General features: G+C 37.6%; 119 protein-coding genes and 1 riboswitch (1 of these 120 cut by a window edge). Of the genes, 34 read left to right on the forward strand and 85 right to left on the reverse strand.

The annotated features are described in order from the left end of the window. Nucleotides 1-60: 60 nt before the first annotated feature. The 13 genes from MKY08_RS12355 to MKY08_RS12415 all read right to left on the reverse strand — a co-directional run bounded on the left by MKY08_RS12355 (nt 61) and on the right by MKY08_RS12415 (nt 12,529). On the reverse strand, nt 61-870 hold the full coding sequence (locus MKY08_RS12355) for a PHP domain-containing protein (RefSeq protein WP_069513251.1): 810 nt from the start codon (nt 868-870) through the stop codon (nt 61-63). Beyond that, the gene (gene phnL / locus MKY08_RS12360; RefSeq protein ID WP_069513250.1) at nt 867-1,565 is read right to left on the reverse strand and encodes a phosphonate C-P lyase system protein PhnL; all 699 of its coding nucleotides are present in this window, start codon (nt 1,563-1,565) and stop codon (nt 867-869) included. Before phnL ends, MKY08_RS12355 begins: the two co-directional genes overlap by 4 nt. Nucleotides 1,566-1,576: 11 nt before the next feature. Next, a complete protein-coding gene (gene phnM / locus MKY08_RS12365) occupies nt 1,577-2,749 on the reverse strand; it encodes a phosphonate metabolism protein PhnM (protein ID WP_069513249.1) in 1,173 nt (390 codons plus the stop codon). A gap of 12 nt (nt 2,750-2,761) precedes the next feature. Continuing rightward, nucleotides 2,762-3,601, reverse strand: a complete 840-nt coding sequence (locus MKY08_RS12370) for an ATP-binding cassette domain-containing protein (protein WP_069513248.1) — start codon at nt 3,599-3,601, stop codon at nt 2,762-2,764. Beyond that, nucleotides 3,598-4,443: an alpha-D-ribose 1-methylphosphonate 5-phosphate C-P-lyase PhnJ gene (locus MKY08_RS12375; protein WP_069513247.1), complete on the reverse strand. Its 846-nt coding sequence runs from the start codon at nt 4,441-4,443 to the stop codon at nt 3,598-3,600. The genes MKY08_RS12370 and MKY08_RS12375 overlap by 4 nt, the downstream gene beginning before the upstream one ends. Next, nucleotides 4,440-5,528, reverse strand: coding sequence for a carbon-phosphorus lyase complex subunit PhnI (locus MKY08_RS12380; RefSeq protein WP_069513246.1), 1,089 nt, complete (start codon nt 5,526-5,528; stop codon nt 4,440-4,442). Before MKY08_RS12380 ends, MKY08_RS12375 begins: the two co-directional genes overlap by 4 nt. Then, on the reverse strand, nt 5,528-6,100 hold the full coding sequence (phnH, locus tag MKY08_RS12385) for a phosphonate C-P lyase system protein PhnH (protein ID WP_069513245.1): 573 nt from the start codon (nt 6,098-6,100) through the stop codon (nt 5,528-5,530). Before phnH ends, MKY08_RS12380 begins: the two co-directional genes overlap by 1 nt. A 13-nt stretch (nt 6,101-6,113) precedes the next feature. Beyond that, nucleotides 6,114-6,536: a phosphonate C-P lyase system protein PhnG gene (gene phnG / locus MKY08_RS12390; protein WP_069513244.1), complete on the reverse strand. Its 423-nt coding sequence runs from the start codon at nt 6,534-6,536 to the stop codon at nt 6,114-6,116. Between the two features lie 200 nt (nt 6,537-6,736). Next, a complete protein-coding gene (locus MKY08_RS12395; RefSeq protein ID WP_069513243.1) occupies nt 6,737-7,438 on the reverse strand; it encodes a GntR family transcriptional regulator in 702 nt (233 codons plus the stop codon). 83 nt (nt 7,439-7,521) lie between these two features. Beyond that, nucleotides 7,522-9,657 carry a type IA DNA topoisomerase gene (gene topB / locus MKY08_RS12400; RefSeq protein WP_069513242.1) on the reverse strand — a complete coding sequence of 712 codons (2,136 nt, stop codon included), beginning with the start codon at nt 9,655-9,657 and terminating at the stop codon, nt 7,522-7,524. 697 nt (nt 9,658-10,354) lie between these two features. Then, the gene (locus tag MKY08_RS12405) at nt 10,355-11,152 is read right to left on the reverse strand and encodes a hypothetical protein (RefSeq protein ID WP_069513241.1); all 798 of its coding nucleotides are present in this window, start codon (nt 11,150-11,152) and stop codon (nt 10,355-10,357) included. A gap of 118 nt (nt 11,153-11,270) precedes the next feature. Continuing rightward, nucleotides 11,271-11,411 (reverse strand): hypothetical protein, encoded by a 141-nt coding sequence (locus tag MKY08_RS12410; protein WP_176723231.1) that lies wholly within the window; start codon nt 11,409-11,411, stop codon nt 11,271-11,273. A gap of 350 nt (nt 11,412-11,761) precedes the next feature. Next, nucleotides 11,762-12,529 carry a DUF2935 domain-containing protein gene (locus MKY08_RS12415; protein WP_069513240.1) on the reverse strand — a complete coding sequence of 256 codons (768 nt, stop codon included), beginning with the start codon at nt 12,527-12,529 and terminating at the stop codon, nt 11,762-11,764. A 232-nt stretch (nt 12,530-12,761) separates the two neighbouring features. Here MKY08_RS12415 and MKY08_RS12420 point away from each other — a divergent pair, with 232 nt between their 5' ends. Continuing rightward, complete coding sequence (locus MKY08_RS12420; RefSeq protein WP_069513239.1) at nt 12,762-13,160, forward strand: glucosamine 6-phosphate synthetase; 399 nt, start codon at nt 12,762-12,764, stop codon at nt 13,158-13,160. Nucleotides 13,161-13,216: 56 nt separating this feature from the next. Here MKY08_RS12420 and MKY08_RS12425 read toward each other — a convergent pair whose 3' ends face one another. Next, nucleotides 13,217-13,750: a GNAT family protein gene (locus tag MKY08_RS12425; protein ID WP_069513238.1), complete on the reverse strand. Its 534-nt coding sequence runs from the start codon at nt 13,748-13,750 to the stop codon at nt 13,217-13,219. 124 nt (nt 13,751-13,874) lie between these two features. Between MKY08_RS12425 and MKY08_RS12430 the strand changes: the two genes are divergently transcribed. Further along, a complete protein-coding gene (locus tag MKY08_RS12430) occupies nt 13,875-14,312 on the forward strand; it encodes a DUF5412 family protein (protein WP_069513237.1) in 438 nt (145 codons plus the stop codon). Between the two features lie 163 nt (nt 14,313-14,475). On the opposite strand, the gene MKY08_RS12435 is transcribed toward MKY08_RS12430, so the two are convergent. The 6 genes from MKY08_RS12435 to MKY08_RS12460 all read right to left on the reverse strand — a co-directional run bounded on the left by MKY08_RS12435 (nt 14,476) and on the right by MKY08_RS12460 (nt 18,204). After that, nucleotides 14,476-14,985, reverse strand: coding sequence for a hypothetical protein (locus MKY08_RS12435; RefSeq protein WP_069513236.1), 510 nt, complete (start codon nt 14,983-14,985; stop codon nt 14,476-14,478). Nucleotides 14,986-15,098: 113 nt separating this feature from the next. Beyond that, the gene (locus MKY08_RS12440; protein ID WP_081328032.1) at nt 15,099-16,076 is read right to left on the reverse strand and encodes a WYL domain-containing protein; all 978 of its coding nucleotides are present in this window, start codon (nt 16,074-16,076) and stop codon (nt 15,099-15,101) included. 228 nt (nt 16,077-16,304) lie between these two features. Next, complete coding sequence (locus MKY08_RS12445) at nt 16,305-16,622, reverse strand: YbjQ family protein (RefSeq protein WP_069513235.1); 318 nt, start codon at nt 16,620-16,622, stop codon at nt 16,305-16,307. Nucleotides 16,623-16,634: 12 nt separating this feature from the next. Continuing rightward, entirely contained in the window at nt 16,635-17,117 is a 483-nt protein-coding gene (locus MKY08_RS12450; protein ID WP_342533515.1) for a nucleoside 2-deoxyribosyltransferase, read from the reverse strand. Between the two features lie 7 nt (nt 17,118-17,124). After that, nucleotides 17,125-17,559: a GNAT family N-acetyltransferase gene (locus MKY08_RS12455; RefSeq protein ID WP_069513233.1), complete on the reverse strand. Its 435-nt coding sequence runs from the start codon at nt 17,557-17,559 to the stop codon at nt 17,125-17,127. Between the two features lie 96 nt (nt 17,560-17,655). Then, the gene (locus tag MKY08_RS12460) at nt 17,656-18,204 is read right to left on the reverse strand and encodes a hypothetical protein (RefSeq protein WP_069513232.1); all 549 of its coding nucleotides are present in this window, start codon (nt 18,202-18,204) and stop codon (nt 17,656-17,658) included. 717 nt (nt 18,205-18,921) lie between these two features. Between MKY08_RS12460 and MKY08_RS12465 the strand changes: the two genes are divergently transcribed. From MKY08_RS12465 to MKY08_RS12475, 3 genes are all read left to right on the forward strand, one after another. Continuing rightward, complete coding sequence (locus MKY08_RS12465; RefSeq protein ID WP_069513286.1) at nt 18,922-19,563, forward strand: cupin domain-containing protein; 642 nt, start codon at nt 18,922-18,924, stop codon at nt 19,561-19,563. 100 nt (nt 19,564-19,663) lie between these two features. After that, nucleotides 19,664-19,948 carry a hypothetical protein gene (locus tag MKY08_RS12470; protein ID WP_069513231.1) on the forward strand — a complete coding sequence of 95 codons (285 nt, stop codon included), beginning with the start codon at nt 19,664-19,666 and terminating at the stop codon, nt 19,946-19,948. A 232-nt stretch (nt 19,949-20,180) separates the two neighbouring features. Continuing rightward, nucleotides 20,181-20,666, forward strand: a complete 486-nt coding sequence (locus MKY08_RS12475) for a DUF3231 family protein (protein ID WP_069513230.1) — start codon at nt 20,181-20,183, stop codon at nt 20,664-20,666. A gap of 58 nt (nt 20,667-20,724) precedes the next feature. Here the strand turns inward: MKY08_RS12475 and MKY08_RS12480 are convergent, their stop codons facing one another. Beyond that, a complete protein-coding gene (locus MKY08_RS12480) occupies nt 20,725-21,018 on the reverse strand; it encodes a hypothetical protein (protein WP_024360992.1) in 294 nt (97 codons plus the stop codon). A 95-nt stretch (nt 21,019-21,113) separates the two neighbouring features. Then, on the reverse strand, nt 21,114-22,274 hold the full coding sequence (locus MKY08_RS12485; RefSeq protein WP_069513229.1) for an MFS transporter: 1,161 nt from the start codon (nt 22,272-22,274) through the stop codon (nt 21,114-21,116). A gap of 57 nt (nt 22,275-22,331) precedes the next feature. After that, nucleotides 22,332-22,432, reverse strand: a riboswitch (purine riboswitch). Nucleotides 22,433-22,609: 177 nt separating this feature from the next. On the opposite strand from MKY08_RS12485, the gene MKY08_RS12490 reads away from it, so the two are divergent. Next, a complete protein-coding gene (locus MKY08_RS12490; RefSeq protein WP_069513228.1) occupies nt 22,610-22,807 on the forward strand; it encodes a hypothetical protein in 198 nt (65 codons plus the stop codon). A gap of 64 nt (nt 22,808-22,871) precedes the next feature. On the opposite strand, the gene lepB is transcribed toward MKY08_RS12490, so the two are convergent. The 6 genes from lepB to dacB form a co-directional block, all read right to left on the reverse strand. Continuing rightward, nucleotides 22,872-23,429: a signal peptidase I gene (gene lepB / locus MKY08_RS12495; RefSeq protein ID WP_024360995.1), complete on the reverse strand. Its 558-nt coding sequence runs from the start codon at nt 23,427-23,429 to the stop codon at nt 22,872-22,874. Between the two features lie 159 nt (nt 23,430-23,588). Next, nucleotides 23,589-23,684 carry a hypothetical protein gene (locus MKY08_RS12500; protein WP_029747072.1) on the reverse strand — a complete coding sequence of 32 codons (96 nt, stop codon included), beginning with the start codon at nt 23,682-23,684 and terminating at the stop codon, nt 23,589-23,591. A 348-nt stretch (nt 23,685-24,032) separates the two neighbouring features. Next, a complete protein-coding gene (locus tag MKY08_RS12505; RefSeq protein ID WP_024360996.1) occupies nt 24,033-24,971 on the reverse strand; it encodes an LCP family protein in 939 nt (312 codons plus the stop codon). 549 nt (nt 24,972-25,520) lie between these two features. Continuing rightward, nucleotides 25,521-25,958, reverse strand: a complete 438-nt coding sequence (locus MKY08_RS12510; protein WP_069513227.1) for a MarR family transcriptional regulator — start codon at nt 25,956-25,958, stop codon at nt 25,521-25,523. 31 nt (nt 25,959-25,989) lie between these two features. Then, nucleotides 25,990-26,745, reverse strand: coding sequence for an SDR family oxidoreductase (locus tag MKY08_RS12515; RefSeq protein ID WP_024360998.1), 756 nt, complete (start codon nt 26,743-26,745; stop codon nt 25,990-25,992). Between the two features lie 89 nt (nt 26,746-26,834). Beyond that, complete coding sequence (dacB, locus tag MKY08_RS12520) at nt 26,835-28,268, reverse strand: D-alanyl-D-alanine carboxypeptidase/D-alanyl-D-alanine-endopeptidase (protein ID WP_069513226.1); 1,434 nt, start codon at nt 28,266-28,268, stop codon at nt 26,835-26,837. 176 nt (nt 28,269-28,444) lie between these two features. Here dacB and MKY08_RS12525 point away from each other — a divergent pair, with 176 nt between their 5' ends. After that, complete coding sequence (locus MKY08_RS12525; RefSeq protein WP_069513225.1) at nt 28,445-28,822, forward strand: hypothetical protein; 378 nt, start codon at nt 28,445-28,447, stop codon at nt 28,820-28,822. A 147-nt stretch (nt 28,823-28,969) separates the two neighbouring features. Here MKY08_RS12525 and MKY08_RS12530 read toward each other — a convergent pair whose 3' ends face one another. Together MKY08_RS12530 and MKY08_RS12535 are read right to left on the reverse strand one after the other, a co-directional pair. Further along, nucleotides 28,970-30,703 (reverse strand): ABC transporter ATP-binding protein, encoded by a 1,734-nt coding sequence (locus tag MKY08_RS12530; protein WP_069513224.1) that lies wholly within the window; start codon nt 30,701-30,703, stop codon nt 28,970-28,972. Beyond that, nucleotides 30,700-32,442, reverse strand: a complete 1,743-nt coding sequence (locus MKY08_RS12535) for an ABC transporter ATP-binding protein (RefSeq protein ID WP_069513223.1) — start codon at nt 32,440-32,442, stop codon at nt 30,700-30,702. The genes MKY08_RS12530 and MKY08_RS12535 overlap by 4 nt, the downstream gene beginning before the upstream one ends. Nucleotides 32,443-32,999: 557 nt before the next feature. Here MKY08_RS12535 and crcB (MKY08_RS12540) point away from each other — a divergent pair. The 5 genes from crcB (MKY08_RS12540) to thiD all read left to right on the forward strand — a co-directional run bounded on the left by crcB (MKY08_RS12540) (nt 33,000) and on the right by thiD (nt 36,654). Beyond that, nucleotides 33,000-33,362 (forward strand): fluoride efflux transporter CrcB, encoded by a 363-nt coding sequence (gene crcB, locus MKY08_RS12540; protein ID WP_069513222.1) that lies wholly within the window; start codon nt 33,000-33,002, stop codon nt 33,360-33,362. Further along, nucleotides 33,359-33,721, forward strand: coding sequence for a fluoride efflux transporter CrcB (crcB, locus tag MKY08_RS12545; RefSeq protein ID WP_024361010.1), 363 nt, complete (start codon nt 33,359-33,361; stop codon nt 33,719-33,721). The genes crcB (MKY08_RS12540) and crcB (MKY08_RS12545) overlap by 4 nt, the downstream gene beginning before the upstream one ends. After that, entirely contained in the window at nt 33,718-34,065 is a 348-nt protein-coding gene (locus MKY08_RS12550) for a hypothetical protein (RefSeq protein ID WP_069513221.1), read from the forward strand. The genes crcB (MKY08_RS12545) and MKY08_RS12550 overlap by 4 nt, the downstream gene beginning before the upstream one ends. Nucleotides 34,066-34,407: 342 nt before the next feature. Beyond that, nucleotides 34,408-35,613, forward strand: a complete 1,206-nt coding sequence (locus tag MKY08_RS12555) for a DUF418 domain-containing protein (protein ID WP_069513220.1) — start codon at nt 34,408-34,410, stop codon at nt 35,611-35,613. Nucleotides 35,614-35,835: 222 nt separating this feature from the next. Beyond that, the gene (gene thiD, locus MKY08_RS12560) at nt 35,836-36,654 is read left to right on the forward strand and encodes a bifunctional hydroxymethylpyrimidine kinase/phosphomethylpyrimidine kinase (RefSeq protein ID WP_069513219.1); all 819 of its coding nucleotides are present in this window, start codon (nt 35,836-35,838) and stop codon (nt 36,652-36,654) included. Nucleotides 36,655-36,768: 114 nt separating this feature from the next. Here the strand turns inward: thiD and MKY08_RS12565 are convergent, their stop codons facing one another. Further along, nucleotides 36,769-37,071 carry an antibiotic biosynthesis monooxygenase gene (locus tag MKY08_RS12565; RefSeq protein ID WP_069513218.1) on the reverse strand — a complete coding sequence of 101 codons (303 nt, stop codon included), beginning with the start codon at nt 37,069-37,071 and terminating at the stop codon, nt 36,769-36,771. Between the two features lie 329 nt (nt 37,072-37,400). Between MKY08_RS12565 and MKY08_RS12570 the strand changes: the two genes are divergently transcribed. Together MKY08_RS12570 and MKY08_RS12575 are read left to right on the forward strand one after the other, a co-directional pair. Further along, on the forward strand, nt 37,401-38,081 hold the full coding sequence (locus MKY08_RS12570) for a response regulator transcription factor (RefSeq protein WP_069513217.1): 681 nt from the start codon (nt 37,401-37,403) through the stop codon (nt 38,079-38,081). Beyond that, the gene (locus tag MKY08_RS12575; RefSeq protein WP_069513216.1) at nt 38,071-39,309 is read left to right on the forward strand and encodes a HAMP domain-containing sensor histidine kinase; all 1,239 of its coding nucleotides are present in this window, start codon (nt 38,071-38,073) and stop codon (nt 39,307-39,309) included. Before MKY08_RS12570 ends, MKY08_RS12575 begins: the two co-directional genes overlap by 11 nt. Nucleotides 39,310-39,377: 68 nt before the next feature. On the opposite strand, the gene MKY08_RS12580 is transcribed toward MKY08_RS12575, so the two are convergent. The 12 genes from MKY08_RS12580 to MKY08_RS12635 form a co-directional block, all read right to left on the reverse strand. Further along, nucleotides 39,378-39,944 carry a ferric reductase-like transmembrane domain-containing protein gene (locus MKY08_RS12580; RefSeq protein WP_069513215.1) on the reverse strand — a complete coding sequence of 189 codons (567 nt, stop codon included), beginning with the start codon at nt 39,942-39,944 and terminating at the stop codon, nt 39,378-39,380. Continuing rightward, a complete protein-coding gene (locus MKY08_RS12585; RefSeq protein ID WP_069513214.1) occupies nt 39,938-40,843 on the reverse strand; it encodes an FAD:protein FMN transferase in 906 nt (301 codons plus the stop codon). Before MKY08_RS12585 ends, MKY08_RS12580 begins: the two co-directional genes overlap by 7 nt. 14 nt (nt 40,844-40,857) lie before the next feature. Then, nucleotides 40,858-41,097 (reverse strand): hypothetical protein, encoded by a 240-nt coding sequence (locus tag MKY08_RS12590; protein ID WP_024361019.1) that lies wholly within the window; start codon nt 41,095-41,097, stop codon nt 40,858-40,860. Between the two features lie 18 nt (nt 41,098-41,115). After that, nucleotides 41,116-41,769: a copper amine oxidase N-terminal domain-containing protein gene (locus MKY08_RS12595; RefSeq protein WP_069513213.1), complete on the reverse strand. Its 654-nt coding sequence runs from the start codon at nt 41,767-41,769 to the stop codon at nt 41,116-41,118. A gap of 135 nt (nt 41,770-41,904) precedes the next feature. After that, nucleotides 41,905-43,092, reverse strand: a complete 1,188-nt coding sequence (locus MKY08_RS12600) for an MFS transporter (RefSeq protein WP_069513212.1) — start codon at nt 43,090-43,092, stop codon at nt 41,905-41,907. Between the two features lie 144 nt (nt 43,093-43,236). Continuing rightward, the gene (locus MKY08_RS12605; RefSeq protein WP_069513211.1) at nt 43,237-43,695 is read right to left on the reverse strand and encodes a VOC family protein; all 459 of its coding nucleotides are present in this window, start codon (nt 43,693-43,695) and stop codon (nt 43,237-43,239) included. A 263-nt stretch (nt 43,696-43,958) separates the two neighbouring features. Further along, entirely contained in the window at nt 43,959-44,828 is an 870-nt protein-coding gene (locus tag MKY08_RS12610; protein WP_069513210.1) for a metal ABC transporter permease, read from the reverse strand. Further along, nucleotides 44,825-45,697 carry a metal ABC transporter permease gene (locus tag MKY08_RS12615; RefSeq protein ID WP_069513209.1) on the reverse strand — a complete coding sequence of 291 codons (873 nt, stop codon included), beginning with the start codon at nt 45,695-45,697 and terminating at the stop codon, nt 44,825-44,827. The genes MKY08_RS12610 and MKY08_RS12615 overlap by 4 nt, the downstream gene beginning before the upstream one ends. After that, nucleotides 45,691-46,440 (reverse strand): metal ABC transporter ATP-binding protein, encoded by a 750-nt coding sequence (locus MKY08_RS12620; protein WP_069513208.1) that lies wholly within the window; start codon nt 46,438-46,440, stop codon nt 45,691-45,693. Before MKY08_RS12620 ends, MKY08_RS12615 begins: the two co-directional genes overlap by 7 nt. 8 nt (nt 46,441-46,448) lie before the next feature. After that, nucleotides 46,449-47,363: a zinc ABC transporter substrate-binding protein gene (locus MKY08_RS12625; RefSeq protein WP_069513285.1), complete on the reverse strand. Its 915-nt coding sequence runs from the start codon at nt 47,361-47,363 to the stop codon at nt 46,449-46,451. 115 nt (nt 47,364-47,478) lie between these two features. Next, the gene (locus MKY08_RS12630; RefSeq protein WP_069513207.1) at nt 47,479-47,775 is read right to left on the reverse strand and encodes a hypothetical protein; all 297 of its coding nucleotides are present in this window, start codon (nt 47,773-47,775) and stop codon (nt 47,479-47,481) included. 256 nt (nt 47,776-48,031) lie between these two features. Next, nucleotides 48,032-48,196 carry a hypothetical protein gene (locus tag MKY08_RS12635; protein WP_162832707.1) on the reverse strand — a complete coding sequence of 55 codons (165 nt, stop codon included), beginning with the start codon at nt 48,194-48,196 and terminating at the stop codon, nt 48,032-48,034. Between the two features lie 367 nt (nt 48,197-48,563). Between MKY08_RS12635 and MKY08_RS12640 the strand changes: the two genes are divergently transcribed. Further along, on the forward strand, nt 48,564-49,589 hold the full coding sequence (locus MKY08_RS12640) for an S-layer homology domain-containing protein (RefSeq protein ID WP_069513206.1): 1,026 nt from the start codon (nt 48,564-48,566) through the stop codon (nt 49,587-49,589). 86 nt (nt 49,590-49,675) lie between these two features. Continuing rightward, nucleotides 49,676-50,233: a flavodoxin family protein gene (locus MKY08_RS12645; protein ID WP_069513205.1), complete on the forward strand. Its 558-nt coding sequence runs from the start codon at nt 49,676-49,678 to the stop codon at nt 50,231-50,233. Between the two features lie 44 nt (nt 50,234-50,277). Here MKY08_RS12645 and ade read toward each other — a convergent pair whose 3' ends face one another. Continuing rightward, complete coding sequence (gene ade, locus MKY08_RS12650; protein ID WP_069513204.1) at nt 50,278-52,023, reverse strand: adenine deaminase; 1,746 nt, start codon at nt 52,021-52,023, stop codon at nt 50,278-50,280. Nucleotides 52,024-52,276: 253 nt separating this feature from the next. Beyond that, the gene (locus tag MKY08_RS12655) at nt 52,277-52,699 is read right to left on the reverse strand and encodes a pyridoxamine 5'-phosphate oxidase family protein (protein WP_069513284.1); all 423 of its coding nucleotides are present in this window, start codon (nt 52,697-52,699) and stop codon (nt 52,277-52,279) included. Between the two features lie 159 nt (nt 52,700-52,858). Between MKY08_RS12655 and MKY08_RS12660 the strand changes: the two genes are divergently transcribed. Beyond that, nucleotides 52,859-53,485: a YitT family protein gene (locus tag MKY08_RS12660; protein WP_069513203.1), complete on the forward strand. Its 627-nt coding sequence runs from the start codon at nt 52,859-52,861 to the stop codon at nt 53,483-53,485. A gap of 65 nt (nt 53,486-53,550) precedes the next feature. On the opposite strand, the gene MKY08_RS12665 is transcribed toward MKY08_RS12660, so the two are convergent. The 9 genes from MKY08_RS12665 to MKY08_RS12705 form a co-directional block, all read right to left on the reverse strand. Continuing rightward, nucleotides 53,551-54,186, reverse strand: coding sequence for a 50S ribosomal protein L25/general stress protein Ctc (locus tag MKY08_RS12665; protein ID WP_069513202.1), 636 nt, complete (start codon nt 54,184-54,186; stop codon nt 53,551-53,553). A 154-nt stretch (nt 54,187-54,340) separates the two neighbouring features. Next, the gene (locus tag MKY08_RS12670) at nt 54,341-55,540 is read right to left on the reverse strand and encodes an MFS transporter (RefSeq protein ID WP_069513201.1); all 1,200 of its coding nucleotides are present in this window, start codon (nt 55,538-55,540) and stop codon (nt 54,341-54,343) included. Next, complete coding sequence (locus MKY08_RS12675) at nt 55,537-56,361, reverse strand: dipeptide/oligopeptide/nickel ABC transporter ATP-binding protein (RefSeq protein ID WP_069513200.1); 825 nt, start codon at nt 56,359-56,361, stop codon at nt 55,537-55,539. Before MKY08_RS12675 ends, MKY08_RS12670 begins: the two co-directional genes overlap by 4 nt. Beyond that, nucleotides 56,355-57,227, reverse strand: a complete 873-nt coding sequence (locus MKY08_RS12680; protein WP_069513199.1) for an ABC transporter ATP-binding protein — start codon at nt 57,225-57,227, stop codon at nt 56,355-56,357. Before MKY08_RS12680 ends, MKY08_RS12675 begins: the two co-directional genes overlap by 7 nt. A 15-nt stretch (nt 57,228-57,242) precedes the next feature. After that, entirely contained in the window at nt 57,243-58,049 is an 807-nt protein-coding gene (locus MKY08_RS12685; protein ID WP_069513198.1) for an ABC transporter permease subunit, read from the reverse strand. Continuing rightward, nucleotides 58,049-58,990 carry an ABC transporter permease gene (locus MKY08_RS12690; RefSeq protein WP_069513197.1) on the reverse strand — a complete coding sequence of 314 codons (942 nt, stop codon included), beginning with the start codon at nt 58,988-58,990 and terminating at the stop codon, nt 58,049-58,051. The genes MKY08_RS12685 and MKY08_RS12690 overlap by 1 nt, the downstream gene beginning before the upstream one ends. 4 nt (nt 58,991-58,994) lie before the next feature. Beyond that, nucleotides 58,995-60,590 (reverse strand): nickel ABC transporter substrate-binding protein, encoded by a 1,596-nt coding sequence (gene nikA / locus MKY08_RS12695; RefSeq protein WP_069513196.1) that lies wholly within the window; start codon nt 60,588-60,590, stop codon nt 58,995-58,997. A gap of 170 nt (nt 60,591-60,760) precedes the next feature. Continuing rightward, a complete protein-coding gene (locus MKY08_RS12700) occupies nt 60,761-61,675 on the reverse strand; it encodes an S-layer homology domain-containing protein (protein WP_069513195.1) in 915 nt (304 codons plus the stop codon). Between the two features lie 160 nt (nt 61,676-61,835). Then, complete coding sequence (locus tag MKY08_RS12705) at nt 61,836-62,525, reverse strand: YjjG family noncanonical pyrimidine nucleotidase (protein ID WP_069513194.1); 690 nt, start codon at nt 62,523-62,525, stop codon at nt 61,836-61,838. Nucleotides 62,526-62,940: 415 nt separating this feature from the next. Here MKY08_RS12705 and yfkAB point away from each other — a divergent pair, with 415 nt between their 5' ends. After that, nucleotides 62,941-64,053, forward strand: coding sequence for a radical SAM/CxCxxxxC motif protein YfkAB (gene yfkAB, locus MKY08_RS12710; protein WP_069513193.1), 1,113 nt, complete (start codon nt 62,941-62,943; stop codon nt 64,051-64,053). Nucleotides 64,054-64,218: 165 nt separating this feature from the next. Here the strand turns inward: yfkAB and MKY08_RS12715 are convergent, their stop codons facing one another. Together MKY08_RS12715 and MKY08_RS12720 are read right to left on the reverse strand one after the other, a co-directional pair. After that, nucleotides 64,219-65,217 (reverse strand): LLM class flavin-dependent oxidoreductase, encoded by a 999-nt coding sequence (locus MKY08_RS12715; RefSeq protein WP_069513192.1) that lies wholly within the window; start codon nt 65,215-65,217, stop codon nt 64,219-64,221. 75 nt (nt 65,218-65,292) lie between these two features. Further along, nucleotides 65,293-65,718, reverse strand: coding sequence for a hypothetical protein (locus tag MKY08_RS12720; protein ID WP_069513191.1), 426 nt, complete (start codon nt 65,716-65,718; stop codon nt 65,293-65,295). Nucleotides 65,719-65,934: 216 nt separating this feature from the next. On the opposite strand from MKY08_RS12720, the gene MKY08_RS12725 reads away from it, so the two are divergent. The 6 genes from MKY08_RS12725 (at nt 65,935) to MKY08_RS12750 (ending at nt 72,066) form a co-directional block, all read left to right on the forward strand. Further along, nucleotides 65,935-66,702 (forward strand): TSUP family transporter, encoded by a 768-nt coding sequence (locus tag MKY08_RS12725; protein WP_069513190.1) that lies wholly within the window; start codon nt 65,935-65,937, stop codon nt 66,700-66,702. Nucleotides 66,703-66,821: 119 nt separating this feature from the next. Beyond that, complete coding sequence (locus MKY08_RS12730) at nt 66,822-67,340, forward strand: sigma-70 family RNA polymerase sigma factor (RefSeq protein ID WP_069513189.1); 519 nt, start codon at nt 66,822-66,824, stop codon at nt 67,338-67,340. Beyond that, nucleotides 67,333-68,223, forward strand: coding sequence for an RsiV family protein (locus MKY08_RS12735; RefSeq protein ID WP_069513188.1), 891 nt, complete (start codon nt 67,333-67,335; stop codon nt 68,221-68,223). Before MKY08_RS12730 ends, MKY08_RS12735 begins: the two co-directional genes overlap by 8 nt. 108 nt (nt 68,224-68,331) lie before the next feature. Next, entirely contained in the window at nt 68,332-69,456 is a 1,125-nt protein-coding gene (locus tag MKY08_RS12740) for an endospore germination permease (RefSeq protein ID WP_069513187.1), read from the forward strand. Beyond that, entirely contained in the window at nt 69,456-70,913 is a 1,458-nt protein-coding gene (locus MKY08_RS12745; protein ID WP_069513186.1) for a spore germination protein, read from the forward strand. The genes MKY08_RS12740 and MKY08_RS12745 overlap by 1 nt, the downstream gene beginning before the upstream one ends. Beyond that, the gene (locus tag MKY08_RS12750; RefSeq protein ID WP_069513185.1) at nt 70,906-72,066 is read left to right on the forward strand and encodes a Ger(x)C family spore germination protein; all 1,161 of its coding nucleotides are present in this window, start codon (nt 70,906-70,908) and stop codon (nt 72,064-72,066) included. Before MKY08_RS12745 ends, MKY08_RS12750 begins: the two co-directional genes overlap by 8 nt. A gap of 71 nt (nt 72,067-72,137) precedes the next feature. Here the strand turns inward: MKY08_RS12750 and MKY08_RS12755 are convergent, their stop codons facing one another. Beyond that, complete coding sequence (locus MKY08_RS12755; protein ID WP_069513184.1) at nt 72,138-73,889, reverse strand: ABC transporter ATP-binding protein; 1,752 nt, start codon at nt 73,887-73,889, stop codon at nt 72,138-72,140. A gap of 449 nt (nt 73,890-74,338) precedes the next feature. Here MKY08_RS12755 and MKY08_RS12760 point away from each other — a divergent pair, with 449 nt between their 5' ends. Together MKY08_RS12760 and MKY08_RS12765 are read left to right on the forward strand one after the other, a co-directional pair. Continuing rightward, on the forward strand, nt 74,339-75,097 hold the full coding sequence (locus MKY08_RS12760; RefSeq protein ID WP_069513183.1) for a TerC family protein: 759 nt from the start codon (nt 74,339-74,341) through the stop codon (nt 75,095-75,097). 301 nt (nt 75,098-75,398) lie between these two features. After that, nucleotides 75,399-75,908 (forward strand): ferritin, encoded by a 510-nt coding sequence (locus MKY08_RS12765; protein WP_025219855.1) that lies wholly within the window; start codon nt 75,399-75,401, stop codon nt 75,906-75,908. A 49-nt stretch (nt 75,909-75,957) separates the two neighbouring features. Here the strand turns inward: MKY08_RS12765 and MKY08_RS12770 are convergent, their stop codons facing one another. The 16 genes from MKY08_RS12770 to MKY08_RS12845 all read right to left on the reverse strand — a co-directional run bounded on the left by MKY08_RS12770 (nt 75,958) and on the right by MKY08_RS12845 (nt 97,431). Next, nucleotides 75,958-77,145 carry an iron-containing alcohol dehydrogenase gene (locus MKY08_RS12770; RefSeq protein WP_069513182.1) on the reverse strand — a complete coding sequence of 396 codons (1,188 nt, stop codon included), beginning with the start codon at nt 77,143-77,145 and terminating at the stop codon, nt 75,958-75,960. Nucleotides 77,146-77,162: 17 nt separating this feature from the next. Next, entirely contained in the window at nt 77,163-78,008 is an 846-nt protein-coding gene (locus tag MKY08_RS12775; RefSeq protein WP_069513181.1) for an N-acyl homoserine lactonase family protein, read from the reverse strand. Nucleotides 78,009-78,032: 24 nt separating this feature from the next. Beyond that, a complete protein-coding gene (locus MKY08_RS12780; protein WP_069513180.1) occupies nt 78,033-79,454 on the reverse strand; it encodes an aldehyde dehydrogenase family protein in 1,422 nt (473 codons plus the stop codon). A 94-nt stretch (nt 79,455-79,548) separates the two neighbouring features. Further along, entirely contained in the window at nt 79,549-80,553 is a 1,005-nt protein-coding gene (locus MKY08_RS12785) for a LacI family DNA-binding transcriptional regulator (RefSeq protein ID WP_256093232.1), read from the reverse strand. Nucleotides 80,554-81,009: 456 nt separating this feature from the next. Then, nucleotides 81,010-82,863 (reverse strand): dynamin family protein, encoded by a 1,854-nt coding sequence (locus MKY08_RS12790; RefSeq protein ID WP_069513178.1) that lies wholly within the window; start codon nt 82,861-82,863, stop codon nt 81,010-81,012. Nucleotides 82,864-83,126: 263 nt separating this feature from the next. Further along, nucleotides 83,127-84,008: a ribokinase gene (rbsK, locus tag MKY08_RS12795; RefSeq protein WP_069513177.1), complete on the reverse strand. Its 882-nt coding sequence runs from the start codon at nt 84,006-84,008 to the stop codon at nt 83,127-83,129. A gap of 190 nt (nt 84,009-84,198) precedes the next feature. Further along, nucleotides 84,199-84,789: a 3-isopropylmalate dehydratase small subunit gene (leuD, locus tag MKY08_RS12800; RefSeq protein ID WP_024361062.1), complete on the reverse strand. Its 591-nt coding sequence runs from the start codon at nt 84,787-84,789 to the stop codon at nt 84,199-84,201. Nucleotides 84,790-84,821: 32 nt separating this feature from the next. Then, nucleotides 84,822-86,231 carry a 3-isopropylmalate dehydratase large subunit gene (gene leuC / locus MKY08_RS12805; RefSeq protein ID WP_069513176.1) on the reverse strand — a complete coding sequence of 470 codons (1,410 nt, stop codon included), beginning with the start codon at nt 86,229-86,231 and terminating at the stop codon, nt 84,822-84,824. 16 nt (nt 86,232-86,247) lie between these two features. Then, nucleotides 86,248-87,348, reverse strand: a complete 1,101-nt coding sequence (leuB, locus tag MKY08_RS12810; protein WP_024361064.1) for a 3-isopropylmalate dehydrogenase — start codon at nt 87,346-87,348, stop codon at nt 86,248-86,250. 87 nt (nt 87,349-87,435) lie between these two features. Continuing rightward, nucleotides 87,436-88,977: a 2-isopropylmalate synthase gene (locus MKY08_RS12815; RefSeq protein ID WP_069513175.1), complete on the reverse strand. Its 1,542-nt coding sequence runs from the start codon at nt 88,975-88,977 to the stop codon at nt 87,436-87,438. After that, a complete protein-coding gene (ilvC, locus tag MKY08_RS12820) occupies nt 88,964-89,998 on the reverse strand; it encodes a ketol-acid reductoisomerase (RefSeq protein ID WP_024361066.1) in 1,035 nt (344 codons plus the stop codon). Before ilvC ends, MKY08_RS12815 begins: the two co-directional genes overlap by 14 nt. A 99-nt stretch (nt 89,999-90,097) precedes the next feature. Then, the gene (gene ilvN, locus MKY08_RS12825; RefSeq protein WP_024361067.1) at nt 90,098-90,613 is read right to left on the reverse strand and encodes an acetolactate synthase small subunit; all 516 of its coding nucleotides are present in this window, start codon (nt 90,611-90,613) and stop codon (nt 90,098-90,100) included. Beyond that, nucleotides 90,610-92,373, reverse strand: coding sequence for a biosynthetic-type acetolactate synthase large subunit (gene ilvB / locus MKY08_RS12830; RefSeq protein ID WP_069513174.1), 1,764 nt, complete (start codon nt 92,371-92,373; stop codon nt 90,610-90,612). Before ilvB ends, ilvN begins: the two co-directional genes overlap by 4 nt. Nucleotides 92,374-92,883: 510 nt before the next feature. Continuing rightward, nucleotides 92,884-94,554, reverse strand: a complete 1,671-nt coding sequence (gene ilvD, locus MKY08_RS12835; protein ID WP_069513173.1) for a dihydroxy-acid dehydratase — start codon at nt 94,552-94,554, stop codon at nt 92,884-92,886. A 391-nt stretch (nt 94,555-94,945) separates the two neighbouring features. After that, the gene (locus tag MKY08_RS12840) at nt 94,946-96,268 is read right to left on the reverse strand and encodes a D-arabinono-1,4-lactone oxidase (protein ID WP_069513172.1); all 1,323 of its coding nucleotides are present in this window, start codon (nt 96,266-96,268) and stop codon (nt 94,946-94,948) included. Beyond that, complete coding sequence (locus tag MKY08_RS12845; protein WP_069513171.1) at nt 96,256-97,431, reverse strand: amino acid deaminase/aldolase; 1,176 nt, start codon at nt 97,429-97,431, stop codon at nt 96,256-96,258. Before MKY08_RS12845 ends, MKY08_RS12840 begins: the two co-directional genes overlap by 13 nt. Nucleotides 97,432-97,863: 432 nt before the next feature. On the opposite strand from MKY08_RS12845, the gene MKY08_RS12850 reads away from it, so the two are divergent. Together MKY08_RS12850 and MKY08_RS12855 are read left to right on the forward strand one after the other, a co-directional pair. Beyond that, nucleotides 97,864-98,409 (forward strand): isochorismatase family cysteine hydrolase, encoded by a 546-nt coding sequence (locus MKY08_RS12850; protein ID WP_069513170.1) that lies wholly within the window; start codon nt 97,864-97,866, stop codon nt 98,407-98,409. A 104-nt stretch (nt 98,410-98,513) separates the two neighbouring features. Next, nucleotides 98,514-98,771 carry a GlsB/YeaQ/YmgE family stress response membrane protein gene (locus tag MKY08_RS12855; protein WP_024361073.1) on the forward strand — a complete coding sequence of 86 codons (258 nt, stop codon included), beginning with the start codon at nt 98,514-98,516 and terminating at the stop codon, nt 98,769-98,771. 40 nt (nt 98,772-98,811) lie between these two features. Here the strand turns inward: MKY08_RS12855 and MKY08_RS12860 are convergent, their stop codons facing one another. Further along, a complete protein-coding gene (locus MKY08_RS12860; RefSeq protein WP_069513169.1) occupies nt 98,812-99,507 on the reverse strand; it encodes a lytic transglycosylase domain-containing protein in 696 nt (231 codons plus the stop codon). A 173-nt stretch (nt 99,508-99,680) separates the two neighbouring features. On the opposite strand from MKY08_RS12860, the gene mscL reads away from it, so the two are divergent. From mscL to MKY08_RS12875, 3 genes are all read left to right on the forward strand, one after another. Continuing rightward, the gene (mscL, locus tag MKY08_RS12865) at nt 99,681-100,070 is read left to right on the forward strand and encodes a large conductance mechanosensitive channel protein MscL (protein ID WP_069513168.1); all 390 of its coding nucleotides are present in this window, start codon (nt 99,681-99,683) and stop codon (nt 100,068-100,070) included. Between the two features lie 312 nt (nt 100,071-100,382). After that, on the forward strand, nt 100,383-101,498 hold the full coding sequence (locus MKY08_RS12870; RefSeq protein WP_069513167.1) for a methionine biosynthesis PLP-dependent protein: 1,116 nt from the start codon (nt 100,383-100,385) through the stop codon (nt 101,496-101,498). Between the two features lie 3 nt (nt 101,499-101,501). Continuing rightward, complete coding sequence (locus tag MKY08_RS12875; RefSeq protein ID WP_069513166.1) at nt 101,502-102,662, forward strand: aminotransferase class I/II-fold pyridoxal phosphate-dependent enzyme; 1,161 nt, start codon at nt 101,502-101,504, stop codon at nt 102,660-102,662. 124 nt (nt 102,663-102,786) lie between these two features. On the opposite strand, the gene MKY08_RS12880 is transcribed toward MKY08_RS12875, so the two are convergent. Beyond that, nucleotides 102,787-103,200, reverse strand: a complete 414-nt coding sequence (locus MKY08_RS12880) for an NUDIX domain-containing protein (protein WP_069513165.1) — start codon at nt 103,198-103,200, stop codon at nt 102,787-102,789. A gap of 73 nt (nt 103,201-103,273) precedes the next feature. Between MKY08_RS12880 and MKY08_RS12885 the strand changes: the two genes are divergently transcribed. Then, nucleotides 103,274-103,768, forward strand: coding sequence for a GNAT family N-acetyltransferase (locus tag MKY08_RS12885; protein ID WP_176723230.1), 495 nt, complete (start codon nt 103,274-103,276; stop codon nt 103,766-103,768). A gap of 47 nt (nt 103,769-103,815) precedes the next feature. On the opposite strand, the gene MKY08_RS12890 is transcribed toward MKY08_RS12885, so the two are convergent. The 10 genes from MKY08_RS12890 to MKY08_RS12935 all read right to left on the reverse strand — a co-directional run bounded on the left by MKY08_RS12890 (nt 103,816) and on the right by MKY08_RS12935 (nt 113,947). Further along, entirely contained in the window at nt 103,816-104,160 is a 345-nt protein-coding gene (locus MKY08_RS12890; protein WP_069513164.1) for a cupin, read from the reverse strand. Between the two features lie 32 nt (nt 104,161-104,192). Continuing rightward, nucleotides 104,193-104,708, reverse strand: a complete 516-nt coding sequence (locus MKY08_RS12895) for a GNAT family protein (RefSeq protein WP_069513163.1) — start codon at nt 104,706-104,708, stop codon at nt 104,193-104,195. 130 nt (nt 104,709-104,838) lie between these two features. Then, a complete protein-coding gene (locus MKY08_RS12900) occupies nt 104,839-104,991 on the reverse strand; it encodes a YpzG family protein (RefSeq protein WP_069513162.1) in 153 nt (50 codons plus the stop codon). A gap of 114 nt (nt 104,992-105,105) precedes the next feature. After that, nucleotides 105,106-106,779, reverse strand: a complete 1,674-nt coding sequence (locus MKY08_RS12905) for a diguanylate cyclase (protein WP_069513161.1) — start codon at nt 106,777-106,779, stop codon at nt 105,106-105,108. A gap of 263 nt (nt 106,780-107,042) precedes the next feature. Next, nucleotides 107,043-108,335: an alpha/beta hydrolase gene (locus tag MKY08_RS12910; protein WP_081328030.1), complete on the reverse strand. Its 1,293-nt coding sequence runs from the start codon at nt 108,333-108,335 to the stop codon at nt 107,043-107,045. Nucleotides 108,336-108,762: 427 nt separating this feature from the next. Beyond that, a complete protein-coding gene (locus tag MKY08_RS12915; RefSeq protein WP_069513160.1) occupies nt 108,763-109,152 on the reverse strand; it encodes a carboxymuconolactone decarboxylase family protein in 390 nt (129 codons plus the stop codon). 221 nt (nt 109,153-109,373) lie between these two features. Continuing rightward, entirely contained in the window at nt 109,374-110,747 is a 1,374-nt protein-coding gene (gene argH, locus MKY08_RS12920) for an argininosuccinate lyase (RefSeq protein ID WP_024361084.1), read from the reverse strand. 80 nt (nt 110,748-110,827) lie between these two features. Continuing rightward, the gene (locus MKY08_RS12925; RefSeq protein WP_069513159.1) at nt 110,828-112,021 is read right to left on the reverse strand and encodes an argininosuccinate synthase; all 1,194 of its coding nucleotides are present in this window, start codon (nt 112,019-112,021) and stop codon (nt 110,828-110,830) included. A 213-nt stretch (nt 112,022-112,234) separates the two neighbouring features. After that, nucleotides 112,235-112,990, reverse strand: coding sequence for an SDR family NAD(P)-dependent oxidoreductase (locus MKY08_RS12930; RefSeq protein WP_069513158.1), 756 nt, complete (start codon nt 112,988-112,990; stop codon nt 112,235-112,237). Nucleotides 112,991-112,999: 9 nt separating this feature from the next. Then, the gene (locus MKY08_RS12935; RefSeq protein WP_069513281.1) at nt 113,000-113,947 is read right to left on the reverse strand and encodes an MBL fold metallo-hydrolase; all 948 of its coding nucleotides are present in this window, start codon (nt 113,945-113,947) and stop codon (nt 113,000-113,002) included. Between the two features lie 389 nt (nt 113,948-114,336). On the opposite strand from MKY08_RS12935, the gene proC reads away from it, so the two are divergent. Continuing rightward, nucleotides 114,337-115,143: a pyrroline-5-carboxylate reductase gene (proC, locus tag MKY08_RS12940; RefSeq protein ID WP_069513157.1), complete on the forward strand. Its 807-nt coding sequence runs from the start codon at nt 114,337-114,339 to the stop codon at nt 115,141-115,143. Between the two features lie 45 nt (nt 115,144-115,188). Further along, a protein-coding gene (gene namA, locus MKY08_RS12945) for an NADPH dehydrogenase NamA (protein WP_069513156.1) crosses the window boundary here: on the forward strand, nt 115,189-115,343 show its 5' end (the start). It continues 856 nt past the right edge of the window; only the first 155 of its 1,011 coding nucleotides appear in the window; its start codon is at nt 115,189-115,191; its stop codon lies beyond the right edge, outside the window.

Raw genomic sequence — 115,343 nt, forward strand, 5'->3', positions numbered from 1 at the left:
ATCATCTCAGAAAGCGCTTGAAAATAGCTCCGCATTTTTCTTAATAAAATTTTACATTGACTAAATAAAAACGGCCGTTTGTAAATTGGATAATGTATATTGCCCTAACTGTACAGGTGCACCATAACGACCATGATAATCTGATCCACCTGTTGTAATTAAATGATATTTTTGAGCCAATTGTTGCACCTGTTCCATATGCACAGATGTGTGATCAGGATGAATTAACTCGATTCCATCGAGCCCCTCTTGCACAAGCTCCTCCGTGATATCGAAAGAGTCTAACTGACCAGGGTGGGCAACGACAGCCACTCCGCCATCTGCATGAATGGCTTGCAATGCTTCAAATGCATCAACATAAACAATATCCCCTGCTGCTACTCCTGTTTTAAATAATGAGCGATACAATGTTTGATAATATTCTGAGCTATATGCCTCTTCTGTCAACGCATTCATTATATGCTGTTTATATAATGTACCGCTTTCGCGGGCAAAGGCGAGTGCCTGCTTTGCATCGAGCGGGAACCCCGCCTCCTGTATGCGCGCTAATTGCCATAATGAATGGTCGTGTCGGCGAGCAAGTAGTGGTGTACAAAGTGCTTGAATATGTGGACATTGACCTTGAAAACCATAGCCAAGCATATGGACTTTTCGCTGACGCTTAAAGTCATAGGCAGATATTTCAACACCAGCAATAAATTCGATATCGAATTGTGCCGCAAGCTTACGCCCCTCCGCATGGTGAGCTGTTGTATCATGGTCAACAACGCCTAGATGTGTGATACCAGCTGCCTTCGCTTGCTGAAATAATTGCATCAATGTTTCGCTACCATCGGAATAACGACTATGTGTATGCAAATCTATTTTCACGCTAACACTTCCTTGTCGCTAATTTTCATCATTGTAAAAACATCATCGCACAAGCCTTCCATAAACTCTAAATCATGAAAAATACCAATTAAAGTAGTTCCTTGTGCTTTTAGCTTTTCGATGGATTCCCTTACCTTAACTTTCGATGCTTGATCTAAGCTAGCAGTAGGTTCATCTAAAAGAAGGAGGCGTGGCTCTTTCACTATCGCACAAGCAATATTTAAACGAAGTTTCTCTCCACCCGAAAAATTATTTGGATAATTATCCCATAATTTTTCCTCTAAATCAAAATGACGTAATGCTTGCTTTGCTCGGGCAATAGCTTCTTTTTGTTCTACACCTACATCTAGTAAAGATTGTGTCACAAGTTCTAATGCAGTCGTTCGAGGCATGACGTTTAAAAATTGCGACACATAACCAATTTCATGTTTTCGTAAATAAACAATTTGTCGAGTCGTTGCCTGTAATAAATCTATCTCACCATAGGCTTCTGAATGGAATATGATGTTTCCAGCTTGCGGCATATAAGTGCGATAAATACTTTTTAAGATGGTCGATTTGCCACTGCCACTTTTACCGACAATCCCTAAAAAGCCCCCCTCCCTCACATGCAACGATATATTTTCAAGTGCTGGAAAGGTCTTTTGTAAATGATGAATAGTAAACGATTTCTGCAAATTGTGTATAGTTAACATCGTTTCCCCCCTTAGCGATAATTGGTTTGCATAATAATGTTGCCATCAACCATAGTTGTTGTAACAACGGGATAGCCGTCTTCCATCTGTTCAATAATTAATATATCTGCCTTTTTACCAACCTCAATTGAGCCAATTTCGTGATCAAGATTTACTGCACGTGCAGGATTAATCGTCACAAGTTGGAATAACCGATGTAAATCTTCCTCATATTGTTTCGATAATTCGAAAATCCCGTGTAACATAGCAGGAGGATAATAATCACTACAAATAATATCGATTACTTGTGCTTGAATCGCCTCACTTGCGCTTAAATTACCTGAATGAGAGCCACCATTTAAAATATTGGGTGCACCAGCAATCGTTTGCATCCCCATCTTCTTTGCTTCTTTTGCCACATCGAGTGTAATGGGAAACTCACTGATTGTTGTGCCATACGATTGAACAAGTTGAAGTTTTGCTACATCATCGTCATCATGTGAAGCAACCGCAATGTTATGCTCAATGGCTAGTCGACTTAGTCGTTCAATATCATCGAAAGTCATTTTCGCCTTATCAACTTGATTTTGAATTAATACATTGGCTTCCTGATCTGACATGGAACGATAGCCGCGCATAATATTTTTATAGATTTCAAGATTTCGATATTGTCCCTGACCTGGTGTATGATCCATAAATGATAGCAAATGCACTTTGCCATCTTTAATATTGCGCTCTAAGTTCGGGATTTGATCGATGGAATCAATTTCAAAGCGAGCATGTAACCGATGTCGTATTAAATGTGGCTCTTCGTGTGAAGCGTAAATCGCATCAACACATTTTTGAACATTTTCAGGATTACGAATTGCTTTATGTGAGTATTTATCATCCCCGTAATAGGATAAGGAATGAAAAATTGTTGTAATGCCATGCGTCATTAAAATGCGTTCGCTCTCCCGTAAACCAATATTCATGCTCATTACTGAGGTTGGACGAGGGCTGACAATCGTCTCTATATAATCCGAATGAATATCGACAAAACCTGGTGACACATAGCCACCTTTAGCATCTAAAATCTCTATACCCTGTAAATCAATGTCCGCTTCATGGACAATCGCATTAATTAAATTGTCCTCCACTAATACAATGTGGTTTTTTAAAAATTGCTGTTCTGTCACAATAACGCCATTTATAATCGCAAGCATTCATTTACCTCCTTACAGTAATGAGTAAACTAATTGTTGTGTATATTCGTGCTGTGGATCCTCCAACACTTGATCTGTTAACCCATGTTCAATAATTTCCCCATTTAGCATGACAATTGTACGGTCAGCAAGCATACGAATAACGGCCAAATCATGTGATACAACAATCATTGAAATATTTAACTCCCGTTGTATCGATTTAATTAAATCTAAAACATCTGCTTGTACAGACAAGTCTAATCCTGTCGTTACTTCATCTAGTAATAGAATAGGCGGGTTATTGGACATGGCCTTAGCAATTTGAACCCGTTGCTGCATGCCACCTGAAAAATTTTTCGGAGCTTCTTTACTTCGATGGACAGGAATTTTAACATGTTGTAGAAGTGATAGGCTTCGCTCTTCCATCTGACGAACATGACGATTACCTGCTGCAATTTGCTTTTCTGCAATATTACTCATGGATGAAAAATCCATTTTCAGTCCAAGCATCGGATTTTGGTAAACCATCCCTAAAATCGTATTTCGTATATGACGCTTCATTTGGCTCGATTCAGTAAAAATATTGTTCTGTCCATTTTCATAATCTACTAAATAGCCTTCTCCTGACGTCACCGTCTCATCAAAGTAAAGACTTTTCATCAATGTCGATTTACCACTGCCACTCTCTCCGACAATTCCTAATATTTCTCCTCGATATAAATCTAAAGATACTTGTCGACATGCATAAACAGTTTTACAAACAGGGCAAAAATTTTTTTCTAGTTTCATGTCTTCGTGCTGACAATGCGTACAACCATCACCGTACTGTTTGGATAACTGTCGAATCGATAATACCGGTTGTTCTTGCATCATTTTGCTGCCACCTTTTGTTGTAATATTTCTTGCAGATAACTTGTATCATTACAAACATAGTAAGTTTCACCCGTAACTTCATCCGTCAGCTCATCGAGAAAAACATCTGACAGACCTGTTTCCCGGCACATCTTTCCTTCAAATTGCTCGACAACAAACGGATAGTCTTCAAATGCCAGCGACTCCACATTTGTATAAGGTGGGACTGCGTAAATTTTTTTCTCACGGCCCGCACCAAAAAGTATAAGCGCATCACTTTGATGTATTTTTGGATTATCAAATCGCGGAATCGGACTAGGATTCATAACGTAGCGCCCATTGACTAACACTGGATAATCCGCCCCTTGAGAAGTCTGGTTATAGCGCATAATTTGTTCAAACAACATTAAATAAGCACCGCTATATTCTTTTTCTGCATGATAACGTTTTGTTTTAAATTCACTCCGTTCAATGTCCCGCAGCGGCTCTGGCTCTGGTACTTGTAGCACTAACACTTGATCTGCACGCAATGGCACTTCAGGAATACGATGGCGTGATTGTACAAGCGTGGCATCTTGCGTACGAGTCGTTGTTTGAACACCCGTTGTTTTGGTCACAAGCTTTTTTATATTAACCGCATTAACGGAATCATCCGAACCTTGGTCAATAACTTTCAGTACATCGTTTTCACCAATTAATGCCAGTGTTACTTGCAAGCCCCCCGTTCCCCAACCGCGGGCTATTGGCAACTCACGCGAGGCAAATGGCACTTGATAGCCAGGAATAGCTATACCTTTCAAAATTGCTCGTCGGATTTCACGCTTTGACTGTTCGTCTAACAAAGCAAATGGTACTGCGCTCATCGGTGCCCCTCCTTTTTTATACTGCGCATTTGTTCTAACTTCGCTTGGAATGTGACATAATGCGGCATTTTCAAGTGTGAGATAAATCCTGTAGATTCAATCATATCCACGTGAAGTAATACAAATTCTTCATCATGAATAGGAGAATCGCCTCCAACTTCTAGTGCATGATCTACGATAGACATCGCAATGGCTTTTGTTTCGTTTTGTCCAAAACATGCACCATAGCCAACATCGAATTCCAACACTTGTTGTCCCTCTTCAGCTACATCGACAGGAATAAACGACTCTACTTCCGTTAGTTTAATGGCGCCAATATAGTAAGGGTCTATATCGTCGTCATCTAATGCAACATAGATTGGTTGCCAACCTACCCGTACCTCCCCAACATTTGGATGGGATGCACCGTATCCGCGAAGACCTGCATAACCAAGAGATGTAATCGTCCCTGTTTGTCCCCTTGTTAATGTTTGCAAACGTTGAGAACGATTTGTTGGAAACGTTATGGCTTGCTTCGTCACATCTTTAGGTTCTTGATTATTTAAAGCGAACTTTCTTAATAGACCTTCATCGCGTAAATAATCCATTACTTTTGGAAGCTGCTCTAATGCCAAATTACTTTCTTCAGGTTTATCTATTTGTTCAAATGTCGCCTTCTTTAACTCGACATCTGCTACGGTTTCCTCAAGCAAATCAAAGTCCAATAAGCGATGTAAATAATCGTGTGAAGCCCCTAAAATTTGCCCTCCCGGAATATCTTTGAAACTAGCCGATATACGACGTAGGACAAACATGTCTCTCGCATTCGTTACAGTTGAATAATACAAGCGTGGTAATGTGGAGCGGTGAGCACGTAATAAAAATACAGCCTCCTCTGCATTGCCCTCGCTTTGTTTCATCGCTAAAGAGGCTAAACGTTCACTATATAAACTACTTTCCGACATGACTTGATCTAAAAAGCCTCGCATTGTGGACTGTAATGTCTGCACTGAAATATGGGCGCCTCGCTTCACGCGCTCATACTGCAAATGCTCTAAAGATGCTTCAATTGCCTCGGCGCCACCACGAACTGCTACATAAGCCATTAGCTTTTCACCTCTTCCAACTTCGTTGTGCGTGGTAAAGCGAGCACTTCACCATTTTCATCTATTAAAATCACATCGACTCCTAGTGGAAACTCTCGATTTCGCATTGCACGCAACACCAAAATATCAGGGGATAATCCCAGTTCCACTAGTTCTTTATGCAAAATACCAGGCCCTGTTAATTGATAAACAACCTCTTTTGACTGCTGTGGCAATTCCATGACGATTGTAGCGGATTGCTGTGGATCAATTAAATTTCCTATTTTCACTACTTCTAACACTTTTAATAATTGTTCTTTGTTGGCATTTGCAGGCACAACGATAAAATCCGCTTCATGGAAATCTTCCACTTTTGCCCCTGTCCATTGACGTAGCTCTTGGTGAAGTCGTTTCGAATCATCCACTGCTTGAAAGCTGATTTCTCCATCAAACAATGTCATTAAAACAGATAATGTTTCAGAATATAGCCCTTCAATGGAATGCAAAGTTTGTAACGTCCCTTTACTGCCTGGTCGAGCAAAACAATCCATTAATGTACGAAATGTTCGTTGCGTAAAGTGTACCGTTTCCATTTTTTCTACCTCCTTAAATTGACATCGTGTCGAACTGAACTTTTGTCCGTTCTATTGATCGTTTTACTTCTTGTTGCTTTGTATCAAGACGTTGTGACAGTGTCATTAACACGCTCTGCCACGTTGCCACTACAGGTAGTTGCCCATTATAAGCTGCATCTATAATGGCCAGTGCCTTGGAAAGCTCTGGCTCATATTCGCGAACTAAGCCAAGACCAAATGCTTCTCCAATTTTGACCTTCGTTTCTGTTACTAACGTCTCGCCTATATAAAAAAGTGATTGCTGTGCAGATTCTCGCATTTTAATCATGACAAGCCCCTCTCTCGGTGCTTGGATTTCAATTACCTCATAGTGGTGACAAACTTCATTTGCCATCTGTAATGCTTCTTCACGTCCAACCTCAATTAATAATTTAGTCCGTTCAGCTCGTTTCACTTGACCAACTCCCTTCACCAATACCTTAACTTGGCGCCATGTTCAGTAGTGAAAAGGTTTCGTGAAGTTCATGTAAATTAAGTTTACAAAAATTAACGTCATTTGATTAACATGGCGGGGTCACGTAGCAATTCATCTTCTGGTTGTTTTACAGCATAAAAAAAAGACTTCAAACACGAATGGTTTGAAGTCAATCTAATCTATATTTGAAAAAAGAAGCGATCCGTTCGATATAAAATTTCTGTGTATTCTAGTAAAACATTACGCTCGTCATCCCAACTATCTGATTCCACCTTGACGAGAGGCACCAGTATTTCACACGCGAGCAATGTCCGATCCAGTTCATTTGGAAATTTGACAGCTAAATGTGAGAAGGAGCTACGAAATTGTTTCACCCCATGCTGTTGATAAAATGTATAGATAGAGGATAACTCATTATTCACCTGCTTAATGGCAGGCATATTTTCAACGACAACATATGAGCGATGGATTGCAGCTGGTTCCTCATCAATAAAGCGCAATCTTTCGATTAGATAAAGGTCGCTATGTTGAACATACGGCTTGCTAAAAATTAGATGTTCTTTAGGTACCTGTTCCATTTTCGTCACAACTGATTGATAGTTTGATGTGAATTTGAGCATTTTTTCACTAAAACTTATATCGCCAGACATTACAACCTCAAGTGGTTTTTGTTTTTCCCGCAAAAAGCGTCCAATCCCTTTCTGCGAATAAATTAAACCCATTTTCTCTAGTAAATCATAGGCATTTCGTACTTTGATACGTGGTACACCAAACATTTCGATTAGGGTATGTTCACTTGGCATTTTCCCATCTTGCGAGTAATTCCCTGCCTCGATTTCCTGTAATAAGTATTCCTTCACTACTAGCTCCTGCTCATCCACATACTTCACCCCTTCTATAAAGATGGCACCATTTCACTCCATTGGTACCTTAAGCAGCACATTCCAAATAAACTTTATGAACGTTATTTTTTTGTATTAAATGCAAATTCAATTTTCCCTTCCACAAATTGCAGGGCGGCGCTGAATTGCTTGCCACTTTTTGCTTTGAAACCTTTCATTTCGGCTGTTTTCCCGCTCGTACATAAATCTCTAATATTCTTCTCCGTGAGCTTTCTCCCTAATAATCTTTCTGGAAATGTTTGTTTACAGCCATTTTTATATTCCGAGCAACCATAAAATTTCTTGCGCAAGCTGATTTTGCCTACTTTGCATGTTGGGCATGTCACAATATCTTTTGCTTTAGTATTTGTAGCCAATTGCTCCGCATCAATTGTGATTGTGTTAATTTTGTTTGGTACTTCTGCAATTAACTGATGAATGAATTTGCCAATATTGTCGATAAAATGTTTGGCAGACCCTTCGCCCCGTCCTATTTTTTTTAAATAAATTTCCCATTTCGCTGTCATCGAAGGACTGGAAAGCAAGGTGCCTTCAATTGCTCTACATAACAGTTCCCCTTTAGGTGTGATACTGACAATATTTTTCTTCACCTCAATAAACCCATGCTTTTTAATCGTTTCAATAATGCCACTACGTGTTGCCTCTGTGCCAATACCTTCTACAGAATTTAAAACTTCGATTTCAGTCTCATCTTCAACCGATTTACCACATGTTTTCATCATTGTAATAAGTTGCCCTTCTGTATAAGGCTTTGGTGGCGTTGTAGTCCCTTCCATAATAGCGACCTTACTTTGGACGATTTCCCCTTTGGATACGACAGGTAGAACTTCCTCACGATGTGGAGGCTCTTTATCGCTAGCGAAAAGCTCCCTCCAGCCTTTTACAAGCTCTGTTTTCCCGACGGATTTAAATTCTACATTTTTCACATTCGTTAAAATCGTTTTTTCATCATACTCATAATCAGCATGAAACATCGCAAGCGTTGTATGTAATATTTCAAAATAAATATTTCGTTCATCCGCAGTCATGGATTGTAACGCTTTTTCGGTTGGTACCTTTTTCGTCGGAATAATGGCATAGTGCTCGCCTACATTAGAACTGTCAACATAACGCTTATGTTGACCTCTTACAACAGGCGTAAAAGACTGACCAATGAGTTGTTGATATTTTTGCAACGCATCATGTAAATAATTGTATTCGTTTGGCGTTATCAGCTGTGAATCGGTACGTGGGTAAGATACTAGCTTTTTTTCGTACAACGACTGTGTCAACTTTAACACATGAGCCGGACTATATTTCCAGCGTCTATTTGCTGTTGCCTGCAAAGTTGATAATGCATGCAATTTAGGTGGTTGGATACGCTTTGTCTTATTTGTTACACTCGTAATTTGACCCGTATCCAGTGGCTGAATAGCGTGTTGCCTCAATAATTGCTCTACTTCTTCTCTAACATTAGATTTGATTTTCGCCTTACCTTTATACAGACCATTTTGGGCTTTAAATAACCCTTCAATTTCATAAAACTTTTCAGGCTTAAAATTCTCGATTTCTTGTTGTCTTTTATAAATCAAATACACGGTTGGTGATTGCACACGCCCAATAGAAATACTGCCCTTAAAGCCCTTCTGTTGAAGCAGTAATGTATATAAACGACTACAGTTCATGCCCACTAGCCAGTCGCTAATTTGGCGTGTTTTTGCTTCTTGATACATGAGCAGATCACGCTCGTTACTGTGCATATTTTGAAAACCTTTCCGAATTTCATCCACCTCTAAAGAGTTAATCCATAAACGTTTTACAGGCTTTTTTACTTTTGTCATTTTTAAAAGAGAGTAGAATATATTTGAACCTTCACGTTCACTATCGCAGCAGTTATAAATTATTGTTACTTGCGGATCACTAAAGATTTTTTTGACTGCATTAAACTGCGTATACATTTTACTTACTACTTTGTCTTCATATTTATCTAAGATAATTGGCAGCGATTCTAGGGACCATTTTTCCCATTCCTTTTTATATTCTTTAGGTTCCTTCAATTCTACAAGATGGCCTACAGCCCAAGTAATAATTGCTCCCTCAGGAAATGTTGAACAGGGCTCTAATTCAATAAACGTTTTCTCTTTTTGTTTAATTTTAAATGCGTCTGCATAAGCTCTTGCTTGAGATGGTTTCTCTGCCAAAATAGCGATTTTTCCCATTAATCATCACATCTTCTTTAAATATTTTAGTAGCTTTTATATAAAAACATAAAACTCAACTAATCAAATTAGTTGAGTTTATTGTGAAATACCTTACTACTATTTTACTTGAAACAATTTAAAATATCACTTACTAAAATCTTTGTACCAGGAGCACCCTTTAAATATTTCAAATCTCCAATCGCAAGCCAATCGATTTCGTCAGCATCATTAAAATTTGTGCATTTTTGACTGAATCAGGCGGCTTTGATTCTACTAAGTAATTATCATTTATCACTATATTACCGACTATCGCTATGCATTTAAACGTAATATGTGTCATTCGAAAAAGCTTATTATCATCCCATTCATCAGGGAACAATTCTTTGATTGTATTGCAATAAAATAAACATAAATTAAGCTTTTTCTCTTTCGGAAGTTTTTCAAGTAAAGATTATTTTGTCAAAAGCTTAATCATATTATATATATTGTAAGGTAATTTTCTTCTCTTTATTACGTTTACATATACGCGTTCTCTTGTTAAAAAATGTACCTTCAAGTTTCAAGATTAGGTTTGTTGCTACCCAGTTATATCATCCTTTCCGTGATTCAAATTACAACCAATGACGTACCTATTCCTTTTCTTTTGTATTAATGGCATCAAATAACTTAATGCGCTCAATATGGGAAAATCACTTTCTTGTTTTGATGGAAATTTCTAACTTAAGAAACGTGGCCAGTTTTTTGTTAATGACTTTCCCATTTTGCTGTTTGGTGTATTACCAAAGCCAACACTTGAATCTAAGGGACTTTTCTTGTAATATTTTGGTACGTCGTTATGAATAAAAAAGTTATTAAGCATTTTCAACATAGATTGGAATACGACATAAGAATTTTCTCCTGTACCAGCATCCTCATAGGTTCCTATTTGTCTTCTCTTTTCGGTGGCTAATACATAAATAACTTTTTTTATGCTTGTACCGTACTCTTCCGATAGTTGCTTCACTGATTTCCAAGCTTCGGACTCTTTCAATAACCATTCTTGCCTATCTGGATTTAACATTTTATCTTCAGAGTGAATATATTGACCATAAGAAAGACACAGTTCAAATGAGCTGTTTCGAAGGAAATCCACAACATCACCAACAGGGAAATTATATTTATTTGCAAATTCTTTTGGTGATATATACATTTTAAACTCATTCTCTAATAAATATTTACTTATTCCTGGGCCGATATGATAAGGACCTATAAACCTATTGTAGCCATTCTGGATCACACTAATTTGCTCAAAAAAATTCAGACCACGTACTTTTATAAATTTCACAATTACACGTTCGACCTCATATTCAGGATAACCGTACTCTAAAGCAAAGCTGCGTGTTGTGTGGAAAACTCTTTGCAGTTCATTTTTATCGTTTTTACTTATTAGTTCTTTTTTTAAAATCTCATCTTGTTCTAACAGTGCACCGAAGATTAAGTTAGCTAACTCCTCTTTAGTTAAAGTCAAAATCAAATGGCACGCCTCCTTTAATATGGGAAAATCAAGGAACTTATTTCAAATCATAAAAATAAAGAATGTACTTAACTACAAAGCCAATACACTCTTTATTTTATCAAATATTCAATAATTGCTAATCCATTAACCATTTGAGTTGAAATGTTGAACAGGGTGCTAACTCTATAAACGTTTTCTCTTTGTGTTTAATTTTAAATGCTTCTGCATAAGCTCGTGCCTGCGATGGTTTTTCAGCTAAAATAGCGATTTCCCCCATGAAATGATCACATCTTCTTTTAAATATTTTAGTAGTTTGTTAGCTAAAAACGGAAAACTCAACTAATGGATTAGTTGAGTTAATTGTGAAATACATACTACTATTTTACTGTAAACGATGTAAAATAGCACTTCCTAATGTCTTTATACTAAAACGACATCGTATTTCGAATGAATGTAATTTGGATGACAAGTAAAAAAGAGAAGTTGCCCATTCTCAACACTTTTTTATAGTTAAGTTATACGATTTTTTATAGAAATAGAAAAACAATAATTGTAGTTTGTTGGTTTCAAGATTGGGGAAATTGTTCATCATTATTTAATGAATGTTAGCTCTTATCATCTTTTAATTTATCCTTCTCCTATAGATTGCGCTAGTTTAGCTAAATAATACTGTTCCTCTCTCCACATATGGTCCGCCATAAGTGCTGTAAATGTCCCTAGTACTTCAGCGCTTAGCTCCATTTCCTCTAACTCCCGTAAAAATGTCTTAAACAATTTCATTTCGATTTCTACATCTTTATTAAAGCGTGTTAAAGCAGGAAATGTGCTTACATTAGAACGCAAATATCCCGTTAACTCGACTGCCTTTAAATAAAATTGTTCAAAATGCTGGGTAAAAGTTTCGCTCTTTTGTTTCAACCTTTTTTCTACTCCATCTAATTCATCATTGATTGTCCCAGCATGTCCTGATGCATCTAAAAGCCAAAGTAAATGATGATGTAGTTCATGAAAAATTGGAGGGATTTCACCTTTTTGTAAATAGCCGAGGACATGTTGATACTCCTCTAATTCATTGACCATATGATTAATAAATGTAGGCGCTAAATGAATACCAATCTTGCCTACCAACTGTCGTCGAAGAATGTGAAATTTAAACTGTTTGAATTGTTCAACTACCTCAGCAACACTAAGTGAAAACGATACTGCTACTTCTGCAGCTTTCATGGATTTGGCAAAGGCGAGTAACTGAGAAAATTGTTGCATAAATGAATGCGCTTTTTGGATATCCTCTGTTTCTGAAGGATACAATGAATCATGAATAAAATTACTGTGATCTTTCAAGATTTCTAGCCAAAAACTATGTTCAAACACGGCATGTTGTACATAATTTGACAAGCATTTTCATCCCCTTTCTGTTTTGGGTTCTTCCATTCTATTCTCCCTTATTATCTATTATTAATTTTCTATACAAACTAACGGCTTAGAAGAGAAAATAGAATCATTATTCTTTTAGTCACTACCCGCTTTAATAAGTAACAAGAAAAAAGTTTAAGCTAGAAAATATTATATTGAGCTAGCAAATAATAGGGTCAGGGTGATAAAATATGGTTATAAAGGGGGATGGGAAATGGGGAAATTAAGTAAGCGTAATATTTTATGGATTATACCAATCGGCATAATAGGCGTGTTTTGGTATTTTTATGGTCCGCAAGAAGACATCACGGATAATGAATATATTACATATGTCAAAAACTATTCAATCGAAAATAGTAACCAATCACTCGAAACAGCTTTTGCTTCAGCTTGTGAAAATCCATATTGGGTTTATTTTGAGACACAAAAGGGACAAGATGTAGTGGAATTTAAAGGTGATTGTCCTATCAACAACAAAAAGGCTAAAGTCAATGTACAATTTTTAGTCGATGCCAACATGACAACTGTGAAGTATGGCGCCATGTTAGTCGATAGTAAAATGCAAGAAGAAACAGATCGAGACAGCTTTCTACTGGCGTTAACAAAAGATTAAATCATATTCATCCAGCGAGCCCAAACGCACTGAAAGGTGAATTTGGGCTCATGGCTTTATAGCTTATCATTAAAAATAGCATATACATTTGTATCATGTGCTTTTCCTTGTTGATACATATATTCTTTTAAAACGCCTTCTTTGTGAAAACCTAAATGAGCTAGTAACTGATTGGATGCTACATTTTCAATAAAGACAATTGCCCCAATCCGGTTTAGTTCCATCTTTTCAAACCCAAAGGACACAATTTCAGCTACCGCCTCTTTTGTATAGCCCTTTCGCCAGAAGTCGGGATGCAACTCATAGCCAATTTCAGCCCGTTTATGTTTAGGTGACCATGCGTTAAAGCCGATGGTTCCGATAATGCCTTTTGCTTCTTTCCGCTCTATCCCCCATCGAATACCTCTTTTTTCCTTATAATTTTTAGAAAAAGTTTCGATTAGTTTTTCTGCTTGTTCGATTGATGCAAAGGGTTCTAGTCCATAATACTGGGTAACAAGGTGATTGGAAAAACAGCGAAAAAGGTCTGTTGCATCTTCATCCATTATTTCTCTTAATATTAATCGATTAGTCTCTACAATAGGAAACATCTTATTCCTCCCTTATTATATTTACAATTCTCCAAAATTGGCAAAAACCCTTTTAAAAGAGAACTACCTTTCTAGGAACTTTCACTGAAAAGTTTCGTAGTATTTACAGGAGGTATGGAAGAATATGAAAAAAATTAGTTTATATTTGTTGATGCCACTATTACTATTTTGCCTTTATGTTGTTTATCACCATTTTACTTATACTTTTTTCTATACAGGCGATACAAAAGATGGTCGCCCTATTCTTTCACCAAATGGTGACTATTCAGCACAAGTTTATTATGACAATTATGGCGGCGCTATAGGAGGAGTCAAGATGATTGTAAATATTATACATCATCAAAAACATGATGAAGAACAAACAATTTATTTTAGTGATGCCAAAGGCAGTGTAAATGTAAACTGGACTGCAGATGATGTACTATCGATTACAAACTATAACGAATACGCTAATCGCAATACTGAATTAGTCGTAGGTAAAGAAATTTACGATGAGCAAGGAACTGCTTGTAGTGCCTATCACATAAAAAAAGCTTTTAATTGTAAGGATAAAGACTCCTAATGTCGTAGAAAAAACAAAAAAATAGCATACTAGATGCACTCCTAGTATGCTCAACTTGTCGATAAAAGACATCCAACAATGCCATTTATCATGCTTATAATACTTCTTTACCAACGAATAGTTGGGACAAAGCATGCCCCGAGTAAGGAGGATGCCTTGTGTTTTACTTAAAATAATAGTTTACTGCTTCATCAGCGGAATGAAAAATATCATTTTGATTGTTTTTATAAATAAGCTTTGCGGCTTTACAAGCATCTTGAAAATTTTTTGCTTGATTTAGTTTTTCGTTTACTTGCTCTATAACCGTTGAAAAACCATCTAGGTTATATGTAATGATTTGTTCGAACTGTTGATATTCAATATCTAACATAATAGATAACTGATCTTCCACATAATTATTTAAATTAATAAAAATACATTCCTCAATATCTTTTGAATGCTTATCGATATTAATAAATGCCTCTTTATACTCTGCAATTAATTTTGACGATGACAAGGTCACCTTAAAACCTTGCTGTTCTAAATGCGTTTTACAACATGTATAAAATCGATCTACTTCTTCGGAAATTTTAGGTGTAACCGTTGTTTTTTTTAATTCATCGCATTGTTGATAAATTGCATCAATTTCCTTCTGTTTTTCAACCAATAATTTAAAATTTGAAAGTGAGTACATTTTAAATCCCCCCTCCACTTTATAGTCGGCAAGAGGGAGGGAATTTAGTCATCTTTTCATGCGTTCTTATTACTTTTTTTAATGTGGCTAAAAATGAAGTATACTTTCCTCGTCTACATATAAAGATAATTTTGTTGCATGGATTGAATTGTTTCAATCATTTCTTCTCTCAGCTCTAATGGCTCTAGCACCTCAATATTCGCCCCTTGACTAAGTAGCCACATTTTAATACCACGACCAAAAACTTCTGCTTCAAACATGCATTGTCCATCTTTATTGGACAAAATTTTAGCTGTCGGTAAACGATCTAAGACCGCCTGTGGCGAACGCCCCTTAAATAGAAATTTAATATGCATCAGCTCACCTGCATCCATAAACTGAATGCGTTTACGAAATTCACCTTCTTGAAAACGTTCGGAGTAGGGGATTTGAAATTTCTTATCTAACTCTAGAAAATGCTGGATACGATCAATACGATAGACAATCGGTAGGTCCTTCTCTTGCTTACTATCATAAGCTATTAAATAGAAATAGTATTCGGAGAAAATAACACCAAGAGGTTTTAATATCTTTTGTGAAGGAATTGTCTCACTCTCTCGTAAATAATCAATTTTAATTATTTTTTTCTTTTGAATCGCCTCTGAAATTACCCATATTAAATGTAAAAGAGATTTTTTATGATTTAAGTCAACGTATAAATGCTTCTCATTTAAAATGATATTATGAATAAACTCTTGTTTATCTGCTGCAACGATTGAAATAAGTTTATCGATAATGTCGCTCATTTCTGATTTTAAAAGCGCTCTTGATTCAATGAGTATTTTAACAATCGCTAGCACTTGTTCTTTTGATAAAACGTTTTTTCCAGTATTCGTTAGCTTATACACTTTTTCTGTTCGCACATACTCTAAATGACAGTCTAATTTAGCTTTTTCAATATACGCTCGAATTTGATCTAAATCTCGTTGTATGGTTTTTTCACCAACTTGATGTGTAAATGCTTCTTGCTTTTTGCTAATTCCTTGACCATCCATCAATCTGTCGAACATTGAAATGACACGATAGCCTTTATTTTGTTGTGAATCCACCATATATCCCACTCTTTCTACATAGTTACCCTCTTATTATACAAAACGAGATGGACATCATTAGTCCTTATAACTACGAATTTTCTATATAATTGGGATAATTAGTGCAATACTAATTATATTAGATTCCATTCTTCACAGACGTACATACCGCTTTTTTGTAAGTATTATCAAGTAATTTTGCATTTTAAAGGACTTCAATCCGAGTAGGTTGAAGTCCTCTTATAGTAGTTAACTTTTTAATTTTACAGCTGTACCATAAACTAAAACCTCTGACGTTCCGTCCATAACAGATGATGTGGAAAATCGAACGGCTACAATCGCATCAGCTCCTAAAAGCTGCGCTTCTTCTTCCATACCTCGTGTAGCAATTTCTCTGGAACGCACGAGCATTTCTGCATATTCTTTCATTTCACCGCCGACAATATTGCGAAGCCCCGCCATCATATCGCGGCCAATATTTCTCGATTGGACCGAATTGCCTTTAACTAAACCTAATGTTTCTTCAATCTCTTTTCCTGCAACAACATCCGTTGTTGTTAAAAGCATTGCCATTCCTCCTTATTGTTGAAGTTCCTGAACCGCTAATACAGCATCGTCAATAGAAGTCGTAATGACACCGTTGCGCTTGATTAAACCGATAACAAATAAATTACGGTAAACAAATTGATTTTCAATGCCATCACGTATAAGCGCTTCTATTTTCATCATATTTTCTCGCCCTTGTTGACGGACGTCTGTAAATACCCCAACGATTGGGCGGTTCAACATTGAAAATGCACCAATTTCAGCCGCTACGCCAGAATCAATTTCTACACCATCTAACACAGCTACTAATACATCACTCATTTGTAGCATTGCTAAATCCGCTTCTGCAATGGCTAAACTATCCGCATAGGATGACTTATCATTAATCGCATCGTTCTCCTGTGGCACATATAATTCAATATCTGGTATCGCTTGTCGAATTGCCTTTGCTAATCTTTCATTTACTAAGCGATCTCCTAAAGAAAATAACCCATTCGCTAAATATGCTTTCATCATACATTCCTCAATTCAATAATTTTTCAAATACTATTTTATGTCGACCTTTATCATCAATAAAAGTCGATACAATATCAAAACCATGGTGAATATTCGTGATAAGCATAGTTTTGCGCTTATTTCTACCGTATGTACGAACTTTACTAAAGCCAAGTTCTAGCACCTTCTCATGTTGCTGTCGCATCAATTGACTCGCAATGCCTTGACCTCGCATCTTTTCGTGAACACCGCCCAACCAACTATAAAAAACGCCATCAGAATGTGGATAACCTAATTTAAAACCTACTATCTCCTCTTTCTCCACGGCAAATAAACAAAGCAGGTCTTTTTTACTTTCAAGTTTTTCTAGGGTAAGTTGTGCACCTTCAAATACATGTGCATGAATTTCTTGTAACTGTTTTACCCAATGATAAGGTACACCTTCAACTACAATGATTTGCACCTTTATCACCCGCCCTCTTTTTACTCAATCATTATATCAAAAAAATGTATTGCATGTATTCAATAGGGGCATACAACGTAATTAAATAAAGTGATTTTAACCATACAGCATTGCAGGTTGTCGTACATCTTGTAAATAATCTGCTAGTTTACCAGCAAAAACCTCTTCTAAATAAGGTAACTGTGCAATACAGTCGGGGGTCATTAACGCTGGATTTTGATAAATCTTCAGACCACCGATTTTTAAAAGGGTTGCCACAAACTGCGAACAAAAATAAGCGCGTTCTCTGCGTACTTCCTTTTGCATCATCACACCAAAAAGCCCAATAAAATTATATTTGTAGCGATCTCGATTGCAATACATATAGTGTACAATTTTTTCCATCTCTAGATACTGATAATACGAAACACGACAACGGTAAATCACACAATCCGCACATTCAAAAAGACCCGCTTCAGCATTTTCCCTTAAAAAACCGCCACTTAGAGGATTATTGAGCTGTCTTCTTCCAAAGCTGTACATATCAAAAAGTTCCTGGTCAAAGGCGATGGAAGCATGGTTCATCTCTTTTCCCGTATACATCCCTATTGCTTTCGATAATAAGGTCCCTGTTTTTGTCAATACTATGTAAATGGTATATACCATTTCGTCACCTACTTCAATATTGTTCTATTAATACCAATACGTTTTAATTCTTCAAATGGTTTCGTAATTTCCTTATTTTTATAGTATAGAAAATAAATCTTAATTTTTACTTAAGCTGAAACTTAAGATTTCCTTAATTTTTAATAAGATGTAGTTGAATTGTGAAAATACTAGATTGGATTCTATTAATGGTTAAACACTAGTATTTTTTCGCTACCTTTATTTATATGTTTATACTTGTATTGTTATGTAGAAGACAAATGCGTATTCATAAATTTTTACTTGGACACTGACTGAAAAATAGGAATTGTAAAAACTGTATTTTAATGTAATCGTTTAAAGTAGCTTATTTCTTCATTAATTATCAGAAATATATTATAATTTTTTTATAGACTAGTATAAATCCAAGCCCAAAAAATAAAAAAGGAAGTGAGGTACATATGAATTGGGTAAAAGTAGCAGTCGCAATTATAGTCATCATAATAATCGTAAATGTATTAAACTTATTTATCTGGTTTAATCTAAAATCTCAAGTAAATTCTGAAAAGGAGGTTATAATTGAAATACAAAATAATCATTGATTACTGTATAAAAATTTAAAACCCTTAATTTTATTTTGATACTTAGCTCTTTCATAGGCGTTTTGCTTAAAGCACCAACATCTATAGTCATAATCTGTGATATTGACGATCATGTACTTACATGAAGGAAGGATGTATTGTTTTGCCCATCGACTACACATCTCCATCCACGCAGTTTACGTTTGATGTAAATACAAGCCCCCTATTTAAAAAGGATAATCAAAACTACATCAACATTCTTGGTACTGCCCAATTAAATACATTAGAAAATGTGTCATTGCTTGATATATTTCTAAGTACCAATAATGTTGTAGAACCGCATTATCATCAAAATGCAGGAGAGCTTGTTTATTGTATTTCAGGTGCTGCTACCGTTTCTCTTTTAAATCCTTTTACAAAACAAATTCAAAATTACCCAATAAAATCTGGACAGGTAGCAAATATTCCACAGGGGTGGTGGCATTATATTGTCGCGAATGCAGACAACACGCATATACTCGCTATTTTTGATGCCCCTACACCAGAAGTTATTTTAGGTTCTGATATTTTGAAATTTACACCAACAGCAATTATGGCGCATACGTATTGCTTAGATGAAAATGTATGGAAACAAACGATTGCGCCTGTTGTTCCTACGACTTATATCGGTCCTTCAAAAGAATGCAACCAATCCATTCCAACTCCCTCTAGCTCACCAAATTTTATGCAACTGTATCCGCCTTACAACCTAAATCTTTACCATTATCCCTACATGCATCAAAATGGTTACTCGTATTAATGCCATGAAGTCTATTAGTTTTCGTTGCAAAAATGCATAAAACATTTCAGAATGGAAAGTCTAACTATTATTCATCATGCATGAAAGAGGTGTATATAAAATGGGCTTTCCTATTATCCATACAAATTTTTGGGATGCTGTGATTGCCGTACCGGTTGTCATGATCCTGACACAAGCAATTAAAGTTTTTTTCCCTATTCAACCTAAATATGTCCCAGCAATCGCTCTGGCGCTAGGGTTAATGATTTCTATTTTTATTAGCCATAAACATAATTTTTTAGCTGGAGTATTTATGGGCTTTTTTTATGGATACGCAGCCATTGGTAACTATGCGTCCTTAAAGACCACGATTAGGAGCTTTAAAAATAAAACAACAAAAAAATGAGGATAGATAAAGAATGCTTCGTGACAAGACTTCAGTTGAAGAGCAAAATAGTGGAAATGCAGAAGTAAAGTGGCGAAGCCTTCAAAACAAATAATTGTACATATGTTTTGCTAGATGACACACATAATATTTTTGATAATGACTATTTTTCCTATAAATGTATAAAAAATAACGAATACTCCCATCCTAATCTCACATTCAACAACTATAAAATGAGTTAGGACGTGCCATAATGAAAATGTCAAAGCGAAATATAGACGCTCTACGTTTTAAGGAAGTGTTTGTAATTTGGAAACAACTTGGGGTCAATAATGGCTATATAGCAACCAATCATCTCTTTTTCAAACATGCAGTGAATCGAGAGTTAAAAGTCATTATTTTGGAGTTTATACAATTTTTAAAAGAGGAAAATAAACAATTAGAGAAGCTATTAAAAGAAAATGGCGTTCTTGCCCCACCACTATCAATTGACCAAGGAAATTTACAAATTGCTAAGATTCGAGGCAAGACAGCCGTAAATGATTGCGAAATTAGCGCCATCCTATCAATGAATATTGCTTCGTCGTTAATTTCAGTCAGTCAAGCGATGGACATGTCTATCGAGCATACGCTCTCTACAAAATATCAAGTCTTTCATATGAAGTATGCCAATCTCGGCGCAAAGTTAATTGCACTTAGTCACAAAAAACGTTGGTTACTTGCTCCTTCTACAATGTAAAACGAGGACTAAAGCAATTGTTTAGGTCGTCCCGTACATGACAAGACGACCTAAACGGCTATTCACTTAACTGTTTTTCTCTGTTTGTCACTAACAAATAATCCAGCGCACTCATTCTAGTTAACTTATGTGTAAATTTAATAGCATCAGCTTGTGAATCAAATATAAAATTTTCGAGTTCGTCTGTTGGTATATATTGATCAGCGATTTTTCGTTTCAGTTTTCGTACAGATAAAATGTGTGAATCTTCTTCATATAAAATAATGGCACCAACGTTCCGATAAAGCGTGTGATCAATCGTTGCGACAACTTTCACATTCAATCCTTCAAACTCCGTTAAATCTACCTGCATTTATTTACCAGCCTCCCTCTCTTCTCTTACATTCGATTTTCAATAATCATAGTCCTGCTTTATTTCATAATTTACGTTTATCATGCATGGATATTTTATAAGTTGCCATTTGCAAGCGGTGCTCTCTTTAAAGAAAAAATGGCACACCCTAACGCAGCTAACACTAAAATAGCACCGAAGCTTGCTAAATGCATGACCGAGCCTGTAACCGTAAACATAGCCCCACCAACTGCTGAGCCTATTGAAATCCCTATTTGTAGGGCGGCAGTATTTAAGCTTTGTTGAATATCCGATGTTTTCGGATCTGTTTGAATCAAATAATTTTGTAACGGTGGTGTAAGTGCCCAACTAAGCGCTCCCCACAACACTGTCACGACTAAAAATAACGGAAAAGCGACAATCGTATACGGAATACTGAACAGCACGATGGCAAATGTTGCAATAATTATAACGATTGATTTGCCCGTACCAATTTGGTCACTTAACCAACCACCAATTGCATTTCCGCTTACTGAAGCAAGACCGAATACTAAATAACAAATACTGATCCAAGAAGAGCTTAAATTAAAAGCTTCAACTAAAAATGGCGTAAAGTAGGCATAAAGCATATAATGCCCCGCCAACATAAACAGTGTTGTTAAATGCGCACTCGCTATTTTCCAATTAGCTAATGACTTGATTTGAGCTTTTAATGGCACCACTTCAACAACTGGCATTTTTTCTAAAATCATAAATATTAGAATCATGGATACAGATGACAGCATTGCAATCCCTAAAAAAACAGCACGCCAACCGAATGCTTCGGTAATAAAAATGCCCATCGGTACACCGATGACTAATGCCGAACTGACGCCGACAAAAATAAGCCCTAACGCTTTGGCACGATGTCTTGGCTCTACTATTTTTGTTGTAATTGTTAAAGACAACACAATAACCAATGCTGTACTCATTGCTGTGATGATTCTTGCCATCATCACAATGGCAAAGGTCGGGCTAAAATAGGTCATGACATTCCCCAATGTGAATAAAAACAATGAAATAAGATAAAGCTGCTTCCTTTCCACTTTCGCAGTTAACGATAAAAGGACAGGCGCTGAAATAGCATATACTAGTGCAAAAATGGTAATTAATTGTCCTGATGTTGCAACTGAAACGTTCAAATCATCTGCGATATATGGCAAAATACCGCCTACAATTAGCTCTACCAATCCAACTGCAAAAGTAGTAGCAGCCAATATAAATACTCTCCAATTCATGGAATCACCTTTCTGTTACACTCCCATTTTGTAGCAGCATAAAAAAATCCTGACTACAAAATGCAAGCAAATTTTTGTAGTCAGGATTTTTATGGTTCCTGGTAGAGACCCTCAATCCATATTATTGAGGTTATACAGATCATTATTTTACTTTAGCTATATTAGCATATGGATTTTTGCGTTACAACATTTTTCTATCACTCTATTTGCTAACACCCGCAGTACTTTACATAAGCTCAATTTATTTTTATATATTTTTTTAGCTTTTTGCTAATATTTTTTATCATTCGACCATACATAGTAATAGACATGAAATATAGCAATGGGGTGATTGTTTGCGGATATTTGGATTAGTATGCTATTTTTTAATGCTATTTTATGGCGCGGAATTAGTAGTAGAAGAGCTCTCAATCGATCAACCAACATCTAGCTTAGAAAAGAGTCAACATCCACTAAAAGAAACTGTTGAAGATTCAACAGTTTGCGTTTACTACCCTTCTTATAAAGTGTGTAAAGCATTATCAGCAAAATAAAGAAAATAAGGAGGCATGCCCATTTCCAATGAGCTGCCCCCTTTTGAATTTTTATCGTTGGTCTCTATTCAATGCCAATGTGAAAATGCTTAAATGGATAAAGAGTCAATTTCGCTTCTCCATAAATAGCATCTTTTGCAATTAAGCCGTAATGGCGACTATCATAACTTTTCAAACGGTTATCACCCATGACAAAGTATTTACCTTCTGGCACCTTTTTCTCATTCGTTAAACCTTCTAATGTGAAATTCTCAGTAATGCGTAGTTGACTCGGATCATCAGTTTGACGATTTACATAATCTTCTTTATAGGCCTTTCCATTTACATACAATACATCATCGATCATTTCGACTGTATCCCCTGGAAGCCCTATCACACGCTTAATATATAATTCATCCTCAGTCGGAGATTGAAAGACAATTTGGTCAAAGCGTTCAATTTTACTTGTTTTACTTACAATAATAATGTCCTTATCCTCATATGTCGGATACATAGAAGCACCTTGTACTTTTATCGGTGCAAATAAAAATTGCTTACAGCCTAAGACGACGATTGCTGTCACGACAATAATTTTAATGTAGGATAGAATTTCTTTTTTCATATTCGTTTTTTCTGCTTGCATGCTCATTCCCCGATACTTTTTTATTTAATAGTATAGCATTTACTAGTGTCTATTGACGAATAAAAACACAAAATGTTTCCATACCATGAAAAAAAGACATAAGCTCAGTCGCTTGTGTCTTGGAAAATATATTCTATTTATGTATAGCAACTAGTTGCTTTATGTAGTAGAGTGATGTTGCTCGTTAAATAAATCAACTGCTAATACAATCCCAACAGGCAACGCGATCGCTAACAATATTGTACCAATCATCATCACAATCACTCCCTCAACCATTTCTTATAAAAAATTATACACTAAATTTTCAGATATTTCAAACGAAATAAAAAACTGCTAGCACGTTTTATAACGAAAAAAATCATTCAACTAGGCATGCATCCTACCTGAATGATTTTTTTGTATTACATAAAAATTTTAAAACATAATAGTTGTAGCTGTTGCATCATGAATTTAACTGGACTTTTTTGTACTTTCCGTTTAGGTACATAGCTTTGCATGCAATTATTTAATGCTGTATACCTAAGCACCTGGGTCCTCCCATTCATTCATCTCGCTCCCTTCGCAAACATATTTTTACAACTATTGTAGCCAAATGATCGTGCGTTATTCTAAATGGGTTTTTAACTCTGTTTGTATTTGTTGAAGCTCTGTTTCATCTGGTACATAATACCAAATACGATCAATCATTTTCCCTCCTTCTGCTTCAAATGATAACTGCTCTATACTACTATCCATTTTCTTATATATACTTTGTAGCTGGATTAAATCTTTCACTGTAAAATTCATGCGGACATTGTCTCCGACAACATCGAGCATATCACTAGCCTTTAAAATCACGGAAGGTGTAGAAGCTTTTTTCATTACCGCTTCAATAATTTGACGTTGACGAATTTGACGACCAAAGTCCCCTCGTGGATCTTCGTAACGTATACGTGAAAAAATAAGTGCTTCATCGCCATTTAAAGATAATTCTCCCTTAGGAAAATGGTATGAATCATAGGTTAAATCCATATCATTTTGAATCGTAACACCACCAAGCGTATCTATAATTTGTAGAAACCCTTCCATATTAATAAATACATAATAATCGAGTGGAATATCTAACAAATTTTCAACTGTATCCATTGCCATTGGTACGCCTCCAAAAGCATAAGCATGGTTAATCTTATCTACTGTGTCATGACCGATGATTTCGGTACGTGTATCTCTTGGAATGCTTAACATTTTCATCGTTTGTTTTTCAGGATTGACCGTAATGACAATCATTGTGTCTGAGCGGCCACTATCGTTGCTTCGTTCATCAACACCGAGTAACAGCACAGAAAACGGTTCTTTTTTCTTCATTGTTTTTGGCGCTTCTTCAGTAATGTCTGTCGCTTCAACTAAAGGTGTATTTATTTTATTCATCGTTTTCTGAATAGTATAATAAGCTGTACCTATAAAGATTAAAAAAATCGTTAATAGGCTACCTACTATCCAAAGCCATATTTTCTTCTTACTCTTTTTTTTCTTTTCTTTCATTCGTTTCATGTTTTTTTCCATACTTAAGTCCTCTCTAGCTTTTTAAAAAATTTGCCCCTCTTTTTGACGTTTTAGGTTGGAAAAAAGTTTATCTGGTCTATTTATATGCATATTGGACGAAAAAAAGACGTACACTAGTATTTACTAAATATGCGTCTTTATATTCGTTAATATGTAAAATGGGCAATCCTGTTTGTAAATGCCGCTGTTTTATCTTGTTACTTTTTAACCTACCTTCTATCATTTCCCTACAGTAAGAAAACATTTCTTTATGTATGTAAAAATCCCTTTTGTACCGTATAGAATAGCAAATTTTCCTTCAATTATAAAGTTTTTTTGTCGATTTTACGTTTATTTTAAAGATTCACGCTTCTATATTGTATGTATACATATCATTTATACGCCAAGAAAACCATCTCACACGCTTAATCGTTTTCTAGCATAAGCCTTTCGGTTTGATATACATTTTGGACCATCATTAACGCAATCTTTACTATAAAAAAAGAAAAATACCTTGAGCACTAATAACGCTCAAGGTATTTCTCCAAGCTACTGTAAAACGCAACTTGCTTATTGATTATTTCTGTCGTGTATTCCTTGCACTAACTTTTCTTGAATGGACAAATATTGTGCAATCTCTTCATCATTCAATACTTCAAAAAGCTGAATAAATACATCTTTTCCAACTTCTTGTGCTTTTATCAATGCGTCTACACCTTTATCCGTAATCTGTAAACGAATCGTACGTCTATCAGCCTCATCATATAGTCTTTCTGCTAAGCCCAGTTTTACTAATTTTTCAGCAATGCTTGTCATAGCACCTTTCGTATAACCAATCGTTTCCGCTAATTCTGCTTGTCTTTGCGGGCCTTTAATTTTTAGTTCACTTAAAACTAAAATCGGTGAAATGCCTAACGGATAAGGAAAACCTTTCGTAAAACGTATAATATTAGCATTATTCATCTGATCAATCATATGAATGAGTTTAAAAATACTTGTCTGTGTCAAAAAAATCCTCCTCGAACAATAACCGAGAAAATTAGTGAAGCATGATTGAACCACCGTCAACCATAAGTGTTTGACCTGTGATATACTGTGAATCCTCTGATGCTAAAAATACTGCTACACGGCCGATGTCATCTTCTACATCACCAAAGCGACCCATTGGGATTTTATTTTTAACAGCTTCGTAATATTCTGGTTGTGCTTTTGCCCATGCTTGTACACCTGGTGAATTTGCAATTGGACTAATTAAGTTTACATTAATACCGAAACGTCCCCATTCATTTGCCGCTACACGAGAAATGCCGCGGATTGCTTCTTTTGCTGCAGCATACGCACCTTGTGTTTCATGACCAGCAATTCCAGCACCAGAAGCAAAGTTAATAATATTCCCTTTTGTTTCTTTTAAGTGCGGTAATGCTGCTTGCATTAAATAAAATGTTGGATAGAAACCAGTATCAAATGATAAATCTAAATCAGCCTGCGTTGTATCTTCAATCGTTGCTTGTTTTGAAGCATGTGCATTATTAACTAATACATCTAGTTTACCGTATTTTTCAACAACTGTATCGATTATTTTATGCAAATTAGCACGATCCATTAAATTTGCCTGTAAAAACATTGATTTTGGAGAAATTTTTTGCAATTCTTTTTCCATTGCTTTCCCTGTTTCTTCATTTAAATCTACAATCGTTACGATTGCTCCTTCTTTTACCATTGCTTTTGCCATACCACTACCGATACCGCCAGCACCGCCAGTAATAATTACTACCTTGTCTTGTAATTTGCCCATGAGTAAACAGCTCCTTTTCATTAATCATCAAATAGTTTAACATTAAATTATTCATAATTAAACTAGATTGCTCACTCTTTTGAAACCCTTTACATTTCAATGGCAATTTGCTTGACAATTTCATCAATCGTAGCAATTGCTGAACCTTTATTGCCTTGCGTTAAAATACTAAAAATATACCACTTGCCGCTTTTCCCTTTGACATAGCCACTTAATGCATAGGTACCACTTATGTAGCCCGTTTTAGCTGAGACACTATAACCTTTCAAGCGGTTTTCTAATGTCGCCCCAACCAGCTTTCCTTTTCGCCCCGCATGTGGTAAAGCATCCAAATACGAGAAGTACCAAGGTTTTTGTCGAACTTTAAATAGTAATAAGCTTTCCTGCATACTACTTACGCGGTTTTGATGATTTAAGCCTGAGCCATCTTCAAAGTACCATTGGTCCATATTTAATCCACTATCTATACCATAGGTGCGAATGGCTTCAATGCCTGCCGACCAACTTCCTTCTCCAAGAAGCTCCCTTCCCAATTGCTTAGTTAGCATTTCTCCCATGCCGTTAATGCTTAACTTTAAAAATCGAAAATTAATATCCTTTAATGGCATGGAGTAAGTAATGCCAACTCGCTGTGCATTTTCTGGTACTTTCCCTTCGGTAAGAGGCATTTTTTGAATACCTTTTGCTACTAATTTTTCTCGTAATACATCAAGCGTAAACATCGTTGGATTATAAACAGTGACATATGTATTTTTTTCTGTACCTGCTGGTAAATTGCCTGTTACAACAATACGATCTGTTCCATGTTCTCTTGTGATTTTGACGGTCGATTTCTCACCCTTTTTCACAGTTTTTGTTTTGTTGACAATGGGGATTGTGCTTGCATATGGTAAAAGCTGTATTTTGGCTGCTTGTCCAATTTTAGTGCCAGTTACTTTTACATGGACATTGCCGACATCATATTGGTCATTCGGTGAGAGCGTTAGAGCAGAAATACGTGATGCATAAGAGAATGCCTCTTCTTGTGGGACTATTCCTTTGGCTAATCGATCGTCATCAAACCACGAATCATCAGCAATCAATGCACCTGTAATTTTTGTGATTCCTAACTTTTTCAGCCCATTGGCGAATGTTTCTAAATGGACAGGTAATAATGTTGGATCGCCCCCACCTTGTAAATAAATATTTCCTTGTAATACACCATTTTCAATGGGACCATCCACATAAGCCTTCGTTTCAAAACGATAATCAGAGCCGAGTAAATCTAATGCCGCAGCACTAACAAGCAATTTATGAGTGGATGCGGGACGTATCATTTTTTCCCCATGCTTACTATAAAGAACGTCTCCTTTTTCCATTTCTCGCACCGTAATACTATATTCATTGTTTTTCCAGTTTTTAGCGATGATTGTATTGATTTTATTCGTCATCGTTTGCTCATTTGCCTGTGCTTGTTCAACAAATAGCAATGGGTAACAACACATGGTTAAAAGCATCATCAGTATAATAATTTTCTTTTTCATAGATCCTCCATTTGGCAAAATATTCTCTAATTATTTTTTATTTTAAGTAAAAGCGCTTATTTTTTCAATTCAACAACTATTCTAACTTCTTCTGAAGTGGACAGACATCTTTTTTTCCGACATGAATAGACTGTAGTAGCTAGCTAAAATCGCTTTCAAAGTAGGAGTTGGTTTCGATGGGCGCAAAATGGATTAAAATATCGATCTTCTATTTAATACTTACAATCGCTTTTGGACTGTTTATGCATTATGCATTTCAACTTCAATGGAAGACGACACATGCACATATTGGTGTCGTTGGTTGGCTAACTACGGGATTCATAGGGCTCGTTTATTGTCATTTTAAGGATGCTGCAGAAACAGGGCTCGCCAAGGCACAGTTTTGGCTTTACAATATCGGTTTACCGTTTCTGTTAGTTGGGATGATGATGGTTTACTTAGATGTGCCTCATTGGTTATTTGAACTGTTCGTATCTGGCGGTGGAATTGCCGTTGCACTTTCTATATTATTATTCTTTGTCAATGTCTTACAAAATGTGAAAAGTACCGAATAAACTAGAGGGCGTTTTTACTCTACACAAGATAAAGCAAAGGCATCAAGAACGAACTTCTTGATGCCTTTCGATTTGTAGAGCCCCATTCAACAAAGTGGGGTTCTATATTTTATACAAAATATGCCACGCATTTAGGAATGGCGCTTATTACTGCAAAGAGTTCGCTTGCATTTGATACATTTTTTCATAAATTCCACCATGTGCTAATAGCTCATCGTGGGTACCACGCTCCACAATATTTCCACGATCTAAGACAAGTATTCGATCCGCATTTTTGATTGTTGACAGACGGTGGGCAATAATGAATGTTGTGCGCCCTTTTTTCAGTACATCCATTGCATGTTGAATAATTTCTTCTGTCTCAGTGTCTATATTTGAAGTTGCTTCATCTAAGATTAAAATGGCTGGATCAAAGGCTAATGCACGTGCAAAAGAAATTAATTGTCGCTGACCAGAAGATAATGTACTTCCCTTTTCAATCACTGGTTCATCATAGCCATTTGGCAAGTTTGCAAGCACGCGATCCCCTCCAACGGCTCTTAAAGAATCTTCCACTTTTTGTCGAGAGATTTTCGGATTATTTAAGCTCACATTGGACGCAATCGTTCCGGTAAATAAATAAGGGTCCTGTAAAACAATCCCCATATGCTCACGCATAGATTGACGAGCAACCGTTGTGATATCAATACCATCAATCGAAATCTTGCCTTTAGATGGGTCATAGAAGCGGAATAATAAATTCATAATCGAACTTTTTCCAGAGCCTGTATGACCTACAAGTGCAATTGTTTCTCCTTGATGTGCTTCAAATGATAAGTTTTTCAAAACATAGTCATCGTTTTTGTAGGCAAAGGAAACATCCTCAAACACTACATTTCCTTTATATCTTGGTAGACTTACTTCAGATACGGGCTCTCCATCTATATCTAACACCTCAAACACGCGCTTCCCTGCAATCAGCGAGCGTTCAAGCTGCGAAAATTGATTTACAATATTGGTGATTGGATTGAAGAGTTTTGTTAAGTAATCGACAAAAGCATATAAAGTCCCTGCTGAAATTATTTGCGTTGTCGTCATCGATTGGGTCCCAAAATAGAAAATAAAAATCGTAAACATTAAAAGCCTTAACGTATTCACTAAGTTAAATGAAGTCGCCGAATCGAGCACTAATAGTTTACGTTCATAGGCATAGTGTTCATTATTCATATCATCAAATTCCTTCGTCATTTGTTGCTCACGTCGGAATGCTTGAATAATTGTCATACCTTGAATGGATTCATTAATCATTGCATTGATATCGGCAATCTTTGTGCGAATAACATCATTGTATTTCGAAGCAAATTTACGATATAAAATCATCCATACATAAATAACCGGCACCATGACTAAAGCCAATAATGCCATTTGCCAATTTAAAATAAATAGTGCTACATAAACACCGATTATTGAAATTAAACTTGTCACAAAATTTGATAGTACCTGCACATATAAATTGCGTACTGCCTCGGTATCATTGGTTACACGCGCAACAATTTTCCCTGCTGGTAAGTTATCAAAATATTGGATTGGTAACGTTTGGATATGCTCAAAAACATCTTTACGTAATTTTTGAACAACACGATTTGCGCCCATTTGTAAATAAATATACATAAAGTAACGTAAAACGGCTGTAGCAATCGCCAAAATTAAATACAATAGTAACAACCACGTAATCGGTTTAATCTCTATTTGACCGATCGTCATATAATTATCAATGATGTGTTTTGCAATAAACGGTCCTACAAGTTCGGTAAAAACAGCAATTGTTAAGAAAAATAACCCTAAAAATATTGGTTTTTTAAAATACATTGCATAACGTGTTAAGCGTTGACTCGTACTCATGAGGCACCCCCTTCTAGCTGCTGACGGTCGAATTGTTCTTTATACCAGCCTTGTTGTGAAAGGAGCTGTTCATGTGTTCCCTGTTCTACTATTTGTCCTTCATCAAGCACAATTATCATATCGGCATGTTGAATTCCTGATAATCGATGGGTTGTAATAATCGTCGTTCGATCCTGTCGTTCACGCTGAATATTTTCGATGATTTTAGCTTCCGTTTTAGCGTCTACAGCTGAAAGTGAATCATCAAGGATTAAAATTTCAGGGTCTTTAATAAGTGCCCGCGCAATTGATACACGTTGCTTTTGACCTCCAGAAAGTGATACCCCTTTTTCTCCAACAAGTGTTTCAAGCCCCATTGGGAGATGGGCTAAATCTTTTTCAAAATATGCTGCATGGATCGCTTGTTTCAGCTCTTCTTCTGTAGCATCTTCTTTTCCAAATAAAATATTTTCTCGAATTGTACGGGAGAATAATACATGATCCTGCGGCACATAGCCGATCCAATCGAGTAACTGCTCTTTTGTTTGAGCTGTAATATCAATGCCATCAATGGACAACTGACCTTCTCCAATTGGATACTCACGTAGCAGCTGTCGTAAGAAGGTTGTTTTCCCTGCACCTGTCTTTCCAACAATGCCAAGTGTTTGACCTTTTTTTAGCGACAATGAAATACGCTCCAAGTTTTTCACATGGCTCATTGGATACTGGAAAGATAAATCGTTGAACCCGATAGCATTTGGTGTTGCTACAGCTTGCGGTGTTGCACTATTTTGTACATCCGCTTCATAGCGTAACGTTTCCTGTACACGGTCTAATGAGGCATTTCCTTGCTGCATCACATTAATAAGTTCCCCAATCGCAAAAATTGGCCAAACCGCTAATCCTAAATAGACAGTAAATGTTACAAGTTGCCCTAACGACATCGCCTCAGTCGATACTAAATGCGCACCGTAGCCAAGTGCCACAACATAACTAATCCCTGTCCCTACTTTCGTAATGGGTCCAAATAAAGCGTTGATTTTTGCCGTATGCATATTTTTTTCATAAACGACCTCACTCATTGCCGCAAAGTTTGCTTCGTCCTTTTTTTCTTGCACATACGCCCGTACAACTCGAACGCCTGCTACTGACTCAAGGACACTATCGTTTAATTCCCCAAAGGCGTCCTGCGCTTTCATATATCGTTCATGCACAATTTTCCCTAAATACTGAATAAGAATAGCCATAATAGGCACTGGCAACATGGCAAAAAACGTTAACTTCCACGAAATCATATAACCCATTGCAAAAATAATACAGCCCATATATATCGTCGAGTCTATCAGTGTCATGATTCCAAAGCCCGCAGTTAGTGACACGGCGTTTAAATCATTGGTAGCTCGTGCCATTAAATCACCTGTGCGATTTTTTTCATAAAATGTCGGTGTCATACGTAAAAAATGTTGCATTAAATTGCGACGTAACATTTTCTCTAAATTAATGGCACCTTCAAATAATCGAAATTGCCATACAAAATTCAAGACATAACCACCAACTATAATAGCTACAAAAATCAACAAATATTTCGTTAAAATAGCTGTTGTCATTGTGCCTGCAGTTAAAATATCAATAATAGACCCTAGTAAATACGGTGGAATAACCTCTAATCCACTCGCAATGATTAAGAGTACAATCGCTATTGTATATTGCTTCCAATATTGCTTGAAAAACCAACTTAGTTTACTTAATACATCAAACATCCATCAATACCTTCTTTCCTAAATGCTTTACATCTTCGCTACCCACTATCTAGCAATTCCTTATTGAAAATTAATTTCCTTGTGATGTTTTGCATACACATACACTCCTTTTTCTGTTCACTATCACCTTTTTTTGCAATAAAAAAGACGCATCCCCTGAAAAGAGCATGCGTCTCTTATAAAAGGTAAGGTGTACCCATACCTTTCATTGCATAAAAAATAACAATGTTAGACATGGACAATGTATGCAGCTGTGCTTTTGTATCGTACGGATAAAATCATCATTGTCATGCCCTCCTTTGTTTGGTTTGTTATAGTGTTATTGAAGATTATCATATAATTGAAATAATTGTCAACATTCAAACTGTTATTTTTTATATATTACAGGAAATAATTAACGCTTTAAAGTAGTGAATTGCTTTATTCGCAAGAAAATAGCTTTTATTATAACAAACTTTAAAAAACTACCATCCTGCTTTTGTGCTTGATACAATATAAAGGCATGCGGTGAATCTTATTATGTATACTCGGTCTAAAAAATAAAGGAGTCTTTGACATTGAAAATATTTGTTGCAATTGGCTTAGGAGGATGTTTAGGCGCTATTTCCCGCTATTATATTAGTATGCTAGCTGCAAATACGGCGGTCTTTCCATTTTCAACACTTTGCATTAATTTAGTTGGCTGTTTTTGTTTAGCCTTCCTTTTCACCACCTTTACTAACCGCACGCCCCTTGTACTCGGCATTGGTACAGGCTTTTTAGGAGCCTTTACTACCTTCTCGACCTTTTCTGTAGAGACACTTTTACTGTTGGAAAATAGTAAATGGGGACAAGCACTCGCCTATTGTTTGATGAGTGTGTTCGGTGGTCTAGTATGCGCTTGGCTAGGTGCTCTACTTGCAAGGAGGCGGATGCAATGATATTAGTTGGAATAGGCGGATTTTTAGGTGCATTAGCAAGGTTTTACTTAGGTAAATGGATTGTTAGTACATATCCTTGGGCTACCTTTGTCATCAACATAACAGGTTCCTTTGTACTCGGTTTGTTAGTTGGTGCACATCTAAGTGATGCGCTATGGCATTTCTTAGGAATTGGCTTTTTAGGTGCTTATACAACGTTTTCAACATTTGGGTTTGAAACATTGCAACTAATCGAAAAGAAACAATGGCATCTAGCGTTCCGTTATGTTTGTAGTACAGTAATTGTCGGATTGCTCTTTGCAGCACTAGGGCTTTCCCTTATGCAGGGCGTCCTTAAAACATTAGAGGTGATTTTTTGACACAACCCACAATCGAGCAGCTTCAAACTTTAGAGGCTGAAATTGAACATACATTATATACATTAATTGACTTAGAACTTGATGAAGCTTACCAAGAAATGACGACTCTATTTGCCAAATTACTCGCAAAGGTGCAAGCAGCGCACTTAATAGATTATAAGCTTGATGTACTAGTAGAACCTAATAATTACGCTAGCGAAACATGCATATTACTCAAGAGTTTACTAGAAGCAAAAAACAGGCCCAACAAAAGACATCAGCTTTTAACGCATCGCATCATTTTAAAAATTTGGCTGCGTAAAAATCGACACTTTATAGATGAGTTATTACCACAAATGTTTTAAAAACGTTGGACAACCACGGCATAGCCAAAGAGTGTTAGATTGATTAAGTTCAATCTAACACTTCTTTTTTTGCTATGTACTAGTTTGCGCATTCTATAAAATTGCCTCCTCTACAAGCTTAAATTCCCAAACATTTTCCCTAGTAATAAAATCAATAAATATTTTCCCTTCTCTTTTTGAGCCTATTTTCTATACTAATAAAATCTTATTTATGCTACTTCAACATAGAAAAATGCTTATTTTCACGAAACCTTTCTTCCATCTTGGCGTTTATTACTTATGAGAACTAAATGAAAATCGTTATCATTTCGTTCTATATAAACATTTTTGAGAGGTGTTTTGATGGAAAGAATAAAATTATTGGATGTTGCGAGAGGACTAGCCATAATTGGCACACTGGGAACGAATATTTGGATTTTTGGATCAGCCGGCTATTCAGTCGATTTAGATGAAACTGATATTTCAAGGATTGGCTCATATATATCTAAGTTTTCAGATTATTTGACGAACGGGAAATTTCTTGGCTTATTAACGATTATGTTCGGCATTGGCATGCAATTGAAATATGCTAGTTTCCAAAATAGAGGGCTCCCTTGGTTTAAACTGTACCTATGGTCTATGATATTGCTTTTTTTAGATGGGGTTCTTCATTTTATATTTGTTTTTGAATTTGATGTATTAATGAGTTATTCCCTAACAGGTATCCTCGTTGCATTTATTATTCAACGCTCAGAGCGAGTCATGAAAATTTGTATGTTTGTTGCAGCTAGTATTCACCTTTTTCACCAAGTCGTAGAAGGTTTTCTTATGGACAAAATTATGACGACTCAACTTGCACGAACATTGTTTCCAAACAATCCATATGCCAATCTAAGTGCTAATCGTAGTAGTATCGCTGAACAAGCAGCACTAGTTCGTCAGGAGAATCAATTGCTTGAGATATCTGGGTTTTCATGGTGGGAGCAAGTTGTGTACCGGCTAGAACATTTTTGGGTTTTACGCTCAGAAGCGATTATGATTTTACCAATGAATGTTTTCTTATTTTTACTTGGTGTCTTCCTCGTTAGAAAAGGTTTATTGAAAATGGATGAACACGGCATTCGACTGCAAAATCGCCTACTATGGATTGGATTAGGTATTGGTATCCCATTAAATGCTCTATCGTTTTTTAGTACTCAATTTGTCGTTTTAGACCGCTATGTTTTTGCCCCTGTTTTATCACTGGGTTATCTCGGTCTTGTCTTTTTAATCGCCCGCCATCAAAAGTTCGTTAAAGCCCAACATTATATTAGTAATGTTGGCAAAATGGCACTTACATGCTATATCGCGCAAAATATCATCGCATCCTTTTTGTTCTATAATTGGGGACTCGGCCTATCCAACCATTATAGTCAACCATTAATCCACGCATCTTGGCTAGGCATTACGTTGTTTATGATTGGATTTTCTACTTTATGGTTACGAAAATATAAACAAGGTCCCATTGAAACCATCTGGCGTAAACTTGGCAATATTCCTGTGAAACGCCATCTACAAAAATTAACGTAATCCCTTTGATTGCATAGCGACATTAAAACATGTATGTTCTTCCTAATGACCGTTGGCATACATGTTTTAATTTGCAGCCTCATGTTTAAACTGACATTATAAAAACTCTACTTTCTGGCTATTTCAAAATAACGTCAATTATTATTACAATAAAGTAATATAGAAATATGATTAAGACATCGTCACCTAGCTTTAACGTATAAGATGAGGAGTACACTAAATATGAAAAAAACACTGACAATCGCTGGTTCTGCCGCACGTGGCGGAGCTGGTATTCAAGCAGATTTAAAAACTTTCCAAGAACTAGGCGTGTACGGCACTTCTGCCATTACGGCCTTTGTAGCAACACATCCTCGAACTAATCAAGGCGTTTTTACGCAATCATTAGACGTTATTGAGGCACAGCTCCATACAATTGCGACGCAAATTGGCATCGATGCTTTAAAAACAGGGATGCTATTCACCAAAGATATCATTGAGCTTGTGTCAGACTGGCTCTCTACTGTTCAGGTCAAACATGTCGTAATTGACCCTGTTATGTTCGGTAAAGTAGGAACTGCATTAATGGAAGAAGGTGCCATGTCTTCTTTAAAGGATAAACTATTACCACATGCAACAATTATGACCCCTAATATGCCTGAAGCAGAATATTTGCTCGGTGGTAAGAAACTTACATCTGCAACTGATTTACAGGATGCAGCCCGTGATTTACATAAGCTTGGCACGCAATTTGTACTCGTAAAAGGTGGTCGTCTCGATGGTCCCGCAACGGATGTATTATATGATGGCGTACGCATGGTAACATTGGAAGCCCCACGTATTGATACTATTCATACAAATGGTGCGGGTTGTTCATATTCTGCAGCGATTACTGCTGGATTAGCACAAGATCTAAGTGTTGAAGAGGCTGTTATGCAAGCTAAAAAGTTTGTTACTGCTGGCATTCGTCGAGCTATACCATTTGAAGCCGTTGCTGGTGCCATCGACCATCGTGCCTATAAAGTGTTTGGTGAACATGATATTACAGTTACGCGAAACTAGTCATACTGGAACAGGGCTAGTAGTTATTAAAAGCAAAAAAATCCGTGTAGAGCCTTTTACGGGCACAGCGGATTTTTTTATTTGTGCTATCGTTGAAGACTAAATGCTAGTTTCTTAAAAAGAATAGGCACGCATAACTTGGCATATTTCTACATGATAATGACTGTACCATTTTTCTTTACCTAATTGTTGTGCTACAACATGTTGTGCATTGTTTTTCCACTGTTGAATCGCCTCTAACGATTCCCAATACGATACAGTAATCCCCTGCCCCTCGGCATTTCTTGTACTTGCCACACGAAGAAAACCTGACTGCTGTTTTGCTAATGCTTCAATGGCATCCGCCATTTTGGCATATCCTTCGTTGTCGTTATCCGTCCGTTGTGATGTGAAAATAACAGCATAATAACTATCCATCCTTTACTCCCCCCTCCTCTTTCACTACTATTGTATACGAAAAATCCTATCCATTTAATTTCAATAAGCTATGTCGTGGCAGTTATGCAAACTTCCGTTAGTATACATTGTAGTACTACCCTTTATAATGGAGGTATGTACCATAGAACTAACTTTTAGTCATTATGCGATAGCGATTTCTATTGATTTAATTTACTAAATGATAACTTGGTGGTCCACACTAAAGATAGCTTAATGTAAAAAAAAACAGGATGATGTACTATTTTTTCAGTTTGCCTTCATTTTAGCATAGTATAATAATTTGAATATGGAAACAGGAGGGAACTAAAATGAAAATATTACTGGCAGAAGATGATAGTCGACTACGTAAAAATATTGTTCATATTTTAAAAAAAGAATTCCACCATGTTGCATCTGTCGATAATGGACAAGATGCCCTGAACAATACATTTTCTGAACAGTACGATTTAGTGATTTTAGATTGGATGATGCCTCAGCTAAGTGGTATTGCTGTTTGTCAGCAGTTACGACAAAGTGGCTTTAATGGCTGTATTTTAATGCTAACTGCCAAGGACGATACAGAAGATATCATTACAGGACTTGATAGTGGCGCTGACGATTATTTAGTAAAACCCTTTAAGATGGAGGAACTGTTAGCCAGGGTTCGGGCATTACTGCGTAGAAAAAATAAAGTGATTGAGCAAGTTGTCAAAGTAGAAAATTTAACTTTACAAGTCGATGCACGTACGTTTTTGCTTAATAATACCGAAGTAGAATTAACTAAAAATGAATTTTTACTGCTTGAATATTTATTTTTAAATAAAGGTCGTGTTCTAACAAGAGAACAAATATGCATTTATATTTGGGGCTATGATTATGATGTGTCCAACAATTCATTAGATGCTTTAGTAAAGCTTGTTCGAAAAAAAATTGATGATGGGCAAGTCAAATCACGCATTCAAAATGTGCGGGGCATTGGCTATAAATTGAGGGAATCTCATGTTTCATAAAACAAGAAAAAAATTATCTTATTTGTATGCCACACTGTATTTTTTATTATTTTCACTATTTATTATTGTTCTTTATTTTGCTCTTGTTAAATTGATGGAAAATCAACAAATACAAGAATTAGAAGCGTTTTATATAAAACAAGAACATGATTATTTTGAATATGCAAATGACAACAAAAAAACCGTGAGCTATGACCCAAACCGGAATTATTTTTATTATATCTATACAAACGATCATCAATTTATCCATGGGGATGAATCTGTTAGAGGGCTTAAAACACAAGTAGAAAAAGTCTTTTCGCAAGACCGTCAAGTTCACGATGTCGTACGTCGTTTCGAATGGCAAGAACAGCATTTCCTTATAATTAAAAAGCCGATTAACTATCATGAAAAAGTAGTCGGCTATATACTGATTGGGAAATCTGTAACAACACAACATCACTTTTTTCAAAAAGTAAGTGAGTTACTGCTACTATTAGCGTGTATTTCAACGATTTTAATCGGGTTACTAAGCTACTACATGGCTGGCAAAGCGATGGTTCCTATTCAATGGTCATTTGATAAACAAAAAAAGTTTGTTTCGGATGCCTCTCATGAATTGCGCACACCACTTAGTATTTTTTATAGTTCACTCGATATTTTAGAACTTGAGGAAGCAAAGCATTTAACTCCTTTTGGCAAAGAATTAATTACGGATTTAAAAGATGAGGCCCAATTAATGAAAGCACTGCTTGATAAACTATTATTTTTAGCGCGCCACGATCAACAGCAGGGCTTAGCTCATCAAGAAGTATTACAGCTATCTACTATGCTTGAAAAAATAAGTACTAAATTTCAAAAAATCATGCCTGAACCCATTCAATTTTGCACACAAATAGAAGAAAACATTGAACTACTTGGCGATGCAACAAAAATACAAGAACTGCTTTATATCCTATTAGATAATGCTATTGCCTACACAAAACAAGGTCAGATTACATTAACACTTTCAAAACAAACGAACCTTATCACGATCGCTCTAGCAGATAGTGGTATCGGTATACCAGAGCAGGAACTTGCCATGGTGTTTGAACGCTTTTACCGCAGTGACACTTCCCGCCAACGCAATGGGACAGGGTTAGGTCTTGCCATTGCACAAGCGATTGTGGAACAGCATGGAGGAAAAATTTATGTTACGAGTACTGTAGGAAAAGGTTCAACGTTTTATATTGAATTTCCTGTTCAATAACATTTCTTAAATTGGCTTAAAAAGCAACAGCATCAGCTTATTTCCTCTCAAGAAATAAGCTGATGCTTTTATTTTGAGCTCCTTAATGCTTGTGGAACTGTTTTGTCTTTTGTCTTCCTTCCTTGGCTGACCATTCTTGCTATCAATATTGAGAGAACACAACCTGCGGACGTAAAATAGAACAGCAGGATATATATGTTGTCTGTATCACTCCCAATAAGTATGCCGTGTAAAAGAGATAGGAGCCAAGCTGGCAATACGAGAAAGTGGATTGATTTCCATATTGAGCGATTCATCGTTTTCAACCATAAATCTGAAGTTAATAGTACTAGTAAAAATAAGTAAAAAGCAATTATCCCAAGGCCAGAGGCAATCGGTTGATAATGAGATGAAAAAGGGAGTAGCACTTCCACTAATGCATAGGGCTCGTAGTTATCAATGATGAGCACGAACATATGCGCAACAACGGTTATTAGACCTAACCACCCCGCATTTTGATGAACTTGGTAAATTAAATTTTTATGTGATTTGACAAACGTCGATTTTCTTAACAAACCAAATACAATAGACACTGTAAAATAAAAATATGCTAAAAACCCTAATAACCGTATCCATTCCCATGTACTTGTTAACATATTTTCTCCCCCGTCATTGCCCAGTAACCTGCTTGATTTTCTTTTACAATAAAACGTGCACTGCGGTCGCATATTGCTTCAAGCCATTGTTGCTGTTTGGTGTCATCCACTAAAAAGCAAAGTTTTGCTCCAACTTCTGCATCACATAATGATGATGTTACGACCGTTGCTTGTATTACATCCGTGATCGCAACGTTTCCTGTTTGACCATTTAATAAATGATGCTTACTGTTTTCTCCTTGGGTCCAACTTCTATAAATTCGATTAGAGGTAGCAATAGCGCCTGAAGCCATTTTTATAGCGCTTATTTCTTTGTCCACATCATAGGGATCGGCAACACCAATCGTCCATATTTTTTCACCTGACGACCACATTTTCATATCCCCACCCCCATCTATTAAGCCGTATTCAGGAGCTATCTCCGCCTCAAGCCATTGCGCTAATTTTTCAATAGCATAGCCTTTTGCGAAACCCCCTAAATCAATTTCTTGCTGTGCTATTTTCATAACTTGTTGATTGCTTAAAAACTGAAAAGGATTACCTGCTATGATAGGTTGGTTGTACATTGCCTCCTTTTCAATTGTGGTAAACGGAAAAGATTGATTGTAGCCATGTTGTTCAAGTTGTAATTTTAAATACGGTGAAAATAAACCATTTGTACGAAGATAATAGTCATTGGCCTGCACTAAACAATCGTAGAGATCATCACTTAATTGTAATGTTTGCCCGATTTCCAGATTATTCAATTGCCAAAGTTCATTGTTCGTGCCAAACCTCGACCACTCTTGCGCTACGTAACGAAGCCACTTTTCAGCTTTTTCTTGCCAATTCGTTTTATTACTCTTTGCTATAGCTAGATAAAATTCCGTATTCATTACTTGTAATGTCAATGTATCCACTGTCATCATCCCTATCAAGTTCTTTTCGTTTTGCGCTCACTTTTGACTGCTGTTTGTTTTGTTATTTCAAAATTTGTCCAATCAAGCTGTACGAGCTCTTTCTCTTTCTTTGTCATGGCCTTCTCTTCTATTTTAGAAAATTGAGCATCAGTTGTTTCAGCTTGCGATGTGTCATTAAATTGTGATAGTAATGCAGCAGAAATAAGTACACCCGATGCGCCTAATAACCATTTTGCTTTTTTTGGATCTTTCATCGTTCTCCACGCTCCTACCTAATTTAATGGTTGACAAACAAACTGTTGATTTTCCTCTTGCCATTCGGCGATAAAGCCTAAGCCATTTGTTATGGCACTAATCGGTAAATAAAGCTCATTATTTAAATAAAAAGCATGTGCAGGTAATGGTGTTTTTACATAATTGTCGTAAGCAACATTTTTCCCTGCGCGATAAATAAGTTCATGATTGGCGTTTTGAATAACCAATATTTCACTTGTTTTGTAATACGTCGCTGTTGCACCTAATAACTTTGCCACTGTTTTGCCAGGTACAAATATTTCTCCGTCTTTTGGCATTGCAAACAAGTTTACCTCTTTATTTGTGCCTGTCACTTTTAATACAACTTGTTTTGAATTCGTAAAAGGTAGCGCTTCTTTATCGACAACAACGGATCTTGTCCATATATTCCATTTCCCTTTTTCATTCACAACGTTCGTTGTATCATAATTTTCGTATTGATCATCATCGTCATAATCATCTTCATACTCATAATCATAGTCGTCATCATGGTCGTCGTATTTTTCATACTTTTCATGTTTTTCATAACCATCGTGATTATAATCGTCATCATCTGCTTTTGCCTGCATACCATTCGTTAATAAACCTACTACCAATAAACTAGCTGCTACACTTATTTTTTTGTTTTTCATTTCTTTCACTCCTTCCATCATTAATAGTAGGACATGAAAATGATAGGAAACTGAATTTTGCCACATAAAAAACAAAAAAAGCTATTTCCACATACAGATTGACCTGTAGTTAGAAATAACTTGTCATTGTAACACTTAATGTGCGTGTAAAATCACCTTTCTTTTCTTCGAGAAAAGGAAAAAAGTTACAGTTAAACTTAAACTAATTATACCAAAAACAATACCCATTCCACTTAAGCCGATTACATCAAGCATCATACCTGTTGACAACAGAACAATTTGGAACACAACCGAATCAATCATATTGCGGAAGGAAAAGAATCGCCCGTGGTACTCTTTCGGTACTTGTTTTTGAAAAATCACCATCGTTGTTGGGAAAAAGCACCCGACAGAAAAACCAAATAATCCGAATGTTAATAAAGCAAAGAACGTGCTATCCGCTAGCAATAGCATTAGCTCCATTATGCCAATAATCAATGCAAGTCCGAATAATAATGTCCCTATTTTGACGCGCTCAGCAATATATTTGAGCCCAGCAGCCCCTAACATAAAGCCAATTCCTTCAACTGTATATAATAATCCCGAAATAGTCGTGGACGCATGCATTTCGGTGATTTTCATAATGACTAGATTAAAAGAGCCTAAAAATAATGTCGGAATTAACATTAATACGAGTGTCATTAACACGACTGGATGCTCCTTTAGCATCGGGTATACGTCCTTAAATCTACCTTTTTCCTTGTCATTGACAGATACATTTACCGTTTCATCAAGCTTTAAACTATTTGTCATAACATACATGATAATATACACAATAAGTGAAACAATGTATAACCATTTCAACTCAAAATAGCTTAACATTAAGCCCGCTGCGGCAGTTCCGACAATTCTAGAAATCGTTCGAGCATTCATTTGCCAAGCATTCAAAGTCATTAAATCTTTATCTTTGACAACTAATGGTATAATAGACTGTAAAGCAGGCATATAAAATGCTGCTGCAATTTGCAACGTGATTAAAAATAATATCATCCATATTACAGAGTTGGTATACAGTGCTATAAACATAAAGAACACACTTAGAATACGACCTATACTCGCAAACTGAATAACTGTTTTTTTCTTCGATTGGTCAATCAACCTTCCTGCGAGTGGTGCGACAACAAGACCAGCTAATATACCAATTGAAATAATTAATGATTTATGGAAATCTGACGGCACGACTTTTTGCATAAATGCTAAGTTGCCAATAATTCCAGCCCATAAGCCAAGACCTACTACAAATTCACCTAATAAAATAATCCAAACATTACGTTTTCCCCACATGCTGTCTCCCCTCGTTGCCCAATATTAAATTTTTATAACATCCATCGTAACAAAATTATAAATATTCGTACATATAATTTTACAAATCTGGCATTTTATCGACGCGTGCAAAATCCTTTATTCTTGATTGATGTATCACTTTTGCTATTTATCCCTTTTGTACCATGTTGCTAAAGACATCATTGGAAATTCTTCAGCAACATCCAATCTTAATGGTGTAATTAGCTCAATAGAATTGCCATCTGGATCGGCAAAATAGATTGCCGCATGGGCATGTGGATGATTGGGTAAGACGAGCGGCTGTTGTGAGGGCGTAAAGCCAAATGCTGTTCGTATTTCAATGCCAATGGATTGTAACCATTGTTTTACTCGTCCTACATCATCTTCGTCTATTTTAAAAGCAAGGTGTCGGATAGACGGATGGTAATCTAGTTGCGCTTCCTTACATTCCCACAAACCTATCCAACTTTGTCCTTTGACAATCCAGAAAAAAGCGAGTTGCTGTTGCACATAAGCTAATTCAAGCCCTAGCTTTTCATAAAATATAATGGATTGTTGTAAATCGCTAACAGGTAAATGTGCTTCATATAATCCTTTTATCATAGTATCTCCCCTAATGATTATTGACAAAAGTATACTATTTTTATAGGAAGGGAAAATCATGCTAAAGGATGAAATGTGCATTTTTAATAATAATTAGCGGACTTGCTAGCATACCGATGTTTTACTACACTATATAACAAAATAAAGAGATGGGTTTTTAAAAGCCCCATCTCTTCTTCATTGATTTTACTAATTAAAGTGCATATCCCTTAACATAAGTTAAAATTTGAGGTCAAACATTACTTTTATCAATATCTTGCACTTTAAACTCCTTCTAATTTACTAACTAGTGCTTTTCGTTTATAGTCCATAAATTTTTGAACGCATAACGTCATGATAAATAATAGACCGACCGCCGTAGCCATCATACCTGCAATGGACGTGTCCCAAAATTTAGCCAAATAATAACCAATAATCGCCGCTGCCCCTCCATATAACATACTGAATAGGAACATCTGTTTAATTGATTTACTAATTAAATTGGCTGTGGCAGCAGGTCCAATTAACATCGCTACTACTAAAATTGCCCCAACACTATCAAATGCTGCAACAGTTGTAAAAGAAATGGACGTCATAAAACCATAATGTAAGAAAAGTATTGGTACACCAATGGACGCTGCATAAACGCTATCAAAGGTTGCAAGCTTCATTTCCTTAAAGAATAATAATAGGAACCCTATATTAATCATTAATACAAGCAATAGTATCCAGATAGCTTTGGGCATTGTGATTGCAAAGAACGTCCATTTATCCCAAGGAACAAATGCAATTTCACCCATTAAGATATGCTCAACATCTAAATGCACATGGCTAGCAAACAATGTAATTAGCAGAACACCTGCGGCAAATAACGTCGTAAAGACAACACCAATTGCAGCATCTTGCTGTATACCCGAAGAATGTAATAACTGCACTAAGTATGCCGTTAAAATGCCAGCAACCGCTGCACCTAATAGCATCCAAAATCCATTTAATGTTTGCGTAATGATAAATGCCATCACAATTCCAAACAGCACCGTATGGCTAATAGCATCTGCAATCATCGACATTTTACGTAATATTAAAAAGACACCAGCCATCCCGCATGTAATACCTACCAAAAGACCCGTGATAATGACCCATAATTCAATCATCCTACTTCACCTTGCTTTCGAAACTGTTTTTTTCTAAAGTACTTATACATTTGCCCTGCTGGACTAAATAAATAAGATAAAAAGAAAATGGCAGCAGCTACTAAAACAATTAAAGGTCCTGTTGATAAGCCTGTACGCATAGAACTAATAAAGGTTCCAACAATCCCTGACACACCACCTATTGCTGCACTAACTACAAGCATTGAACTTAGCTTCCTTGTCCATAATTTAGCACTTACGGCAGGAATGATTAACAGCGCTGACATTAATATAACACCGACTGATTGAATACCCGTTACAATTGTCATCACAATCAAAACGGTTAACGTCGCTTTTAACGCTTCAATCGGTAAGCCAATCCCTTTTGCATACACGGGATCAAAGATTAATAGTTTCCATTCCTTATAAAATAACAAACTAACTATTATAATAATTGTTGCACTTAAAAACAGCCATGTTAAATCCGCTTTTGTCATCGTTGCCGCCTTACCAAAAATAAAATTGTTAAGGCCACTCTGATTTCCTAACGGGCTATGATTGACAACCGTTAAAAATACAACGCCTACCCCGAAAAATACCGTTAGCACTAAACCAATAGCAGCATCTGCTTTCATTTTCGAAAATGAAACAATCCATTGGATACAGTAGACAGACAAAGCTGATGTTATACCTGCCCCCAGCATTAATATAGGTAATTCTTTTTGCCCTGTTAATAAAAATGCTAAGGCAATGCCAGGTAATGCTGCATGTGCTGCAGCATCACCTACTAAACTTTGTTTTTGAAGAAAAGAAAAAGTACCTGTTATTCCAGCCGCAATCCCAAGCAACATCGTACCCATTAATACCCAAAGCAAGTTTCCAGTTAACATAGGCTGTTCGCTCCTACCATGTCTTGCATCATAAATAGTTTGCCACCGTATGTTTTTTGTAATTGTTCTGGTGTAAAAACATCTTCCGTTGCACCGGATGCTAAAATCGTTTTATTTAATAAAATTGTGTAGTCAAAATATTCTTTTACTGTTTGTAAATCATGATGTACGACAAAAATACTTTTTCCTTGTGCCTTTAAGCTTTTTAAAATATCAATAATTGTTTTTTCAGTAGCGGCATCAACACCAGCAAATGGCTCATCTAAGAAATAGATAGTAGCATTTTGTGCTAAAGCCCGTGCTAAAAATACACGTTGCTGTTGACCTCCTGATAATTGACCAATGGAACGCTGTGCAAAATCTTGCATGCCTACACTTTCCAAAGCTTGCTTTGCTAAAAGCTTATCTTGTTTAGATGGTCTTTTAAACAATCCCGTATGTCCGTATCTTCCCATTAGCACAATATCTAGTGCATTCGTTGGGAAATCCCAATCAACGGCATTGCGCTGTGGGACGTATCCCACGACTAAACTTTTTGGATCGAATAGCTTTCCTAGTATCTCTACTTTTCCTACCTTGTTTGGTAATTGATTTAATATCGCTTTTAAGAACGTCGATTTTCCCGCTCCATTTGGTCCAATAATGGCTGTAAGCCGACCGCTAGGCACTGTGACGTTGGCATTTTCTAAAACGGTTTTCTTATCATAAGCAACCGATAAATTTTCTACTGTTAATGCATTCATTTTTTCACCTACTTTAGTGCATCGACAATGGTGTCGATGTTATGTTGATACATCCCAACGTATGTGCCTTCTTCTGTTCCTTCAGCGCCCATGGCATCTGAGAATAATTCGCCACCTATGGCAACTTCATGCCCTTTTTGTTTTGCCCCTTCAATAACAGCTTTCATCGCTTTATCGGAAACACTTGACTCTACAAAAATCGCTTTGATTTTGTTATCTACTAAAAAGTCCACCATTTCTTGAACGTCTTTCACACCATATTCAGCTTCTGTACTTAGCCCCTGTAAGCCGCGAACTTCAAATCCTTGGCTCTCTCCGAAATAGTTGAACGCATCATGTGCTGTTACTAATATTCGTTGCTTATCTGGTACTTCACTAATGCGCTTTTTAGCGTACGCTTGTAGCTCATCTAATTTTTTCAAATACGTTGTTTCATTTGCTTTAAAGTCATCTTTAAACGCTGGATATTCTGCTACAAGCGTTTTCGTTACAGCGTCCACAACTTGTTTCCATAAGTCAATGTTAAACCAAATATGCGGATCATGTAGAAGCCCTTCATCTTCACTATCAAGTAGCTTTGCTTTATCCAACTTATCCCCAACAGCTAGCACAGTTTTATCTTTGGACATTTGATCAAAGATATCGAGCATTTGTCCTTCTAATTGTAGACCGTTATAAAAAATAACTTCGGCTTTTTCTAACTTCGATAAATCGCTCTGTGTTGCTTTATATAAATGTGGATCTACACCAGGCCCCATCAATGCCGAAACAGTTAAATGGTCACCGCCAATTTCTTTAATCACATCGGCAATATGCCCCGTTGTTGCAACAACGACTCCTTCTTTTTTTTCCGTTGCGCTATTTTCTGCGCTACAACCGAAAAGTAACATCATTAAAACCATTACACCTAAAAAACGTTTCATTACCATTACCGTCGTCAAAACCTTATAAAACGCTATAGCGTCGTTTACTTCTTGCACCATCGTGCCTGATTTTGCCGAAGCTACTTTCTTTTTTAGCATTGTGGTGCAACGAATCCTACATTTTAACCGTATAATGTGCGATTAATCGACTAACGGTAAAGGTTATTGGGAAGCCGATATGAGTCCAAGCTTCCCCCATCACATTGATAGATTCTTTCCATTGTGAATGCTTTTTTATGAGCTTGCCACTGCAAATTTCTAAAGAAGGATAACACTTAACTGTTTCTATCAAAAAATATTGTGTGCATTTAATTGCTATTGTCTTTTGAATTTCACACAGCTTCTGTTGCCCAATGCCTTGAAAAAGATGTCTATTTTTATCAGCCTCTTGTTCAACTGCTACTTTAATCAATGGCTAATTTCCCTACTCTTAGTCGTTTCCTGCTGAAGATGATGATGCGGTTATTCGTTTAATTACGTGGAAGTAAACGTATTACTTTGGGTTGTTTTATAATGTTGCTTGTTTTGACGAAACGGTTTCCCTCCTTATACTTTTTATAAATTTCGAGAGACGCTTTCGCAGCAACTTGCGTAAACATTTCTCTATTTTCCGTTTGGACAGATGTGTATTTCATCTTTTTTTTAATCACGCCGCTTTGCATGGCGTATTAATTATTTATCATGAATTTTTTCATAAGCTGTTTCCAGCCCATCCAAAATATAATGATTGAAATCGCTACACCAACTGATTGGGTCATTTTCCATAACATCGTCAAAAACACTAGTATGCCTAGCGGAAGAATTGTTAGTTTCAAATCATCTAACTCTTTCATACAGTCACTCTTCTTTCGTTTGCGATATTTTGTTTCCCTTAGGAAAAATATATGCTTAATGAAAAGAAATTTCAACTGTTTTATAAAAATTTCTTTTAAAAAATTTTTTTCTTGCACACATTTTTTATGCGCCCATCATATTTCTGTGCATCGTTTTATAAAAATTAAAGGTGCCTATCCAGTTGTAACGGTGTAAAGGCTATAGTTGAAAATTGCTGATATCTTCCGTTATATCGTTCGTACAATGTAGCCCATCATGTTCACTAGTAAAATTGACGTGATCTTGAATTATTTGATAGAAACATTTGCAGTTTCCATCTATATCCTGCAAACTAAATATAATTACAGCTAGAAAGGAAGTATGATAATGAAACAATTAGTGTGTATATTATTGCTTTCATTACTTATCGTTGCTGGGAACTACAAAGTGGAGGCAGCCGGTTTTTCAGATGTAACGGAAGACCATTTTGCTTACGAGGCGGTTTTGTGGGCAGAAGAATATGACATTATCGATGGCTATGCGGACGGTACCTTCAAGCCGAATGCAACCATTACGGAGCAACAATTTGCAAAGTTACTTGCTAATTATTACGAACTAGAGTCCCCATATGATGAGTTAAAAAAACAGACTACTGCTGGGAACTGGGCAGATGAGTATTATAATCGCCTAGCTAGTTACGGTGTACCGCTCAACGGGTATTTTCATAACAATATTCGAGCAACAGCAATAAAACGCGGTGTTGTTGCACAAGCAATCACCCACCTTGCAGAGGGCAAACGCGGTCTTAATGAATCCATTCAATTTTTACTCGATTCCTATATTTCCACTGGACAAAACCCCAAGTATGAAAATCATGATTTACAAAAGTTTTTTGGCGTTGCAAACCATATGACGCGCGCGCAAGTTGTGACATTGCTTCACCGCATGGATTCAAGAAATTTTTATACGATTTCTGATGATGCACAAAACATTCACGAAAACCAAAGTAACGTTTCATTAAATGGACGAGCGCTTAATGGGCAAAAGCAACTCGATAAATCGATGCAACAAGTAGCAACATCTAACAGTGCATGGGAAGGAACGTATACCTATTATTATAAATGGGGCAAAGGAGCGACTGATTTTAATCGCCGTGATGCTATTATTTCAAATGCTACAAGCAAGAGCTTCAACATTTCTTTGACAGCAAGCGATGGACAACAGTCTGGTAGTGTAGAAGGTACAGCTACTATCACGTCTAGCACAAAGGCTATTATGAACAAATCCGACAATGGCAACCGCTGTGTGCTTGAATTTGAACAACTTAAAAATGCACTTAAAATTATTGAAGTAGATTGCCGATTTGCACATGATGAAGGAACGAACTTTTCAGGCACATTAAAAAAGCAATAAACAAAGGCGGAACACTAACGTCCCATGAAAATACGATAGGTAGAAGTAGCATACACTATGCTTAATTTGATTTAAGGAGGAATAATATGCGCATTACCGCTTTGTATGGTAGCTCAAGACAACACAGCAATAGTGAGGAGCTTGCCAACTATGTATTAGAAGGGATCTCCCATGAAAAGTTATATTTAAAGGACTTGAATATTGTACCCATTCATGATTTACGCCATGATGCACAAGGCTTTCAGTATGTAGAGGATGATTACGACCAAATTATTCAAGCTTTATTGACAAGTGATATCGTTCTATTTGCCACACCGATTTATTGGTATAGCATGTCTGGCATTATGAAAAATGTGATTGACCGTCTAAGTCATGCCATTCGTGATGAGCGTTTTCCACAGTTGAAAGAACAGCTTCAGACAACAGAAGCGATTGTGCTTGCTGTTGGTGGCGATGATCCACGAATAAAAGGCTTACCAATGATTCAACAATTCCACTATATTTTTAACTTTTTAAATATGCCTTTTTCATCATACATTATCGGTAAGGCCAATAAACCTGGTGATATAGCACTTGATGCGCTAGCTCTGACACAGGCAACATTGTTAAATAAACAGCTTCAAGCCCGCATGACCTCCAAATAAACAAACGACCTGAATGCATGATGCTTTCAGGTCGTTTTTTAAGGCTATGCCTCTACTGAAATATGTTGGAACGTTGTCACATTAAATAAACCTGTATCCGTTAACTTTAAGGCTGGAATAACAGGTAGTGCTACAAACGAAAACGTTAAAAGAAAATGGAAATCTAAATGAGGATTAAGCTCATGGAGTGCATTGTGTAAACTTGCTAATTGGTTTTTAGCTTCAGCTGCCGTTACATCCGTCATTAACCCACCTATCGTTAGCGGCATTTCTGCTAAAATTTGACCGTCTGCCACAATCACAAAGCCACCTTGAATTTCTTGAATACGATTAAGTGCCATTACCATATCTGCATCATTCGTTCCAATGACTAACGCATTGTGTGAGTCATGGGCTACTGTTGTTGCAACTGCTCCTTTTTGCAAACCGAAACCTTTCACGATACCTAGCCCTGTCGTATGCAATTGATGATGGCGCTCAATAACAGCAAGCTTTAGTAAATCCTGCTCTACAGATGGTACAAACACACCATCTGTGACAGGTACCTCTACGACCAAATGATTCGTAATCAGTTGGTTGGGGACAATTTCCATAACATTGGCTGTCGTTCCTTTTGTAAACGGAATGGCAAGCATATCAGTTGTCATGGCTGGCAAATGGACAGATTGATGGATATGGGCTGGCACTTTTAGTTGCGCACGAGCTGTTAACATTTCACCATTTTCAGCGACTTTGATCCCATCTTTCCAGACCGCTATTGCACGCATTTCCTTTATATCTTCTACTACTATAAAGTCTGCTTTATAGCCCGGTGCTAAAACACCCCGATCGTATAATCGATAGCACTCTGCTACATTAATGGTCGCTAATTGAATGGCTTGCAATGGTTCCATCCCTTCTGCAATGGCCATTTTTACGTCAAAGTTAATGCTACCTTCATCCATTAATTCATCGACATACTTGTCATCGGTGCAAAAACCGAATCGACGGGCATTTACTGTATTTACTGCTGGTAATAAGTCACGTAAATTTTTTGCAGCGGAGCCTTCACGAATTAATACGTACATGCCTTGCTCTATACGGTTTAACGCCTCTTCTGCTGTCACACATTCATGGTCGGTATGAATACCTGCCACACGGTAGCCTGTAATTTGCGCGCTTGTTAAGCCTGCACAATGGCCATCTACAACTAGATTTGCTTGTTGGGCTAACAAGATTTTTTCAAGCATACTGGCTTCGCCGTTTAACACAGCAGGAAAATCCATCACCTCTGCCAGACCACGAACATGGTCATTGGTCATAAATGGTGCTAAATCTTTTGCTGTCAAAGTTGCACCTGCATGTTCAAAATGAGTGCCAGGCACACTTGACGGTAACATAACGAAAATATCCATTTCAGCTTTTTTAGCATCATCTAGCATAAACTGAATACCTTCTGCACCTGCGACATTAGCAATCTCATGTGGATCTGTGATGACTGTCGTAACACCATGAGGAACAAGGACACGACTAAATTCAGCTGGTGTAAGCATAGAAGATTCAATATGTATATGCCCATCAATTAACCCAGGAATTACATAATGACCCGCAGCATCTTCCTCATTATTAGCAGTAAAACGATTTTGGGTATCGAGGGCGATAATTTGCCCATTTTTCACCACAACATCGGCCCTTTTCCAAGATAATGTAAAAACATCGGCAACAAGGGCATTGCGCAAAATAAAATCCGCCTCTAGTTTCCCCTGTGAAGCGATTATGTTTTTTGTTAGTTGCTGTAGTTTTTCTACCATATTGAGCACACTCCCTTTTCATTTATGACCTATCATGCATGAATAATGAAGGAGATTCAAGTCATGAAGATTGTTTCACCTTACATTTACTTTCACAATGGCTTCAATAGGATAATTACCTTAACATTATAAACTAGTTCTTACGCTTGAAGCCGTTAGCGGTAAAGTACTTGAGTGGAACGGAGGCGACGACTCCTATAGGAGCGCACTATGGTAGGCAACAGTACTTTGTGGTATAAAAAACGACCATCTATCAATGGTCGTTTGTAAATTCTAACTCTTTTGGTGGCTCGCCTTTTTTGTTCATCAATCGCATCCGAATGGGTTCAATTTTAAGTGTCACCATTTCATCTTTATTGCCAATGAAAATTCCTGTGAAAAATTCTGCTAATTTATTTTTCAAACCTTCCTCTTGGATTTCCGTTAACTTCCCTTCTATCTCAACAAAGGTATCGCCAAATCCACCATTGTCGTAGCCATATAAAATATGTGTATACGGATTTTTCAATAGCTCCTCGATTTTCTCCGAATGCTTATTTGTTACGGTATACAACACGAAGTCTTCATTTTGGAATGTCATATAACGTGAATAAGGCTTGCCATTTTCAACGGTTGCCATCGTTCCTATTTTTTCTCGATTTAATACTTCTAAAATTTCATCACGTACCGAAGTCATTTCATCCCATCCTTTCATATTGTTATTTTACCCCTCCATTCATAAGCTAAACCCGCATTTTTTGAAAAATATGAAATGACTATTTTCGAGGTTTTTTCAAAACTATTGCTATAATATTTTGTTGGACAACATGAATTTATTAGAATGAGGGTATTCAAAATGAAACAAGCTTTTTTTACAAGATGTCTGTTTTTCATCGTTGGCATTATCGTATTATCATTTGGCGTCACGTTAACGATTAAAGGGCAATTTTTTGGTGTTGGTTCATGGGATGTTTTACATATAGGTTTAGCCAAAACGTTTGGACTAACGATTGGCACTTGGTCCATCCTCATTGGCTTAGCCATTTTAGCTTTCGATATGTTAGTGACGAAGAAGTTTCCTTTGCCAGGTACATTTGTAGATATGTTTTTAGCTGGTATTTTTATTGATATCTTCAACTTCTGGCTTCCTGATATTGAGGGTTTTTGGATGCAATTAATTGCCTACCTCACTGGATTGCTATTACTTGGCTGGGGTTGTGGTATGTATATGGTAGCCAATTTAGGTATTGGCCCACGAGATACATTAATGCTTCTGATGGTTCATAAGCTTGGCTGGAGTGTCACGCGTGCTCGTACTTTGATGGAAGTAACAGTAGCAATTATCGGCTTTTTCCTCGGAGGCCCTATTGGTGTAGGCACAGTCCTAATGGCTTTTGGTCTCGGCCCGATTGTACAAGTAGCATTAGCCTATAACGAGAAATTATTTACTAAATGGACTGGTGTGAAGAGCGCGATTATTTAAAATCATACAAATTATAAAAAGGAGCCTTTTACGGCTCCTTTTTGCTAGCATGGATACGATACTTTTTATTCTCTCGGTTCGGCTGTATTTTGCCCTGTTGCTTCGATTACTTCGGGTGTGCCATCTACAGTTTCATCTTCTTGTACATTTTCTGCTGGTGGTGGTGTAATGGTCACTAATGTGTAATCATCTTCATTTAAAATTTCAAAATGATAGTTTTGACGAATATCGCCCACATACAGCGAAGTGCCAATAGCAACATTGGTTACATCGATTTCTATCGTTTCTGGTATTTCGGATGGTTGCACTTTAATACGTATATCACGATTTGGTTGTAACAGGAAACCGCCATCTTTTACACCTATCGCTTCCCCTACAACGGAAACAGGAATATCGACTTCTAGCTCCTCTGACATATTGATTGATTTAAAGTCAACATGCTTCACATGCCCTTTTAATGCACAGCGCTGGACTTCATTTAACACGGCATTTATTTTCTTGCCTTCCACATCTAATTGAAAGACACTTTTACTACCGATTTCACTTAATACTTTCGCAAACATTCTTGCGTCAAGTGAAATCGACGTCGGGTCCATTTGATAACCGTAAACAACGCCTGGAATAGCACCACTTTGTCTTAGTTTTGTTAGTGTTGAACCTTGTCCTTTATGACGTTTTGTAGCATTTAAAATGGTACTCATTAGCATTTTCCCCTTTCGTGAAAACTAGTCTCATAAAAGGTTTTGCCCGATATGTTGATTTTTATACCTTCCTTACGATTAACTATTCTTTTCTACTTCTCAAAATTTTGTCATCTGTAAGCTATTTTTTCCTTCTACCCGCTAGAAGCACTCATTAGCTCTTTGTCACGATTAGATGCTCGTACTTTCCCGTCATTTCACGTTTAATCACAACAATTATTAGTGCTATTCCTGCTATCAGTGTGCACGTCATAAACATTATGGCATAGGAAGTGAATTGCACAACGAAGCCCATGAAAAAGCTTCCTGCCCCAAAACCTAAATCATATGTAGCTAAATAGAGCCCTAGCAATGTGTAGCGAGCTTCCTTTGGTACAGCAAAGGACATATATGTAGTAACCGTTGGATAGAGCATTGCTGATGCTAAGCCATTAAAGATTGCGGACATATAAACGAATGAACCAAGCATGGGTAACATGGCAAGGAATGTCGTACCGAGCATTGAGCTGATTAATACTAAAGAGATAAACATTGGATGCCATTTACCATCAGAAGGGATAGATTGGCGGAATAAAAAACGGCTACCGACAACGACAATCGCCTGTAAAAATAAATACAGCGCTGGATTGGCAATACATTCAGTTAACATATAAAGTGGTACAAAAGTGGAAATAGCTCCAAATACGGCAGCGCCTATTGCCATGACAATAGCTGATACCATTAGCCCTTTATGCTGTTTCGTACGCTTTAAAGCATAAAGCATATCGTTAAGTGAAATCCGTTGTTTTGCTGCTTTTGTTTTCGGTAAAGGCGAACGAATAAAGCAAAATAATGGTGCGATTGCTAAAAAGACAATAAATGCCAGTAAATAATGCAGTTCAAACTGGCTCCAAAGTAACAATGCTACTGCCGGCCCATAAATTGCAGGCATTACGGTGGATAAGGAATACATCGACATCCCCTGCCCACGGTCTTCATCTTGTAAAACATCTGCAATGCCAAGTTGCATGGCCATCGAGAAAAAGGCTGTGATGACACCTTGTAGTACCCGCACAATATAGAGACTATCAATGCCAAATACGACATAAATAAGTAGTGCTATCGCGTGGGCTAGTAATAGCCATTTCATAATTGCATATGGACTATGTTGTGCTATCATCTGCCCAGCAAATGGACGTAAAAACATACAGACAAGCATATACATCGCCATCATGACACCAATTTGACTTTCTTTAAAGCCTCCCGCTGCAGCCTGAATAGGAAAAATAACCGTTAATACTGCGTTTGCCGTAAAGAAAAACATAGCGAGTCCATACATTTGGAGCATGCGGCCCGATAATGGACGATACCTCATGAAACATGCTCCTCTCGATCAAATCCTTGCGGTTGAGAAGAATGCTTACAAGTAATTGGTAATCTTGCTGCTAATAGTCGCCTACTTACTGGATGGGTCATGTTGTGAATTTGTGTTATATCGCTTACATATTCGACAATTTCCCCTTTATCCATCACAGCTACTTCATCAGCAAATAACTGTACTGCATGTAGGTCATGTGTAATGAAGAAGTAACTAAACCCTTTTTCCCGCTGTAACTGTTTCAGTAGTTTTAATATACTTATCTGCACAAGTAAATCTAGGCTATTGATAGATTCATCAAGGACAATTAACTTAGGCTCGGTTGCAATGGCTCTTGCTATCGTCACACGCTGTAATTGTCCCCCACTTAATTGATGCGGATATTTATAAGCATCAATTGAGGCTAATCCAACTTGTACAAGTAACTGTTCGATTTTCTTTACTCTTTCTGCCTTCGATAGTGATAGGTGAAGTTCCATTGGCTCCGCAATAATGTCCTTTATTTTCATTTTCGGATTGACCGCACTTTGGCAATCTTGAAAAACCACTTGTATATTTTTTTGTAACAGTTTCTTTGATGCTTTCACTGTCGTACACACATTCAAGTTATCAAATAGGATCGCGCCACAATCTGGTTGTTCTATCCCTAATACAAGCTTGCCAAGCGTTGTTTTCCCGCTACCACTTTCACCGACGATAGCTAAGCATACACCCTGTCGAAGTGTTAATGTAACATTTTTTACTGCCTGTATCCTTTCTTTTATACGAAACCAGCCTTTTTGCTGATAGCATTTTGAAACATGTTGTATCATTAACATGAGGTTTCCTCCTGTCTTACCCAGTGACCTTGCCTATGTTCATATAATTCACCGCTTACTTCTCCCACCCATGCATCCACTAACTGTTCGAGCGAGTATTTATTATCTTTCGCAGCTAATAGTGCTTGTGTATAGGAATGAACAGGCTTCATTAAAATACAGTCAGTAGGACCATATTCAATAATTTGCCCTCGGCGCATGACGACGATGATATCCGCCATTTTGGCAATCACACCTAAATCATGTGAGACAATTAGCATACTTGTATTTGTTTGTTGTTGATATAATGCTAATTCCTCTAAAATCTCAAGTTGTGTCATCGTATCCAGAGCTGTCGTTGGTTCATCGGCTAATAAGAGCTTCGGGCTAAGACTCGCTGCAAGGGCAATCATAATGCGTTGGAGCATTCCACCACTTAATTCATGTGGATATTTTTTCAAAATTGATGCATCTGGCAATTGAAAGCGCGCAAGTTGTTGTGCGGCTATTTTTAGTGCCTGTTGTTTTTTTACAGAGGTATGTGCTTGCATCGTTTCAACGAAATGATCGCCAACTGTGACCATAGGATTAAACATAGCAATCGGATTTTGCATAATAAGTGCAATATCATTACCTCGAAGCTGTCGCATTTCTTGCTCGTCCATGGCTAATAATGAACGTCCTTCAAATAAAATATCACCATTATAGCGTCTAGAATCCCGAAACAGTTGCATAACGGCATGACACAACATGGTTTTACCACTGCCACTCTCTCCAACTATACCGACTGTTTGACCAGCAGGAATCATCATACTAGCATCTCTTACGACTTGCTTTTCCCCATTCTCGGTTTGTATCCAAATAGAAAGTTGTTGTATTTCTAACATGTTACGACCTCCCTCCTATATGGCTTTTGGATCCATTGCCTCTCGAAGTGCATCGCCAAACCAATTCAAAATCAGAACAGTTAATGAAATCATAATACCTGGTAGAAACATGAGCATCGGATGACTCATCAAATACGTTTTACTATCGCTAATCATCATGCCCCATTCTGCCATCGGTGCTGATACCCCTAAACCTAAAAATGACAACTCAGAAATCAGTAAAATCGTTGAGCCAAGACCAATTAATTTCAATAAAAAAATTTGTGGAAATACAAAAGGTACAATATGTCTTATCATAATTTTCCATTTCGGAACTCCTATTGTACGCGCATACTGCACATACGTACTCTCTTTTAATGACCGCACCATGTTGCGAATAATCCGTGCAAAGCCCACCCATGACACAAGCACAATGGCGATAAACATATTCCGTATACCGCCACCCAGCGCTCCAACAATGACAAGTGCAAACACGAAATCAGGAATCGCTAGAAAAATGTCGCAAAGACGCATTAATACTAAATCGACAATACCTCCAACATAACCAGCAAGCAGCCCGACAAACATGCTAATAAACAATGTTACGACAAGTACACTCAACGCGATAAAAAGAGATACACGTGCCCCGTATAATAAACGCGATAACACACAGCGCCCTAAATAATCGGTACCTAATGGATAGTCAGTAGAAAAGCCTTGTAATTTCAATGCCATATTAGTCGCATAAGGATCATTTGGGGCAAGCCACGGTGCAAATAATGCCATGACAATCAGCAATAACACAAGCACACTACTACTTATAAGCGCTATTTTCTTTTTCATTATGCTCCGTCTCCTTTTAACCTTACCCTTGGATCAACAAGTGCACACAATATATCTGCAACAAAATTAAAGACGATGTATAGCCCACCAATCATTACGATAAAGCCTTGTAGCACAAAATAATCTCTAGCAAACATCGACTCTACAACAAATCGCCCGACTCCTGATATTGTAAAAACAATTTCAATAATAGCCGCTCCCCCAAGCAATCCACCACATGTCATCGCAAGCGAAGTAACAAGCTGTGGTAAAATCCCTTTCACAATATGCCTCCGTATAATGACCGACTCTTTCACACCGCGGGCTCTTGCAAAGACTACATGTGGTTTATTGACTTCTTCCAGCATGCTGGATCGAATAAGCCGAATGTAGTAAGGAATAAAACCGAGTGCAAGCGTTCCAGCAGGCAAAATGACATGTGCAAAACTACCCCACCCCATTAGAGGAAGCAATCCCCATTTTAATGCCACGATATAGACAAAAACAAAAGCAAGCCAGAAGCTCGGCATAGATGCGAGTGTAAAAATAAACGAACGACTAAGCCAATCGATAAACCCACCTCGCTTAGTAGCAGACCAAATACCAACCGTAAAACTAACCGTAACAATAATAATAAACGCGGTTGCTGCAAGTGTCAGCGTCACATGAAAACGTTGCAAAAGTTCAGCTGTTACTGACTTTTTCGATACAAATGATTCACCAAAATCCAACGTCATAGCATCTACCAACCAAGTACTATATTGCACGAGCAAAGGGCGATTATAGCCCTCTTCCTCACGCATAGATGCAAGTGCTTCTTCTGATATTGGAATTTGATTCATTGTAAAATAGGCTTCCACCGGATCTACTGGAATAACACGAATTAATCCAAATGCTATGATGGTCATACCAAAAAACGCCAATAACATGCTACCCAATCTCTTCGCTAAAAATGACCCCATTTGCTTACTTCACCTCAAAATTTTTTAGAGGGACTTCATACTGTTGCATTGAGAATGACAAGTTTGCTAACGCATTATTCGCAACTAAATAATTGGTACGGTACGATAACGGCATGAAAATGGCTTCCTCATGAATAGTTTGAAAGATGGACTCGTACAATGCTCGCCGTTGTCCTTCATCTGTTGAACGAATTACTTTCGCTATATTCGCTGTTAGTTGCTCTGACACGGCCAATCCTTTTTGCGCGTAATAACCGATTTGCTTGTCACCTGTCATTGTGCGTATATACATATGCGGATCATAGGGTACTCCCCATGTATCATTCATGATTATGTTGTATTGACCTGTTTTACTACGCATTTTGAAAAGCTGATCTTCCTCTCCAATCAACTGCACGTCTACGCCTATTTCACGCCATGCACTTTGTAAATATTCGAAAATGGTCTTATGCACTTGATCACCGCTGTTATACGGTATTACTAACGTTAATGTTTGCCCATTTTTTGTGCGGAATGTTGAACCGCTTTCTAACACCCATCCTGCCTCCTCTAGTATTTGCGTCGCTTTCTCGATGTTGTAAGTATAATGTTCTAGCTTTATATCACTAAATGGAAAACCTGGTGCAAATAATGTATAGGCTTCTTGCTCTAGGCCGGCTAATACATAATCAATCATTGTTTGTCGGTCAAAGGCATGTTGCAATGCAAGTCTTACATTTTTATCCTGCGTCACCCCATATGTAGTATTGAATGATAAAATTCTGGTGGAAGATGGCTCCGAAATCATCGTTTGATATTTTCCTGTTTTTTGTAACGCTTGATATTCCGCAGGTGCAAGTTGCCCGCTACCAAAAATTAAATCAATATCCCCTTTTTCTAGCGCCATCATCCGCGCTTGTGCATCAGGAATAATTTTGACGATTACTTTTTTTAACTTCGGTTTTTCTCCCCAATAATTTTCGTTTCGGGTAAACTCTGCAAAGCTATCTTGCTGATAGTCAGTTAAAATCCACGGACCTGAACCAATCGGCTTTGCTATCCCATCTTTTGTCGTACCACTCGCTGGGAAACCACTATCTGCTAACATACGCAGTGGACGAATCAATGATAATTCTTGTAAAAATGGATAATAAGGTTCTTTTAAATTGATTTTAACTTGTCGTTCATCGACTATTTCCACGTTGTCAATAACCGCAACAACTTCTAGCCAGCTATGTGCAGCACTATTTTCCACAACGGTATCAATATTTCTTTTTACATTCTCTGCAGTTAGCTTCGAACCATCTGAATACATTACATCGTCACGTAATGTAAAAGTATAACTTTTACCATCTGCAGTCATTTCCCATTCGGCAGCGAGTGCCGGTTGTATTTTACCATCTTCTCCATAGCTCACTAATGGATCATATAGCATGGCTTGTGCAAACAGTTCATTTGGAGCATACATATGTGGATTAACTTGACCAATATCTTTGACCCAAGACATGGTCAGTACACTTTTTGGGTTGCTACTTGTGCTTTGTTTTTTATCCTCTAAATTTCCGCATGCAGCTACTATACTCAATGCGAAGATAAGTAGGAAACTAGACAATTTTCTCATAATTTGTTCCCCTTTCATAAACAGTAATGATTACTATTATCATTACAATTTGCAATTCTAATTGATTCTTAACTTTTTGTAAAGTACTTATACAATAAAAAACACCTTTTCTTCCAATTAAGGATGAAAAGGTGTGAAGGGCGTGACAGGCACGCAAACAATTCTGACAATTATAATCTGCCTGCAACTTGTAAAGTTACTGCTAGCATTTTCGCAAATTGACTTCGAGTTATATAGTCGTTTGGACGCAGCGTTGCACTTTCGTCTAGCGCGCCAATCGCATAGAGTGTTTGCGTGTGACGCAGTAGCTCTCCTTGGAATTCACGACTATCTTCATAGGGTAACGTCGGTTCATCTTCATGCACAAAATCAACAGCATCCAATGTACGCCCGAGCATTAAAATTGCCTGCTGTCGTGTAATTTTGCCATTCGGATCAAAAATAGTTGGCGATTTGCCATTTATAATACCTAACGAGTGCAAGGCACCTACATGACCAACGTACCACGATTTTTTTTGGTCTATATCTGTAAACTGTTTTGTTGGCATCTGCTGGAAGCTAAATGCACGAACGAGCAAGGCACTAAACTGTGCACGTGTTAAAGCATCGTTCACACCAAAATAATCAGGTGTGCGCCCTCGAATAATACCGCGCTCCGCCAAAGTTTGGATATAGCTACTACCTGTTGCTCTTGTTAGATCACGGAAATAGAGTTGTTCAGGGTGCACAAATTTCAGCTCTGCATTATTATGAATGGTTGCAACAACACGGTCCCCTTCATCGCGATAAGCAACAGGCTCTGTAATTCCTTTTTTAAACACTTGTTGTAGCACGCCAGTTTGACCATTTTTAAAAATGACAACCTCAAGTGGTTGACGATTATTGACGATATTCGCCTTAATGCTATAAACTCCATTTTTTTCAGTTGCAGAAATGGTCGCACCATAAGCGGAATATACTGTCATATTTTCCGTTTTCATATGTACGTAATTCGTCGGTTCGTCATAGGCAGATGCTTGCATCGGGCAAGCTATAGACGCCCCCAACAGTGTTATTAACATTGTTTTTTGAAAAATTCCTTTCATATTGGTCCTCCCTCTTTTTTTCTATTACTATCATAATAGATTTAAATGTGTAAAAATATAGTATTTTTAGCACATACTCCTATCAACCATCTTTTTTAAGTAATAAAAACTTCGCTCACTATTATAACTGCTAATAGTTGAGCGAAGTTCCTTCATTTTATTATGGACTTAATAACAAATGCAACTCGTGCAATTTTTTAATTTCATAATGAGGTTGAATATCCGTTGCATTGTTAATATTGCGAATGTTAAACCAACACGTATCAATTCCTGCTAGCAAACCACCTTTGACATCCGATGTTAGCGAATCACCAACAATCATGGTCTTGTCTTTATCTAATCCCTCGATGCGCTCAAAAACATAATCGAAAAAAGCCGGCATCGGTTTCTGATAGCCTGTTTGCTCCGAAATAAAAATTCCTTTAAAGTATTTGGCTAAATCTGCATCAGCTAATCGTTTATTTTGCGTCTTCGTCTTACCATTCGAAACGACATATAAATCGTAACTACCTGCAAGCTGTGCAATCAGCTCATAGGCACCATCAACATAATGATGCGCTTCCTGCAAGTACTTTTGGAAACCCGCTTCAAAATATTCTCCGTCTACCTCTATACCAAATTCCTTTAGCGCAATGGAGAAACGAGTATTATGTAATGTATTTTTTGTTACTTCGCCTCGTTCAAAGGCACGCCACAAAGACTCATTAATTTCTTTATAACGGGCAATCATCGCCGGTGTAGTAGCAATATTTTCTTGTGCAAACAAACGGTCTAGTGCTGCGTTTTCAGCTAAATCAAAATCTAATAATGTATCATCTACATCAAACAATAGTATCTCATACTTATTCAAAACGTTTTCCTACTTTCTTTGTTACGGTCTTACCGCCTTGCTTTCTTTATCATAACGTTTTTTTGGAAAAATAGTAAACTATACACTCAGTCTTTTCTTTGCATCAATGTATTTAAAGCAAGCAGCTTTTTTAGGACCGCTTCCTGTACTTCACTTAAAGGATGGATTGATACTGTAAATTCATTTCCCCACTGCGCGTTGCAATCATGTAAAGATAAAAATATTTAGCCAATACAGTTAAACGTATTACTCATAACCTCATAGAAATATTTAGCGTTTTCTTATATGAACATTATTTCCGAAGATAGATTAAAATGCATCATTTAAACGAAAAAAAGCTCTTTCAATAATTTCATATTTGAAAATAGTAGTGAATATGAGACAATAGAATGCTAGAAAGGAAGATGTACGAATTATGACGACCTTACAAACAATTACGCCCCACTTTGATCCATGGGAAGCGTATTTAGATGTCGAACAACATGGGCACATGACCCTATCAAATATTGAATTTACAACAACAACCCTTTGCAATATGCGCTGCGCCCATTGTGCTGTCGGCTATACATTACAAAACAAAGACCCGGAAGCACTGCCAATGGAGTTAATTACAAAACGACTGGATGAAATTCCCCACTTAAAAACACTTAGCATTACGGGTGGCGAACCGATGATGTCGAAGAAATCCGTGCAAAATTATGTACTCCCACTCTTAAAATACGCACATGCGCGTGGGGTACGTACACAAATTAACTCGAACTTAACAATTGAACCAGAGCGTTATTTACTCATTGCACCGTATTTGGATGTTTTACATATTTCACATAACTGGGGTACGGTGGATGAATTTGTTGAAACAGGCTTTGCCATGATGGAGCGAAAACCAACTTATGAACAACGTGCTGCTTTGTTCCAACGCATGATTGATAACTCCAAAATGCTTGCGGAACACGGCGTTATGGTCTCTGCTGAAACAATGCTCAACAAAAAAACATTGCCTTACCTAGAGCATATTCACAATCAAATTATTAACGAGATGCACTGTGCTCGTCACGAGGTACATCCGATGTATCCATCAGACTTCGCCAGTTCACTAAGCTCACTTTCTCTAGCGGAAACTCGCGCTGCTATTCATCATTTACTTGATGTGCGTGATGAAAGTGCTTGGATGTTATTTGGTACACTACCGTTCTATCCATGTAGCACGGATGAGGAAGATCAAAAACTATTAAAACGTTTACGCGAGACGAAAAACGTTACAATGCGTAATGATCCAGATGGTCGTTCTCGACTAAATGTTAATATTTTTACAGGCGATGTAATCGTTACAGACTTTGGCGATGCATCAGCGCTTGGCAATATTGTTCAAGATAAGCTACCTGCAATTTTCGATAAATGGATGACAACAGATTTAGCCAAATCATTAAACTGCCACTGTCCCGCTGTAAAATGCTTAGGTCCGAACGTCTTAGTAAAAAATATGTACTATCAGAACACTACTTTTACAAGTGGCTCAGCAAAACTTTAAACAATCAAAAATGTCCAATGCGCTTGAATGCATTGGACATTATGCTTTAAATATTCTCTACATTGCGTTGATTTCTTGTTCTGTACTGGCGTGTTACGCTTTTTTGCAAAGAGCTCCTTGTTATAACCTATTTTCTGCAATTACCGTTAAATAGTATTAAAAACATTATTGTGAAATCAATTCTTTTGCCAGTAGTTTATAGCAATTTAAGCGACTTTCCTGCGCATATTGATTGCAGTTTAGCATTACTTCATCAAAGCCATATTGCTCCTGTTCAGCTACTAAAAATGCCGCAACATCCTTCGGTGTGCCAACAATGTTGGCTTTACGATTATTTTCAATCATCATTTTATCCATCTCGGTCAATGGATAGTCTTGCGCCTCTTCAGGCGACATCGCTTGGATAATTTGTCCCTTCATCAATTGAAGCCGCGTAATATCAATTGGCTTTGCTAAGTATTCGGCCTCCTCTAAAGTATCGGCAACCGTTGTCGCATAAGTAACGATAATTTGCGGTTTTTCCATATAGTAAGAAGGTGTAAAGTACGATTTATACGTATCAAAAATATCTTTAGACATATTGCCAGTAAAGAACTGGGCATACGAATAACCTACACCACGTTGCCCTGCTTGCATGGCACTTTGACCGCTTGAGCCAAGCAACCACGCTTCTGGTAATTGACTGATAGTAGGTGATGCAACAACTTGATCATAGACTGATTCGCCAGTCTTTTGGTTATTCATCAGTTTTAAAATAGTATCGAGTTTATCATATTGTTCATCAAAATGCTGTCTGCGTCCCTCGGCAAGTGCATAAATTGATGCATGGTCTCCACCAGGTGCACGGCCAACACCAAAGTCAATGCGATTCGGTGCAAGTGCACTTAATGTTTTAAAAACTTCTGCCAACTTGTACGGCGAATAATGCATCATCATAACGCCACCAGTGCCAATTCGTAAACGTTTTGTTTTCGCAGCTAAAAAAGCCGCTGTTATTTCAGGCGCTGAGCTTGCCAGTGATGCGCTATTATGATGTTCTGCCAACCACATACGATTGAAGCCTAGTTCTTCACCTAAAAGCGCTAATTGTTCTGTCCGCAAAAATGCCTGTTCAGCACTATGACCTTTTGGTACAGGAATTTGATCTAAAATACTTAACTTCAATGAAAACACCCTCTCTGTCTGTATGCTCTCTTTACTACTGTAATATAGTAATTCTATTTTACAAAGTAAAAGCACTTACTGATAAGCGAGTTGTTTCATTTCCCATGTTTCATACACCATGCCAATAAGAGTTCCTTTTTGTTGTGAATCCAGTACTTCATCGTTAAATTTCATTGCGAAAAGCTTAAATTCATTCGCTTCCTCATTCACAACAAATTGCAAAATAGCATGTCCCTTTTCCTCTAGAAATACAATGTCCCCCGAAAGTTCCACAACATGTTGACCCGTTTTCGCTTCATAGTAACGCCAATAAGGTTCTGTAAAAGCATAATTAAAGGCATCACGCACTTTCACATCCGTAAAATCAACTAAATAGCCCTCTTTTACTGAATCGATGTACACATTATCGGTAATATCCTTTTTTGCATTGAACACATACCCTACAAGCACCCCCATAAATACAACACAAACAAAAATTCGAAAATGATTTCCTAAAGACAAATGTCATCACGTCCCCTTTACGCAAAAACACCATTTTCTTCATAATACATTAAAATAGTTACATAAAGTAGAATATTTTTGTATTTTGCAGATTTTTTATATTCCCATCACAATTGAACCATACTAAATGCTGTACTCGAATTTTTTTCAAACTATTTACAGTCACTCTTTGTTCCGCTAATATCAGATTATTATTATAGAAAAGAGATGACGTTCGTGCCTTTTGATTTAGATTTGAATATTTTATTGATTCTTATTATTTTTGGCTTTTTGGCCGCATTTATTGACTCTGTAGTTGGTGGAGGTGGGCTTATTTCATTGCCTGCCCTCTTATTTGTAGGATTACCACCTTCTGCAGCCGTCGCAACCAATAAACTTGCCGGTACAATGGGCTCTCTGACGAGTACCATTACGTTTTACCGTTCTGGAAAATTAGACATCAAATCCGTCTACAAGCTATTTCCATTTGTTTTTATTGGCTCCATGATTGGGGCATGGATTGTCCATTTAATCGATCCAAGTGTTTTAAAACCGTTAATGTTAATTATGCTAGCCGTTGTAGCCGTTTATACAATATTCAAAAAAGACTGGGGGAGCATTTCTACATATAATAAGCTAACACCTAAACGATATGCTGGTTTCATCTTTATTATTACTTTAATTGGCTTCTATGATGGTTTTTTAGGACCAGGTACAGGCTCATTCTTACTATTTTCCTTTTTAATAGTAGGCTTTGACTTTTTAAAATCTGCGGGCAATGCTAAATTTTTGAATTTTGGCAGTAACATTGCAGCACTTTTAATGTTTATCTACTTAGGGCAGATCCATTATACTTATGGCTTCGCTATGGGGCTTGCACAAATTGCAGGTGCGATTGTTGGTTCAAAATTTGCTATTAAACGTGGGAGCAGTTATGTACGTAAGCTATTTATTGTCGTAACAATCCTATTACTACTGAAAAATACATACGACTATTTTTCATAAAATGCTTCTTACCTCTTACAGGAGGTAAGTTTTTTTTCTTTCTATCAACTTTTTCTCCACTTTCACACGTCTAGTAGTTGTATACAATTTGAAAATGTTAAAAAGGAGCTTCTTTGGACATGAAAACAAGAAATGCATTTCAACATGAAGAGGTGTTTGTCCAGTTAATTCGCGAACAGAAAGAACGATTTTATTTGCTAGCCTATAGCTATACGAAAAACGAGCAAGATGCACTCGATATAGTACAAGACAGCATTCAAAAAGCGATGCTTTCTCTCGATCGACTAGAACACGTGGATTATATGAAAAGTTGGTTTTACAAAATCGTTGTAAGAACAGCAATAGATTTTTTGCGCAAACATAATCGTTTACAAGTAACAGACGACGACACTCTTCAATATTTAACACCTGCACAAGAAGATATTTACGAAGACATCGACTTAGAGCATGCGTTAGAAGAATTACCCCAGATGTACCGTGAAGTAGTGATTTTGCATTATTTTGAGGATTTAAAGCTAGCTGATGTTGCCAATATATTGGACATCAAGTTGAGCACAGCAAAATCACGCCTATATAAAGCCTTAAAACTTTTAAAAATACAACTCCAAGATGGGAAGGGAGAAACCACACATGGATAAAAAATTAAAAGATTTAAAAAAACAATATGATGAAGTACCAATCCCAAAAGAGCTTGACTTTGTTGTTGAAAATGCACTAAAGCAAAGTAAAAAGAAGAAAAAAAATCGAACGCCACACTGGTTACTAGGAACAGCAGCAGCAGCAATGCTGTTTACCGCTAGCTTAAACGTTAGCCCTGCAATGGCACGTACCCTTTCGGAAATACCGGTTGTCGGAAGTGTTGTAAAAGTACTTACTTGGACTGAATACGAAGTGGCAGATGACACATATGAAGCAAATATTAAAGTTCCTTCTATTGAAAATTTAGAAAATCAAAAGCTTGCCAATACATTAAATGAAAAGTATCGTGCAGAAGGAAAAGCGCTTTACGATGAATTTATTGCAGATGTTGGCGATATAAAGGCGAATGGCGGTGGTCACTATGGCGTAGATAGCGGCTATGACATTAAAACAGATAACGATCAAATTTTATCGATAGGACGTTATATCGTCAATACAGTTGGTTCTTCTTCAACAGTGATGCATTATGATACAATTGATAAACAAAATGAAATTTTAATCACGCTACCAATGTTATTTAAAGATGACAGCTATATTCGTGTCATTAGTGACAATATTAAAGAACAAATGCGTGAACAAATTGCTGCATCGAACGAAGAAAAAGTCTATTGGGTCAAAGGTGCAGGCTTGCCTGATGAGGATTTAATGGATGTTTTTAAAGCTATAGACGCTGAACAACAATTCTATATTTCGGATAAAGGAAAGCTTATTATTTCATTCGATAAATATGAAGTAGCACCTGGTTATATGGGCGTAGTAGAATTTGAAATTCCAACGGACGTACTTCAAAACAGTCTTGTAAGTAATCAATATATTCATTAAATAGCTGGCACTATCTCAAGTATATGAGATAGTGCCTTTTTATAACTTATAATCCTTCAACTTTTTGTCAATGCTAATATGTATCAAAACAGGTTAGAGGGTTTTTATATGAAAAATGTCGGATCGATTAGTATTTTACATGTTGTCTTCCTAGCAATGACAGTTATTGGCTTAAAAAATCACGTAACCATAATGCCTCCATTATTAGAGGTTGCAGAAAGAGATAGCTGGTTATCCGTTATTTTCACATCACTAATCATGTTTCCTTGGCTCTTTCTTTTAGTGTATATTCATAGAAAATCAAAACAAGAACCTTTAAAAAATTGGCTAAAACAAAAAATAGGAAAAGTCGGCTCGAATATCGTCATCTATACAATTGTCATTGTTCTCATCATTATTGCAGCCTTTACAATGATTGAAACGTTACAGTGGATCAATACAACCTTTTTACCTAAAACACCAAAGTTAATTTTGCTTGCTATTTATGTTACTCTTTGTATTTTGCTTGTCATGACTAGTTTACAAACAATTGTTATTGTCAATGTATTCGTTTTATTAGCGGTCGTCGTATTTGGCTTTTTTGTCGCGTTTACCAATTTACAAGTGAAGGACCATGAGTTATTACGGCCTTTTTTTGAGCATGGTTTCCAACCAATCTTATCAGGGCTCATCTACCCCGCTTCCGGCTTTTCAGAATTAATAATGTTTTTACTTATCCAACATCAAATTAAAGATCGACTTCGATGGTATCACTTTGCCATCATGCTACTAATTCTAGCAGGGTTAACATTGGGACCACTTATTGGTGCTATTACAGAATTTGGACCCACTGAAGCTGCTAAACAACGTTATCCTGCTTACGAAGAATGGGGATTAGTAACTATAGGGCGCTATGTAGAACATTTAGACTTTCTTTCTATTTATCAATGGCTTACAGGAACATTCATTCGTGTTGGATTTATTTTATATGTTGTAACGGACTTACTGGGCATGGTGGGAGACCACCAACGCATATGGAAAATGGTAGCACTTCCGTTCTTTTTCATATGCCTGCCACTAATATTATTAAATGAGCACATATTTCTAGAACTCAAAGGAAATTATATATTAACAGCTACGTTTATTTTCTTTTTCTTACTATCCATTTTTTTAATGATTGTGGCTTTCATGTCAGGAAAAAAAGCAAACAAGTCTAAAGCCGATTACCAAGACACGGAAAGTGGTGACACCTGATGCCTTCAACAGAAAAGTCCTTAGATTTAAACGGCTTAAAGCAGTTATTTGAAAAATCTGCTGACGTTCATTTTCAAGAATATGTATTTAAGCAGCATCGAGTACAATTCGTCATTTGTGAGGCGATGATTGATCAGCAACTACTCCATGACGTGATTGTAAGGCGTGTTCAGTCTCTTTTTGATAAATTAACAGACACATCACTGCAAGATGCTATCAATACCCAGTTACACATCCCTAACTTACAACAAGTAACAGAAGAATCAGAAGCTATATCACTCGTATATACTGGCCATTTACTTCTTTATTTTGAATCCGATGAACTACTTTACGCAAGTAATATTGCCAAAAAGCCAAATCGTAATCCTGAAGAAACACGGATGGAAGTACTTGTTAAAGGACCTCGAGATAACTTTATTGAAGATATTTCCGTCAATATTGCATTATTAAGAAAACGACTGCCGACAAATTCCTTATGTGTTGAAAAAATGGAACTGGGAAAACGTTCAAAAACAACGGTTGCCATACTTTATTTTGGTGACATCGCCAACATGGACATTTTAAATAGTATAAAAGTACAGCTACAATCCGTTGATACAGATATTGTCTTTAGCGGTGATTTGCTAATGGAGCGTGTCAACAAAAATACGCGATTTTTCCCGAAAACGGATTATACAGGACGTCCTGATTTCGCGATTCAAGCATTGATTCGCGGACGTTTTCTTATTTTTGTAGATGGTGTAGCGTATGCGGTTATCACACCGGTTAATTTATTTTTACTCTTAAAATCAGGCGAGGATAATGAATACCCGATTGTTTTTAGTTCACTAGAACGGTTACTACGTATATCAGGTATTCTTATCGGTTTGCTCTTACCTGCTTTTTGGCTTGCCTTAACGACTTATCATCAAAATCAATTACCTTTACTGTTTTTAGCAACGGTTGTGCAAGGTCGAACTGGTTTACCTCTTCCCTCTTCATTGGAAATGCTAATAATGCTACTGATGTTTGAGCTCTTTCGAGAAGCGGGTCTACGTTTACCATCTGTTATTGGCGGAACGATAAGTGTTGTTGGTGGTTTAATTATTGGTGATGCAGCCATACGTGCCGGTGTGACAAGCCCTGAGATGATCGTTATTATTGCTGTCTCTACCATCGCTTCCTTTACACTTGTCAACCAATCTCTCGTTACGACCATTAGTATTTTCCGTGTTGGTTTTATTTTGTTAAGTGGCTTTTTTGGGTTATTTGGCTTCTTTATATCCCTATACGTAACCCTTCTTTACTTATGTAATATAAGAATATTCGGTTATTCTTATATGCAAGTTGGCGGTGATTTAGACTGGCAAACCATTAAGAAAACACTTTTCCGCTTATCACCTAAAGGTTACTCTAAACGCCCGAACTATATTGCTCCACAAGATCAAACACGTACGAGTGAGGATAAAAATGAATAAAAAAATACTCTGTATATTGTTAGTACTGACGACACTGCTGTCAGGCTGTTGGGATGTCACTGAACCACAAAGAATGTACTATATTCATGCACTTGGTATAGATTTTAAAGATGGTCATTATGAAACCTATATGCAAATTATTGATTTTGCCAATATAGCCAAATCCGAACAGCCTAATAATCCGCAAGCTCAACAAGCTGAAATTGGACATGCCAAAGGTAAAACAATAGAAGATTCTTTTTTCGATTTATATCATTCCATTGATCAAAAAGCGTTTTGGGGTCATATTACCTACATTATACTTTCAGAAGAAGTAATGAAAAGCGACAAGGTCAACCAAGTACTTGACTTTTTAACGCGTTATCGCGAAATGAGATACCAAATATGGGTATATGGCACAAAAGAGCCACTCGATGAATTACTAGTCGTCACACCAATTAATAATAAAGCACTTACATTATCGAAACTCGGTGATCCATTAAATTCGTTTAGGCAAGAATCTTTTGTAACACCGATTAATGTTCGAAAATTGGTCATCGGTCTAAATGAGCCTAGTCATGAAGTGTATTTACCTCTCGTCTCAATTGATAAAGGATGGGAAACGTCGAAAGGACAGGCTGAATCTATAGAAATAAAGGGTGTTGCCCTCTTATCGAATGAAGGCTATAAAGGGTCTCTCACACAAAATAAAGCTAACGGTGTCAAATGGATGACCAATGAAACAATGCGCAGTGAAATCACAGGGCAAATTGGTGAAGGTGAAAATTCCTATGTAACCGTTGCTTTGGAACATATAAAAGTTCATATTACACCTATCGTAAAAAACGAAAATGTACAATTTGATATCGAAATCAAATTAGAGGCAACCAGCGTTCTAGGTATTACAAAAAAAATCACTACGAAAGAAATTCAGAAAGAGATCGAAAAACAAGTGGAAAAAGAGGTAAGAGAAACGTTTAAGGAAGCTATTGCGTTGGATACAGATATTTACCGTTTATCTGAAAGACTTTACCGCAAAGACGTTAAACTGTGGAAAAAATTAGAAAAAAATGGAAAAATAGAGTTAACTGAAGATTCCATACGCAATATTCATGTAAATGTTTACAAAATAAATCCTGGCAGAGGATCTTATACAGAAACAATTAGAAAATAGTTGTAAAATAAATCTAAGGCATCGAATAATTCACATTCGATGCCTATTTACTTTATAATCTTACATTCTACTTAACTTTCAATTGGTTGAATGACTCTTTCACTTTCGGCTTTGCGAAATTGAATATGATGAAGTTTAGCAAAAATACCATCTTGTGCAACTAATTCCTCATACGTGCCGTCCTCTTCAATCCCATTTTGTGTTACAACGAGCACACGATCTGCATTGCGGATGGTCGCAAGGCGGTGTGCAATAATAAGCGTTGTTCGATTTTCAGCAAGCTCTGCTAACGACTGTTGGATAATCATTTCCGTTTCGGTATCTAATGCAGAGGTTGCTTCGTCTAAAATTAAAATCGGTGGATTTTTCAAGAACATACGAGCAATAGCAATACGTTGCTTTTGCCCGCCTGATAACTTTAAGCCACGCTCACCAATTTGTGTTTCATAACCATCTGGCAATTCAGCAATAAAGGACTCGAGATGAGCTCTTTTAGCAGCTTCCTGAACCTCTTCATCACTTGCTCCTAAACGTCCATACGCAATGTTTTCTCGAATTGTTCCTGTAAATAAAAAGACATCCTGTTGGACAATACCAATTTGTGCGCGAAGAGAGGCTTGAGTCATATCTCGCACATCCAAACCATCAATCGTAATGGCTCCATGATGGACATCATAAAACCTTGGAATTAAAGAACATATAGTAGTTTTCCCTGCACCCGATGGTCCTACAAAGGCAATTGTTTGGCCTGCCCGTACATCAAATGAAATATCTTTTAAAACAGCTTTAGACGCATCATAATTAAAATCGACATTTTTAAATGATATGTCCCCGCATAAATGTGTAACTGGTTGTGCATCGTCTCGATCCTGAACTTCAGGCTCCTGCTCTATCAACTCACGAAAGCGCTTAAAGCCTGCCATACCTTTTGGATACAGTTCTAGCAAAGCACTAATTTTATCAATAGGTTTAATCAGAACATTCGTATACAAAACGAAGCTGACAAGTCCCCCATACGATAATTTCCCATTAAAGCTTAACCATGCGCCCACAACTAGGACTACTAATGTTAACAAACGAGTCATCATATAGATGCTTGAATGCGCCCCTGCCATAATTTTATAGGCGTATAATTTTGCTGAACGGAAATAGCTATTTTGTTCCTTAAAACGCTCCATTTCAAATGCTTCATTTGTAAATGATTTCACAACGCGTACACCAGACACACTATCCTCTACGCGACCGTTGACATCTGCAATTTTTCCGTACAACGTTTTCCATGCATTATTCATCTTGATGTTACTAACCGTAACAAGCCACATTAAAAATGGCACCATAATAGCTGCTATGAGCGCAAGTGTTGGATTGATATTAAACATAATGACGAAAGCGCCCAAAAATGTCATGATGGCAATGAATAAATCCTCTGGTCCATGGTGAGCAAACTCTCCTATATCAAATAAATCATTCGTAATTCGACTCATAATATGACCCGTTTTTGTATTATCAAAAAAACGGAATGATTGACGCTGTACATGATTAAATAGCTCCTGTCGCATATCGGTTTCAATATTGATGCCAAGTTTATGCCCTAGGTAATTGACGATAAAGTTTAGTACTGTACTAAGAGCATATACTAGTAATAGTAAAATACTCACTTTAACAATCATGCCCCAATCTCCTGTAGGAAGTAGCTTGTCAATAAACCATTGTACAGCTAAAGGAAAGGCTAGCTCTAGTATTGCTACGACAATGGCACTGGAAAAATCAATAGCAAATAATCGTTTATGTGGTTTGTAGTATGAAAAAAACTTTTTATACATATACGTCTCCCCTCTAAGTTGTTAAAAAAATTCACTTATCATCATATAGTACCACTCATGAGAAAAATTAGGAAAAAATTTAGTATACCATTACATTTCTATTTGCTTTTTGCGAACAACGTGCTATAATCCTTAGTAAGAAGAATTGAATAGCTTTTGACATTTTTGTCAAAGGGGAGTAGCTAGCAGATGTGAGCGATACATCTGATTTCACATTCGTCATTACATGGTAGCAGCCATCGGGTGTGATAGCAAACTCATCTAATTTCCTACATAGATGAGTACTGTACTAGAAATTATTGGTACAAATTATTATTTGGAGCTTCCAAATAATTGCTTAGCAAGACCTTTGCCTATTTTTTAGGCATGGGTCTTTTTCTTTTGCCTAAAATTAAAAATAGGAAAGAGCATATTATTCATTTCTGTCCACAACAAAGGAGGAAACATATTTGGAAGCGATTTTATTAGAATACGCTTGGGTACTTGTCGTATTAATTGTACTAGAAGGTCTGTTAGCAGCAGATAACGCGGTCGTAATGGCCGTGATGGTAAAACATTTACCAAAAGCACAACAACAAAAGGCATTATTATACGGATTAGTTGGTGCATTCGTTTTCCGTTTTGCCGCACTATTCTTAATTACAACACTCGTGAATTTCTGGCAAATTCAGGCATTAGGTGCTGCTTACTTGTTATTCATGTCAATTAAACATATTTACGATTCGCGGAAAGCCGCCGGAGAATCAGATGAAATTAAAGAACCTAAAAAACAATCTGGTTTCTGGATGACCGTTATTAAAGTAGAACTAGCGGACATTGCTTTTGCAGTAGACTCCATTCTAGCTGCAGTAGCAATCGCTGTGACATTGCCGCACTTAGGTAATTTCGATGTCGGTGGTATTAATGCAGGACAATTCGGTGTTATGTTCCTTGGTGGTATTATCGGGGTTGTTATGATGCGATTTGCGGCACGCTGGTTCGTACGTGTACTAGAAAAATTCCCGTCACTTGAAACAGCTGCATTTTTAATCGTTGGTTGGGTTGGCGTAAAGTTAGCAGTCTTAACATTAGCACATGAAAAATTAGGCTTTATTCCTCACGAATTCCCACATTCAACAATGTGGAAAGCAACATTCTGGATCGTGTTACTTGCGATTGCGCTAATCGGCTACTTAGTTGGTGTCAAAAACCAAAAGAAAGAAGCATAATGTATCATTTCGTCTAGACTCAACGTCTGGGCGAATTTTTTTGCCAAAAACAGATGGCGTCTTTTACTAGCTTGGTGGCGATTTGCGTTCGTTTAGTGGCGATTCGTACTGGTTTGGTGGTGGTATCCCATGATTTAGTGGCGATTCTCCAAAATTAAAAAACTAAATCTTCTAATTGAGAACGAATATCAATTTAATTTTGCAGCATTTATGACGAAAAATATCTTTTTCTGTATGTTGACCACCTTTCGCTATATACTATGAGAAGTAGAAGGTATTTACTGCAAAGGGAGGAACTACTATGTTATCAGAAAAACTACACACAGCACTTAACGAACAAATGAATTTTGAATTTTACTCCGCGCATGCCTATATGGCAATGGCTGCATTTTGCACAGATCAAGATTACGATGGGTTTGCTAATTTCTTTTTAGTGCAAGCAGAAGAAGAACGTTTCCATGCAATGAAATTTTATAATTTTTTAAGTGATATGGGCTATCGTGCAACAATCCATGGCTTTGACAGTCCAGAAAATCATTTCAACTCTATTTTGCATGCCTTTAAAACAGCTTTGTCACATGAAAAAGAAGTAACGCGTCGTATCTACAACTTATCCGATATTGCATTAGATGAACGTGAACACGCAACAATGGCATTTTTAAAATGGTTCATTGATGAGCAAGTAGAAGAAGAATCAACGTTCGATACATTAATCCGAAAAATTGAACGCATTGAAAATGATTCCAATGCTATCTTTATGCTTGATGCGGAATTAGCTACACGAACATTTACACCTGGTGCTGAAGCTTAATAAATAATGAAGGGCTGTATCCATTGATACGGCCCTTTTCATTTATTGTCTACATTGTTTGTCGTTTCGGTTCGCGAATTTCCCCATCAAATGCTGCGCGATAGATAGCCAAAATATCTTCTCGATTCAACGGCATCGGACTTCGCGCTAAAATTCTTGTCTGTTTCGTGGCATCATCCGTTAATTGTTCAAGTGCTAATTCCGGTATGGCAAACCCTTTCAAAGTTGAAGGAATATTTACATCCTTTATTAGTTGCTGTAATGCCACTACACATTTAAAGGAAGCATCTTCTTGCGATAAATAACTAGATGACAATCCCATTGCATCTAAAATATCCTTCATGCGTTTTTCGCAACTTTGACGAATATAGCCCATAACGTATGGTAGTAATACAGCGTTCGAATCTCCATGTGCAATATGGTATTGACCACCAAGAGGATAAGCCAAAGCATGCACCCCTGCTACACCTGCATTAAAAAATGCTAAGCCTGCTAAATAACTGCCATAACTCATATCTGAGCGCGCTTGCTTATTCTTACCGTCATGTACCGCTGTACGAATTGAACTACTAATTAATTTAATCGCTTGAAGTGCAAGACCATCTGTCACTTCATTTGCATTAATTGAAACATATGCTTCAATTGCGTGTGTTAACGCGTCAACGCCCGTAGCAGCCGTTACCTTTGATGGTAAAGAAATTGTTAATTCTGGATCTACAATGGCTACATCAGCTAGTAAATAATCATGTGTCACGACATCCTTAGTCGTTTTTAACGATAAAACCGAAATATTTGTAACTTCCGACCCTGTACCCGAAGTTGTTGGAATTAGAATTTTGGGAAGCCCTTTATTTTCAAGTGTTTTTGTACCTGTTAAATTTAAATAATCAGCGACTTTGCCGTCATGAGTAGCTAATACGGCAGCTAGCTTTGCTAAATCTAATGCACTTCCGCCACCTAATCCGATAACTAAATCAAATTGATGCTTTCTTGTATAGTCTACCAGTTGTTCCCCAATTACAAGAGGTGGCTCTGGAGCAATGTCAGTATAAAGGGTCGTACGATAACCATTCTCTTGTAAAGGCTTATTAATATGCTCCACTATACCTAACTCTTTTAACAACGGGTCCGTTACGATTAATATATTCTTTGCTTCGAATTTTTTTACTTCTACAAGTAAATGCTGTAGACTCCCCCAACCTATATAGTTTGTAGGAGTAAAGGTAAGTTTACTCATGTTCGTTATACTCCTATCTATTCATAATAGCCTTCTGTTGATTTTCTAAATGATTTAAATTGCACGGGGTCATGGCCGAACCATACTTGTGAATTTGTTTCATTTGCTAATCTTCGAATTCGTTCAACAGTTGAGTTATAACCTACTGAATCATAGATAATACCAGGAGGCTTAACCGGTGGTCCAAAGCTTTCAGCTGTGTAAATAGCGTCTGACGCTAAAATGATTCCCCCTGTTTCCGGCATATTAATATGCAAGCCTAGCATACCCCAAGCATGCCCACTACCAAAATTCAATATATTTATACCTTCTGCAAGTTTCACATTATCTTCACCACGTTTGATTAGGCGCCACTGTAAGTTGTTTTTAATCCACATATCTATATCACCCCAAACATACGCACCATCCTTAACATTTCTCGCGTATGTTTGTAACGTTCCATTAAATTCATCTTCCTGCACAATGATCGTTGCATTTGTAAAAAGTTCTAAACAACCTGCATGATCTAAATGAAGATGTGAAGCAACTACATATTTAATATCCTCTGGGCGAACTTTTAATTCTTCTAACCGATGATGTAAATAGCATTCCTCTGGCATATTAATAGGGAATGCTTTTTGTGTAAATTCACCCCACCTTCCTTCGGGTCCCATTGAGTTTGGATTACATGCTGTATCAAATAAAATTTTTCCTTCTGGATGATCAATTAAAACTGTATAAACCGGAAATTCAACAAATTCATTTGGTTGATTCGGGTGATCAATCGTTGCTGGATTATGCATTGCAATCATATAGTTTTTATCCATGCGCATCGTTCCATTATCCATAACAAATAGTTTAGCGTGCTTGTTTATCATCTTCATTTTACAAACATCCCCATTTCATTATTAGTTGTTATTCCAAATAACTAGTTTCATTTCGGTCATTTCTTCGATTGCATATTTAATACCTTCCTTACCTGTTCCACTGTCTTTTACTCCTCCATATGGCATATGATCTACTCGGTATGTAGGTACATCATTTATAATGACACCACCTACTTGTAATTTTTTGGATGCCTTAAACGCTGTTTCAATAGATGTAGTAAAGATGCCAGCTTGTAGACCATAATTCGAATCATTTATTGCTTCGATTGCTTCATCTATTGTGGACACAGTGTTAATGATAACGACAGGCGCGAAAATCTCTTCACAGGAAACGCGGCTGTGAGATGGTACATTATAAAGGACTGTAGGTAATAAAATATTGTTTTCAATCCGACCTCCAGTAATAATTTGTGCCCCTTCATTTACTGCCTCTTGAATCCAAGCATATGCACGTTGTTGTTCAGTTTCTGAAATCATTGTTGTTAAATCTGTTTTTGGGTCAAGCGGATTCCCTAACTTTAGTTGGATAATTTTTTCTGTAAACTGTTTTAAAAACGAATCAAGAACATTGTCCATAACATAAATACGTTGCAAGGAAATACATACTTGACCTTGGTTTGAAAACGCTCCCATTACAATACGATCCATTATGTTTTCTAATGGAACACCTCCATCGACAATTACTCCCGCATTAGAACCAAGTTCTAACGTTACCTTTTTCAATCCTGCTCGATTACGAAGGGAGATACCTACTGCTGGACTGCCTGTAAATGTAATCATTTTCACTTGTGGATGTGCTAAAAATGTATCCCCGATGAGTTTTCCAGAGCCCGTAACTAAATTAAATGCACCTGCAGGCAAGTCTGTTTGCGCAAGTAATTTTGCTAAAAAATGTGCAGATAGTGCCGTTTGTGTTGCCGGTTTTAACACAATTGTATTTCCTGCCGCTAATGCTGGGCCGACTTTATGTGCGACAAGATTTTGAGGGAAATTAAATGGCGTAATTGCCGCTATAACGCCAATCGGTTCCCTCAACGTATAAGCAAAGCGCCCTTCTCCACCTTTTGAAGCATCCATCGGAATCAATTCACCTGCAAGGCGCTTCGCTTCTTCAGCGGCAAATTTATATGTTTCAATTGTTCGGTCTATTTCTGCAACTGCATACTTAAGTGGCTTTGCAGATTCTAACGAAATAATAGTAGCCGCTTCTTCTCGATGCTCAGCAAATAAATTCGATAATTGTTCCAAAATTTGAGCTCTCTGAATTGCTGTTAACATTGCCATTTTTGAAGTAGCTGCATGTGCGGACTCAATTGCCTGTTGCACATCAATCTCAGTTGCTACCGCAAACTGACCAATTAATTCTTTTGAATACGGGGCGTAAACATCTAAATATTGATCCGTCATACGCCACTCACCATTCAACAGTAAATGTTTCTTCAAATCCTCACTCCCTTTTTATGGTTACGTATTCATTTCAGAAAATAAAGAAATGAATACGTAACCATTCTAGTATAAAAAAATAAACTGACACTCATCAGTTCATTTTTTTACCTGTTGTGTTTCTTGGGAAAAGTTTAACAGATTCTGTTTGCTGGATGCAAGTACTTTTTTTCTCCATTACATCAAATAATTTCTCAATCGCTAAAAACCCTAAATTTTTTTCTGATTTGATGCCAACTGTCGTCAAAGAAATAGATTGATGTTTACTCAGCTCTACATTATCAATTCCAATTACATTAAAATCGTTAGGAATATCCAATCCTTGTTCTAAGCATTGGTTGAGTATTTCAATGGCAATAGCATCTGTTGCAGCGCAAATTGCTGTCGGTCTTGGAGATAGCAGCAATAGTTCTTCAAACACTCGTTTTATATCACCTTTGCTCGTATTTGTAAAAAATGTCGGCACTGTATTTATTGCTATGCCCGCCTCTACTAACGCCTTTTTAAAACCCTCATATCTTCCCAAAAACGTACTCATTTCATGGGGACCCCCTATCCAACAAAGGTCCGTATGTCCTAAAGTCAGTAGATGATTAGTCGCTAAATAGCCTGCTTCTATATTATCTATTTCTACAAAATGTCTATTTTCTTGATGTTTACGATTAAACATAATAAAAGGTATCTCCAGTTTTTCAAGTTTATAAAATAATGGATCCGTATACCTTATAGATGATAAAATAATCGCATCCACCTTTGTTTCTAACACGGAATTGTAAATAGTCGCTAGATTATCTTCCGTTCCAAAATACACGTTTACCTTATAACCTCTGGCATTTGCATAATTTACAATTTCGGTTGTTGTATCGACAAAAAATGGATTATGCAAAGGTCCAGAAATTAAAGTAATTATCCCTGTCTTTTGTTGTACAAGTGATCTTGCAATATCGTTTGGGACATAATTTAATTGTTCAATTGCCTCCATGACTTTTTTTAATGTTTTCGGTTTCACGAGTTCAGGAGTATTTAACACTCGTGAAACAGTTGTCTGTGAAACACCGGCATACTTTGCTACATCTTTAGAAGAAACCAAAAAAACCACCCATTTCATCTTTCTATGCCTATTTTATACCATCAAAAGGATAATGTTAATAGCATTAAACTAGTTAAGGTATAAGCACAATCAAAGTTATCCATTTTATCTGCAATATACTATATAAAATAAAGAGACTGGGGCATAACTAAAAAAATTTAAGGAACAGAGGAAAGGTGTTCATAAATTTTTGCTATATGGAGAACTTAGCTATTCTTGCTTTTGCAATAAATAAAAATTCAGAAGTGTTCACTAGTTGTTGGTAGCGGAAGCGGTGACTCCTGCGGGAACAGCACACAATGTAAGACGTAACAGACCGCGCGTTAGCTAGGGTTGCGGCTTACGGTGTGCCCGCGGAAAGCACCGCCGTAGCGGACAACAACGGCGTAGCAAAAAAGTGTTAGATTGACTGCCATCAATCTAACACTTTTTCTATTTTGCCCCAACCTCTTGAACTAACAACTATTATTCGATACCATATTGAATTTCTAATTTATTCGGTATGGCGGGTATATCGTTTGATTTAACATCCGTCTCGGCAAGTCGTAATGGCTGTAGTAGATACTTACTTTCAACATCAAATGGAATGGCTACACTTTCCATTTTGTTATTCATTTGACTTCTCGCCAGTAAGCCATTTTTGGATAAATCAATGCTCGTAATCGAATCGATTGTTTCTTTTAGCATTTGCTGATCTTTCGGGCGCAGTGGCATCCTTTCTTCCATAAGAAACGGTTGGATATTTTCTTTAATAAATCCTTGTGCCTCGATTAAACAAGAAAATTCATTTAACTTAGCAGCATATAATTTTAGTTGGCGTTTCTCTTTTGCACGTTGCTGATTCAACTCGTTTACCTTTTTCTCAATTCGAGCTAAACGTTTTTTGGATAACTCAATCAAATAGTTTTGGACTGTATGCATTTCTTCCACAATGATAGCTTCCGCTTCCCGTACTTTCGCATGCTGCGTAACACACACTTCTTGCTGTTCATTTAAACGCAGAACACGTTCTTTGAAAAAATCATTTTGTGTATGATGGCCAAAAATGGCTTTCATTAACCCTTTTCCATGAATTTTTTTATGTTGTGCGTCCAAACGCTCATATTCTCTCATATATTCATTATGCATATTACGATATTCACGTAATGCCTGTTGATAGATCACTGCTTTTTCAGTAAATTGTTCAACGAAATCATCTTGTAAAAAATCATGTTGTGAAATCGTTTGTAAGAGCTGATACAAAGTTTGAACATTTTTGAAGACGTTTGCTACCTGCTCGTATTCCTGTTCATATTCTTGTACAATGGCTAAATCACGCTGATAACGCGAAAATTCATATTGTGTATCTCCCGCAAATTTTTCTATGTTTTCTACTGCTGATTGAAACGGGTCACGTTCCGGTATAACCGTTAATTCGAAACGGAAACGCTCAAGCCATTGTAAAAAACGAATAATAATGGCGTACGTTTTTTTATCGCTATTCTCCGCAACACGTTGAATTTGTGCAATTAGATTATCATATTGGCTACGCTGCCATAACGCTTTATTGTCTGTTTGTTGTGCTTCAAGGGCATCCATTGCTGAAATGGCTACAAAATCACTTAATAAATGACCAATTCGTTCTTTTTCAGAACGAATAAATGCTTCTGTATTATTATTTTTATCAATGCCATTAACGATACAAAGTGGAACTACCCCTTTATTTTTTAAGGCTTCCATTAATAAAACTTCTGCATCGATTGCCATTGATTCTGAACGTAACACCCAAAAAATTTCATCCACTCGATTGATTAGCGATTCGGAGAAGTATGCCATCTCTCCCCCACCCGCTTCTAATGAGACCGAATCGATAATTGTCACAGATTTTAATAACTCATGCTTCACATATACTTCTAGATAATCTAAATGTTCACGTAAAATTTGTGATGCAAACGTATCACCTGTAGTAAGTAATTCTAATTTGCTCATATCAAATATTGCCACCATACCATCTAAAAAATATGCTTTAATTTCCTCATGCTCACCATATCGTAAAAACGTGTTAACCCCTGTCGGATTTTGATCGCTTACAGGTAAAATAGAACGACCAAGAAGACCATTCACCATTGTTGTTTTTCCTACTCGTTCTTTTCCGACTATCAGTACCATTGTTTGATTGTTTGCATCTTGGATTATACGATTTAAGTGCTTAGCTGTATCTTTCACATATGTATTTTGTACAATAATGCTGTGCAGTTGACGTAAACGATCCACAAACTGTGGCAAAATATTATTCGCTGAGGCTGTATAGTCGATTGGCGTAGTGTCAATATTCGTCATCCTCAAAACCTACTTTCATATGTATCTATAGTTCCATTATAAATGAAACTATTCGATTTCTTATATATAGTCATAAAATTTTATGACAAAAAAGGACAAACTACTTAGTTCGAGTTGTCACAAATAGGATTTCCTTCTTAGGTTAAATTTCTCTATTTTTCACATTTATCGCACAACTAGGTATATGCAATGATAGTGCCTCATGCTAATTACTAGAAAAAATCCACACATCCTATCACTTTACTTGTGAAACATAATGTTATTTATTCGTCAAACCCAGCCATTCTCGCATAAACTTTACTAAGTGTTGGCATACCGCCTTGTGCACTTACTTGCTCAACCGCAAGCGAGGCCGCTATATTCGCAAAGTATACTGCTTCATCCAACGACTGCCCCTCTACTAATGCATAGGCAAGCGCTCCATTAAAAGTATCCCCAGCTCCAGTTGTATCCACTGCTTTTGTCATATAGCCAGGGACATGAATAGGATATTCGCCATCAAAATAACGCGCCCCATCACGACCAAGTGTAATAATTAGTTTATTCGGATATTTTTCGAGCATTTGATCGAAATCATTTCCAAATAGCTGGGCACACTCCACTTCATTTGGTGTCAAGTAGGTAATATCATCCATCCAGCGCATATCAAAGTTCGCCGCAGGGGCTGGGTTTAACAGCACTGGTACATTCACTTCTTTACATAATTTTATAGCATGTGCTGTCGTCTCCATCGGAATTTCAAGCTGTAAGATCACCATTTGACTTTGCATAATGACATCTTTTACAGCATCCAAATGTGTTGGTTTCAGCATATAATTTGCTCCTGGTACTACGATGATACGATTATCATTTTGATGCACTAAAATATTTGCAATGCCCGTTGATTCTGGAGTTGTTAGAAGTGATGTTGTATCAATATGCTCCTGCTCCAAAACCGTTCGCAATGTATGCCCAAAACGATCATCGCCTACACAACCAATCATTGTGACGCTGCTACCTAGACGAGCCGCTGCAATCGCCTGATTAGCCCCCTTTCCTCCAGGACTTGTTTGAAATTGTTGCCCAAGAACTGTTTCTCCCTGTTGTGGGAAATCCGCCATTTGTATCACTAAATCCATATTTAAACTACCAATTACAGTAATCATCTAAATCATCCTTTCGATTCCTTCTTTCTATTTTAACGACTTGACAAAAGAAAGACAAAGGCTTCCTTGTTCCAATATTTCGAAGTCTCTGCGCTGGCAACATCCCCCATCAAAGCTAAAAACGTTTACAGCAAAAAAGTGTTAGATTGATTCCAGTCAATCTAACACTCTTCTCAGCTTTACTTGCCCATTAGTAGGCTACACGTTGTGCTTCATAGGCAGCAATATGGTCTTCGTATTTAAATGTTAGGGCAATTTCATCCCAGCCATTTAGTAATGTTTCTTTATAATAAGAATCAATGTTAAATGTATAAACTTTGCCATCTTCACCTGTTACTGTTTGTGCTTCAAGATTTACTTCGACATGATAAGGTTTCTCTAAACCTTTTGCTAAAATTTCATCGCACTCTGCTTCCGTTAATTTGATAGGTAATATACCATTTTTGAAGCAGTTATTATGGAAAATATCCGCAAATGAAGGGGCAATAACGACGTTAAAGCCATAATCTAAAATTGCCCACGGTGCATGCTCACGTGAAGAGCCACAGCCAAAATTATCTTGCGCTACTAAAATTTTAGAGTTTTTAAATTCTGCTTTATTTAATACAAAGTCCTGTACTTCATTGCCTTGTGCATCAAAACGCCAATGATAAAATAAAAATTGACCAAAGCCTGTACGCTCAATGCGTTTTAAAAACTCTTTTGAAATGATTTGATCTGTATCGACATTTTTACGATCAAGTGGTGTTATCACACTATTTACGATATTAATTGGTTGCATTTTCAATCATCCTTTCCGTGTAAATGGTGCGTTTACACAGTTTCCTTCACGAATTCTCGTACATCTACAAAGTGACCTGCAATCGCTGCAGCGGCTGCCATCGGAGGTGATACTAAGTGCGTGCGAGCACCAGCACCTTGACGACCTTCGAAATTACGGTTTGAGGTAGATGCACAGCGTTTACCAGCTGGGACCACATCATCATTCATCGCTAAGCACATTGAACAACCGGATTCGCGCCATTCAAAACCTGCATCAATGAAAATTTTATCTAAACCTTCTGCTTCTGCTTGTTTTTTTGTAGAATGGGAACCTGGGACAACAATTGCTGTTACGTTTTCATGCACTTTACGTCCTTGAATAACATTTGCAGCAGCTCGTAAATCACTTAAACGTGAGTTCGTACATGAGCCAATAAATACGTATTGGATATCGATTGAAGTTAATGGTTGCCCTTCTTCTAAGCCCATATAGGCAAGTGCTTTACGAAGTGCAGCTTTATCTGACTCATCCTGATAATCTGCTTGCGTAGGAACATTTTGTGATACACCCGCGCCCATTGAGGGATTTGTACCCCATGTAATAATCGGCTCGATTTCCTCTGCTTTAATGATGCGGACTTCATCATATGTTGCGTCTTCATCGGATGCTAAACTTAGCCAATAAGCTGTCGCTTCTTCAAATTTCTCACCTTGTGGTGCATATTTGCGGCCACGAATATAATCCACTGTGATTTGGTCAGGTGATACAAGACCAGCCTTTGCACCCGCTTCGATGGACATATTACAGATAGTCATGCGCTCTTCCATTGACAGTTTGTGAATTGCCTCTCCAGTGAATTCCACAATATGCCCTGTACCAACGCCAATACCGAATTTCGAGATAATCGCTAAAATAATATCCTTAGCAGCAACGCCAACAGGTAGCTCTCCTTCAACGCGGATTTCCATCGTTTTTGGCTTGTTTTGCCACAATGTTTGTGTAGACATTACATGCTCTACTTCGGATGTACCGATACCAAATGCAATGGCACCAAATGCACCGTGTGTAGATGTATGCGAGTCACCACAAACAATTGTTTTGCCAGGCTGTGTTAAACCTAATTCTGGTCCAATAACGTGGACAATCCCTTGGTCAGGGTGACCCATGCCTGCCAGCTCAACACCGAATTCAGCAGCATTTTTCGCCAGTGTTTCAATTTGATTGCGTGCAATTGGATCATTGATCGTCGGTAGATTTTTCGTTGGCACGTTATGATCCATCGTCGCAAAGCTTAAATCAGGACGACGCACTTTCCGTCCATTCATACGTAGACCTTCAAATGCTTGCGGAGAAGTTACTTCATGAATTAAATGAAGATCAATATATAACAGGTCCGGTTTGCCCTCTTCCTGATAAACAACATGTTTATCCCAAATCTTTTCAATTATATTTTTTCCCATTGTCTTCACCTATTTCTTAAATATATGTTGTCATAATACTTTCCGAAACAAAACTTGTATCAATTTCATTAATGACTTTATCTGTCCATTCATTTGTAGATAGCGTGCGTCCTCCATCACGTGCAAGATCAGCTGTAAAGTACCCATCATCAAATACTGCACTTACTGCACGTTCGATTTCAGCCGCTTCTTCTGCTAGGCCAAATGAGTATTGTAACATCATAGCGACTGACAGAATCGTTGCTGCTGGATTAGCTACACCTTGCCCTGCAATTTCTGGTGCTGAACCGTGTACTGGTTCGTAAAGTCCAAAATTATCACCGCGGATGGATGCGGATGGTAGTACGCCAAGAGAACCTGTAATAACCGATGCTTCATCACTTAAAATATCACCAAACATGTTTTCTGTTACAACGACATCATAATGAGCAGGATTTGTAATTAATTTCATCGCTACGGAGTCTACTAAGTTGTGTTCCACTTGAACATCTGGATAGTCTTTTTTCTTCGCTTCTACAACTTCGCGCCATAAACGGCTAGTTTCAAGTACGTTTGCCTTATCGACTGAACATAATTTGCCTCCACGTAAACGTGCTAATTCAAAGGCATTTTCAACGATACGCTCTACTTCAGCTGTTGAGTAAACTGTTGTATCAATCGCGCCATTTTCAGTACGCATACGTGGTTCCCCGAAGTATACGCCGCCTGTAAGTTCACGTACGATCATTAAATCGACGTTTTCGGCTACTTCACGTTTTAAAGGTGAAGCCTCTAGTAAACTCGGGAACGCCTTTACTGGACGTAAATTTGCAAATAAGTCAAAGTGCTTGCGGATACGAAGTAAGCCTTTTTCTGGACGTAATTCCGGCGGGTTATTGTCCCATTTTGGCCCCCCTACTGCGCCTAGTAAAATCGCATCACTGCTCTCACACATTTCAATTGTTTCATCGGGTAGTGGATTGTTGTGTTGATCGATGGCAGCGCCTCCGATTGTTCCATATCCTAAATGGAATGTATGGTTGAAACGTTTGCCGATTACTTGTAGTACACGTATAGCTGACGCAACCACCTCTGGCCCAATTCCATCGCCAGGAAGTACTGTAATTTTTTTCTCCATCGTAAAACACCTTTCTTTGTCTAGCGTACGGTTACGCTATTTTAGTAAAGACTCTCACCTAGCAAAGCAGGTGAGAGTCAAATCAAGTTAAACGAGTTCACCTTGTGCTCGAAGACTTACCTGAATTAAATGTCGGTTAATCGCATTTAAATAAGCTTTCGCGGATGCTTCTAATACATCCTGTGAAGAGTTTCGTCCCGTTGTTGATACACCATCGTATCGGATATTAATAACAGCCTCACCAAGTGCATCACGCCCTTTGCCGACAGACTTCACTCGGTAATCAATGACATTGATAGCACCAGGCACAAGCTGTTCTAACGTATTAAATATTGCTTCCACTGAGCCTGAGCCTGTAGCCACAACATTTTTCACATTGCCTTCTGGCGTCACGACCGTCGCGGTAGCAGTTGGAATATTTTCTGTTCCATATTGCACTTGTACCATTTTAAGCTCAAACAATGGCACATCTTCGATTTGAATTTGCTGCTCTGTTAGCAGCGTTAATAAATCTTCTTCCGTAATTTCTTTTTTACGGTCGGCTAGTTTTTTAAATTCAGCAAAAGCTTTGTTTAGCTTTTCATCTGACAGTGTAAAGCCCATTGTTTCTGCACGATCACGGAAAGCAGCGCGTCCTGAATGTTTTCCAAGAACAAGCGGTACTTCTCCTTCGCCAATCAGTGCAGGTGATATAATTTCATATGTTTCAGGATTTTTTAACACGCCATCTTGGTGAATGCCCGACTCATGTGCAAACGCATTTTTACCGACAATTGCTTTATTCGGCTGAATAACGACATTCGTTAGTTTACTAACTAATTGCGATGTACGCTTAATTTCCTGTAAGTTGATGCCTGTTTCAACAGGATAGATATCTTTCCGGATATGGAGCGCTACTGCGATTTCCTCTAGAGCAACATTCCCTGCACGCTCCCCGATACCGTTAATTGTTCCTTCAACTTGTGACGCACCATTTTCGATAGCCGCAATGGTGTTAGCCGTCGCCATTCCTAAATCATCATGGCAGTGTGCTGAGAATTTCACCTTTTCAGCACCTTTGACGTTTTCTAGTAAAAATTTGAATAATGCGCCATATTCTTGCGGAGAAGCATAGCCCACTGTATCTGGCACGTTAATCGTCGTCGCGCCAGCAGCAATAACATCATTCATAATACGTACTAAAAATTCGCGATTTGAGCGGAAAGCATCTTCGGCAGACCATTGCACAAGTGGGAAGTATTTTTTCGCATATTTCACTGCTTCAATGGCTTGCTCTACCACTTGATCAGGTGATTTTTTCAACTTATATTCCATATGGATTGGAGATGTTGCTAAAAAAATATGAACATGCGGTTGTTCAGCTACTTTAATCGCTTCCCATGTTGTATCAATATCTTTTTGCACGCAACGCGCTAGCCCTGTAACGATTGAATTTTTCACAGTACCCGCAATACGCTGGACCGCATCAAAATCACCGGGAGATGAAGCAGGAAAACCTGCTTCAATAATTGTTACACCTAGACGTTCAAGTTGCTTGGCAATCTCAATTTTCTCTGCTGTATTTAAATTAATACCGGCAGATTGTTCACCATCGCGAAGTGTTGTATCGAAAATATCAATTTTTCGCACTTGTAGCCACTTCTCTCACAACTTTTTCCTTACCTTCATTGATGAATGGCATCATTGCACGTAGTTTTGCACCAACTTCTTCGATTTGGTGGTTTGCACCAGCTTCTTTGAATTTTGTATAGTCTGGACGACCATTTTCATTTTCTTGAATCCAACGACGAGCAAATGTACCATCTTGGATATCTGTTAATACGTCTTTCATGCGAGCTTTAACTGAATCGTCGATGATGCGTGGACCTGCAACATAATCACCCCACTCAGCTGTATCTGAAACAGAGTAACGCATTGTCGCCATACCGCCTTCAAACATTAAATCTACGATTAATTTTAATTCGTGTAATGTCTCAAAGTAAGCAAGCTCTGGTTGGTAGCCAGCTTCTACTAATGTTTCAAATCCAGCTTTTACTAATTGAGTTGCCCCACCGCAAAGTACAGCTTGCTCACCGAATAGATCCGTTTCAGTTTCTTCTTTGAATGATGTTTCTAGTAAACCGCCACGAGCAGCGCCAATACCTTTACCGTAAGCAAGTGCTAAATCTTTTGCTTGGCCCGTTGCATCTTGGTGGATAGCAAATAGTCCTGGTACACCAGCACCTTGTTGGAATTGACGACGCACTAGATGCCCTGGTCCTTTTGGTGCTACTAAAAATACGTCAACATCTGCAGGTGGCGTAATTTGACCAAAGTGAATATTGAAACCATGTGCAAACATAAGTGCTTTACCAGCTTCTAAATATGGAGCAATTTCAGCTTCATAAACTGCTTTTTGACGCTCATCTGGTAGTAAAATTTGGATTACATCTGCTTCTTGCGCTGCTTCCGCAACTGTTTTAACGTCTAAGCCATCAGCTTTTGCTGCATCGAAAGATCCACCTGGACGAACACCTACTACTACATCAAAACCTGATTCTTTAAGGTTTAATGCATGTGCATGACCTTGTGAGCCATAACCGATAATTGCGATTTTTTTCCCTTTTAATACGTCCTCGTTGATGTTTTGTTCATAGTACATTGTAGCCATTGTTTGTTTCCTCCTAAAATTGGGTTTGTTTTTTTTAAACTTATGAGCATTTGCAGCTTTACAGTGCCTCAAATCACAAGTTTCGATTTTATATGCAAACTATTTTAAAATAGAGAGCTGCGTATTGATGGTTTTTTGTGTTTCACGAACAGATGCCGTTGCACCTGTGCGCGTTAATTCTTTAATACCATATGGGCGAATAAGCTCAATAAAGGCATCAATTTTTTCTGGATTTCCTACCACTTGATATGTCACAACGTTTTTCGCTGTATCAATAATTTGTGGACGGAATGGCTCAACAATTGAGTTCATTTCCAGACGTAAATTTGGTGGTGAAATAACCTTCACAAGCGCTAGCTCACGAAGCACGATGGATTTATCTGTAATGTCATTGACCTTTAACACATCAATTTGCTTCGATAATTGCTTCACTAGTTGTTCAATTTTGCGCTCATCTTCTACATTCACAACAAATGTCATTTTTGAGAAGTTTGGCTGTTCAGTATGACCAACTGTAATCGATTCGATATTGAATTGACGCTTCATAAGTAAACCTGTTATACGGTTTAATACACCACTTTGATTAATCACTGTTACTGTAATTACTCGTTTCAATTCTTTTTCACCCCAATCATTTCATGTAACCCTTTACCTGGTGCAACCATAGGGTATACACATTCAAGCTGTTTTACACGGCAGTCGATTAACGCTGGCTCGTCAGAAAGAAGTGCCTCACGGAAAATACTTTCCGCTTCGTCAATTGTGTTAATTCGATAGCCTTTAATGCCGTAAGCATCCGCTAATTTAACAAAATCTGGCTGAATTGGCATAAGTGATGATGAATAACGCTCTTCATAGAATGTTTGTTGCCATTGGCGTACCATCCCTAAACAACTGTTATTTAAAATCACAATTTTTACTGGTAAGTTGAATTCTTTTAATAATGAAAGCTCTTGTGCAGTCATTTGGAAGCCTGCATCGCCTACAATCGAAACAACTTTTTTGTCTGGCTTCGCAAACTGGGCCCCTATTGCAGCTGGGAAGCCGAAGCCCATCGTACCAAGTCCACCAGACGTTACCCAACCATGATCATTGTTTAAGCGGTAATATTGCGCAGCCCACATTTGATGCTGCCCTACATCCGTCGTCACAATGGCATCACCTTCAGTAATTTTATGCACAAGTTCTAGTGCTTCCTGCGGTAACACCTCTGTGTCTCCATCTTCTTTTGAATACCACAGCGGATATTCTTTTGCATGATTGTTTAAAAATTCAAGCCATTGTTTCGTATCTGGACCTTCAAAATCTTTTTTCAGAAGAGATTTTAATGCCTCTTTTGCATCCGCTACGATTGGAATATCGGTCGGTACGTTTTTTCCGATTTCAGCTGGATCAATGTCAATATGAACGATTGTTGCATTTGGAGCAAACGTTGCTAGATTCCCTGTTAAACGGTCATCAAATCGAGCACCAATATTTAATAGTAAATCTGACTTAGTAATCGCCATATTTGCCGTTACTGTTCCATGCATTCCGGCCATTCCAATGAATAAATCGTGATCGCCATGGATGGAGCCAAGACCTAATAAGGTATTCGTCACAGGAATTTGATACTTCTCAGCGAATGTTGTTAATTCTTCACGAGCATCGGCAAATAGTACACCCGCCCCTGCTAGAATTACTGGATTTTTCGCTAGCGAAATAGCTTGAATAGCCTTTTGAATTTGCAAATAGTTCGGCTTGTATGTTGGCTGATAGCCTGGTAAATAAATTTCTTCTGGTTCTTGTGGTGGATTATTTACATCAAACAGCATTTGAGATACATTTTTCGGGAAATCTACCACAACAGGTCCTTTACGACCTGTATTCGCAATATGGAACGCTTCTTTCACTATGCGAGGGATATCATTGACATCTTGCACTTGGTAGTTGTGCTTTGTAATAGGTGTTGTAATCCCCATAATATCTGCCTCTTGGAATGCATCTGTCCCAATAACCGTTGTCGCTACTTGACCAGTAAAGACAACTAAAGGAATGGAATCAATCATCGCATCGGCAATACCAGTTACTAAGTTCGTTGCCCCTGGACCACTTGTTGCGATAACAACACCCGGCTTATTCGATACACGTGCATAGCCTTCAGCTGCGTGAATGGCACCTTGCTCGTGACGTGTTAAAATATGACGAATTGGGTTTTTGTACATTGCATCATATATTTGAAGTACTGCTCCACCTGGATAGCCAAAAATAATATCTACATCTTGATCATGCAGCGCTTGGACTAAAACGTCTGCACCATCTTTCGCTTGAAAAGTTTGTTCTACTTCTTCTGTCGCCAATTGTTCTTTTTCATTAATTGAAACATTCGCACTCATCAAAATATGCCTCCTTCTTGTCTTTCGATTCACAACAGCATACGACTACCTCATCTAGTTAATGAACACTTTAGTGATGTAACGCTGAAAAGGTTCAACTATTTATGCTGAAAACGGAATATTCTACGCTTAATAAATAATAAAAAGCCTTTTTCTCCGAACGCAAAGAACTACCTTGCGTAGGGATGAAAAAGACTTTTCATGGTACCACCCTTGTTTATAGCAATCATATTGCTACCTCGCGAATAAATGAAAGCATTTATGCACCAATGCAAGTGAACTTACATCCAATACGGTGTCATAAATCATTTATTCATTAATAACGAGCACTTCGATTATGCCCGGAACTATCTAATGGCGATCACGCGTTTAATAGTTCACTCCGAGGGGATGTCGGATCTAGTTGTATCGCCGGCTTCCAGCACGACCGGCTCTCTGGTAGATACAAGGCTCTAGAACCTTTAACCTCATCAACGTTTTAACCTATTGATTTTTTACTAGTTTTTAAGACTAAATTTTCATCACGCCACCTGTTGAGGCGCTTGTTACTAATTTTGAATATCTTGCTAACCAGCCACGTTTGATTTTCGGTTCAAACACTGGCAGTTTTGCGCGACGTTCTGCTAATACTTCATCTGAAACTTCTAAATTAATTGTACGATTTGGTAAATCAATTGTAATGATGTCACCATTTTCAACTAAGGCGATTGGACCGCCTTCTGCTGCTTCCGGCGATATATGCCCGATTGAAATACCGCGAGATGCACCGGAGAATCGACCGTCCGTAATTAATGCTACTTTCGTACCGAGACCACGACCTTGAATGGCTGATGTAGGTGCTAACATTTCTGGCATCCCTGGGCCACCTTTTGGTCCTTCATAACGAATGACGACGACATGGCCTTCCTTAACAGTACCGTTATCAATATTTTCTTGCGCTGCTTCTTGTGATTCGAAGACAATAGCTTCCCCTGTAAATACTTTAATCGAAGGATCGACAGCACCTACTTTAATGACAGAGCCATCTGGCGCGATGTTACCAAATAGCACCGATAAACCTCCGACTGGGCTATAAGGATTGTCTTTTGTACGAATAACTTGATCATTTGTAATGTGATAATCTTTGACTAGTTCGCCCATTGTTTGACCTGCAACAGTCGGACGATTTGGATGAATGGCACCTGGAATAGATGCTAATTCATTAATGATGGCACTGACACCACCTGCTTTATTGATATCATCCATTGAAATATCGGAAGCAGGCATAATTTTCGCTAAATATGGCACACGCTCTGCAACTTTATTAATATCTTCAATGTTATAGTCGATTTCAGCTTCATTTGCGATCGCTAATGTGTGAAGCACCGTATTCGTGGAACCGCCCATTGCCATATCGAGTGCAAATGCATCATCAATTGCTTCTTTTGTAATGATGTCACGTGGCTTAACGTCTTCTTTAATCATGCGCACTAATTGTTTAGCGGCTTCTTTAATCAACTTATGTCGATCTTCAGACGTAGCAACGATTGTACCGTTGCCTGGAAGTGCTACACCTAGCATTTCCATTAAGCAGTTCATGGAGTTCGCTGTGAACATCCCTGAACATGAACCACATGTTGGACATGCATTATTTTCAATATCTAACAGCTCTTCAGCTGACATATTACCTGATTTATGAGCCCCAACACCTTCAAATACTGAAGTTAATGAAAGCTGTTTTCCTGTAGCAGATGTACCTGCCTCCATTGGACCACCAGATACAAAAATTGATGGTACGTTCGTACGAACTGCTGCCATTAACATTCCTGGTGTGATTTTGTCACAGTTTGGAATGTAAAATACGCCATCAAACCAGTGTGCATTAATAACTGTTTCTGCTGAATCCGCTATAATTTCACGGCTTGGTAAAGAATAACGCATACCAATATGGCCCATTGCAATACCATCATCCACACCAATCGTATTAAATTCGAATGGAATGCCCCCCGCTTCAATTATGGCTTCTTTCACTACATCAGCAAATGTACGTAAATGAACGTGACCTGGAATAATGTCGATATAAGAGTTACAAACCCCAATAAATGGTTTCCCTAAATCTTTTGCTTTTACTTTGCCTGTTGCATATAAAAGACTACGATGTGGCGCACGATCTACGCCTACTTTAATCATGTCACTTCTCATTTTAAACGCCCCTCATTTATTGCTATGTTCGTCGCTATATACAAAATGTTCTGTCTATTTTGTTTTTACCTAGCTGATTGCCTTTGTGGCAACTGATTGTAGGAACGAACGTATTAAATTGTTGTTATCATAGTACGAATAACTAGGCTAAGTCAACAGTATTTTTTGAATTGTTTAAACAATTCAAAAACTCAGCGAAATTTGAAATCGTTTACATGCTGATTAAGCATCGGTTTTATCTCGATTTGATAAATATTTTGACATTTCGTTCAAATTTAAATTTTTTCATTATAAACACTATTTCGGTGATTATTTATCAAACATGCTTTCATCTTTCCCAATACACTTCTTAAAAAAATTTTACAATTCAGTTGTTGTTAAATTCTAAATTTTACAATATGAATAATTGCTCTAAGTAACGTGTGAAAAATACTTTGTCAGGATCATATTGTGCACGAACTGTTAAAAATTTATCTATATTTGGATATAATGCGTGTACTTGCTGTGCAGTTAAATGGCTTTGTTTTCCCCAATGTGGTCGACCATGATATTTTTGCATTAAATTATGCACCCATGTAAAATAAGGCTCTTCCGACATGCCTTTATACATATGAAAAGCAATAAAGGCGGATTCTTGTCCTTGTGTAGGACTTAAATAACCAGCCTCACCTGCTGTTGTACGGCATTCCAATGGAAAATGCACATGCAAATGTCCTTTTTTAAACATTGCATGAATTTCTTCCATGCATGCCTCAAATTGCGTTAATGATATGGCGTACTCGCTTTCTTGGAATTTGACACTTCTAGGAGATGGATAGATTTCATAGCTAATGCCAATCTTCTCGGCCTCCACAACATTGGCAGCAGCTAATTTACTCATTGCACTACTTAAAGCTGGTTTCCATTTACATAGCTCTGAAATCGCAAAAAATGCACCATTTTCTACTATTTGAAGTTTTATATTTTCTACATACTTGCGCCATTCACTTTGATACACTGGGGCCATCGCATTCATACGTTTAATTTGAATCGTTTCACTACCAGGAAAGTAAAACCATTCAACATGTCGATGCTGTCGAATATCTTGTGCAAAGGTGGCTAGTCCGTTTGTTAATGTGTCCCTTGTGCCAATATAATGTAAACTATAGAGTGGCAACACTTTTAGCGTCACTTTTACAAGTACTCCTAGCATGCCAAGTGAGACATGAAGCGCCTCGGATAAATCGTCAGTCCCTCGAATATGCTCATGATAAGTTCCATTTCCATCAACAAAACACCAGCGTGTCACAGCAGACGACAACGAACCTAAAGCCACCCCTGTTCCATGTGTACCAGTAGACACTGCTCCGGCAATGCTCTGTTCTTGAATATCGCCCATATTCATTAAGCCAAACCCATGCTTTGCAAGCAATGGTCCAATCTCATATAAATAAGTGCCCCCCCACAGTGTAGCTTCTTGGTTTTCGGCATCTATCGAAATAAGCCCGCGCATATTATGTAATGACAGTGCAATATGCTCCGGCATGGCAACAGCACTAAATGAATGAGCTGCACCTGTTACACGAATGGTTTTCTTCCTATCACGCGCATGCTTCACTACATTTACAACTTCTTCTATAGAACAAGGTAAATGCATCTCACTTGGATACGCTATTATATTGCCAGCCCAGTTCGTCCATTTCTCCCCATTTTTCCACTTCTCTACAGAAAACATTGACCATCCCCCCTGTACGTCGTAAAGCTACCTACATATTCGTCTTGCCTTATGCCATGAAGTGTTTGAAATCTTTCGCAAAGCTCTCCAGCCTTTGCATGGCGAAAATAGATGGTATCCCCAATTGTGAGTGTTTTGCCTGTTACCTTAATCGGTGTTTGCACTTCTCCTGCCCCTTCTAAACGAAGAAAGGCAAAATAGTTCGGCTCGTAAAATGCCGGGTATCGATCATTCGCCATTGCTCCAGACGCAGGATAACCACCACCATGACAGACAACAATATTAGGCGCAGGTTTCCGCGTCACACGGAGTGCAAAGCCTGCTGCTTTTGACAGTTGCAAATGGGCAAATTGATCAAAAAGGGCTGGTGCATAAAATGCTGAACCAACTGTAATTTCTGTTACTTCCTTCTGCTCCGCAGTATATATCATACTGCCTGTACCTCCACCATTAACAAAGCGTAATTGAGGAAAATAGGCTTTTACATGCGCAATAGCTAATCTACGAAATTGGGTTACTTGCTTTTTGGCTTGAGTTTGCATGAAATCTATTAATCTACCTTTTATAGCATTAGCAGGTCGATTGCCAACACCAGCTATTTGCGCCTCATATCCCATAACGCCTACAACTTCTATATGCGACTGCTGTTTTATATAAGTTAAAAAAGGCGTGATAGACTCCAGCGAGTCAAGAGATGAGCGCTTTGTACCAAAATAAAGTACTTTAAAATCAGTAGATAAATTAATATCGATACAGATGGATACCTTTACATCAAGCTCCGCTCCTATTTTTTCTAAAAACGCAACTTGCTCACATCTATCTACCATAAATGTGACGGTTTTTCCCTCTTTTACATAGTGCAATAGCTTGCGTACAGCCATATCTTCCATAACAGGATAACCAAGCAGCACATCATCGAAATTTTTTTGGAGTAAAAAGATGGATTCTGCCGCGGTAAATGTCATAAATCCTGTTATATTCGACAGATGTTGTTGTAGATATTGCAACACCTCCACCGAGCGTATTGATTTTGTTGCTATACGGATTTTTTTTTGCCCACAAGCTTGTTGCACCGTTGCAATATTATCATCAAGTGCATCAAGGTCTAACCAAGCAAATGGACGCTCTATGCCATGGAAAGCCTGTTGAAATCTCGTTGTCATTTAATCCCCCTCGTATGATTTATATTGGTCAAGTACAAGAAAAATACACCGAAAGCTTGTCTACTTCACAATAGGCAACAAAAAACAACCGTGTATTACGACGAAATTGCCTTCACGGTTGTTTTAGTATAGGTCAAGCATTGTACTCACCTTTCTATTAGATTTTTAAGAGATTAGGATGCCAATAAAAACTCAGCAGCTAAATTTAACATTACCACCAAATGTAGCGCAGCAATAAAGAATCCTTGGCGATCTAAACGTTTCATAACAGTCATATTCATAAACTATCACCTCTCCTTTTTTTCACATTATACGCTCACCTTGTTCAATTTTCAAACTATTCTTAATATTAAAATATAACTATTTTTCTGACAGCCAAAACCAAATATGGCATGATAAAGAGTGAAATCATGCCTAAAGGAGTGGACGAAATTGAAAAAAGCATTACTGGTAATTGATTATACAAATGATTTTGTAGCAACAGATGGTAAATTAACATGTGGGGAACCAGGGCAATTACTCGATACGCCTATTGCAAATTTAATTGAACAATTTATTGCAGAAAAAAATGTAGTCGTCTTCGCTAATGATTTACATGAAGAGAACGATCCATTTCACCCTGAAACAAAGCTTTTTCCTCCTCACAATATTCGGGGAACATCAGGTCGCAATCTATACGGTCATGTTGGTGAAGTTTATAACTTGTATAAGGATAAAGTGATTTGGCTCGATAAAACACGTTATAGTGCCTTTGCAGGAACAAATTTAGCCATTTTATTAAAAGAACGGAACATCGAGGAAGTTCATTTAGTTGGTGTTTGTACAGATATTTGTATTTTGCATACGGCTGTGGATGCTTATAATTTGGGCATTTCTACTGTTATTTATGCAAATGCAGTAGCAAGTTTTGATGCAGCCGGACATGATTGGGCTTTGCGTCATTTTGAACATACTTTAGGAGCGACAGTTGTGAAATAAAATAAATGAAATCATAAAAAAGAAGCTGTAGAGGTTTAATTATCTCCAAAAAGGATATAACTAAGTAATGCCATTATATCTTAACTTTGAGGAGATGAATCATTATGATCAGTTTCATTTGGTATTTAATCATCGGAGGAATTTTAGGTTGGTTAGCTGGCGTCATTTTAGGAAAAGATGTTCCTGGAGGCATTATTGGTAATATTATTGCCGGGATTGTCGGTTCTTGGATAGGTAGTATGGTTTTAGGCAACTGGGGTTGGAAAGTCAGCGATTTCTATGTATTTCCAGCGTTAATAGGTGCAATTGTGCTTATCTTCATTGTAAGCATTATTCTTAAAAGTATGCGTAAAGCTACGTAATTATGTACAAAAAGAGCCATCGATTTAGATGGCTCTTTTATTATTTTGCATTGAGAAGGACGGCTGTTTTTAATTCATCGTGGTAATCATTATACAAATTATAGTAATGTAAGACATTTTTAACGTATTCTTCGCTATGATTATAATTGAAAACGGCTCGTTTTACGTCACCTTTTGCCGCGCCATACTTTGATAAATAATTGGCAGCACTAAATACAGCATCTTCGATATCATAGGGATCCGCAATACCATCCCCATTGGCATCGACACCGTAGCCTCCATATTTTTTAATGGTTTCGGGATTCATCAGCTCTGCTTTTGTAATATTGCCCTTACCCAATCCCTCACAAGTTGGGTGTTTCCATCCTACAAAAGTACAAGGCATAAATTGCATATGTCCGACTGCCCCTGCTGGCGAAACAAGTGATTTCATGGAAGAAAATCGTGTTTCAATACGATGATGGGCAGCTAACAATGTCCAAGGCACGCCATATTTCTCCTCGGCAGCAACATACACCGGAATATATTGTTCTGGAATGTTCATATCGAAATGCTGCTGTATTTCCTCAATCGCCTTTTGTTGTGCAAGTTTTTCGAAAATTGGGAATGTTTGTAGCTCCCTCCAAGCAAAAAAAGCAAGTACATAAACAGTAATGGCTACAGGGATTAATAATGCAATCATCCCCATCTTCATGCCTGGGGATAGCAATGGTTTCTTTTGTTTTTTTTTCGCCATATGTCACACCTAATCATTCTTTGTCTACTTCTATATTACCAAATTTACCGTTTTATGTTGTAGATTTTTTCTATTTTTCTTTTTCCTATGTTTATAGTTGAATATAATTAGGGTAATATAGTAGAATACAATTCGATTGTTTTTTTTGGATAATTATTGGGAGGATATATTATATGTGGAAAGACTTTAAGGAATTTGCTATGAAAGGCAATATAATTGATTTAGCGATTGCCGTTGTAGTTGGTGGGGCTTTCGGGAAAATCGTTACCTCCTTAGTAGAAAATATTATTATGCCATTAGTCGGTGTGTTAACAGGTGGCATTGATTTAACAGAAAGCTTTATGTTTGGTTCTGGTACAGCGCAAGTGAAGTTAGGTGTATTTTTACAATCAATTATTGATTTTTTAATTATCGCCTTTGCTATTTTCTTAGCATTACGTCTTATGACGAAATTTACTAGAAAAAAAGAGGAAGCTGTTGTAGAGGAACCGACACCTGTGCTAGATGCAAAAGAAGAACTGTTAAAAGAAATTCGAGATTTATTAAAAAAACAACAAGCATAATGGACAAGGCATTATGTGCCACAAAGGCTATAGATATTTTCGTGCTACGCGAAAACGAATCTATAGCTTTTTTATTTGTGCCTCTTTCAAGCCTCTTTTCATCGTCAATCATCAATCCCCTACTATTCCTACATGATTTATTTTTAATAATCTATGTAATTTTCTGAAATCATCTTGTCCTTCTGTACTTTCCATGTTAAATTAAGTAACAATTATAGAGAAAATTGAAGATACTAATTGAATTATTCTATTAAGGAATAGAGTCCCCTAGTGGACTCTTTCTATATTAACGATGAAGAAAAGAGTGACGACATGACAAACAATCGACGTATTGAAACAAAACTTGTACAGCTTGGCAATTTGAGTGACCCTAGAACTGGCGCTGTTAGCCCACCCATTCATTTATCAACTGCCTATAAACATACAGGTATCGGTGAATCAACAGGATTTGACTACGCACGTACAAAAAACCCAACGCGTGCCATTTTAGAAGCAGGTATTGCAGATTTAGAAGGTGGCGATGCTGGCTTTGCCTGTAGTTCCGGTATGGCTGCAATCCAACTGGTGATGTCTCTATTTAAACCAGGAGATGAACTCATCGTACCAGATGATTTATATGGTGGTACATATCGTCTTTTTAACTTTTTTAAAGAAACATACAATATTAAACCAATCTATTCAAAATTTGAATCGCTTGAGCAAGTAGAGGCGTTAATCAATGACAATACGCGTGCCCTCTTTATCGAAACACCAACAAACCCACTTATGCAGGAATTTGATCTCAAAGTGTATGCTGAGCTTGCCCATCAACACGGTGCATTGCTAATCGTAGATAATACTTTCTATACACCCTACTTCCAACGACCAATTGAACTAGGTGCCGATATTGTACTGCATTCTGCAACAAAGTATATTGGCGGACATAATGACGTATTAGCCGGTTTAGTTGTCTCAAAAGGTGCTGAGCTATCCGAACGTCTCGGCTTTATTCATAATGGTAGCGGAATGGTACTAGGAGCAATGGATTCTTGGTTATTGATTCGTGGCTTAAAAACGTTACATCTTCGCTTAAAACAACATGATGCCAATACCAAAGCGATAGCTGCTTATTTAGAGGAAGAAGAACTTGTCACAGACGTATTATATACGGGTAAAGGTGGTATGTTGTCATTCCGACTACAAAAGCCTGAATGGATTGACCCATTTCTTCGGAACTTAAAGTTAATTATTTTTGCAGAGAGCCTTGGTGGCGTTGAAAGCTTTATCACCTACCCTGCTACACAAACACATGCCGATATGCCTTACGAGGAACGTGTAGCACGCGGCGTTTGCGATCGTTTACTACGCTTCTCTGTCGGCATCGAAGAAGCTGAAGATTTAATTGCAGATTTAAAACAAGTATTTGATACGTTGAGAAAAGAGGTATAGAAAATGAAACAACATATTGAGACAACGCTTATCCACGCTGGTGTACGAGATGGCTACAAAAATAAAAAAGGTGCGGTCAATGTGCCGTTGTATGTTTCTTCAACATTTCACCAAGAAAGCATCGATGAATTCGGTGAATACGATTATGCTCGTTCAGGTAACCCAACACGTGACGCGTTAGAGAAAGCCGTTGCCGAGCTTGAAGGTGGCGTTCGTGCACATGCCTTCTCTTCTGGTATTGCAGCAGTTTCCGCAGCCTTAATGTTATTATCACAAGGTGATCACATTGTCATTACAGAGGACGTCTATGGAGGTACATACCGCTTTGTGTCAAAAGTATTACCTCGATTCGGGATTACACATACGTTCGTGGATTTTACTGATATAGCGGCGGTTGAAGCTGCTATTACACCTACTACAAAGCTTCTCTATATGGAGACACCATCAAATCCTACATTAGGAATTACAGATATCCGTGCAGTAGTCGCACTAGCTAAACAACATCAATGTCTAACGTTTTTAGATAATACATTTATGACACCTTTACACCAACGACCTCTTGACTTAGGTGTAGATGTCGTCATTCATAGTGCCACGAAGTTTTTATCTGGCCACTCTGATATTATTGCAGGACTCACTGTAACAGCAGATGAACAACTAGGAAACGACCTGTATTTTATCCAAAATTCTTTTGGTAATATTTTAGGTGTACAAGATTCCTTCACACTACTACAAAATATGAAAACAACCGATGTACGTTTTAGCCGTTCTGCTGCATCCGCACAAAAGATTGCACAGTTTTTAGAAGCAAATTCCCTTGTCGAGCAAGTGTATTACCCAGGTCTTGCCTCACATCCTGGCTATGCCATTCATCAAAGCCAATGTACAAGTGCAGGCGCTGTCTTGTCGTTCCGCCTACCTACCTATGCAGCAGCGAAAGCATTAGTAGAAGCGATGAAGATTCCCGTCTTTGCTGTATCTCTTGGTGGTGTGGAATCTATTCTTTCCTACCCAGCAAAAATGAGCCATGCAGCTATGGAGCCTGAAGAACGGATCAAACGTGGCATTACAGATGGATTATTACGATTCTCAGTCGGTTTGGAGCATGTGGATGATTTAATTGCAGACTTTGCCCAAGCATTAGAAATTGCCGCTAAAGCGTAAAAACAGAAACTTGCGTGACTGGCACCAACCCACTTCGAATTTCAGACGAGCACAGTGTAAGCCGTTGAAATCTAAGTGGGTTTTTAATTTACCTAAAAATTCAGAATCGTTTGGGTGCCAGGCACTAGACAATACGATATAAATAATCGCCATGTCCTTTTGCTAGCTCAACATCATGTTCCTTTTCAATCCAATAAAACGTAAATTGAAGGTTGCCCTCGTTTAAGCCTGTTGGATTGTGTTGCCAAGTATGTTGTAACTCATTTGAAGTTAAATGGAAAAAATAGCGTTTTTGCAATGCTCCTGAATAATGCTCAGCATAATCCTGTGCGATAAGGCCTTGTACTTCTAAATTTGTTAAACCCGTTTCCTCCACCATCTCTCGTATAACTGCTTCAAGTGGCGTTTCTCCGTCTTCAATTGTACCTTTTGGAATTTGAATGCCCGCTCCCTCTGTATTTTGCTCAAATACAAGGACCTGAATCCGATCGTCATATTTTCGGGTAATATAACCAAATGCTTTTTCTAAAACTTGCATAAAAACATCCCCCTTGGTCGTTACGTTATATGTTACAATATATAGAAATTATTGAAATTGTAGGTGATATGTAGTGACACTCATTATACGACAAATGAATGAAGATGACATCTCTTTTGTTCAAGAAATTGCGCAAACAACTTGGGCTGCAACATATGAAGGTATCATACCAAAACATATTCAAGAACGATTTCTTCAAGCCGCCTATAGTAATGAACGTTTAACATGCCGTCTTCAAACAAGCCCTTTTTTAGTGGCAACAGTTGGTGAGTCTCTTATTGGCTTTGCTAATTTTTCAAATGTTAATGAAGAGGGACAAGCCGAGTTACTCGCTATTTACCTCCTTCCAACCGCTCAACATAAAGGCATCGGTTCAGCTCTATTGGAAAACGGTATTCAAAGATTACAAGGAGCAACCTCGCTTACTGTATGCGTTGAGAAAGACAATAGAATCGGTAGACAATTCTACAGCGCAAAGGGCTTCCAACAAGTAGACGAATTTGATGAGTTATTTGAAGGGCATATGTTAAAAACAATACGTTTGATTCTACCATTAGCAAAAAAATAACGGTGTCACTGTCTTCGTCTTATTAGGAAATATTCTAGTGTTGCCCTCTATTTTATAGGCAAATCAATTTGCTTAGATTGAATAACGAGGGCTGTTAACCCTTTGTCACTGCCGGACTCATGGGCTTGTCCCACTTGCCAAAAAACACCATCCCCCTGTTTTACGACTAATTTCTCTCGATTCTCACCACAAACCCATCCCTCTCCTTCAATAACTATAAATAGCTGTGGAACAGGTGCTTCATGCAGACCGACAAATCCGCCCGCTTCTATGTATATAAACCCTATATTTGTTGGCTCCACTGTTGTCATTATTTTTGTGTAAAATGAATGCAACGAGTTGTAATGGTGAATGGCATTAGCGCCGTCCTTTGTAAACTTATAAATTTTCATAAAAAAACCTCTTTCTAATAAGAAAATATGCATTAAACCAATTTGTACATTAATATATCATCAACATATAGATTATCAGCAATTTTGATTTCATGTATCTTTCTACCTTCTTCGATAAAACCCATTTTTCGATAAAGGGCAATAGCACTGATATTGCTTGAAAAAACGCCTAAACAAACTTTCTCAATCATTGGATTGGCAGCTGCCCATATCAGTAGTTCTTCAATTAAACGTTTCCCAATCCCTTGCCCTCGTTGATCTTTTCGAACCATCAATCCAAAGCTACCTGTATGGGCTAGACGTTTTCGTTCTGGCGATTGAAAGGCTAACCAGCCAACTATCGTCTTATTGCATTCAGCAATAAGGATAATGTCACGATCATTCACTGATTTCTTCTGTATCCATGCTTGCTGATCTTCAATCGTTTGTTGAAATTCTTCTTCGGTGGAGATGAAATATCGATCTTCAGCTATTACTTCCTGCTGGATTTTCAGCATTTGTTGTGCATCTGCAAGACATGCGACGCGAATGTTTATTTGCTTGCTCATTCTAGTTCCTCCCTTGTCGACACTTCCTTTATTTTACTACACATCCAATACTTATATAGTACATAACTTTAAATAAAAAAAGCCCAGAAAAATTTCTGGGCTTGATGACACTTATTACTTCTAGGCATGATTAAAACTGTCGGGCTTTCGCTTCACTTCTCAAGATACGGTTATGGAGAGTTATCTCCGTTTCACCATTTACTTGAGATTTTGAACGCTTAATCCTTGTCCAGTTACGGTGGATTTTTTGAGATTTCGGGTCTAATTGTTCCGGCCTACTCATTTTACATCCTCCTCATCATTATAGACTTTATAAGTGAATCCATGTTAGTATGACCGTTCCTTTAAAAGACTACACCCTCTTTTTTTGAAATGACGAAAAAAATCTTTACGTTTGTTATTTGTTAACACTAGCAAAGTTATTTTCACCATTATAAATCCTTAACATATTGCGTCCGCTCTCCTTTGCAATATAAAGAGCTTGATCTGCCTTATCGATTAGCTCATAAAAGGTCGAGATATCAGCCTCATTTGCATATTCAGCTATGCCGACACTCACTGTCATATGAATAAACTGTTCACCTACATGAAAAGGATGTTGCTCAACATTTTTTCTTATACGCTCTGCTATTTTCACAGCACTTTCTAACGAAGTCGAAGGACACAAAATAACAAATTCCTCACCACCGTATCTCGTTGTAATATCCTTTCTTCTGACAGATTCCTTTATGATCGTTGCAACATGCTTTAATACCTCATCACCAATTAAATGCCCGTAATGGTCGTTAACCTTTTTGAAAAAATCGATGTCAATCGCGATACAGGAACAATGATTGTCTTCATTTTTACATCCCTGAAAAACTTGCTCTCCTTGCTCGATTAAATATCGACGATTATAAAGTTTTGTTAGCTGGCATGTAACCGATAGTTCCTTTAGCAATATTGTGTCTTCTTTCACTTTTGTACTCATCTCATTAAAAGACGAACAAAGCTCCTGAAACTCTTTAGCATAAGGAGCTAGCTGTTTTTCATTGATTTTATAATCATAGTTACCTTGCTCCACTTTGGCAACGCCTTCCAGTAGCTGTTCGATGGGTTCCTCTATTTTTTTTGTAATAAGTAACATTACTTTAATAGTGAAAAATGTACCTAATAAGATACATACAGCTAGCAACCCAAATCTTTTAAACAGAGGTGAATATGCTTCCATCAGATTGACTTCAGAAATAATGTACCATTTCCCTTGATTAATTGGCTTATTTTTAGCCAAAACCCATTGTCCCTTAGCATCCTTATAAGTATTTAATGAGGACTTTAATGCATCCGTTTGAGCCATCATAAAAATTCGTTTATCAATCATTTCATTTTTTAAAATTATATTTTGACCATTCGCATCTTTCTTTTTCTTGTTGGTATCGAATTCCGTTAGTAAGGTTCCATCCCGATTGACAATATATGCATGCCCTTGAAAACCGACTCTTGATTCATTTAAAAGTTGATCGATTGTATTAAAATTCACTGTGCCAAACACAACACCATTAAATTGTTGTTGCTCATCAAGAATTGGAGAGGCAAAAGCGATAATTGGCTGTTTTGTAACTTTACTAATCAATACATCTGTTATATATTGCTGTTTCGTTTTCTTCGCGACTTGAAAATACTCACGATTACTTACATCAATCCCAACTCCATTTTGTTGATATTCGGTTACAGTATCGAACTGCACTATCCCTTCTTTGTTCACAAAAACTAAATCAGTAAAAACGGATTGCTTTTTAAATTCTTGAAAATAAGCTTGTGATTCTTTATGCTGATAGCCTTTTACAAAATCTAAATTCGTCATAGTATGTATATCTTTTGAGCGCTCCATTAACCAGCTTTCAAAAAAATAGGTTTGAGCGTCTAAGTAATGGGTCATTTCTACTTTTTGCTGGTTAATCGTTTGCTGATATTCAATAAAAATTGTAGGAATAAAAATACATAAACTAATGATAAAAATAATTACAATGTGGCCTCTTCGAAGCTGATTTTTTATCGTATTTTGGCACAAAACTTTCTTAACAGTTTTCAAAGCCTTACCTCCGCAAAAACACATCCATTTTTTACTATTTATATGGAAATTTTTTTATTTTCATCATTAAAAATACCACACTACCGTGATTGTGACAGTGAGAAATTACATAGTTAGTTAACTTTTTAATCTTTATTAGGAGGAGAAATTTACAAAATGTTAAATATCGGATAATTCTGACACTCGTTACTTCACCCTTTTAAAGACGAAAACAGCCACAACATAAGTCGAACCTGACCTATGTTGTGACCATTTGTCTATTGCTACTGATCATTGGCGATAAATTTGTGAATAGCTGGCAATAACTTTGGATGTAGTGGCAATGTTGGGTCTGCGTAAGTCGCTAAATTCTTCGTTCGATCCTCCGGTGCATTTTTTAGAATATGATTCATGCCCTCCATATAGAGAAGTTCAGCTTTTTCATTGCCTTGCTTCAACGCTTCGGCATCTGTTGTTTTCACTTGGATATCTGTCGTTCCTTGAATCAGTAACACGCGTCCCTTTACGTGTTGAAGTTCAGTAGCTGGATTATATTTCAGCCATGACATCATATATGGCTGTACAGAAGGTCTAAATAATGCTTGTAGCTCTGGCGATACATGTTGCACTTGCTCCCCTTTTTTCAGTGCGGCCAGAATCATATTAGTTTCAGTTGTTAGAGCAGGTGTTAATTGTCCTGATAATTGCTCTAAAAGTAACGTATCAGCGGTTCTACCTGCGCCTGCTATTGACACAAATGATTCCACATTGATCTTTTGAGCGGCGAGCATACCAATTAATGACCCTTCACTATGCCCAATAATATGAACGCTTGAAAAAGCTTGATTGGCGGACAGTGCATGAATGATTTGCACTGCATCGTCAACATATTGATCGATGGTGATATCCTCTTCCTTTTTCAATAGGGAAGCATTATCCCCGATACCTCGTTTATCGTATCGAACACTTGCAATACCATCTTGGGCTAATCCTTCTGCAAGCATTTTCAAACTATTATTTTGTCCAGCAATTGCGGAATTCCCATCCTTATCTGTCGGGCCAGAACCTGCAATAATGAGTACGACTGGTGAAGGCTCCTTAGTGCTTTTTTGCAGTGCGACTGTTAAATCGCCATCCTTAACTGGAACTGTGAATGTTTCGTAGGAGACAGGTTGTTCTGGCTGTTCTTCATAACGCTTTAAAATAAGGCGGAATTCTCCTCCATTTTGATTAAACGTAGCTTCAATTTGCTCGTCTTTTAACGTTCCGTTTACCTCAATGGCCGAGCCATTTAAACGAATGCTAATGTGTACTTTATTACCACTATATGACACACTTTTAAAGGGATAATTACTTAACCCTTGTGCAGGAACAGATAATGATCCGCCCTCTTTTTGTAAGTCTACAATAATAGGCAGTGGACCATTTGGAAGTTCAATATCCCCTGCCCATTTCCCGATTAGCTGTTCATTCATAGCAGGTTCATCCTCCTTTTTGTCGACCTGTGTTGCTTTTTCTTTTGGCGAACAGGCAACTAATGCGATTGCTATCAAACATAGTACAAAAAGTTTTTTCATCAAAACCCTCCCTTATAACAATACGCATAATAAACACTCAAATTGTTATACGTTTGCGACTCCATCTGTCATACTTAGAGTATAACAGTTTATTTGCAATATCAACTAAATTTAGCAAAAAAGAAAGACCCAGAAAAATTCTGGGTCCTTGGACACTTATACCTTCTATTTGATTGTACAGTTGTGGTTTCTACTTCATCTTAAGATACAGTAACCCAGAGATATCTCTCATTACCTACTCCTTAAGATATGTGAAGCATAAACCTTATTCAGCTGTGGCGGACTTTCCTGAGATTCGTTGTCTACTGGAGTTGAACTACTCATTCTGCATCCTCCTCATCATATTAGATGATTAAGTGTATCCTTTAACAGTATGGGCCATATTCCAAAACTCTATACATGTTGTTAAAAAATTTTTATCGCTTGTTTATTTTATAGTTAGCTGCTTTTCCGCAAATACTTGTTGAGCAATCGTTAGCGCATTTTGTACACGAGGAAAGCCGATATAGGGCACTAATTGCAATAGTGCTTCCACAATTTCTGTTGGTGTTAATCCTGCATGCAACCCTCGTGTTATATGGGTTTTCGTTTGTGGTACAGCACTTTGTGTAACAACTGCTGTGATCACGACAAGTGCTCGACTTTTCGCATCAAGCCCTGGGCGTGAATAGACATCTCCATAGGCAAACTCGATAATCATTTTGCGCAAATCGGGCGCTATGTCAGCGAGGGCATCCGATTCTACCATACGGTATGCCTCTTCTTCTGTTACATATTGCTTCATTGTTTCTAACCCCTTTGTAAAACGATCCGTCATATGACATTTCTCCCCTTTTTACATGACTATATGTTCCTTATACAAAAACCCCAATTTCGCGTCTCCGAAAATTGGGGATTGTCCTTCACATATGTAAGGTGCTCTTTTTTGTTTCACCCTCTGGCTCTACAAAAAAAGGATTAAGGTTTTTCATAGTGCCTCACTGGACAGCTTTAATGAATATCTATGCAAATGTCTCTATGGACTTGCACGCAAAATAGTTAAGAAAGACAAGCTTTTGCTTTAGCGATTTGAATATTGACTTGATCGAAACCAGTACCACCTAATGAATGACGACGGCGTACAGCGGCTTCAGGTGCTAATACGTCATAAATATCCGCTTCGATAAGCTCACTTTCTTTTTTCATATCTTCAATCGGTAAATCTAATAAATAAATGCCTTTTTGAATACATGTAAACACTAATTTACCCGTTACTTCATGTGCTTCTCGGAATGGCATGCCTTTTGTTGCAAGGTAATCTGCTAATTCCGTGGCATTTGAGAAGTCAGAGTGGACTGCCTTGTGCAGACGCTCCGTATTCACTGTCATTGTGCGTACCATACCTTCAAAGATTTTCAAAGAGCCAAGAATTGTATGCACGGTATCGAACATTCCTTCTTTGTCTTCTTGCATGTCTTTGTTGTATGTTAACGGCGTTCCTTTTAGCACTGTCAGTAAGCCCATTAGGTTACCATACACACGACCAGTTTTACCGCGAATTAACTCCGCCATATCTGGATTTTTCTTCTGTGGCATAATGGATGAGCCTGTCGAGAATGCATCATCCAATTCGATAAACTTAAATTCATCTGTTGACCACAAAATGATTTCCTCAGCAAAGCGAGATAAATGCGCCATTAATAATGATGAATTGCTTAAAAATTCGACGATAAAATCACGATCACTGACAGCATCCATAGAATTCGCATACACTTCACTAAAACCAAGTAGCTCCGCTGATTTTAGACGATCAATCGGGAAAGTTGTCCCTGCCATGGCACCAGCACCTAATGGTAAGATATCAATACGTTTAATGGATTCCGTAAAACGTTGTTTATCGCGTTCAAGCATCCAAAAGTATGCCATTAAATGATGTGCAAAAGAAATGGGCTGTGCACGTTGTAAATGCGTGTAACCTGGCGCAATTGTTTCAACATGCTCCTCTGCTTTTTCTAGTAACGTTTTTTGGAATGTCTCGATACAATCAATGGCTTCCTTTACACGTTTCTTTAAGAAAATATGCATATCCGTTGCAACTTGGTCATTACGGCTACGGCCTGTATGCAGTTTACCACCAACTGGTCCTATGCAATCAATGAGCATTTTTTCAAGGTTTAAATGAATATCTTCATTGGCAACAGTAAATTCAAGCTCACCAGCGACTGCTTTTTCCTGTAATTGTGCGAGACCGCCAAGAATAGCTTCTACATCCTCTGCTGGTAAAATTCCCGTTGCACCAAGCATCGTGACATGTGCGACACTACCTTCTAGGTCTTCCAATACAAGTTGCTGGTCAAAGCCGATGGATGCGCCAAACTCATCGACCCATGCTTCTGCTGATTTTTGGAAACGTCCGCCCCAAAGTTTTGTCATAACAGCTCACCTTTTCCTAAATTACTTATCGAAAAGGTGCAGTACAGCGTTCATGCTACACTACACCCTACTTTTAATAATTATTTTTTATTAACTGAAGAGTTAACCACTGTTGGCAGACCCCATAATTCGATGAAGCCTACAGCAGATGCGTGGTTGAATTGGTCTTCTTTAGAGTATGTTGCTAATTTTTCGTTGTATAATGAGTTTGGTGATTTACGTCCTTCTACAATGGCATGACCTTTGTAAAGTTTCACACGTACTGTACCATTTACGTATTGCTGTGATTCAGCAAGGAATGCTTGTAATGCATCACGTAAAGGAGAGAACCATAAACCATCATATATTAATTCAGATAATTTTTTCTCAATCACTGGTTTGAAGTGTGCTAGTTCTTTCACAAGTGTTAAGTCTTCAAGCTCTTTATGAGCAGTTAACAGTACTTTTGCACCTGGAATTTCGTATACTTCACGAGATTTAATACCAACTAAACGGTTTTCAACATGGTCGATACGACCAACACCGTGCGCACCTGCTACTGCATTTAGTTCTTGAATTAAATCAGCAAGTTTCATTTCTTTGCCGTTTAAAGATACAGGTTTACCAGCAATAAATTCGATTTCTACATATTCAGCTTCATTTGGTGCGTTTTCAACAGAAACCGTTAAGCCATACGCTTCTTCTGGAGGAGATACCCAAGGATCTTCCATTACGCCTGCTTCGTTTGCACGGCCCCATAAGTTTTGGTCAATTGAGAATGGTGAATCTAATGTTGCCGGAATCGGTACATTATGTTTCATTGCATATTCGATTTCTTCATCACGGCTCCAACCCCACTCACGTACAGGAGCTAGTACTTCTAAATCTGGATTTAATGCTTTTATTGACACTTCGAAACGAACTTGGTCGTTTCCTTTACCTGTACAACCGTGAGCAACCGCATCCGCACCCACTTGGTTAGCAATTTCCACTAACTTTTTAGAAATTAAAGGACGAGAAAGTGCTGATACTAATGGATATTTTTGTTCGTACCAAGTATGTGCTTGTAATGAAATAAGTGCGTATCCTTCAGCGAATTCATCTTTCGCATCCACCATATATGATTCAATAGCACCTACTTGAAGTGCTTTATTTTTTACAAATTCAAGATCTTTTCCTTCACCAACGTCTAGACAAACTGCGATAACGTCCCAACCTTGTTCTTTTAACCACGGAATTGCTACAGAAGTATCAAGACCGCCTGAGTATGCTAAAACTACTTTTTTATTTGCCATACAAAATGCGCCTCCAATTGCTCTATATGATATGTATGTTTATACATTCACTTAAAAGTTTATACACGAATAGTACCATGTTATAAAAATAAATACAAGTGCATTTTTATAAAAAAATACACTTTTACGAAGAATGTTAAAAGTCTGCAATAACAATGGTTAATTGGTGACTGGCACGCAAAATATTCAGAATTTTCCGGGTGACTGGCACCGTTATTTCTTATTGAATAGTGGTTTGGCTAAAAATTCGATTGTAGCAGGCGCTAACGCATATAGTTTACTCGTCAAGCCCATGATTTTTGGCAAGTTTACTTCTCGAACTGGGCGCTCTATCGTTTTTACTGTCGCCTGTGCCACTTCTTCAGGTGTTAAAAGAAATCGACCTAGAGACTCACGATATCCGCTTTCATCGTTCACTTTATCTAAAAATGGTGTATCAATTGGTCCCGGGTGAATGGCTGTTACTTTAATATTATAGGGTGCTAGCTCCATACGCAGACCATTGGTAAAACCAACAATGGCATGCTTTGTTGCCGCATAAACACTAGCCTTCGGTGTAGCAACCTTGCCGGCCTGTGAACCGATAAAAATCAGTTGCCCCTGTTCATGCGCAATCATTGGTGCAGCTAGACGTTTTGCTAAATACATTGGCACGCGCACATTGAGCTCCAGCATTTCGCTTATATGTTCATCCGATAACAACGGCGCAATAGCAAACTTACCAACTCCCGCAGAAAAAATGGCTACATCGAGCGGAGGCAGTTGCGCACATACTTCATCAATGGCTGTAAGTGACGTTAAATCAGCTTGTATAACATTGGCACCTAAACGTTGTAATGTTTTTAACGCTACTTCATTACGCCCTGTTGCATACACATGATGACCTTGTGCAACTAATAATTCTGTAATTTTTAACCCTACACCACTCGTTGCACCTGTTACAAAGATTGTCTTTTTATTCATTTTCATGTATGAACCCTACTTTCTTTTAAAGAAATAGATACCTGCCTCATTTTTCACGGAAACCACAAGATGATTTGCCTCTAAATAATCTAAATGTCCAAGTGTTTTAGACAATGTCAAGCCTAGTTGATGCTGAAAAATCGAAGGATATAAACGCTTTGTCATTTGTACAACTGTTAACTGATCATTTCCTAGTAACTCATAGACCTTCATAGATTGTTGGTGTTGTCTTTCTAGTCGCTTATCAATGAGAGCTGGTATTTCTTCTAAATTTGCGCCATGCCCTGTATACATGATATTCACTGGCAATTGACGCAATATTTCTAGTGAAGCATTATATTGCAACAATGATTTTGGTCGACCTGATGTGCGATCTAGAGGAGGTTCGATTAATGGATTAGGTGTTATTTTTTCTAATAATAAATCTCCACCAATTACATAATGTAATTTTTCATCCCAAAAAATAAAATGACTTTGCGCATGCCCTAATGTTTCAAATACTTTTAACCCAGGATGACCTGGAACTTCATCGCCATCGTATAAAATTTGAGTTAATGGTCGCTCCCCTACAAGCTCTAATTCTCGTCGTACATGGACACTATGCTCAATATATGCCTGTGGAACCCCGTGTTCGAACAAACGCTCACTGTAAAACTGCTCATGATAACGTAAAAAATCTTCGTCATGTCGTAACCATTTATCGTTATAGGCATGGCCTAAAATTTCTGCATGTGGAAAAGCATCCACCCAACCTGCATGATCGGGATGGTGATGGGTTAACACAACTTGTTCAATATCTCGTAAATCAAAGCCAGCTGCCCGAATACCCCATTTCAGTGCATCATAAGCTTCCATTGTTTTCGGACCAACATCAAAAATCGTTAATGCATCACCTTTGACAATAAATGCATTGACATCTCCTACTTCATAGGGTGTTGGAATTTCTATTTTGTGTATCGACAAAGCTGTCTCCCCCTTTAATGTAAATAATGAATACTCATTCACCTATTTTACAAGTTTTTCTTTCTTAAGTCACCCTCCTGTTGACAGCTTGACGTATTATTACTATAATTTTGAATAATCAAATTATTATATGTGCGTTGAGGAAGCCAAGTATGTAAATGGTGAAGGTGTTTAGAGAGTGTTACATTTGCTGCAAGTAACATCACCCAATCCCAATACAGAACCTACTTCTGAGCAGTTATGACAACATAACCGTTCCCCCTTGCGATAAAAGGGCTAAGAGTTGTGCCGAATTGGCAAACAAAGGTGGTACCGCGGAAACGACAGCGTTTTCGTCCTTCTATTTAAGGACGAGAACGCTTTTTTATTTTGAATCGGAGGTTTTCCCTATGAAAAAAATTTTATTTATCGGTGCTGGCTCCATGGCAGAAGCATTGATGCAAGGTTGGATAAAACAAAACGTATTTACACCACACGAAATTTATGTCACCAATCGCTCAGATAAGGAACGTTTACAGTTTTTACACGATACGTATGGCGTCCAGACTAGCATTGAGGATGCGATATACCAGCAAGCAGACTTGATTATTTTGGCGATGAAACCAAAGGATGCCATCAAGGCAATGCTTGAACTGAAAAACAAAATGACTGAACATACGGCCATTCTATCCATTTTAGCTGGTATTGCTATTAGCACGATCACTGAGCAATTAGGATTACGTCCAGTCGCTCGCGTAATGCCTAATACATCTGCAACAATTGGCATGTCGGCAAGTGGCATAGCATTTAATGCGCAAGTATCGGCTACACAGCGTGCCATGTTTTTACAATTATTAGAAGCTGTTGGATCTGTAATTGAAGTGGAGGAAGACCAATTGCATGCCGTTACAGCACTCTCTGGAAGTGGTCCTGCTTATATTTATTATCTAATGGAAGCTTTTGAACGGGTTGGTATGGAAGTGGGGCTGTCAAAAGATACTGTCAGACTTCTTATGACCCAAACGCTCGCTGGTACAGCTGAAATGCTCAAACAATCTATTGACGAACCTGATGTCCTTCGTAAAAAAGTGACAAGTCCAGGTGGTACAACAGAAGCTGGCATTAAAGCACTTGAACAGTATCAATTTAATGCCGCGATTGAAGCTTGCATTAAAGAAGCAGAAGCTCGATCTCGCGCACTTGCAAAAAGCAAATAATCCATGCAAAATGGAGGTAATAACTAGGAATTAGGAGGGCTTGAATTGACTAAATTATTTGCACCATACCAATTGCAATCAATTACCTTAAAAAACCGCATTGTCATGGCCCCCATGTGTATGTATTCTGCGAAGGAAGACGGACTTGTAACACCATTCCATCTTGTGCATTATGCAACACGCGCCGCTGGGCAAATTGG

The organism is Lysinibacillus sp. FSL M8-0337, from assembly GCF_038593855.1.
Classification (GTDB): domain Bacteria; phylum Bacillota; class Bacilli; order Bacillales_A; family Planococcaceae; genus Lysinibacillus; species Lysinibacillus sphaericus_D.

Coding starts and splice junctions, on each gene's coding strand:
- phnL (WP_069513250.1), bottom strand. CDS start 1,565: ATGTTAACTATACACAATTTGCAGAAATCGTTTACTATTCATCATTTA.
- phnM (WP_069513249.1), bottom strand. CDS start 2,749: ATGCTTGCGATTATAAATGGCGTTATTGTGACAGAACAGCAATTTTTA.
- MKY08_RS12370 (WP_069513248.1), bottom strand. CDS start 3,601: ATGATGCAAGAACAACCGGTATTATCGATTCGACAGTTATCCAAACAG.
- MKY08_RS12375 (WP_069513247.1), bottom strand. CDS start 4,443: ATGAGCGCAGTACCATTTGCTTTGTTAGACGAACAGTCAAAGCGTGAA.
- MKY08_RS12380 (WP_069513246.1), bottom strand. CDS start 5,528: ATGGCTTATGTAGCAGTTCGTGGTGGCGCCGAGGCAATTGAAGCATCT.
- phnH (WP_069513245.1), bottom strand. CDS start 6,100: ATGGAAACGGTACACTTTACGCAACGAACATTTCGTACATTAATGGAT.
- topB (WP_069513242.1), bottom strand. CDS start 9,657: ATGGGAAAAATCGCTATTTTGGCAGAGAAACCATCTCAAGCAAGAGCT.
- MKY08_RS12410 (WP_176723231.1), bottom strand. CDS start 11,411: ATGGGGGAAATCGCTATTTTAGCTGAAAAACCATCGCAGGCACGAGCT.
- MKY08_RS12420 (WP_069513239.1), top strand. CDS start 12,762: ATGGGGAAATTAAGTAAGCGTAATATTTTATGGATTATACCAATCGGC.
- MKY08_RS12425 (WP_069513238.1), bottom strand. CDS start 13,750: ATGTTTCCTATTGTAGAGACTAATCGATTAATATTAAGAGAAATAATG.
- MKY08_RS12430 (WP_069513237.1), top strand. CDS start 13,875: ATGAAAAAAATTAGTTTATATTTGTTGATGCCACTATTACTATTTTGC.
- MKY08_RS12435 (WP_069513236.1), bottom strand. CDS start 14,985: ATGTACTCACTTTCAAATTTTAAATTATTGGTTGAAAAACAGAAGGAA.
- MKY08_RS12440 (WP_081328032.1), bottom strand. CDS start 16,076: ATGGTGGATTCACAACAAAATAAAGGCTATCGTGTCATTTCAATGTTC.
- MKY08_RS12445 (WP_069513235.1), bottom strand. CDS start 16,622: ATGCTTTTAACAACAACGGATGTTGTTGCAGGAAAAGAGATTGAAGAA.
- MKY08_RS12450 (WP_342533515.1), bottom strand. CDS start 17,117: ATGATGAAAGCATATTTAGCGAATGGGTTATTTTCTTTAGGAGATCGC.
- MKY08_RS12460 (WP_069513232.1), bottom strand. CDS start 18,204: ATGGTATATACCATTTACATAGTATTGACAAAAACAGGGACCTTATTA.
- MKY08_RS12470 (WP_069513231.1), top strand. CDS start 19,664: ATGGGCTTTCCTATTATCCATACAAATTTTTGGGATGCTGTGATTGCC.
- MKY08_RS12475 (WP_069513230.1), top strand. CDS start 20,181: ATGAAAATGTCAAAGCGAAATATAGACGCTCTACGTTTTAAGGAAGTG.
- MKY08_RS12480 (WP_024360992.1), bottom strand. CDS start 21,018: ATGCAGGTAGATTTAACGGAGTTTGAAGGATTGAATGTGAAAGTTGTC.
- MKY08_RS12485 (WP_069513229.1), bottom strand. CDS start 22,274: ATGAATTGGAGAGTATTTATATTGGCTGCTACTACTTTTGCAGTTGGA.
- lepB (WP_024360995.1), bottom strand. CDS start 23,429: ATGCAAGCAGAAAAAACGAATATGAAAAAAGAAATTCTATCCTACATT.
- MKY08_RS12500 (WP_029747072.1), bottom strand. CDS start 23,684: ATGATGATTGGTACAATATTGTTAGCGATCGCGTTGCCTGTTGGGATT.
- MKY08_RS12505 (WP_024360996.1), bottom strand. CDS start 24,971: ATGGAAAAAAACATGAAACGAATGAAAGAAAAGAAAAAAAAGAGTAAG.
- MKY08_RS12515 (WP_024360998.1), bottom strand. CDS start 26,745: ATGGGCAAATTACAAGACAAGGTAGTAATTATTACTGGCGGTGCTGGC.
- dacB (WP_069513226.1), bottom strand. CDS start 28,268: ATGAAAAAGAAAATTATTATACTGATGATGCTTTTAACCATGTGTTGT.
- MKY08_RS12525 (WP_069513225.1), top strand. CDS start 28,445: ATGGGCGCAAAATGGATTAAAATATCGATCTTCTATTTAATACTTACA.
- MKY08_RS12530 (WP_069513224.1), bottom strand. CDS start 30,703: ATGAGTACGAGTCAACGCTTAACACGTTATGCAATGTATTTTAAAAAA.
- MKY08_RS12535 (WP_069513223.1), bottom strand. CDS start 32,442: ATGTTTGATGTATTAAGTAAACTAAGTTGGTTTTTCAAGCAATATTGG.
- crcB (WP_024361010.1), top strand. CDS start 33,359: ATGATATTAGTTGGAATAGGCGGATTTTTAGGTGCATTAGCAAGGTTT.
- MKY08_RS12555 (WP_069513220.1), top strand. CDS start 34,408: ATGGAAAGAATAAAATTATTGGATGTTGCGAGAGGACTAGCCATAATT.
- thiD (WP_069513219.1), top strand. CDS start 35,836: ATGAAAAAAACACTGACAATCGCTGGTTCTGCCGCACGTGGCGGAGCT.
- MKY08_RS12565 (WP_069513218.1), bottom strand. CDS start 37,071: ATGGATAGTTATTATGCTGTTATTTTCACATCACAACGGACGGATAAC.
- MKY08_RS12570 (WP_069513217.1), top strand. CDS start 37,401: ATGAAAATATTACTGGCAGAAGATGATAGTCGACTACGTAAAAATATT.
- MKY08_RS12575 (WP_069513216.1), top strand. CDS start 38,071: ATGTTTCATAAAACAAGAAAAAAATTATCTTATTTGTATGCCACACTG.
- MKY08_RS12580 (WP_069513215.1), bottom strand. CDS start 39,944: ATGTTAACAAGTACATGGGAATGGATACGGTTATTAGGGTTTTTAGCA.
- MKY08_RS12590 (WP_024361019.1), bottom strand. CDS start 41,097: ATGAAAGATCCAAAAAAAGCAAAATGGTTATTAGGCGCATCGGGTGTA.
- MKY08_RS12595 (WP_069513213.1), bottom strand. CDS start 41,769: ATGAAAAACAAAAAAATAAGTGTAGCAGCTAGTTTATTGGTAGTAGGT.
- MKY08_RS12600 (WP_069513212.1), bottom strand. CDS start 43,092: ATGTGGGGAAAACGTAATGTTTGGATTATTTTATTAGGTGAATTTGTA.
- MKY08_RS12605 (WP_069513211.1), bottom strand. CDS start 43,695: ATGATAAAAGGATTATATGAAGCACATTTACCTGTTAGCGATTTACAA.
- MKY08_RS12610 (WP_069513210.1), bottom strand. CDS start 44,828: ATGATTGAATTATGGGTCATTATCACGGGTCTTTTGGTAGGTATTACA.
- MKY08_RS12615 (WP_069513209.1), bottom strand. CDS start 45,697: ATGTTAACTGGAAACTTGCTTTGGGTATTAATGGGTACGATGTTGCTT.
- MKY08_RS12620 (WP_069513208.1), bottom strand. CDS start 46,440: ATGAATGCATTAACAGTAGAAAATTTATCGGTTGCTTATGATAAGAAA.
- MKY08_RS12625 (WP_069513285.1), bottom strand. CDS start 47,363: ATGAAACGTTTTTTAGGTGTAATGGTTTTAATGATGTTACTTTTCGGT.
- MKY08_RS12635 (WP_162832707.1), bottom strand. CDS start 48,196: ATGAAAGAGTTAGATGATTTGAAACTAACAATTCTTCCGCTAGGCATA.
- MKY08_RS12640 (WP_069513206.1), top strand. CDS start 48,564: ATGAAACAATTAGTGTGTATATTATTGCTTTCATTACTTATCGTTGCT.
- MKY08_RS12645 (WP_069513205.1), top strand. CDS start 49,676: ATGCGCATTACCGCTTTGTATGGTAGCTCAAGACAACACAGCAATAGT.
- ade (WP_069513204.1), bottom strand. CDS start 52,023: ATGGTAGAAAAACTACAGCAACTAACAAAAAACATAATCGCTTCACAG.
- MKY08_RS12655 (WP_069513284.1), bottom strand. CDS start 52,699: ATGACTTCGGTACGTGATGAAATTTTAGAAGTATTAAATCGAGAAAAA.
- MKY08_RS12660 (WP_069513203.1), top strand. CDS start 52,859: ATGAAACAAGCTTTTTTTACAAGATGTCTGTTTTTCATCGTTGGCATT.
- MKY08_RS12665 (WP_069513202.1), bottom strand. CDS start 54,186: ATGAGTACCATTTTAAATGCTACAAAACGTCATAAAGGACAAGGTTCA.
- MKY08_RS12670 (WP_069513201.1), bottom strand. CDS start 55,540: ATGAGGTATCGTCCATTATCGGGCCGCATGCTCCAAATGTATGGACTC.
- MKY08_RS12675 (WP_069513200.1), bottom strand. CDS start 56,361: ATGTTAATGATACAACATGTTTCAAAATGCTATCAGCAAAAAGGCTGG.
- MKY08_RS12680 (WP_069513199.1), bottom strand. CDS start 57,227: ATGTTAGAAATACAACAACTTTCTATTTGGATACAAACCGAGAATGGG.
- MKY08_RS12685 (WP_069513198.1), bottom strand. CDS start 58,049: ATGAAAAAGAAAATAGCGCTTATAAGTAGTAGTGTGCTTGTGTTATTG.
- MKY08_RS12690 (WP_069513197.1), bottom strand. CDS start 58,990: ATGGGGTCATTTTTAGCGAAGAGATTGGGTAGCATGTTATTGGCGTTT.
- nikA (WP_069513196.1), bottom strand. CDS start 60,590: ATGAGAAAATTGTCTAGTTTCCTACTTATCTTCGCATTGAGTATAGTA.
- MKY08_RS12700 (WP_069513195.1), bottom strand. CDS start 61,675: ATGAAAGGAATTTTTCAAAAAACAATGTTAATAACACTGTTGGGGGCG.
- yfkAB (WP_069513193.1), top strand. CDS start 62,941: ATGACGACCTTACAAACAATTACGCCCCACTTTGATCCATGGGAAGCG.
- MKY08_RS12730 (WP_069513189.1), top strand. CDS start 66,822: ATGAAAACAAGAAATGCATTTCAACATGAAGAGGTGTTTGTCCAGTTA.
- MKY08_RS12735 (WP_069513188.1), top strand. CDS start 67,333: ATGGATAAAAAATTAAAAGATTTAAAAAAACAATATGATGAAGTACCA.
- MKY08_RS12740 (WP_069513187.1), top strand. CDS start 68,332: ATGAAAAATGTCGGATCGATTAGTATTTTACATGTTGTCTTCCTAGCA.
- MKY08_RS12745 (WP_069513186.1), top strand. CDS start 69,456: ATGCCTTCAACAGAAAAGTCCTTAGATTTAAACGGCTTAAAGCAGTTA.
- MKY08_RS12750 (WP_069513185.1), top strand. CDS start 70,906: ATGAATAAAAAAATACTCTGTATATTGTTAGTACTGACGACACTGCTG.
- MKY08_RS12755 (WP_069513184.1), bottom strand. CDS start 73,889: ATGTATAAAAAGTTTTTTTCATACTACAAACCACATAAACGATTATTT.
- MKY08_RS12765 (WP_025219855.1), top strand. CDS start 75,399: ATGTTATCAGAAAAACTACACACAGCACTTAACGAACAAATGAATTTT.
- MKY08_RS12770 (WP_069513182.1), bottom strand. CDS start 77,145: ATGAGTAAACTTACCTTTACTCCTACAAACTATATAGGTTGGGGGAGT.
- MKY08_RS12775 (WP_069513181.1), bottom strand. CDS start 78,008: ATGAAGATGATAAACAAGCACGCTAAACTATTTGTTATGGATAATGGA.
- MKY08_RS12790 (WP_069513178.1), bottom strand. CDS start 82,863: ATGACGAATATTGACACTACGCCAATCGACTATACAGCCTCAGCGAAT.
- rbsK (WP_069513177.1), bottom strand. CDS start 84,008: ATGATTACTGTAATTGGTAGTTTAAATATGGATTTAGTGATACAAATG.
- leuD (WP_024361062.1), bottom strand. CDS start 84,789: ATGCAACCAATTAATATCGTAAATAGTGTGATAACACCACTTGATCGT.
- leuC (WP_069513176.1), bottom strand. CDS start 86,231: ATGGGAAAAAATATAATTGAAAAGATTTGGGATAAACATGTTGTTTAT.
- leuB (WP_024361064.1), bottom strand. CDS start 87,348: ATGGAGAAAAAAATTACAGTACTTCCTGGCGATGGAATTGGGCCAGAG.
- ilvC (WP_024361066.1), bottom strand. CDS start 89,998: ATGGCTACAATGTACTATGAACAAAACATCAACGAGGACGTATTAAAA.
- ilvB (WP_069513174.1), bottom strand. CDS start 92,373: ATGAGTGCGAATGTTTCAATTAATGAAAAAGAACAATTGGCGACAGAA.
- ilvD (WP_069513173.1), bottom strand. CDS start 94,554: ATGAGAAGTGACATGATTAAAGTAGGCGTAGATCGTGCGCCACATCGT.
- MKY08_RS12840 (WP_069513172.1), bottom strand. CDS start 96,268: ATGTTTTCTGTAGAGAAGTGGAAAAATGGGGAGAAATGGACGAACTGG.
- MKY08_RS12845 (WP_069513171.1), bottom strand. CDS start 97,431: ATGACAACGAGATTTCAACAGGCTTTCCATGGCATAGAGCGTCCATTT.
- MKY08_RS12855 (WP_024361073.1), top strand. CDS start 98,514: ATGATCAGTTTCATTTGGTATTTAATCATCGGAGGAATTTTAGGTTGG.
- MKY08_RS12860 (WP_069513169.1), bottom strand. CDS start 99,507: ATGGCGAAAAAAAAACAAAAGAAACCATTGCTATCCCCAGGCATGAAG.
- mscL (WP_069513168.1), top strand. CDS start 99,681: ATGTGGAAAGACTTTAAGGAATTTGCTATGAAAGGCAATATAATTGAT.
- MKY08_RS12870 (WP_069513167.1), top strand. CDS start 100,383: ATGACAAACAATCGACGTATTGAAACAAAACTTGTACAGCTTGGCAAT.
- MKY08_RS12875 (WP_069513166.1), top strand. CDS start 101,502: ATGAAACAACATATTGAGACAACGCTTATCCACGCTGGTGTACGAGAT.
- MKY08_RS12880 (WP_069513165.1), bottom strand. CDS start 103,200: ATGCAAGTTTTAGAAAAAGCATTTGGTTATATTACCCGAAAATATGAC.
- MKY08_RS12890 (WP_069513164.1), bottom strand. CDS start 104,160: ATGAAAATTTATAAGTTTACAAAGGACGGCGCTAATGCCATTCACCAT.
- MKY08_RS12895 (WP_069513163.1), bottom strand. CDS start 104,708: ATGAGCAAGCAAATAAACATTCGCGTCGCATGTCTTGCAGATGCACAA.
- MKY08_RS12900 (WP_069513162.1), bottom strand. CDS start 104,991: ATGAGTAGGCCGGAACAATTAGACCCGAAATCTCAAAAAATCCACCGT.
- MKY08_RS12910 (WP_081328030.1), bottom strand. CDS start 108,335: ATGAAAAAACTTTTTGTACTATGTTTGATAGCAATCGCATTAGTTGCC.
- MKY08_RS12915 (WP_069513160.1), bottom strand. CDS start 109,152: ATGACGGATCGTTTTACAAAGGGGTTAGAAACAATGAAGCAATATGTA.
- argH (WP_024361084.1), bottom strand. CDS start 110,747: ATGACAAAACTTTGGGGCGGACGTTTCCAAAAATCAGCAGAAGCATGG.
- MKY08_RS12925 (WP_069513159.1), bottom strand. CDS start 112,021: ATGGCAAATAAAAAAGTAGTTTTAGCATACTCAGGCGGTCTTGATACT.
- MKY08_RS12930 (WP_069513158.1), bottom strand. CDS start 112,990: ATGAAAATGAATAAAAAGACAATCTTTGTAACAGGTGCAACGAGTGGT.
- proC (WP_069513157.1), top strand. CDS start 114,337: ATGAAAAAAATTTTATTTATCGGTGCTGGCTCCATGGCAGAAGCATTG.